The 115,343-nt window shown below is 67.6% G+C and carries 93 protein-coding genes, 2 tRNA genes, 1 pseudogene and 1 riboswitch (2 of these 97 cut by a window edge); of the genes and pseudogenes, 48 read left to right on the forward strand and 48 right to left on the reverse strand.

What is annotated here, in order from left to right; genetic code table 11:
- The 3 genes from OJA40_RS12630 to OJA40_RS12640 all read right to left on the reverse strand — a co-directional run.
- Window positions 1-147, reverse strand: the beginning of a protein-coding gene (locus tag OJA40_RS12630) for a YncE family protein (RefSeq protein WP_208427687.1). The gene continues 1,044 nt to the left of window position 1, outside the view; 147 of the gene's 1,191 nt are visible here — the first part of the coding sequence; the start codon lies at window positions 145-147; the stop codon falls past the left edge of the window.
- A 12-nt stretch (window positions 148-159) separates the two neighbouring features.
- Window positions 160-2,136: a TonB-dependent receptor plug domain-containing protein gene (locus tag OJA40_RS12635; RefSeq protein ID WP_263810826.1), complete on the reverse strand. Its 1,977-nt coding sequence runs from the start codon at window positions 2,134-2,136 to the stop codon at window positions 160-162.
- Between the two features lie 217 nt (window positions 2,137-2,353).
- A riboswitch (cobalamin riboswitch) is annotated at window positions 2,354-2,704 on the reverse strand.
- Between the two features lie 98 nt (window positions 2,705-2,802).
- On the reverse strand, window positions 2,803-3,192 hold the full coding sequence (locus OJA40_RS12640) for a hypothetical protein (RefSeq protein ID WP_263810827.1): 390 nt from the start codon (window positions 3,190-3,192) through the stop codon (window positions 2,803-2,805).
- 218 nt (window positions 3,193-3,410) lie between these two features.
- Between OJA40_RS12640 and OJA40_RS12645 the strand changes: the two genes are divergently transcribed.
- Window positions 3,411-5,366: a sensor histidine kinase gene (locus OJA40_RS12645; RefSeq protein ID WP_263810828.1), complete on the forward strand. Its 1,956-nt coding sequence runs from the start codon at window positions 3,411-3,413 to the stop codon at window positions 5,364-5,366.
- 27 nt (window positions 5,367-5,393) lie between these two features.
- Here the strand turns inward: OJA40_RS12645 and OJA40_RS12650 are convergent, their stop codons facing one another.
- The 8 genes from OJA40_RS12650 to OJA40_RS12685 all read right to left on the reverse strand — a co-directional run bounded on the left by OJA40_RS12650 (window position 5,394) and on the right by OJA40_RS12685 (window position 12,938).
- Complete coding sequence (locus OJA40_RS12650; protein WP_208427310.1) at window positions 5,394-6,242, reverse strand: alpha/beta fold hydrolase; 849 nt, start codon at window positions 6,240-6,242, stop codon at window positions 5,394-5,396.
- Between the two features lie 30 nt (window positions 6,243-6,272).
- The gene (locus OJA40_RS12655; protein WP_208427309.1) at window positions 6,273-7,232 is read right to left on the reverse strand and encodes a helix-turn-helix transcriptional regulator; all 960 of its coding nucleotides are present in this window, start codon (window positions 7,230-7,232) and stop codon (window positions 6,273-6,275) included.
- Between the two features lie 77 nt (window positions 7,233-7,309).
- Window positions 7,310-7,948 (reverse strand): hypothetical protein, encoded by a 639-nt coding sequence (locus OJA40_RS12660; RefSeq protein WP_208427308.1) that lies wholly within the window; start codon window positions 7,946-7,948, stop codon window positions 7,310-7,312.
- 279 nt (window positions 7,949-8,227) lie between these two features.
- Complete coding sequence (locus OJA40_RS12665; protein WP_208427307.1) at window positions 8,228-8,929, reverse strand: DUF2461 domain-containing protein; 702 nt, start codon at window positions 8,927-8,929, stop codon at window positions 8,228-8,230.
- A gap of 162 nt (window positions 8,930-9,091) precedes the next feature.
- Window positions 9,092-9,739, reverse strand: coding sequence for a uracil-DNA glycosylase (locus OJA40_RS12670; protein ID WP_263809036.1), 648 nt, complete (start codon window positions 9,737-9,739; stop codon window positions 9,092-9,094).
- A gap of 68 nt (window positions 9,740-9,807) precedes the next feature.
- Window positions 9,808-10,947, reverse strand: a complete 1,140-nt coding sequence (locus OJA40_RS12675; protein WP_208427096.1) for a TRAP transporter substrate-binding protein — start codon at window positions 10,945-10,947, stop codon at window positions 9,808-9,810.
- A gap of 323 nt (window positions 10,948-11,270) precedes the next feature.
- Entirely contained in the window at window positions 11,271-11,996 is a 726-nt protein-coding gene (locus tag OJA40_RS12680) for an SDR family oxidoreductase (RefSeq protein ID WP_208427097.1), read from the reverse strand.
- 147 nt (window positions 11,997-12,143) lie between these two features.
- Window positions 12,144-12,938: a hypothetical protein gene (locus OJA40_RS12685; RefSeq protein ID WP_208427098.1), complete on the reverse strand. Its 795-nt coding sequence runs from the start codon at window positions 12,936-12,938 to the stop codon at window positions 12,144-12,146.
- A gap of 141 nt (window positions 12,939-13,079) precedes the next feature.
- Here OJA40_RS12685 and OJA40_RS12690 point away from each other — a divergent pair, with 141 nt between their 5' ends.
- Window positions 13,080-13,856, forward strand: a complete 777-nt coding sequence (locus OJA40_RS12690) for a TrmH family RNA methyltransferase (RefSeq protein ID WP_208427099.1) — start codon at window positions 13,080-13,082, stop codon at window positions 13,854-13,856.
- 33 nt (window positions 13,857-13,889) lie between these two features.
- On the opposite strand, the gene OJA40_RS12695 is transcribed toward OJA40_RS12690, so the two are convergent.
- The gene (locus OJA40_RS12695) at window positions 13,890-15,512 is read right to left on the reverse strand and encodes a tetratricopeptide repeat protein (RefSeq protein ID WP_263810830.1); all 1,623 of its coding nucleotides are present in this window, start codon (window positions 15,510-15,512) and stop codon (window positions 13,890-13,892) included.
- 105 nt (window positions 15,513-15,617) lie between these two features.
- A complete protein-coding gene (locus OJA40_RS12700; protein WP_263809039.1) occupies window positions 15,618-16,109 on the reverse strand; it encodes a hypothetical protein in 492 nt (163 codons plus the stop codon).
- A gap of 506 nt (window positions 16,110-16,615) precedes the next feature.
- Here OJA40_RS12700 and rsmB point away from each other — a divergent pair.
- Both rsmB and OJA40_RS12710 read left to right on the forward strand, forming a co-directional pair.
- Entirely contained in the window at window positions 16,616-17,962 is a 1,347-nt protein-coding gene (gene rsmB / locus OJA40_RS12705) for a 16S rRNA (cytosine(967)-C(5))-methyltransferase RsmB (RefSeq protein WP_208427100.1), read from the forward strand.
- Window positions 17,963-18,006: 44 nt separating this feature from the next.
- Window positions 18,007-19,200 carry a PorV/PorQ family protein gene (locus tag OJA40_RS12710; RefSeq protein ID WP_208427101.1) on the forward strand — a complete coding sequence of 398 codons (1,194 nt, stop codon included), beginning with the start codon at window positions 18,007-18,009 and terminating at the stop codon, window positions 19,198-19,200.
- Window positions 19,201-19,275: 75 nt separating this feature from the next.
- On the opposite strand, the gene OJA40_RS12715 is transcribed toward OJA40_RS12710, so the two are convergent.
- Window positions 19,276-19,728, reverse strand: coding sequence for a DUF421 domain-containing protein (locus OJA40_RS12715; RefSeq protein WP_263810831.1), 453 nt, complete (start codon window positions 19,726-19,728; stop codon window positions 19,276-19,278).
- Between the two features lie 551 nt (window positions 19,729-20,279).
- On the reverse strand, window positions 20,280-20,588 hold the full coding sequence (locus OJA40_RS12720; RefSeq protein ID WP_208427102.1) for a DUF433 domain-containing protein: 309 nt from the start codon (window positions 20,586-20,588) through the stop codon (window positions 20,280-20,282).
- Window positions 20,589-21,438: 850 nt separating this feature from the next.
- Here OJA40_RS12720 and OJA40_RS15415 point away from each other — a divergent pair.
- Both OJA40_RS15415 and OJA40_RS12730 read left to right on the forward strand, forming a co-directional pair.
- Window positions 21,439-21,695, forward strand: a pseudogene (locus OJA40_RS15415) (site-specific integrase).
- Between the two features lie 8 nt (window positions 21,696-21,703).
- A complete protein-coding gene (locus OJA40_RS12730; protein WP_208427103.1) occupies window positions 21,704-22,477 on the forward strand; it encodes an integron integrase in 774 nt (257 codons plus the stop codon).
- Between the two features lie 232 nt (window positions 22,478-22,709).
- Here the strand turns inward: OJA40_RS12730 and ligA are convergent, their stop codons facing one another.
- A complete protein-coding gene (gene ligA, locus OJA40_RS12735) occupies window positions 22,710-24,782 on the reverse strand; it encodes an NAD-dependent DNA ligase LigA (RefSeq protein WP_208427711.1) in 2,073 nt (690 codons plus the stop codon).
- 457 nt (window positions 24,783-25,239) lie between these two features.
- Here ligA and OJA40_RS12740 point away from each other — a divergent pair, with 457 nt between their 5' ends.
- The 3 genes from OJA40_RS12740 to OJA40_RS12750 all read left to right on the forward strand — a co-directional run bounded on the left by OJA40_RS12740 (window position 25,240) and on the right by OJA40_RS12750 (window position 30,883).
- Window positions 25,240-25,881 (forward strand): PorT family protein, encoded by a 642-nt coding sequence (locus tag OJA40_RS12740; RefSeq protein WP_263792526.1) that lies wholly within the window; start codon window positions 25,240-25,242, stop codon window positions 25,879-25,881.
- 271 nt (window positions 25,882-26,152) lie between these two features.
- A complete protein-coding gene (gene smc / locus OJA40_RS12745; protein WP_208426778.1) occupies window positions 26,153-29,713 on the forward strand; it encodes a chromosome segregation protein SMC in 3,561 nt (1,186 codons plus the stop codon).
- 54 nt (window positions 29,714-29,767) lie between these two features.
- Window positions 29,768-30,883, forward strand: coding sequence for a mechanosensitive ion channel family protein (locus OJA40_RS12750; protein WP_208426779.1), 1,116 nt, complete (start codon window positions 29,768-29,770; stop codon window positions 30,881-30,883).
- A 144-nt stretch (window positions 30,884-31,027) separates the two neighbouring features.
- Here OJA40_RS12750 and OJA40_RS12755 read toward each other — a convergent pair whose 3' ends face one another.
- From OJA40_RS12755 to OJA40_RS12765, 3 genes are all read right to left on the reverse strand, one after another.
- Entirely contained in the window at window positions 31,028-32,932 is a 1,905-nt protein-coding gene (locus OJA40_RS12755) for a methyl-accepting chemotaxis protein (protein WP_208426780.1), read from the reverse strand.
- Window positions 32,933-32,982: 50 nt separating this feature from the next.
- On the reverse strand, window positions 32,983-33,402 hold the full coding sequence (locus tag OJA40_RS12760; RefSeq protein ID WP_208426781.1) for a hypothetical protein: 420 nt from the start codon (window positions 33,400-33,402) through the stop codon (window positions 32,983-32,985).
- A gap of 131 nt (window positions 33,403-33,533) precedes the next feature.
- Entirely contained in the window at window positions 33,534-34,706 is a 1,173-nt protein-coding gene (locus tag OJA40_RS12765) for a hypothetical protein (RefSeq protein ID WP_208426782.1), read from the reverse strand.
- 791 nt (window positions 34,707-35,497) lie between these two features.
- On the opposite strand from OJA40_RS12765, the gene OJA40_RS12770 reads away from it, so the two are divergent.
- Window positions 35,498-38,578 (forward strand): AsmA family protein, encoded by a 3,081-nt coding sequence (locus tag OJA40_RS12770; protein ID WP_208426783.1) that lies wholly within the window; start codon window positions 35,498-35,500, stop codon window positions 38,576-38,578.
- On the opposite strand, the gene OJA40_RS12775 is transcribed toward OJA40_RS12770, so the two are convergent.
- Window positions 38,527-39,675 (reverse strand): serine hydrolase domain-containing protein, encoded by a 1,149-nt coding sequence (locus tag OJA40_RS12775; RefSeq protein WP_208426784.1) that lies wholly within the window; start codon window positions 39,673-39,675, stop codon window positions 38,527-38,529. The genes OJA40_RS12770 and OJA40_RS12775 overlap by 52 nt on opposite strands.
- A gap of 331 nt (window positions 39,676-40,006) precedes the next feature.
- Between OJA40_RS12775 and ggt the strand changes: the two genes are divergently transcribed.
- Window positions 40,007-41,800: a gamma-glutamyltransferase gene (gene ggt / locus OJA40_RS12780; RefSeq protein ID WP_263810833.1), complete on the forward strand. Its 1,794-nt coding sequence runs from the start codon at window positions 40,007-40,009 to the stop codon at window positions 41,798-41,800.
- A gap of 89 nt (window positions 41,801-41,889) precedes the next feature.
- Window positions 41,890-42,330, forward strand: a complete 441-nt coding sequence (locus OJA40_RS12785; RefSeq protein ID WP_208426786.1) for a hypothetical protein — start codon at window positions 41,890-41,892, stop codon at window positions 42,328-42,330.
- Window positions 42,331-42,397: 67 nt separating this feature from the next.
- On the opposite strand, the gene purF is transcribed toward OJA40_RS12785, so the two are convergent.
- From purF to OJA40_RS12810, 5 genes are all read right to left on the reverse strand, one after another.
- Window positions 42,398-43,930 carry an amidophosphoribosyltransferase gene (gene purF / locus OJA40_RS12790; RefSeq protein ID WP_263809053.1) on the reverse strand — a complete coding sequence of 511 codons (1,533 nt, stop codon included), beginning with the start codon at window positions 43,928-43,930 and terminating at the stop codon, window positions 42,398-42,400.
- Between the two features lie 601 nt (window positions 43,931-44,531).
- On the reverse strand, window positions 44,532-45,902 hold the full coding sequence (locus OJA40_RS12795) for a sodium-dependent transporter (protein ID WP_263810834.1): 1,371 nt from the start codon (window positions 45,900-45,902) through the stop codon (window positions 44,532-44,534).
- Between the two features lie 158 nt (window positions 45,903-46,060).
- Window positions 46,061-47,443 carry a sodium-dependent transporter gene (locus OJA40_RS12800; protein ID WP_263810835.1) on the reverse strand — a complete coding sequence of 461 codons (1,383 nt, stop codon included), beginning with the start codon at window positions 47,441-47,443 and terminating at the stop codon, window positions 46,061-46,063.
- Between the two features lie 188 nt (window positions 47,444-47,631).
- The gene (locus OJA40_RS12805) at window positions 47,632-47,880 is read right to left on the reverse strand and encodes a hypothetical protein (protein WP_208427642.1); all 249 of its coding nucleotides are present in this window, start codon (window positions 47,878-47,880) and stop codon (window positions 47,632-47,634) included.
- Window positions 47,881-47,891: 11 nt separating this feature from the next.
- Window positions 47,892-49,115: an alanine dehydrogenase gene (locus tag OJA40_RS12810; RefSeq protein ID WP_011403664.1), complete on the reverse strand. Its 1,224-nt coding sequence runs from the start codon at window positions 49,113-49,115 to the stop codon at window positions 47,892-47,894.
- A 259-nt stretch (window positions 49,116-49,374) separates the two neighbouring features.
- Between OJA40_RS12810 and OJA40_RS12815 the strand changes: the two genes are divergently transcribed.
- From OJA40_RS12815 to lysS, 3 genes are all read left to right on the forward strand, one after another.
- Entirely contained in the window at window positions 49,375-50,295 is a 921-nt protein-coding gene (locus tag OJA40_RS12815) for a Rossmann-like and DUF2520 domain-containing protein (protein WP_263810836.1), read from the forward strand.
- 191 nt (window positions 50,296-50,486) lie between these two features.
- A complete protein-coding gene (locus OJA40_RS12820; RefSeq protein WP_263809205.1) occupies window positions 50,487-51,104 on the forward strand; it encodes a hypothetical protein in 618 nt (205 codons plus the stop codon).
- Between the two features lie 135 nt (window positions 51,105-51,239).
- The gene (gene lysS / locus OJA40_RS12825) at window positions 51,240-52,784 is read left to right on the forward strand and encodes a lysine--tRNA ligase (RefSeq protein WP_208427484.1); all 1,545 of its coding nucleotides are present in this window, start codon (window positions 51,240-51,242) and stop codon (window positions 52,782-52,784) included.
- A gap of 330 nt (window positions 52,785-53,114) precedes the next feature.
- On the opposite strand, the gene OJA40_RS12830 is transcribed toward lysS, so the two are convergent.
- On the reverse strand, window positions 53,115-53,975 hold the full coding sequence (locus OJA40_RS12830) for a PKD domain-containing protein (RefSeq protein WP_263809203.1): 861 nt from the start codon (window positions 53,973-53,975) through the stop codon (window positions 53,115-53,117).
- A 398-nt stretch (window positions 53,976-54,373) separates the two neighbouring features.
- Entirely contained in the window at window positions 54,374-54,628 is a 255-nt protein-coding gene (rpsT, locus tag OJA40_RS12835) for a 30S ribosomal protein S20 (RefSeq protein ID WP_208427486.1), read from the reverse strand.
- 294 nt (window positions 54,629-54,922) lie between these two features.
- Here rpsT and OJA40_RS12840 point away from each other — a divergent pair, with 294 nt between their 5' ends.
- The 13 genes from OJA40_RS12840 to OJA40_RS12900 all read left to right on the forward strand — a co-directional run bounded on the left by OJA40_RS12840 (window position 54,923) and on the right by OJA40_RS12900 (window position 66,208).
- The gene (locus OJA40_RS12840; RefSeq protein WP_263809202.1) at window positions 54,923-55,819 is read left to right on the forward strand and encodes a M23 family metallopeptidase; all 897 of its coding nucleotides are present in this window, start codon (window positions 54,923-54,925) and stop codon (window positions 55,817-55,819) included.
- Between the two features lie 95 nt (window positions 55,820-55,914).
- The gene (locus OJA40_RS12845; protein ID WP_231847387.1) at window positions 55,915-56,370 is read left to right on the forward strand and encodes a bactofilin family protein; all 456 of its coding nucleotides are present in this window, start codon (window positions 55,915-55,917) and stop codon (window positions 56,368-56,370) included.
- Window positions 56,371-56,421: 51 nt separating this feature from the next.
- Window positions 56,422-56,733 (forward strand): AtpZ/AtpI family protein, encoded by a 312-nt coding sequence (locus tag OJA40_RS12850; RefSeq protein WP_208427122.1) that lies wholly within the window; start codon window positions 56,422-56,424, stop codon window positions 56,731-56,733.
- Window positions 56,734-57,013: 280 nt separating this feature from the next.
- The gene (locus OJA40_RS12855) at window positions 57,014-57,259 is read left to right on the forward strand and encodes a hypothetical protein (protein WP_208427125.1); all 246 of its coding nucleotides are present in this window, start codon (window positions 57,014-57,016) and stop codon (window positions 57,257-57,259) included.
- Between the two features lie 102 nt (window positions 57,260-57,361).
- Window positions 57,362-58,549, forward strand: a complete 1,188-nt coding sequence (gene atpB, locus OJA40_RS12860; RefSeq protein WP_263810838.1) for a F0F1 ATP synthase subunit A — start codon at window positions 57,362-57,364, stop codon at window positions 58,547-58,549.
- 99 nt (window positions 58,550-58,648) lie between these two features.
- On the forward strand, window positions 58,649-58,879 hold the full coding sequence (atpE, locus tag OJA40_RS15520) for an ATP synthase F0 subunit C (protein WP_011403674.1): 231 nt from the start codon (window positions 58,649-58,651) through the stop codon (window positions 58,877-58,879).
- A 308-nt stretch (window positions 58,880-59,187) separates the two neighbouring features.
- On the forward strand, window positions 59,188-59,697 hold the full coding sequence (gene atpF / locus OJA40_RS12870) for a F0F1 ATP synthase subunit B (protein ID WP_263809198.1): 510 nt from the start codon (window positions 59,188-59,190) through the stop codon (window positions 59,695-59,697).
- 57 nt (window positions 59,698-59,754) lie between these two features.
- A complete protein-coding gene (gene atpH / locus OJA40_RS12875; protein WP_208427119.1) occupies window positions 59,755-60,327 on the forward strand; it encodes an ATP synthase F1 subunit delta in 573 nt (190 codons plus the stop codon).
- A gap of 59 nt (window positions 60,328-60,386) precedes the next feature.
- Window positions 60,387-62,042 (forward strand): F0F1 ATP synthase subunit alpha, encoded by a 1,656-nt coding sequence (atpA, locus tag OJA40_RS12880; protein ID WP_208427118.1) that lies wholly within the window; start codon window positions 60,387-60,389, stop codon window positions 62,040-62,042.
- A 152-nt stretch (window positions 62,043-62,194) separates the two neighbouring features.
- Window positions 62,195-63,121 (forward strand): ATP synthase F1 subunit gamma, encoded by a 927-nt coding sequence (gene atpG, locus OJA40_RS12885; protein ID WP_208427117.1) that lies wholly within the window; start codon window positions 62,195-62,197, stop codon window positions 63,119-63,121.
- A gap of 92 nt (window positions 63,122-63,213) precedes the next feature.
- Window positions 63,214-63,303 (forward strand) — tRNA-Ser (locus OJA40_RS12890).
- Window positions 63,304-63,411: 108 nt separating this feature from the next.
- Complete coding sequence (locus OJA40_RS12895) at window positions 63,412-64,878, forward strand: NAD(P)H-binding protein (protein ID WP_263810839.1); 1,467 nt, start codon at window positions 63,412-63,414, stop codon at window positions 64,876-64,878.
- A 64-nt stretch (window positions 64,879-64,942) separates the two neighbouring features.
- Window positions 64,943-66,208 (forward strand): ATP-dependent DNA helicase, encoded by a 1,266-nt coding sequence (locus OJA40_RS12900; RefSeq protein WP_208427115.1) that lies wholly within the window; start codon window positions 64,943-64,945, stop codon window positions 66,206-66,208.
- A gap of 37 nt (window positions 66,209-66,245) precedes the next feature.
- Here the strand turns inward: OJA40_RS12900 and OJA40_RS12905 are convergent, their stop codons facing one another.
- Window positions 66,246-67,466, reverse strand: coding sequence for a dipeptidase (locus OJA40_RS12905; RefSeq protein ID WP_263810840.1), 1,221 nt, complete (start codon window positions 67,464-67,466; stop codon window positions 66,246-66,248).
- 68 nt (window positions 67,467-67,534) lie between these two features.
- Entirely contained in the window at window positions 67,535-68,341 is an 807-nt protein-coding gene (locus OJA40_RS12910; protein WP_208427487.1) for a helical backbone metal receptor, read from the reverse strand.
- A 135-nt stretch (window positions 68,342-68,476) separates the two neighbouring features.
- On the opposite strand from OJA40_RS12910, the gene OJA40_RS12915 reads away from it, so the two are divergent.
- Window positions 68,477-69,547, forward strand: coding sequence for a cobalamin-independent methionine synthase II family protein (locus OJA40_RS12915; protein ID WP_208427488.1), 1,071 nt, complete (start codon window positions 68,477-68,479; stop codon window positions 69,545-69,547).
- 1 nt (window position 69,548) lies between these two features.
- On the opposite strand, the gene OJA40_RS12920 is transcribed toward OJA40_RS12915, so the two are convergent.
- From OJA40_RS12920 to OJA40_RS12965, 10 genes are all read right to left on the reverse strand, one after another.
- Window positions 69,549-71,024, reverse strand: a complete 1,476-nt coding sequence (locus OJA40_RS12920) for a UDP-N-acetylmuramate--L-alanine ligase (RefSeq protein ID WP_208427489.1) — start codon at window positions 71,022-71,024, stop codon at window positions 69,549-69,551.
- 11 nt (window positions 71,025-71,035) lie between these two features.
- On the reverse strand, window positions 71,036-72,241 hold the full coding sequence (locus tag OJA40_RS12925) for a CNNM domain-containing protein (RefSeq protein WP_208427490.1): 1,206 nt from the start codon (window positions 72,239-72,241) through the stop codon (window positions 71,036-71,038).
- 316 nt (window positions 72,242-72,557) lie between these two features.
- Window positions 72,558-76,484, reverse strand: coding sequence for an efflux RND transporter permease subunit (locus tag OJA40_RS12930; RefSeq protein WP_263810842.1), 3,927 nt, complete (start codon window positions 76,482-76,484; stop codon window positions 72,558-72,560).
- Window positions 76,485-76,577: 93 nt separating this feature from the next.
- Window positions 76,578-77,732 (reverse strand): efflux RND transporter periplasmic adaptor subunit, encoded by a 1,155-nt coding sequence (locus tag OJA40_RS12935; protein ID WP_263810843.1) that lies wholly within the window; start codon window positions 77,730-77,732, stop codon window positions 76,578-76,580.
- A gap of 104 nt (window positions 77,733-77,836) precedes the next feature.
- Complete coding sequence (locus OJA40_RS12940; RefSeq protein WP_263810844.1) at window positions 77,837-79,519, reverse strand: TolC family protein; 1,683 nt, start codon at window positions 79,517-79,519, stop codon at window positions 77,837-77,839.
- Window positions 79,520-79,556: 37 nt separating this feature from the next.
- A complete protein-coding gene (locus tag OJA40_RS12945; RefSeq protein ID WP_263810846.1) occupies window positions 79,557-80,192 on the reverse strand; it encodes a TetR/AcrR family transcriptional regulator in 636 nt (211 codons plus the stop codon).
- 359 nt (window positions 80,193-80,551) lie between these two features.
- Window positions 80,552-81,898 (reverse strand): ABC1 kinase family protein, encoded by a 1,347-nt coding sequence (locus tag OJA40_RS12950; protein ID WP_263810847.1) that lies wholly within the window; start codon window positions 81,896-81,898, stop codon window positions 80,552-80,554.
- A gap of 158 nt (window positions 81,899-82,056) precedes the next feature.
- On the reverse strand, window positions 82,057-82,695 hold the full coding sequence (locus OJA40_RS12955) for a hypothetical protein (RefSeq protein WP_263810848.1): 639 nt from the start codon (window positions 82,693-82,695) through the stop codon (window positions 82,057-82,059).
- Between the two features lie 180 nt (window positions 82,696-82,875).
- Entirely contained in the window at window positions 82,876-84,180 is a 1,305-nt protein-coding gene (locus tag OJA40_RS12960; RefSeq protein WP_263809185.1) for a rhodanese-like domain-containing protein, read from the reverse strand.
- Window positions 84,181-84,665: 485 nt separating this feature from the next.
- The gene (locus OJA40_RS12965) at window positions 84,666-85,097 is read right to left on the reverse strand and encodes a CoA-binding protein (RefSeq protein ID WP_263810849.1); all 432 of its coding nucleotides are present in this window, start codon (window positions 85,095-85,097) and stop codon (window positions 84,666-84,668) included.
- Window positions 85,098-85,285: 188 nt separating this feature from the next.
- Between OJA40_RS12965 and leuS the strand changes: the two genes are divergently transcribed.
- From leuS to OJA40_RS13015, 10 genes are all read left to right on the forward strand, one after another.
- The gene (gene leuS / locus OJA40_RS12970) at window positions 85,286-87,877 is read left to right on the forward strand and encodes a leucine--tRNA ligase (protein ID WP_263810850.1); all 2,592 of its coding nucleotides are present in this window, start codon (window positions 85,286-85,288) and stop codon (window positions 87,875-87,877) included.
- Between the two features lie 220 nt (window positions 87,878-88,097).
- Window positions 88,098-88,856: a bacillithiol biosynthesis deacetylase BshB1 gene (gene bshB1 / locus OJA40_RS12975; protein ID WP_263810851.1), complete on the forward strand. Its 759-nt coding sequence runs from the start codon at window positions 88,098-88,100 to the stop codon at window positions 88,854-88,856.
- A gap of 173 nt (window positions 88,857-89,029) precedes the next feature.
- Window positions 89,030-89,608, forward strand: coding sequence for an elongation factor P (gene efp, locus OJA40_RS12980; RefSeq protein ID WP_208426919.1), 579 nt, complete (start codon window positions 89,030-89,032; stop codon window positions 89,606-89,608).
- 45 nt (window positions 89,609-89,653) lie between these two features.
- Window positions 89,654-90,286 (forward strand): acetyl-CoA carboxylase biotin carboxyl carrier protein, encoded by a 633-nt coding sequence (accB, locus tag OJA40_RS12985; RefSeq protein WP_263791455.1) that lies wholly within the window; start codon window positions 89,654-89,656, stop codon window positions 90,284-90,286.
- A gap of 229 nt (window positions 90,287-90,515) precedes the next feature.
- Complete coding sequence (gene accC / locus OJA40_RS12990; protein WP_208427561.1) at window positions 90,516-91,883, forward strand: acetyl-CoA carboxylase biotin carboxylase subunit; 1,368 nt, start codon at window positions 90,516-90,518, stop codon at window positions 91,881-91,883.
- Window positions 91,884-92,019: 136 nt separating this feature from the next.
- Window positions 92,020-93,234, forward strand: coding sequence for a pyridoxal phosphate-dependent aminotransferase (locus OJA40_RS12995; RefSeq protein ID WP_208427562.1), 1,215 nt, complete (start codon window positions 92,020-92,022; stop codon window positions 93,232-93,234).
- A 63-nt stretch (window positions 93,235-93,297) separates the two neighbouring features.
- Window positions 93,298-94,545, forward strand: coding sequence for a site-2 protease family protein (locus tag OJA40_RS13000; protein ID WP_263810854.1), 1,248 nt, complete (start codon window positions 93,298-93,300; stop codon window positions 94,543-94,545).
- Window positions 94,546-94,625: 80 nt separating this feature from the next.
- A complete protein-coding gene (locus OJA40_RS13005; protein WP_263810856.1) occupies window positions 94,626-95,159 on the forward strand; it encodes a hypothetical protein in 534 nt (177 codons plus the stop codon).
- Window positions 95,156-96,769: a FlgD immunoglobulin-like domain containing protein gene (locus tag OJA40_RS13010; RefSeq protein ID WP_263810857.1), complete on the forward strand. Its 1,614-nt coding sequence runs from the start codon at window positions 95,156-95,158 to the stop codon at window positions 96,767-96,769. The genes OJA40_RS13005 and OJA40_RS13010 overlap by 4 nt, the downstream gene beginning before the upstream one ends.
- Before the next feature lie 47 nt (window positions 96,770-96,816).
- Window positions 96,817-97,884 carry a PorV/PorQ family protein gene (locus OJA40_RS13015; protein ID WP_263810859.1) on the forward strand — a complete coding sequence of 356 codons (1,068 nt, stop codon included), beginning with the start codon at window positions 96,817-96,819 and terminating at the stop codon, window positions 97,882-97,884.
- Window positions 97,885-97,992: 108 nt separating this feature from the next.
- Here OJA40_RS13015 and OJA40_RS13020 read toward each other — a convergent pair whose 3' ends face one another.
- The 3 genes from OJA40_RS13020 to OJA40_RS13030 all read right to left on the reverse strand — a co-directional run bounded on the left by OJA40_RS13020 (window position 97,993) and on the right by OJA40_RS13030 (window position 102,210).
- Window positions 97,993-98,793: a CPBP family intramembrane glutamic endopeptidase gene (locus OJA40_RS13020; protein ID WP_208427672.1), complete on the reverse strand. Its 801-nt coding sequence runs from the start codon at window positions 98,791-98,793 to the stop codon at window positions 97,993-97,995.
- Window positions 98,794-98,882: 89 nt separating this feature from the next.
- The gene (locus OJA40_RS13025; RefSeq protein WP_263810860.1) at window positions 98,883-101,507 is read right to left on the reverse strand and encodes a S9 family peptidase; all 2,625 of its coding nucleotides are present in this window, start codon (window positions 101,505-101,507) and stop codon (window positions 98,883-98,885) included.
- Between the two features lie 31 nt (window positions 101,508-101,538).
- Complete coding sequence (locus OJA40_RS13030) at window positions 101,539-102,210, reverse strand: acyloxyacyl hydrolase (RefSeq protein WP_208427587.1); 672 nt, start codon at window positions 102,208-102,210, stop codon at window positions 101,539-101,541.
- 122 nt (window positions 102,211-102,332) lie between these two features.
- Here OJA40_RS13030 and OJA40_RS13035 point away from each other — a divergent pair, with 122 nt between their 5' ends.
- Both OJA40_RS13035 and OJA40_RS13040 read left to right on the forward strand, forming a co-directional pair.
- Window positions 102,333-103,109: an alpha/beta fold hydrolase gene (locus tag OJA40_RS13035; protein ID WP_263810862.1), complete on the forward strand. Its 777-nt coding sequence runs from the start codon at window positions 102,333-102,335 to the stop codon at window positions 103,107-103,109.
- 75 nt (window positions 103,110-103,184) lie between these two features.
- Window positions 103,185-103,988 (forward strand): SDR family oxidoreductase, encoded by an 804-nt coding sequence (locus OJA40_RS13040; protein WP_208427585.1) that lies wholly within the window; start codon window positions 103,185-103,187, stop codon window positions 103,986-103,988.
- Between the two features lie 253 nt (window positions 103,989-104,241).
- Here the strand turns inward: OJA40_RS13040 and OJA40_RS13045 are convergent, their stop codons facing one another.
- A complete protein-coding gene (locus tag OJA40_RS13045) occupies window positions 104,242-105,246 on the reverse strand; it encodes an alpha/beta fold hydrolase (protein ID WP_208427683.1) in 1,005 nt (334 codons plus the stop codon).
- A 127-nt stretch (window positions 105,247-105,373) separates the two neighbouring features.
- On the opposite strand from OJA40_RS13045, the gene OJA40_RS13050 reads away from it, so the two are divergent.
- Window positions 105,374-105,446 (forward strand) — tRNA-Arg (locus tag OJA40_RS13050).
- Between the two features lie 31 nt (window positions 105,447-105,477).
- Window positions 105,478-105,678 (forward strand): hypothetical protein, encoded by a 201-nt coding sequence (locus tag OJA40_RS13055; protein WP_208427684.1) that lies wholly within the window; start codon window positions 105,478-105,480, stop codon window positions 105,676-105,678.
- A 49-nt stretch (window positions 105,679-105,727) separates the two neighbouring features.
- Here OJA40_RS13055 and OJA40_RS13060 read toward each other — a convergent pair whose 3' ends face one another.
- From OJA40_RS13060 to OJA40_RS13075, 4 genes are all read right to left on the reverse strand, one after another.
- The gene (locus OJA40_RS13060) at window positions 105,728-106,477 is read right to left on the reverse strand and encodes a 3'-5' exonuclease (protein ID WP_263791431.1); all 750 of its coding nucleotides are present in this window, start codon (window positions 106,475-106,477) and stop codon (window positions 105,728-105,730) included.
- Between the two features lie 93 nt (window positions 106,478-106,570).
- Window positions 106,571-107,041, reverse strand: a complete 471-nt coding sequence (locus OJA40_RS13065; RefSeq protein WP_263809140.1) for a hypothetical protein — start codon at window positions 107,039-107,041, stop codon at window positions 106,571-106,573.
- Window positions 107,042-107,065: 24 nt separating this feature from the next.
- Window positions 107,066-107,905, reverse strand: a complete 840-nt coding sequence (locus tag OJA40_RS13070; RefSeq protein WP_208427736.1) for a ParA family protein — start codon at window positions 107,903-107,905, stop codon at window positions 107,066-107,068.
- A gap of 231 nt (window positions 107,906-108,136) precedes the next feature.
- A complete protein-coding gene (locus tag OJA40_RS13075; protein WP_263810863.1) occupies window positions 108,137-109,066 on the reverse strand; it encodes an endonuclease/exonuclease/phosphatase family protein in 930 nt (309 codons plus the stop codon).
- A gap of 213 nt (window positions 109,067-109,279) precedes the next feature.
- Between OJA40_RS13075 and folK the strand changes: the two genes are divergently transcribed.
- The 3 genes from folK (at window position 109,280) to OJA40_RS13090 (ending at window position 110,888) form a co-directional block, all read left to right on the forward strand.
- Window positions 109,280-109,834, forward strand: a complete 555-nt coding sequence (gene folK / locus OJA40_RS13080; RefSeq protein ID WP_208427364.1) for a 2-amino-4-hydroxy-6-hydroxymethyldihydropteridine diphosphokinase — start codon at window positions 109,280-109,282, stop codon at window positions 109,832-109,834.
- A gap of 85 nt (window positions 109,835-109,919) precedes the next feature.
- A complete protein-coding gene (locus tag OJA40_RS13085) occupies window positions 109,920-110,573 on the forward strand; it encodes a deoxynucleoside kinase (protein ID WP_208427365.1) in 654 nt (217 codons plus the stop codon).
- A gap of 45 nt (window positions 110,574-110,618) precedes the next feature.
- On the forward strand, window positions 110,619-110,888 hold the full coding sequence (locus OJA40_RS13090; RefSeq protein WP_208427366.1) for a hypothetical protein: 270 nt from the start codon (window positions 110,619-110,621) through the stop codon (window positions 110,886-110,888).
- Between the two features lie 13 nt (window positions 110,889-110,901).
- Here OJA40_RS13090 and OJA40_RS13095 read toward each other — a convergent pair whose 3' ends face one another.
- Window positions 110,902-111,585 (reverse strand): energy transducer TonB, encoded by a 684-nt coding sequence (locus OJA40_RS13095; RefSeq protein WP_263810865.1) that lies wholly within the window; start codon window positions 111,583-111,585, stop codon window positions 110,902-110,904.
- Window positions 111,586-111,943: 358 nt separating this feature from the next.
- Between OJA40_RS13095 and carA the strand changes: the two genes are divergently transcribed.
- Window positions 111,944-113,104, forward strand: coding sequence for a glutamine-hydrolyzing carbamoyl-phosphate synthase small subunit (carA, locus tag OJA40_RS13100; RefSeq protein ID WP_263809136.1), 1,161 nt, complete (start codon window positions 111,944-111,946; stop codon window positions 113,102-113,104).
- Window positions 113,105-113,224: 120 nt separating this feature from the next.
- Window positions 113,225-115,343, forward strand: the 5' portion of a protein-coding gene (gene carB, locus OJA40_RS13105) for a carbamoyl-phosphate synthase large subunit (protein WP_208427368.1). Its footprint extends 710 nt past the window's final position; the window shows 2,119 of its 2,829 coding nt (coding positions 1-2,119); its start codon is at window positions 113,225-113,227; its stop codon lies beyond the right edge, outside the window.

Consider the following 115,343-nt stretch of genomic DNA (forward strand, 5'->3'; position numbering starts at 1 on the left):
GCGGCCATCGTCGTCATTCGAGCCAAAGAGGTCGCAGCCCGTGAGCGACAGGGCGGCGACGGCCAGGAATGCGATCCAGACGGCAGGGCGGCGCAGCCGCACGGTCGGAAGAGACGCGAGAACGGAAGACGAGAAAGAAGAACGCATCGTCGATAGAGGTCAGGAAGAGGGAAAGGAAAAACGAAGTCGAAGGGTGGCGTGGCGGGGGGGCATGGGGTAGAGCCGCACGATTTCGTAGCGGCGGTCGAGCACGTTTTTGACCTGCGCCTCCAGGGCGAGCCGGCCCGCATCGAAGGCCCATTCGTAAGCGGCCCGGACGTCAACCGTCTGGTACGGCGCGAGGGATCTCGATTCGTCGGCGGAGTAGAAGCGAGGGCCCACGAGCCGGCCCGTCGCGGAGACGGACAGTCCTTGCCATTCCGCGCGCCCCCACAATTTCCACGTCTGTCGGGGGACGTAGGGCAGTTGCGCCCCGTAGGCCGGCGAGTTGGCGTTCGCCCGGTTTTCGGCCCGGGTATGTGTGAAGTGGCTGCCGCCGGACAGAGACAGCTTCGAACGCAGTTGTTGCCTGCCCCGCACGCTCAGCTCCAGGCCCCGGCTGCAGACGCGGGACACGTTGGACGGGCTCCACACCTGCACGCCGTTCGCCACGTAGCTGGGCCGCCACACGATCTTGTCGGTCAGGCGTGTGGCAAAGGCGGTGGCCTCCACCGTGAGGAGGGCGTCGGGGCGCGCGAGGCGGAAGGACACGCCGCCTTCCGTGGTCCAGCCGTCTTCGGGCTGGAGCCCCGGGGTGCCCCCCGGCTCGTAGTAGCGTTCGTTGAAGGTGGGGTAGCGGAAGGCCCGCCCCACGAGGCCGCGGAGCGTGAGGCCGACATCGTCGAACGGACGCCAGCGGACGCCCAGGCGAGGGCTCGGCACGATGGTGGGCTCGCCGTTCGCCCCGATGGCGTCGAGTCGCACCGCCGGCTGGAGCTCAAACGGAGCGAGGGAGAGGGTCGCGTCCACGAACGTGGCTCCGGACACCCGGTCAACCCCTCCGTCCAGCGAGGCGTGATCGTAGCCGACCGTGGTGCCCGCCGTGATCGACCCGAGGGACGAGAGGGGATAGCGGAGTTCGGCGTCCGCGTCCGTGGCCGTCGTGACGGTCGTGCGGTCGGTCTGGGTCGGGGGGTTTCGGTAGCGCAGGCGGGAGCGCTGTCCCTGCGCCGAGAGCTCGAGGGTGCCTGCCCCGAGGGGCAGGGTGCCCTCCGTCCACACCCGCCCCAGCTCGTCCCACTGACGGGCCCCGCCGCTGCGTGCGCTGGCCGGCCCCGGAAGGCCGCGTCGCGCCTTCGTCCACCACCCCGACAGGCGCCACCGCTGCGTGTCCCCCCGCCATGTCCCCCGCCCGAAGAAGGTCATCGTGCGGGCGCCGGCCCCGTTCCGCCGCAGCGTCTGCGTGGGCACCAGAAACGAGTTGCGGTACTGAAAGTCGCCGTCCGTGCGGTAGTAGCGCCCCGCCACCAGCCCGGACCAGGAACCCTGCCCGCCCGACGCGAGGGCCGACACGTGGCGCTCGTCGTACGCGCCGCCGCCGCCCGCCACGCGGAGGAGCGGATCGGTCTGTGGGCGCAGCGTGCGGAGGTGGACGGTGCCGCCCAGGCTCCCGGAGCCGTGCCGGGCCGACCCGGCCCCGTGCTGCACCTCGACCGACTCGATCAGCAGGGTGGGAAGCAGCGACAGATCCACCTGGCCCGTCTGTGGGTTCGCCACGCGCAGGCCGTCGAGCAGCACCTGCGTCTGCGTGCCGCCCATGCCCCGCATCGAGAGGGTGGCGAGGCCCGTGCTCCCGTACTGCTTGACGAACGCCCCGGAGCGCATCGACAGGAGGTCGGCCACCGACTGCGCGCCGCTCGCGGCCACGGCGTCCGCGTCGAGGGTCGTGACGTGGGCGGCCGCCGGGATGGAGGCGGCGCGGTCCAGAACCCCTTCCACCGTCACCTCGGGGAGGGTTACGGACATTGCGATGGACGAGTCCGGCGGTTCCGAGACGACCGGGGGGCGCCGCGTCGTGTCGGCGGGGGCGGGCGCCTGGGCCCACCCGGGGACGGGCAGCAGGAACGCCGAAGCGATAAGCAAGACGAGTGCAGCCATAGAAAAAGCCCTCACCTCAGTACAGAGGCTCGGGCGGCTGCACGGGGCCCACAAAGGCCGCCCCCACGTCCGCTACAGGAGGGACGGATGGGGCAGGATCGGCGTCCGCTACAGACGGGACGCACGGAAGAACGGGGCCATAATCGGGGCAGGCACGCCACAAGCCTCTGGTCCCGGAGGTTGTTGGCGGTGAGAGAATCCGCGATGGCGGTCGGGATCCTCGTCACGCACACAGGCAGGTCTCCTGGCTCGTCGAACCCACGGGCCGCGGCGAACGCGGCGGCCCCGTGGTCAACGGACACGCTCGGCGGCTCCCCTTCCCGCCACGACGAGCCGTCCCAACGGTGGGTGTTGGGGTCACTCGGTCGGGCAGTGGCGAACCGCCTCCAGCGCGCGTCCGTCGTTCGATTCACAGTTGCGGGTACAGCCCCAGACTGGCCGTGGCGGAGGACTGAAGCGCAGTCGACAAGACGAGCTGAGCGCTTCGGCGTGCGCCAGGGCGGCACTGGTGTTCCCTTTTCATCCCGCCCGGCGGGCGCCGGGCGAGAACCTGTGACGTGTGTGAAAGAACGGGGTTCAAATACAGTCTCAATGTAGACGCTCGGCGCGGCAAAGCACAATCCCTTCACGGGATCTTTCGTGTACGCGCTCGGGGGGCGAAAGGCGTCACTGACCGCGGAGGCGCCGGGCCAGTTTCGCGGTGCGCGCTGTGTCGTGCGGGAGGGGGGCTTCGTCGCGGGGGAGCTCAAGGGAACTGAGGTCCGTCTCGTCTAGGGAGGAGAGCCCGCCGGACTCGTCGTGATCCGCGATCCAGGCCTCGCTGGTGACAATCGTTTCCAGGTTCTGCACGCGCTCCTGCAGGGCATCCCGTTCTGCTTCCAGGCGGGCGAGGCGGTCCTGTAGTCCGTCGATCCGGTCCTCAACCTCGCGCGTGGAGCTGCCCAGTTCCCGATGCTTGGTCTTGAATTTGAGCCACTCCTTGTACCCGGCGAGAGCGATGCCCAGGATGGGGATGGCGAAGACCATGACGACCGCAACCAGGGGAATGAGAGACATGGGCATGGCGCCGGGTTTGAATCGTTGAAGTAACACAATCATACGCCGCCGCCTTCATTCCTGTTGCACAGAGTGCAGTGGGCGAGGAGGGGCGCCGAACGAACGGCCCTGGGGGCCGAGGGGGCGGACACTTGATTTCGAGGAGTGCCCGCTTCACTTTTAGGAATGGAAAACAAAACGGGCACGTCCGCCCACCCCCACCAACTGCGCTCCTCGTTGTGTCTCGAGCCATTGCCTGGCACCTTTCGTTTATCGGAGCGGGACTTCTATGGATTGCCGGTCCGGCGTGGGGCGCCGCCCGTCCGACCCCCGACGACAGCCTTCGGCTTGGACCGGCGGCGCCCATTGCCGAGGTCCGGGTCGACGCGAACGCGGACGACGTGCCGGACCGGAGGGGAGAGACCGTGACGGTGGCGGGACGGGTCACGGCGGGGCGTGGGCGCCTGGCCGTGTCCCGGCCCCAACTGGTTGCGGTTCAGGACCGTACGGCCGGAATCCACGTGCGTCTGCCCGATGGCCTGGTCGTGGAGCGGGGCGACAGCCTTCGCGTCCGCGGCTCCCTGGAGCACGCTTACGGCCTGACGCGACTGCGGGGCGCCGAGGGGCGGGTCGTGGAGGCCGGGGCCCGCACGCCGGCCCCGCTTCCACTCACCGTGAACACAGCGGCGGGGGAGCAGCACGAGGGCCGGCTCGCCCGCGTGCGAGGGCGCATCGCCGGAAAGGGAACCAACCGGGGGGGCGACTACCTGCGCCTTCAGGCCCAGGGGGCCGCGTCGCCGGCGCAGGTTGAAGTGTTCGTGGCGGAGCGGCACGGAGATCGGTTTGGGCTGGATCGCTTCGCCGAGGGCGACGCGGTCGAGGTGACAGGGGTGGTGGGCCAATACGACCTCGAGGCGCCGTACGACGAATACCACCAAATCGAGCCCCGAGGCCGGGACGACCTTGCCCAGGTCGGATGGCCCTCAACCTATCTCCGAGCGGCACTTCTGATTCTTGCGGGCGGAGGGCTCGTGGGCGGGATTGTCGTGATTGGGCTTCGGGCGGCCGTCCGGCGCCGCACGAAGGAGCTGGAGGAACGCCGGGCCCGCTTTCGTCGGCTGGCGGAGGCCACGCTTGAGGGCATCGCCCTCCACGAGGCCGACGGAACGATCGTCGACGCGAATGCATCCCTGGCCCAGATGATGGAAACGGACCGGGAGGCCCTGATCGGGAAGGACATCACCGCCCTGCTCGCGTCGGCCCCGTCGGTTCATTTGGACCGGGCCGAGGGGAGGACCGACGCCCCGGTCGAGACCGAACTGGTCCATGCGGACGGCACGACGACCCCGGTCGAGGTCGAAACGCGGACCGTCACGACCGGCGACGAGCCTGTTCACGTGTGCGCCGTGCGGGACCTCTCCAAACGGAAGGAGTGGGAGGACGAGATGCTCCGTGCGAAACAGGAGGCCGAGCAGGCGGCTCGGCTCAAGTCAACCCTGATCCACAACATGAGCCACGAACTCCGCACGCCCATTACCACCATCACGGGCTACGCGGAAGTGATCATGGAGGAGGCCGAGGAGCCGCACCGGTCGTTTGCCCTTCAGATTCGGGAGAGCGGACGGCGCCTCTCGGACACGCTCCAGTCGGTGCTGGACATGGCGCAGATTGAGTCCGGCACCCTCGAGGTGACGGTGCAGGAAGTGGCGGTCCCGAGCGTGGTCCGTGACGTCGTCGACCGGCACGCGCAGGCGGTCGAGGAGAAGGCCCTTGCCGTCGATCTTGACGTGCCGGAGGACTGCACCGTGGCGACGGATCGCACGCTCCTCTACCGCATCCTCAACAACCTCGTCCAGAACGCCGTCAAATTTACAGATGACGGGACCGTTCGCATACGAGCCGAACCGGTCGAATTTGGGGTCCGGATCGGTGTGCGGGACACGGGCGTCGGAATTGCCCCTGCGTTTCGGCCGGACCTGTTTGAGCCGTTCAAGCAGGAGTCCGAGGGGGTGGCGCGGGAGTACGACGGGGCGGGATTGGGCCTCGCCCTCACGAAGCGCCTGGTGGACCTGCTCGGGGGCGCCATCGAGGTGGACAGCGCCAAGGGGGAGGGCAGTGCGTTCACGGTCGAACTGCCGTCGTTGACGGAGGCGGAGGCGTCCGCCCCGGCCGTCGCCGAGGGGCCGATGAACTGACTGCGGCGTCGATCCGGCGCGAAAGAGCTAGGGGGCGAGAAACCGCCGCACAGGGTCGACGAGCGCCGGCCCCAACTCCTCCGGCACGTAGTGGCCGATCGAGGGGTAGCGGCGCACGGTGGCCCCCGACACGACGTTCTGCCAGCGCCGCAGGCACGCCTCAGTGCCGAACGCCGGGTCGGCCATGCCCCAGCACAGGAGGGCCGGGCAGTCGCGAAGCCGGTGTCGCCGCGTCCACAGCGCCCGCAGCCAGTCGGCCTCGGCCCGGAGCGCCCGCGCAAACGCCCAGCAGGCGTGCCGGCGCGGCCGGGAGTCCAGGGCGGCGGCGTACGTGGCGATCCAGTCGCTCTGACGGCCGGCGCCGGTGGTCATCGGCATGACGATGCGCGCGAACGCATTGCCGTGCTCGACGGCGAGGCGGCCCGTCGGAGTGGCGAGCAGCCGACTCACGGCCCGAAGCACGGGCCGGTGCGTGAGCGGCCACGCCCAGGTGTTCATCAGCACGAGGCGCCGCACGGTGTCGGGGTGGCGGAGGGCGTAGGCCAGGCCGATCGGCCCGCCCCAGTCGTGCAGCACGAGGGTGAGATTTGAGAGCCCCAGCGAGCGGAGGAGCTGCTCGATCCGTGTTGCGTGCGCCGGAGGACGGTACGAGACGCCTGATGGCGCGGCCGAGCGGCCAAAGCCAAGGTAGTCGGGGGCGATGCACCGGTGATCCCGCGCCAGGTCGCGGAGGAGGTGGCGGTAGAGGCGGGCGCTCGTGGGGTTGCCGTGCAGGAAAACGACGGGCGGTCCACTGCCCACGTCGGTGTACGCGAGCGGGCCGGCCGGGGTGTGAACGGTCCGCGTGGCGTCCGGGGCGGTCGGGGCCGAGGGCATGGGACGAAGGAGATTGGGCCGGCGGCGGGCTTAGTCGAGCAGCGTGGGGGCCGACTCGTACTGGTCGGCCACGGCGCGGGCCTCTGTGGCCATCCGTTCCCGGAGCGCGCGCGGCTCCAGCACCTGGGCGTGGCGCCCCCAGCTTAGGAGCCACGGCATCACCTCGAGCACGTGATCGACGTTTAGGGTCAGCAGCAGCCGGTCGTCGGACAGATGCTCGCGAGACTCTACAGCGATGGACGACGGGACCTGCACGGTCGCAGCCGCCTCGTCGGCGAAGACGACCCGGACGCGCCGTCGGGACGGGGCCGCCGGGCCCTGCGAGCGCGCCCCGTAGCCGGCCGGGCGCTCGAACGTGGCGTCCGTCATGTTGAGGCCGCGGATGCGCTCCAGGCGCAGGTGAACCACATGCTCGCGGTCGTGACCGTACCCCACGAGGTGCCACGCGCTGCCCTGCCGCACCAGGCCGTACGGGTCGATGCGCCGCGTACTGGGGCCATCGTCGGACGCGCCCGCCAGCGTGGCCAGCAGGGTCCGCTCCTCCACGAGGGCGTGGCGCGCCTGTCGCAGCAGGCCGTCCGTGGCCGAGTCGCCAAAGACGTTGGACGGGACCAGGGACACGCTGCCGCGCAGGGAGAGCACACGTTCCCGGTCGTCGGCCGGGAGCACGTCTTCGATCTTGTGGCGGGCCGCCCGGGCCGCGGCCTGGTAGCGCCCGCTGAAGTTGCGGGCGGCGTAGGCACTGCCCAGAACGAGCATGACCGCCTCGTCGCGCGTGAGCCGGATGGGGGCGAGCAGGTAGTCGTCGGGCAGCCGGTAGCCCTTGCCCGGCACCCCCTGCAGCGGCACCCCGGCCTCCGCCATCGCCTGCACGTCGCGGTACACGGTGCGCTCGCTGACGCCGAGGGCGCGGGCCAGGTCGGTCGCGCGCGTCCAGGCGTCGGGCTCCAGCTGCAGCAGAATGGCGGGCCAGCGTTCGGAGGGCGTCATGGGCGAGGGGGCGGCGTCGCAACGGCTATGCGGACCCGCCAAGATAACCAAATTGACGCCGGACTTTCATCCTCCGGCTATCGGCGCTCTTCGGGCAGCCGGACGCCCGCCGCCACGTACGGGCGCGAGAGGTGCGACGGGGAAAAGGCCTTCTCCGCAAGGGCCTCGATCCGGCCTTCGGTCTCTTCGGTAAGCGCGTCCAGCCCCAGCCGCGTCCGGGCCGTGCGAAGGAATTGGGCGCGAGACTCGTGCAGGGCCGATACGCACGCCCCCATCGCCTCCGACGACGCCTCCCCATTGGTCTCTTGGGCCTCCAGCGTCGCCCGGGTGTTCACCAGTGCGTCGACCAGCTCCTCTGCACCACGGATCGTATCCTCCTCTAGCACAGCGGTCGCCCGGGTGAGGGCACTCGTGCATTCTCGGATGTGGTTGTCGGTCGCCTGCTTGATGTCGAGGAGTGTCTTCCCATCGAGCGGTTCGCGCAGCGGCGACCGCCCGAGGCCCATGCCGAGGTCGTCCGTCCCCGAGCCGATCGAGCACGGCTTGGTCGACGCCGAGCCGTTTTCCGAAAGCTGTGCTCCTATCCGAAGGCGCTCTTCGTAGGCGTGGAGAGAGGCCAGGGCCGACGAAATGCGTTGGTCGATCGTACAGACGTGTTCGATTCGTTGCTGAAGGGCCGTCGGGGCGGGCGCGTGATCGGCGTGCCTGTGCAACATCCATCCAATCAGGATCCCCACGAGAGGCCCCGACACTGCCATCAATGCCGTCACGGAGCTGTCGGTGCTATTATGACTGTGACACGAGAAATGTGCTCAAAATGGCCTGCATCCCCAAATTTATGCCGCCAGACTGATCAAACGTACAAAAAGTTTTTCGAAGGGTGTCAAGTGGATGCTGTGAAGGATCTGTGCAGGGAGGCGCTTCGGGTTGACGATGCACGGCCGGGCGTCCACGAGGGCATTGGGGGCCGAACGACGTCGAGCCTGGCGGGCGACCTAAGACGACGGCTCTCCCGCCCAGACAAACTCAAGGAGCGGCCGAACATCCCGGGCCATGCGGGCGACCTCTCCCGCAAAGTCCGGGGACTGAAGGGCGTCGTCCGGGTAGTCCCGCTTGACCACATAGTTTTTCCACTTCAGGTACGGGGCAATCGAGGTGTCCCGGTGGTCGCTAAATTCCTTCGGCATGCCCGTGAGGGTGTCCTCCATGCTGTGGACAGGGAGGCCGCGGGCTTCCATCTCGTCGAGCAGCTCGACGAACCGCTCCGGTTCCGCCGCGATGCGCTCCCGAACGGGGCGGAGGTACGGGACGCTCGGCTGGTAAAAGCCCGCCCCCAGGAAGCAGTCGTCCGGCTCCACGTGCACGTAGACGACGCCACTCTCGTCGCGCTGCCCCGAGCGGTCGAACACGCCGCTGACGTGCGTCTTGTACGGCGTCTTGTCGTCGGTGAAGCGCATGTCCCGGTGGATCCGGAACCGAGACTTCTTGGGATGGGCGGTGAGCGGAAGATCCGTCTCGGCAATGCGCCGCGCGCCGTCGGTCAGCAAAAGCTCCAGCGGGTCCTTCAGCTCCGCCTCGTAGGTGTCCTTGCGCGCCTTGAACCAGTCGCGGTCGTTGTTCTCGGCCAGGGCGCGGAGAAACGCGAATGCCTCAGGGCGGAAGCCCGGGAATGGGGGACGCGATAGGAGCTCAGCCATCGGGGGAGCCGCCGGGAAATGTGGGAACGAAACGGAGAATGGTCCACAAATCACCAACGAGTCGGGCGGGACCGGTCTCCAGTCCCTTCTCCCCGTGGAAGCGAAGGCGTGGGACCTCGCGGCGCGCGCGTCCTTCGAGATCGTCGCTCCCCCCTGAAGGAATTACGTCCCAAGGTCCATCTCCGCCACGATGGACTTCATTCCCGCCTCGAATTTGTTGGCGCCGCCCTGCGAGGGATGGCGCACGTAGGTGGGATCGGCGCCGACCTCGTCGAGGGCCCGTTCGCCCTTGCGCCCAACGCCCACGACGCGCTCGGGGGCGAGCGCATCCAGCACCCCGCGCAGCAGGTCGTGCCAGTCGCGCACCTCCGAGCGGCGGGGCGTGCGGATCGAGAGCAGATCGTCCGGGTCGTGGGGGTGGAGGGGGAGGCTGTTCCAGACGAAGAAGTGGGGGAAGTGCGGCTGCAGGACGCGCCAGAAGATGGACGCGCTATACTCAGTGATCGGCACGTCCTTCTGGCTCGTAGCCGCCCCGTCAATGGGGAAGTCGGGGTCGGTGAGCTGGGCTTCGCTCGTGACGGGCACGCCGGAGAAGCGGCAGCCCCAGGGGCCCGGGGCTTCAAGCAGGAGAAAAAGGGGCGGGGCGGTGTCGAAGCACGACAGGTACGCCCGCAGGTTGTCGCGGCGGTGGGTGGGGGCGTCGGGAACGTCGAGATCGTCCCGGCGGTCGCGGTAGGGATTGAAGCACTCCTCGGTGGAGGGGGCCGGAAAGACGTGTGTCTCGAAGAGGTCCCAGACGGCGGGGAGCATGCGGGGGGCGGGAGGGGAGCAAGAGGGAAGAGGGTCGTGGGGATTTTCCTACAAGAGTCTGCTGGCGATCAGGCAGACGTGGTGGGTTCCGACCCGACGCGGGGGAAGGCAAAGTCGGCGTAGCCCATTTCGGCGGTGCCGAACCACCGGTAGGCCTCCTCGCGGGCGTCCTTGTAGGCCTCGTAGATCTTGCGGTACTGCGGATTGCCGGCGGCGTTGTCCTCCAGAAGTTGGGTTGTTACCTCCTGGGCGCGCTCCATGACGCCATCGGGAAAGCGGCGGAGCGTGGTGCCTTCGTCGAGCAGGCGGTCCAGGGCCGCGGGGTTTCGGTGGTCGTATTCGGCCATCATGCGGACGTTCGCCTCGGCGGCGGCCGTTTTGAGCGCCTCCTGGTACTGCGTTGGAAGGCCGTCGTAGGCGTCCCGGTTCACGTAGAACGTGAGGGCCGGCCCGGGCTCCCACCAGCCGGGGTAGTAGTAGTACTGGGCCACCTCGTGGAAGCCGAGCTTCTCGTCGTCGTAGGGCCCGACCCACTCGGCCGCGTCGATTGCGCCCCGCTCCAGCGACGGATAGATCTCGCCGCTCGGCAGCACCTGCGCGTTGACGCCCATCTCGCTCATCACGCTGCCGCCCATCCCGGGAATGCGCATCTTGAGGCCGTTCATGTCGGCGAGGGCGTTCACCTCCACGTTAAACCAGCCGCCCATCTGCGTGCCGGTGTTGCCGCCGGGCAGGTTCAGGATGTTGAAGTCGGCGAAGAGGTCGCGCAGCAGGTCCATGCCGCCGCCGGAGTAGACCCAGGCGTTGTACTGGCGGGCCGTCAGGCCGAACGGGACGGTGCAGTCGAACGCCAGCGCGGGGTTTTTCCCAATGAAGTAGTAGCTGGCCGAGTGCCCCATCTCCACAGTGCGGTTCTGGACGCTGCCCAGCACCTCGAGCGGCGGCACCAGCTCGCCCCCGGGATAGGGAAGAATCTCGAAGTTCCCGCCGGTGAGCGCCTTCAGGCGCTCGGAGAGCACCTCGGCCGCGCCGTAGATGGTGTCGAGGGAGCGGCTGAAGCTGGAGGCGAGCCGCCACCGGACTTGTTTGTCGGTCTGCACGTTGGGGGCGCCGTCACTCGCCGACGATTCGCCGTCGCCGCAGCCGGTCAGGAGGCCGGCCCCGGCGGCGCCGAGCAGGGCTTTTCGGGTAAAGTCGCGCCGTTCCATGAGGGGGCAGGGTCGATGCGCAGGGCGTGTGAACGGGGCCGTTTAGTATAGGAGCCAATTCACCCCCTCGCAACCGCATGTTTGCGTCAGGCCTCCCAGAGGGGCTGGGGGGAGTGTCGCCCTGTTCAACGACCCCCCTCATCAAGCAGGGGAGAAGGGCCGCCCCGACGGCCCCTATGCCTCCCGCGACACGCCCTCCGCCGAGCCGATGAGTGAGCCGGAGCTCTAGCAGAAAAGCGTGATCTGTGAGGACATGATGCGTAATTCGTGTCCCTCACACTTCACGCCTCACACTTCACGCCTCACGCTTCATGCCTCACATCTCATGCTTCACGGTGCGGGCGGAGCGGGCGCATCACGACCTCCGAGATGAGGTGATTCGCCGGGGCCTCCAGCACGTGCTGGACCGTTGCGGCGACGTCGTCGGGGTCGAGGGGGTTTTCGGTCATGTCGACCCCCGCCACGTCAAAGAAATTGGTTTCGACGGAGCCGGGGTAGAGGCACGTCACGCGGATGCCGTCTTCGCGCACCTCCTTCATGACCGCCTCGCTGAAGCCGCGCACGGCAAACTTGCTGGCGTTGTAGGCGCTGATGTTGGGGTTGCCGAGGAGGCCGGCGATGGAGGCGATGTTGACGATGTGGCCGCCGAAGCCGGTCGCCTCGTTCTGCTCCCGCATGCGGGGGACCGCCTCGCGGGTGCAGAGGTAGACGCCCCGCACGTTGGTGTCCATCTGCACGTCGAAGGCGTCGGTGTCGAGGTCGTCGACCGGGCCAAATTGCCCGAGCCCGGCGTTGTTGACGAGCACGTCCAGCCGCCCGGCCTCGTCGTCGACGGTTTCGAAGGCCGCCTCGATCGCGTCTTCGTTCCGGACGTCGCACGAGACGGGGACGAAGGCGGCCCCAAGGTCATCGTGCAGCGCCTGGAGCGAATCGGTGCTTCGGGCGAGGCCGCAGACGGTGGCGCCCTGGTGTACGAGGGTGCGGGCGATGCGGGCACCGAGGCCCTTGCTGGCGCCGGTAACGACGGCGACGGCGTCGGTCAGATCCATGGGGGACGAAGGATTGGGACACAGTTGACGATACGGTCCCTTTCTATCGGTCGCCTCCGGGCGGGGTTGCCGTTCGGCGAGTGATTACTTCGGGAATGGAGGGGCTGTGTGCCGCGCACCTGTGCCCTGGTTTGCGTCCCCGCGTCGCTAAAACACGCCGTCCGGCAGATCCACGTTCACCTGCACGCTCTGCACCTCGATGGCAATCGGGTTGCCGGACATCATTTGCTTCATCATCTCCATCTGGCCGCCCATCATCTTTTCCATCTGCTTGCGCTGCTGCTCCGGCAGCTGCTTCATCTTCTCCATTGCCTGGCGCATCTGCTGGCGCTGCTCGGCGGAGAGGTTCGCGTCAAGTTGGATCTCCATCCGGTGCGGCAGGGTGAGGCCGTCGGTCGTCTGGTAGTTCTTGAAGCGAATGGCGACGGACGACGGATTGGGGCCCTGCTGCCCGGACGCGGCGGTCTCCATGACCATCCGGGCGGGCACGTGCCGCTCGGCGTCGACGTAGTAGGTCATGCGCGTCGCGTTCCCGCTCATGTCAGGGTCGACCGCCGAGGGGGTGTCCACCCGCAGGACGTGGCAGCGCAGGCCGTCGATCGTTTCGGTGCCCGCGTAGGTCGCGTGCTGCCGGAGTCGGTCGAACTGCATGCCGTAGGCCGCCGACGGCGTGGTGTTGGCGGCGAACGAGGAGGTCCCGCTGCCTTTCATCTGCGTCTGGGTCCGGTAGGTCGGGCGGCCGTCCTGGGGGACCTTCTGGTTGTAGGCGGTGTAGAGGTTGGTCTCCACGATGTACGTGTCGACCGTCTCGAGCTGCCGGTCGTAGGCGGCCTGCATGTCGTCGACGACCGACGTGACGGACTGGGCCGGCGCCGGCCCGGCACCGAGGAGGAGAGAAAAAACGAGCGAAAGGGCGATGGGGAACGAACGGCGGCGCAACATGGCGGCGTGGAAGTGAGTCAGGGGATGTGTGTCGCAGGGTGGCCTGCCCGAAGAACGTTGGCGGGCAGGGTGGAGGGAGAACCCGTCAACACGATCTCAAGTCAACACGATCTCAATACGCCCGGTTGCATTCCAGGATTCATGAGTCACCACGACGTGGACGCGGAGAAAGAGATGAATCGGCTGCTGGCGGCAGGGGGGACGCCGCCGGTCCAGACCGATCCCTTTACGATTGGCGACGTGCGCCTGTCGCCGGAACGCATCGTCGGGCTGCTCCGACCCCACATGCGGGAGCGGCGGCTGGACCGCATCCAGACCGTCGTGGCCAACCGGACGCGCAGCGTGGTGCCGGTGGTGGAGGGCCTCGTGAACACCGGCAATGTGAGTGCCGTCATGCGCTCGGCGGAGGCGCTGGGGCATCAGGACATGCACGTGGTGAGCGGCGAGCACGACCGGTACAAGCACTCCCAACGCACGGCCCAGGGGGCGCAGCACTGGCTCGACGTGTGGCACTGGGACGGGCCGGCCGCCTGCGCGGCGCACCTCCAGGACGCCGGCTACCGCGTCGTGGCCATGCACCTGCACGCGGACACGGTGCCGATTCGGGATCTCGACTTTACGCAGCCCACGGCGCTCGTCTTCGGCAACGAGGATGCGGGGGTGACCGACACGATGCTCGAGGCCTCGGACGCGGCGTGCGAGGTGCCGCTCCCGGGCTTCACCGAGAGTTTCAACGTGTCCGTGGCGGCGGCGGTGGCCCTCTACCACGCCCAGCAGGATCGCCTCGACCGCCAGGGGCACCACGCCGACCTCGGCGACGAGGCGCGGGCCCGCCTCGAGGCCCGCTTCTGCCTCCGCAGCGTCAACAACGCCGAGCAGATCATCGAGCGGAAGCTCGGGGACGAAGGGCGGCCGTAGGCGGTGGGGCCCCGCCCCGGACGGGCAACGCGGCTACCTGGACTGCGCCGTCTCTGCCTCGGCCGAGCCGGTCAGCGACTGGAGCTGGCGCCGGACGGAGGCGTCGGCGCCCTGCCACTGCGAGGCGAGGGCCGACCGGGCTGCCCGAGCCGCCTCCGGCCGATCGGCCTGGGCGGCCGCACGGGCCGTGCCCCAGAGCGAGCGGGCCCGGTCCGGATACCGCTCCAGCGTCGTCTCGAACTGCGCGAGGGCGTCGGCCGGTCGGTCGAGCGCAAGGAGCGCCTCGCCGTACAGCTCGGGGGCGGGCTTCGCAGGAAAGGGCGGCCCGAAGTTCAGCGGCCGGTCCGTTTCGAGGGCCGTGGCCTCCTTGAGGAGCGAGAGGGCCTGTTCGTCGTCGCCGGCCTTCAGCGCGATCAGCCCTTCCAATTCGAGCACCTGAATCCGAAGTGCCTCCGACGGGTCCTCGCCCAGGGCCGCCCGGGCCTTCTCCAACGCCGAGCGGGCGGCCGACAGGGGGCCCTGCTGCGCGGCGGCGAGGCCCCGGCCCGCGTGCACGGTAACGGCGCCCCGCGCGTCGAGGGCAGCGGCGTCCACGGCCATCGCTTCGGCGAGGGCGTCGTACCGGTCCCAGTGCTCCGTCTCCACGACGTAGGCGACCGGCATGTACCAACGCATGTAGTCCGCGTAGCCGGTCTGCACCCGCGAGTCGGTGGCGTGCGTCCGGGTCGTGTCGAGGACGGATCGGGCGTCCGCGTGGCGGCCCTGCTGGAGGCGCGCGTAGTGGAGCCAGTGCAGGGCGTGAAAGCCGCCGCCACTCAGCCCCTCGCCTGCCGCCTCGCTCTTCTGCCGGGCCGCCCGGTACGAGTCGACGTTCGACGCGGCGCCGCGGGCCCACTGCCCGAGGGCGAAGAAGATGTGGGACGGCATGTGCAGGGCGTGGGGGGCCGCCGGGGCGATGTCGGCGTACACGCGAGCAGGGCGCAGGCCGAGCGGGGCGTGCACCGGGTCGTCGTAGGCGTGGATCAGGTAGTGGGCCGCCCCGGGGTGCTGCGGGTTCGCGTCGAACACCTCCTCCACGATCGACGCGGCGCGCATGTACGTAGCAACGTCGCGCCCCTCGTGGGCGGTGCCCAGGATGGACAGGGCGTGGAAGGCCTGCGCGTCGAGGTCGTCGGGGTACCGTGCGGCGAGGTCCGCCATTGCGTCCTCGTAGGCGTCGTCGCGGGCCTCTTTGTCCGCCGGCTCGTCGGCCCCGGCGCCGTAGAGCACTTGCAGCGTGCGGAGGTAGGCCGCCTCGCGGTCGGTGGCGGCCGCGTCCAGTTGCGCGTCGGGCGTGGGGGCCAGGCCGTGGAGGGCCTGGAGCGCCGCCTTGCGGTCCTGCTCCATCCAGATCGGATGGTTGTGCGTCATCGCCTCGCCCCAGTGCGCCATGGCAAAGTCGGGATCGATCGCCTGCGCCTCCTGGAAGGCCGCCCGGGCGTCGTCGTACTCGAAGCTGTGGAGCATCAGGAGGCCGCGCAGGAACGGCTCCTGCGCCGCCTCGGCGCCCGAGTTGGCAAACTCAGTGGTGCCGTACTCGGCCGGCTGCGCAAGGGCCGGGCCGGCGAGGAGGCCGAATGCGAGGAGGAGGGCGGCACGGCGGGCGAGACGGCGCATGACAGGGACGGAGGAGGTGAAAGATGGGAATGTGTAGGTAACCTACATCCGCCCTTCGCAGAGGTTCGAAGGGGAAAGGGAGCCGCCGGGCGATGGGGGCACCCTCTATCCGTCGGCGGGGCCCACCCGGACCCATGTCAGGTCGTCGCGCGAGAGGGCAATCCGGCCCTTTGCGTCTACGAACCGCTCGGCGCCGTCCGGGGGAACCCGGAAGAGGTCGATCGGGGCCGTGCGGTCGGTCGTGCGGACGGCGCGCTCGACAGGGTCCCGCACTGCGTCCAGGGACCGGTTCCACTTGCTGAAGGCGAGGTGCGTGTCGGGATAGGCGGTCACGAGGTGCTCGGTCTTGTCCGGGCCCACGGCCCCGGCCTCACCCCAAAACTGCGGCCGGCCCCGCCGCCGGTCCATCGCCACCACGTCCGGCTTGTACTTGTCGTCGACCGCGACCTCGACGTCCAGGTCCGGATGGTGAGGCAGGTGCAGCGCCCACAGAAACGCCTTCATCCAGACGTGCTCGATGCGTTCCTGCTTGCGCTTCACGAGCACGATCTGCTCGTCGTGGGCGCGCAGCGTCAATTTGCGGCGGAGGTGACGCATCGGCAGAGGCGCAGGAGACAAGGAGCATCGGGCGCCCGCAGGGCCGGCCCCAATCGCCGCTGTGCCGGCCGGTGCCCGGAGGCCGTCGATGGGTGCAAAGTCCGTCCGGAGCGGGGTCCCGAGACGTTTAGCGGTACCGCTGCGATCGGTCGGGGTTCAGCACGCGGGGGGCGTCTCGTTCCGTTTTCCAGGCGTGTGACGTTTGCGCCGGGCCGGACGGCTTGCGGGGATGGACGCCGGCTTTTGCACGCCTCGAGCATTTTGTCGTGGGGCTCCGTCCAGTCGCACATCGGAAAGGAGGGAGGGGGGACGTGCGGCTGTTTCTGATGTTCATGGACCCCGGTGGCACTGCGCGGCAGCAGCGCCATCCACGACGCGTCCCTGGACGCGGGTACGGAGCGTGCCGCGAACCTGCGGGGCGACGGCTGGCGCCCCGGAAAACGGCCGACGAGGTCGTGCGTTAGAGCCCTTCCCTTCTTCACTCGCCTTCAGACCCCCGACTGTCTATGGACGTCACGATCGATACCGTCTCGCCCGCCCGCGTTCACGCCCTCGACCACCTCGAGCGGGTGCGCAAGGACGACGCCTTCGTCGACAAGCTGACGATTGAGGACGCCGACGCCCGCACCCGCCGGCAGGCCCGCGAACTGGTGGCGGGGGTCACGCGGCAGCGCCGGTGGCTCGACTTTGTGCTGGGCGAGGCGTACCACGGGGACTACGACTCGATGGAGCACCGGCTCCAGGAGATCCTGCGGCTCGGCCTCTACGAGCTGCTGTTCCAGTCCACCCCGACCCACGCGGCCGTCGACGAGTACGTGGAGCTCGCCAAGCAGGCGCTCCGGCCCGGCGCGGGCAACCTCGTCAACGGCGTGCTCCGCACCATCGACCGCGACCGCGAGCACATCCCCACGCCCGACACGGGCGACGACGCGAACGACCTCGCCCTTCGCTACTCCCACCCCACCTGGATGGTGCAGCGCTGGCTGGGCCGCTTCGGGCTCGACGAGACGACCGAGCTCCTCCGCGCCAACAACCGGCGGCCCATGTACAGCGTGCGCATCAACCCGCTGCGCACGAGCGAGGCCGACGTGGCGGCGTGGCTCGACGAGCACGACGTGGTACACGTCGACTCGCCGTACCTCGACCGGTACCTGCGCCTGAAGCGCCTTCAGGCCCTCATCGCGGGCGACCTGCTCGACGACGGGCACGTGGCGGTGCAGGACGAGAGCGCCGGCCTCGTGGTGCGGCTGCTCGACCCGCAGCCCGGGGAGACCCTGATCGACGGCTGCGCGGCGCCGGGCGGCAAGGCGATGCACGCGGCGGCCCGCATGGAGGGGACCGGGACGATCTACGCGGTCGACCGCGACGAACAGCGCCTGGAGCGGGTCGCGACGGCGGCGGAGGCACAGGCCGCGTCCGAGATGGTGGAGGTGGAGACGGCCGACCTGCGCGCCTGGGCCGCCGGGCCGAAGCCCCCGCAGGGCGACCGGGTGCTGCTGGACGTGCCGTGCACGGGAATGGGCGTGCTTGCGAAGCGGGCCGGCCTGCGGTGGCGGCGGTCGATGGAGGACCTGGAGGAGATGGCGGAGCTGCAGGACGAGCTCCTCGACGCGGCGGCCCAGCTCGTGCGGCCGGGCGGGCTCCTGGTCTATAGCACCTGCACCACCGAGCCCGAAGAAAACGAGCGGCGCGTCGAGGCCTTCCTGGCCCGCCACGACGGGTTCACGGTCGAGTCCGCCGACGGCCACGTGCCGGACGAGATGGTTTCGGATGCGGGCTTCCTCGCGACCCTTCCGCACCGCCACCGGATGGACGGGGCGTTTGCGGCCCGGCTGCGACGGGACGAGGCCTAGTCGCGGCGTTTCGTCTGCTCTCCCGCACACCCACGCGCTTCGTCATGCCTGTTCGGCGCCTCGGGCGATTGGTGCTGGGCCTGTTGCTGCTCGCGGCCCTCGGGGCGGGGCCCGCCCACGGGCAGCGCCTCGCCAAGTACGGGGCCGAGTTTCTGGCCGGGGGGGTGGACGCGCGGGCCCTTGGGATGGGGGGCGCGTACGTGGGCCTGGCGGACGAGGTGAGCGCGGGCTACTGGAACCCGGCGGGCCTGCACGGCCTGTCCTACCCGGAGATCGGGTACATGCACGTGGAGCGCTTCGCGGGGGCCGTGTCGTTCGACTACGGCGGCGTCGCGATGCCGGTGACGGCGCGCTCCACCGTCGGCGTGTCGGTCTTCCGGAGCGGGGTGAACGACATCGTGAATACGCTCGCGGCCTGGAACCCGGACCGCGGCCAGCCGCTGCCCGACTACGAGAGCCGCATCACGCGCTTCTCCGCGGCCGACTGGGCCCTCTTTGTGAGCTACAGCCGGGCGGTGGGCGAGCGCCTCTCCGTCGGCGTCAACTTCAAGGGCATCCACCGCTCGATCGGCGACTTCGCGAACGCCTGGGGCTACAGCATGGACGTGGCGGCGCGTTACCGGGCGGGGCCGTACCGGCTCGGGGTCGTGGTCCGCGACGTGACGACCATGCTGCAGAGCTGGAGCGTCAACCCCTCGGCTTTCGAGGTCAACTGCATCAACCCGATCGACGAACAGCCCTTCGACGCCTGCCTAAACGAGGACGGCACCCTCATTGAGAACAACGCGGCGCGCTACCAGGCCGTCTTCGACCAGCGCATCCCGCAGGGGGGCACGGCGCTCGTGCTGCCGGTGGCGCGCCTCGGCTCCGGGGCCGTGTGGCCGGTGGGCGACGGGCACACGCTCACCGTGGGGCTCGACGTGGACGTGGCGGTGGACGGGCGGCGGGCCTTCGTGCCCAACGTCGGCGACGTGTCGTTCCGGCCGCGGCTGGGGATGGCCTTCCGCTACGCCGGCGTGGTGGAGCTGCGGGGCGGTGTGCAGCGCCTCCAGGTGGGCACCCCCGTCGGGGTGGACCTCACGCCGTCCGTGGGGGCGGGGCTCGACCTGGAGCAGGTGTCGGTCGACTTCAGCTTTGGCGACTTTGCGGGGCTTGTGGCGGACGACCTGGGCTACTCGTACCGCCTCTCGGCCCAGCTCCGCCTCGAACAGCCCGGCCTGGAGCGACCGGCGGAGTGACGCTGCCCCGATCGCCGCTTTCCGACGGGGAGCCGTCCGGGGACGGAAGCGGTCCTGAGGGACGAAGAAGGGACGTCAGCCCGTCGGCGCCGCATCGATCAAAGGGGGGGCAGGCGCTCGGCCCCCCGAACGTCCTCGAAGGCCCATGCGGACCGGGGGAGGACGGAGACATCGCCCGTTGTCTCGAGCACCACGGCCAGCACCTGTACCGGGTGGGCGATGCCGTGCTGGCGCAGCTTCGACCGGAGCGGCGGCCCGGCGGAGGGGCGAGACGATCCACTGCATGCCGTAGAGCACGGCGAGGCCGGCGGCCCCGACCAACAGCGACGGCCGCTCCGCGAGCAGCGTGGCGGCCACGACGGAGCCGATGGCCACGGTGATCGCGAAGTCGAAGCTCGACATCTTCGAGAAGCTCCGTAGCCCCGTCAGGCGCGTCAGGACGAGCAACGCCGCGTAGATGCCGATCCCTGTGAGCAGGATCATCGGGAGGGAGGAATCACTGCCGGTCATCCACGTCCAGCCAATCATTGTACGGGTGCACTCAAGGAATGGGGAAGGGGCGGAGGGGGGCGGCCGCAGTCCCAACCGCGGCGACGTAGAGCCCCGTCCCGCGCCTGCAGGGACCCGCCGTCGGGGCCGTTCCGGAGCTGCTATTCGTTGGCGGCCGCACCGATCCCGACGATGGAAGGAAAACCACAGCGGGCATGAGGAATCCGAACGCGCATCGCGGGCTTTGAGCCGGTGGGCGTTCGGTCGCTGTAACAACCAACCTCACCTGACCCGGGCACGGGAAAAGGCTTGCCCCAATTTCCAATTTATGCCGGTTGGACCACTTCGTTCGGCAATAATTCCATCCGATTGCGTCGTGACTTCCACTCGGCAAAGGCAAACCCCACTCCCGACAACGCACGGAAACGGCAACAGCCCGGGTGCAGGTGTAGCAACCGGGGTATGAGGCGAAAAGCAGTTGCTGACTACAAAAACTCGACGTGACCTTGCATGTCTGCCGCCTCCATCTCCTCCGCGATTGACGTGAGGCCCCGAATCATTTCTCCGATCGATCGACCTTGCGGTGCAAATTACGTCTTCCCCTGAAGCTTCTCCTCAAGCTTCGACGGTGTCTTGCGCCGCATCTCTTCGACGAAAGCTTTGCCCTCACGAATCGACTGGTCAATCTCTTCGCGGTGGGCGAAGTAGTAGGCAAGGGCCGCGTAGATATCCGCCAGTTCCAGGTCGCACTCGGACGCGATTTCGTCGGCGTCCCAGCCGAGCCGATCGTGCCAAATGGTGATGTTCTGAACCGTAATCCGATGGCCCGCAATCCGCGGCTTCCCGCCACAGATGTCAGGCGTTCGGACGATCCGTTGGTCGAGAGACTTGTCGGCCATGTGAGTGTACTGGTTCTGCTCGGGACGGATGTTATATGAGCTGAGACGAACAAAAACAGTTGCACAACGCCGCATGACGGTAGAATTCAACTGCGACGGGCTGGGTTAACTTACGAATGAAGCGAGAGAGGCACTACAGGTTGCGTTTGGCACTTGCCCGTCGTCAGTTGCAATGACGGGTTATGCGTAGCAGTGGTAAGGAACAGCTAAACCTCATCCTTCCTGAGTTCATCCTTACAGACTTGGACTAAATTTTCGTACCGGTCTTCAAGTTCTTCTACGGATTCCTCCTTTTGCTACACCGATAAATACTCTTTTCCCTCATGAAGTCTAAAGCCCGCTGTATTCCGAAAGTCGCGGATTGCTTGAAGGATTCTAGGATACTTTCTCAAGCGGTATTTCAAGTCACGAATCTCCTCAAGAGCCTCCCAGAGATTTTTAGAGTCAGCGTCGACTGACTGATACCCTGCAAGATATTCCGTCAAATAACCGGCGTTGTACTCCAGATCTCGAATATCTTCTTGCTTCTGTCGCCATAATTGCTGTTTCCTCTCACGCTTGCGAGATAGGCGATTTTCTAGAAGTCGAGATGCCAGATTGAAAAGGCCCGAGACTGCAGCAGCTACTACACTGGATGTAACAACTATGGACCACCAATTCACTGGCTCATGCTAGCTATGCAAATGGACTCCCGCATCGCAAGCTCGGGGACACCAACCGCTTGCCCAAGACGCGCTGTGCATATGCCAACCCGGTGAGGCGCGCGGAATATATCAAACCCTTGATATATTCAATACTGGCGACCTTATTTTCAAGCCACAGGCTCCGCGTCCCCCTCCCTCTTCGTGCCATGCCCGGCTCCAAGGACCAATCCCCCAAGCTCCTCGATCAGGTGCGGCGGGTCTGCCAGCGCCGCCAGTACAGCGACCACACCGAGAAGGTGTACGTGCGGTGGGTGACCCGCTGCGTCCGGGTCCACGACACCACCCACCCCGGCGCCTCGACGAGGACGACATTCGCGCGTTCCTGAACCACCTGGCGTCGGACCGCAACGTGGCCGCGTCTACCCAGAACCAGGCCCTCAACGCCCTGCCCGAACGGACGTGAGGGAGGAAGTGGTTGTAGACCGCGCCCTCGTCTTCCTCTACGAACAGGTGCTGGGCGAGGACCTTGACGACATCGGCCCGCTCGACCGCGCCGACCGCCCCAAACGCCTCCCCACGGTCCTTTCTCGCGGCGAGGTGCAGCGGCTCTTTGCGGCCCTCTCCGCCGGCCCGAATCGCCTGGTTGCCCCTCTGCTGTACGGAAGCGGACTCCGCCTCTCGGAGGCCCTGCGCCTCCGGGTCAAAGAGCTCGACTTCCACCACGGGCGCCCACACGTGCGGGACGGCAAGGGCGGCACGGACCGAACGACCGTGCTCCCCGATCGCCTTCACGATCCCCTCCGGCGCCACCTGAAACCGGTGAAGGCCCAGCACGAGACGGACTGTGCCGACGGGGTGGGCGGCGTCTACCTGCCGGACGCCCTCGCGGAAAAATCCCCGAACGCCGCTACCGAGTGGCGGTGGCAGTACGTGTTTCCCTCTACGACGCTCTCGGAAGACCCACGCAGCGGGGCCGTCCGCCGCCACCACCGTTCGGACTCCGCCGTGCAGCGGGCCGTCAAGAAGGCCGCCGACGCGACCGAGATCGAGACGCGCGCCACCTGTCACACGCTACGCCATTCATTTGCAACCCATTTGTTGCAGGACGGCACCGACGTGCGCACCATTCAGAAGCTGCTGGGCCACGAGCAACTGCGCACCACCATGCAGTACGTCCACGTTCTGGAGCAGAGCGGCGCGGCCGTGACGAGCCCGCTCGACACCCTGCCCGTGGACCCGGGATAGCGCTCTCCCGCCGTCCCGACGCGGGCTCACCCCCCTGCGTCCGGGGCATCTGCACGGACGTCGGCCGGGGACATGCCTTCGATGCGGCGGGGGGCGGCATGCCGGGCCCGGGAGGGGCGGGCCCGAGTCGTTCGGGGCCTCCTCGTGTGCGGGGCCTTCCGACCGATCCCGTAGGGGGGTGCCCGGAGCATTCCCTCCAGTGCGGGGCGGGACCCCCCGGTTTGGGGGACGGCTACGCGTCGAGTCCTCGCTCCCGGAGCAGTTCGTGAAAAGCGTCCTCGTCGAGCACAGGGATGTCCCGTTCTTCCGCCTCGTCCCGCTTGCTGCCCGCCCCCGGCCCGGCCACGACGTAGTCGGTGTTGCCGCTGACGCTGGAGGTGGCGTTCGCGCCGTGCTGCTCCACGAACCGCTGCACCGCGCTGCGCGTCCAGTCGTCGAGGCTGCCGGTAAAGACGAACGTAAGCCCCGCCAGCGGCGCCTCGTCCGCCGCGTACGGATTCGTGAGCGTCAGGCCCGCATCCCGGATGTCGTCGATCACCCGCCGGTTGTCGTCGTCCGCGAAGAAGGTGACGATGCTGTGGGCCACCTCCGGGCCGATGTCGTCAATCGCCGTGAGGGCATCCTCGTCGGCCGCCATGACCTCATCCAGCGACGCGAAGTGCTGCGCGAGGAGGCGGGCCGTGGCCGAGCCGACCAGTGGGATGCCGAGGGCGTACAGGAAGCGGTCGAGGTCCTGCTCCAAGCTCGCCGCAATCTCGTCGAGCAGGTTCTGGGCCGACTTGTCGGCGTACCGCTCCAGCTGCAGGAGGTCGTCCTTCTCCAGCTCGTAGAGGTCCGAGATGTCCTCGATCAGCCCCGCGTCGATGAGCTGCTCGGCGCGCTTGTCGCCCAGGCCTTCGATGTCGGTCGCCGTGCGGGAGGCGTAGTGTTTCAGCCGCTCGCGGAACTGGGCGGGGCACGTCATGCCGCCCGTACAGAAGGCCTGCTTCTTGTCGTCGCTGAGCACCACCTCGGCGCCGCAGACGGGGCACGTGTCGGGAATGTGGTAGGGGGTTTCGGTGCCGTCGCGCTCGTCCTCAATCACTGTCACCACCTGCGGGATCACGTCGCCGGCCCGCTCGATGAGCGCCGTGTCGCCGATGCGGATGTTCTTGCGGTCGATTTCGTTCTGGTTGTGGAGGGAGGCGCGGGTGACCTCCACGCCGCCGACCTCCACGGGCGCCAGCACGGCCACGGGCGTGATGCGGCCCGTGCGGCCCACCTGCACGAAGAGGTCCTCGATCGTGGTGGTGGCGCGGCGCGGCGGAAACTTGTAGGCCGCCGCCCAGCGCGGGTCCCGGTCGCGCACGCCGAGCGTCTCGTGCCCGTCGAAGTCGTTCACCTTGATGACGAGCCCGTCGATCTCGTAGGGCAGGTCGTCGCGCCGGTCCACGAGGGCGGCGTGGTGGTCCAGCGCCGCGTCGATCCCGTCGCAGCGGCGGATGTGGTCCTCGCAGACGCGCAGGCCCCACTCCGGCAGGGCCTCCAGCACCGCGGCGTGCGTCGCAAAGTCGCGCCCGTCGACGGGGGCAATCTCGTAGAAGTAGATGCGGAGGGGGCGCCGTGCGGTGATATTGGAGTCGAGCTGCCGGAGCGAGCCGGCGGCGGCGTTGCGCGGGTTGGCGAACACCTTCTTGCCCGCCTCCTCGCGCCGCCGGTTGAACGCGTTGAACTCGTCCTTGCGCATGTACGCCTCGCCCCGCACCACGAGGCGGTCGGGCACGGGCCGGGCGTCGTCGCGGAGGCGGAGGGGGACGCCCTTGATGGTCTTCACGTTGGCCGTAATCTCCTCGCCCGTCTCGCCGTCCCCGCGGGTGGCGCCCTGCACGAGGCGCCCGTCCTCGTAGATCAGCTCCACGGCCAGCCCGTCAAACTTGGGCTCGGCGGTATACGTGACGGCGTCGCGCCCCAGCTCTTCGCGGCACGTCTCGGCGAAGTTGCGCACCTCGTCTTCCTCGTAGACGGCCTTCAGGCTGAGCATGGGCGCGGGGTGAGTCACCGTGCCCAGCTCGTCGCGCACCGGGCCGCCCACCTGATGGGTGGGGGAGTCGGGCGTTTGCAGCCCGGGGTACTCGGCCTCGAGGGCCTGAAGCTGCCGGAAGAGCCGGTCGTACTCGGCGTCGGAGACGACCGGGGCGTCGAGGACGTAGTAGCGGTAGTTGTGGTGCCGGAGCGCGGCGCGAAGCTGCTCGGCCGCCTCCGCCGCGGCCGGCTCGGCGTCGATGGCCGCCAGGTCGAGGTCGGGCGTCGGGTCTACGTCGGGCATCCTTGGCGTCTCGAGGGTGAGAGAAGAGAGGGGAGAGGATGGGGGAGCATGTGTGTCGGGGCAATCGGCGGCCCGTCTTCCGCCGGCCCCTTCTCAACTTCGATCCGGGGGCGGACGTTCGGGGCGGGCGCCGGAATTACATGTCGTCACGAATTTGTTCGAAGCGGCGTTCGGGGCCGTCGTAGCGCCACGACTGCGGTGCCCGGCGCGGGGGGCGGCGCCTCCGCCCTGGCGCGCACGTCTCTGACCAGGCCCTAAATGTACCCAGGCCGGAGCGGGGCCACGTTGAAAAACGGTCGGATTATCGGAGGGCGGGCCGTCGCGTGTGGGGGACGGAGCGGGACGACAAGAGACCGGCGTGGCGCAGAGGGGCGGGGATCCGTCGGGCGGGCGGCCGGTTTGGAGGGGCGGTTCGCGTTCTTTGGTACGAGTCAGGCCGCTTCGGGCCGATCCTTGCATGCGTTTTGTTGTGTGCGCGTTGGTTCTCATGGGGCTGCTCGGGGGGGCCACTGCGGGTCAGGCCCAGGACACCCGTCAGTACGGGTTCACGATCGGTGTCAACCGTGTGACGCTGCAGTCCCCAGTCTCCGACCTGGGCAGCTACTTCGCCGCGGTCGGCGGGGGCGTGGTGCGCCAGCCCGTGTACGGCCCCGTCTCGGCACAGGCCGAACTTCTGATTAGCCAGAAGGGCACCCGGGTCGATCGTGAGGAGGGCGGGGCCATCGACTACGGCGCCGGGTACCTCAAACTGCCCCTTCTCCTGCACCTGGAGGCGCCGTCCGTCCAGTCGGTCGTGGTGCATGGGGAGGCCGGTGGGTTCGGGGCCGTCAAGCTCTTTGAGCGGCAGACGCCGGGGGGCGACGTGAACCTGCCCTTCGACACGGGCCGGTCGTTCTACCGCCGCCTCGACGCCGGGGCCGTGGCGGGCGTGGGGGCGGCTTTCCCGATTGGGGGGCAGCGGCTCAACCTGACCGTACGCCGGGTGTGGGGGCTGCGGGACGCGGCGCGCGACGTGACGGACCAGCCGTTTCCCGACGCGTCCTTTCCCGCGGAGGGGAAGACGCGGGCGTGGTCGCTGATGCTGCGCCTCGGCCTCTAGTGCAGGTGGGGCCTCGCAGAGACGCGCCGCTGGGGGAGCGCTTCGAGCGGCCTCAATAACAGAAGTGTTGGCCGGTTCGGGCCCCAATCGGGCCTCAACCGCTGCTAGGAGTGGCGTTTCGGGCGAGCGGGTCGTTTGCAAAACGGCAGTTGGCCTCTTTTCTTGAATCAGTCTCCCCACAGCTCCCCGTTGTCCCGCGGTGGCATGCGCCGAAGGCGTTGCCCCGCCGTGCGGTTGATGTTTGTTTTTTTGACGACGACCTCCCGGGCACATGTACCTCAGCAAACTCGAACTGCAGGGCTTCAAAAGCTTTGCGGATGAGACCACGCTTACGTTCGACCCCGGCGTGACCACCATCGTCGGGCCGAACGGGTGCGGCAAGTCGAACATCGTCGACGCCATCCGCTGGGTCATCGGCGAGCAGCGCCCCACCGTGCTCCGGTCGGAGAAGATGGAAAACCTCATCTTTAACGGCACGGCCGACCGGCGCCCGCTCGGCATGGCGGAGGTGGAGCTGACGATCGAAAACACCGACGGGGTGCTGCCCACGGAGTACGCCGAGGTCACGATCGGCCGCCGTCTCTTCCGCGACGGCACGTCCGAGTACCTGATGAACGGGACCACGTGCCGCCTCAAGGACATCACCGACCTGTTCATGGACACCGGAATGGCGGCGGACGCCTACTCGGTGATCGAGCTGAAGATGGTCGACGAACTGGTGTCCGGCTCCACCGAGGACCGCCGGCGCATGTTCGAGGAGGCGGCCGGCATCACACGCTACAAGATGCGCCGGCGCCAGGCCCTCCGCAAGCTCGAGGGCACGCAGTCGGACCTGGAGCGCATCCGCGACCTGACCGACGAGGTGAGCACACAGGTGGAGCGCCTGGAGCGGCAGGCCGAGACGGCGCAGCGGCACCAGGAGGCGGAGGCGGAGCTGCGGCGCCTGGAGCTGCTGCTCGCGCAGGTGGAGTTCAACCGGCTCACGGAGCGCCGGGACGCGCTCCAGCGGAAGGAGACGGAGCACGCCGAGCGGGCCGCGGCGCGGGCCGAGGACGAGGAGGCGACCGAGGCCCGCCTTCAGGAGCTGCGGGAGACGCTCGCGACTCGGGAGGCCACCCTCCAGGAGCGTCGGGAGGCGCTCCAGGAGCACCGGGCGCGCGTCCGCGAGGTGGAGGCGGAGCAGCGGCTGCAGCGGGAGCGTCTCACCCGGGCCCGCAGCGACCGCGACGAGGCGCAACAGGCCCAGGAGGAGGCCCGCGAGCGGCGTAGGGCTCTGACCGACGAGGTGGAGCGCCTGGAGAGCGCCCTGGAGCAGGCCCGTCCCGCCCTCGACGACGCCGAGGCCGCCCTGGGCGATGCCCGCGAGGAGCGGGACGCGGCGAAGGCGGCCGCAACCGACCGCCGTGAAGACGTTCGGGAGCGCCGCGAGGCCGCCGAGGCGGCGGAGGCCGAGCACGCCGAGCAGCGCCGGGCGCTCGACCAGCGCACAAACCGGCAGGAGCTTCTGGAGGACGAGCGAACGCGTGCCCGCACCCAGTACGACGACCTGGCGGAGACCATCGACGGGCTTGACGCGCGCCTCGAGGAGGCGGAGGCGAACCGCGCCGCCGCCCAGGAGGCGCTCGACGAGGCCCGCTCGGCCCGAGCGGAGGCCGCCACGGAGCGGGACGAGCGGCGGGCCGCCCTGGAAGCGGCGCAGGACGAGCTTCGGGAGCTGAAACGCCGCCGGGACGCCGCCGAGGCGGAGGTCGAACTCCTCGAGGGCCTCGTCGGCAGCTACGACGAGGTTTCGGACGCCGTGCAGTTCCTGGCCGCCGAGGCGCTGTTCGACGACCTCTACACCGTGGCCGACGTGCTCGGGTGCGACGACGACGTCCGCGTGGCGCTCGACGCGGCCCTGGGCGCCCTCGCGTCCTGCGTGGTTGTGCCCACCGTGGAGGAGGCGCGGGCCGCCGTGGCCCGGCTGCGGGAGGCCGAGAAGGGGCAGACCTCGTTCCTCGTGCTCGACCGCCTTCCCGACGCGCCGCCGTCCCCGTCGGCGCCCGAGGGCGCGGTGCCCCTCCGAGATGCCGTGCGCACGACGGGCCCGGCGTACGCGCCGTTGGCCGACATGCTGCTGCGTGATTGCTTCCTCGTCGACACCCTCGACGAGGCGGAGGCCCTCGCCGAACAGACGCAGGACGCGGCCCGGTCGGTGCGGGTGTTTGCCCGCACGGGCGAGTGGGTCGACTCGACCGGTGTCCTTCGCGGGGGGAGCCGGCAGGAGGACGTGTCGCCGGCCGCGAGTCGCCTTGGGCGCCGCGAGCAGTTGGCCCGCGCCCGCGAGCAACTGGGCGACCTGCAAGCGGCCTGCGAGGAGCAGGACGAAGACGTGGCGGAGGCGGAGGCCGCCCTCAACGAGATCGACCTCGCGGGCCACGAGTCTGCGGTGCAGGAGGCCGAGGCGACCCTCGCCGACGCCGAGCAGCGCCTGGAGCGGCTCCGCTACGAGCGAACGTCGACCGAGGAGCGGCGCGCCGAGCTGCAGGAGCGCCTCGACGAGATTGAAGAGGAGCTCACCGAGCACGAGGACCGCGTCCACGAGCTGCGGGAGGCGGTGGAGGCTGCCGAGGAAGAGATGCAGCGCCGGCGCCAGGAGCGCGCGGAGGGGGAGGAGGCCCTCGCCGAGGCGGAGGAGCGCGAGCGGGCGGCCGTCGACGCCTTCAGCGAGGCACAGGTGGCGGCCGTGGAGGCCCGGAACCGGGTGGACAACCTGGAGCAGGACCTGGAACGGACCCGCGACCAGATCGACGAGATCGACCGACAGACCGGCGAGCGCACGGCCGCCCTTGAGGATCTAGAGGCCACCATCGAGGCGGCCCTCGACGAGCAGGCGGCCCTGGACGAACAGATCGAGGCCCTCCGCGAGGAGCGCGAGGACCGGGACGAGTCCGTGGAGGCGGCCGAAGCGGCCCTCCAGGAGACGAAGGCAGAGATCGAGGACGTGGAGTCTCGCCTTCGGTCGATCCGGCAGGAGCGCGAGACGGCCCTGGAGCAGAAAAACGAGGCGGCCGTGGCCCTGACGAAGGTGGAGACCCGCACCCAGGACCTGCTCGACAGCATGGCGGCGGACTTCGACCGGGACCTGGCGGACGACCCGGTGTCGGTGCCCGAGACGTTCGACGAGAGCGAGGCGCAGTCCGAGGTCAAGAGCCTGCGCGGCACGATCAACGCCCTGGGCGACGTGAATCCCCTCGCGCTTGAGGAGTACGAGGAAGAAAAGGAGCGCCTCGACTTTCTGCGGGAGCAGAAGACGGACCTGGAGGAGGCGGAGGACACGCTCCTCGACACCATCCAGGAGATCAACACGAAGGCCTCGGAGCGCTTCATGGAGACCTTTGACGAGATCAAGGAGAGCTTCGGCACCATCTTTACCGAGCTGTTCGGGGAGGGGGCTTCCGCGGAGTTGCAGCTTGAGGACCCGGACGACCCCATCGACTCGGCGATCGAGATCGTGGCCAAGCCGCGGGGCAAGCGGCCCGTTACGCTCGACCAGCTGTCCAGCGGCGAGAAGGCCCTCACGGCCACCGCGCTGCTCTTCTCCATCTACCTGGTAAAGCCGAGTCCCTTCTGCGTCCTCGACGAGGTGGACGCGCCGCTCGACGACGCCAACGTGGAGCGGTTCATGAACCTCGTCCGTCGCTTCGAGGACGACACCCAGTTCGTGCTCGTGACCCACAACCAGCGCACGATGGACCTCTCGGACCGCATGTACGGGGTGACGATGGAGGAGCAGGGCGTGTCGACGCTCGTGGGGGTGGAGTTCGACGAGGCCGCGGAGCTGACCGGGTAGGGCGGGGACACTGGGGCGCGTCGTGCACGCTGGAATGCCACAGGCCCGAGTCGAATGGATGCGTTGCTTACGGAGGCGCTGAATGTGTTGCGCCGCACCGGTCTCGACGCCCTGCTGATCCTTGCGGGGGCCGCCGTGCTGGGGCTGCTCGTCTACGGCGCGGTGCACCGCGGCCTCCGGGCCCTCACGCGGGGGCTGGAGGGGGCGCTTCCCCTGCGCGGGGCGCTCCTCCGACGGACCCGCGGGCCGCTTCGCATGCTGGCGCCCGTGGCGTGCGTCTACCTGGCGCTTCCTGCCGTCCGCGCGTCCTTCTCCGACACGGCCCAGGCGGTGCTCGACAACGGGCTGCAGGGCCTGTTCGTCGTGGGGGTGGCCTGGGCGTTAATCGCAGTGCTGTACGCCGTGGAGGAGGCGGTCTCGGAGCGGTACACAACGGACGTGCCGGACAACCTGGAGGCCCGCAAGATCATCACGCAGACGCGCATCCTCCGCCGGATCGCCGCGACGGCCATCGTGGCCATTGCGGGCGGCATCGTGCTCATGCAGTACGATCCCCTCCGGGAACTGGGCACTGGCATCCTGGCGTCGGCGGGCATCGTGGGCATCGTCGTCGGCGTTGCGGCCCAGCGCACGCTCGGCGACCTCATTGCCGGCATCCAGATTGCCCTCACCCAGCCCATCCGGGTCGAGGACGTGGTCATCGTGGAGGGCGAGTTTGGGTGGATCGAAGAAATCACGCTGACCTACGTCGTGGTGCGTGTGTGGGACCGGCGGCGCATTGTGCTGCCCATCACGCACTTTTTGGAGCAGCCCTTTCAGAATTGGACTCGCACCTCGGCGGACCTCATCGGGACGGTTTTTTTGTACCTCGACTACACGGTGCCGGTCGAGGAGCTGCGCGAGGAGCTCCAGCGCATCGTGGAGGCGTCGACGCACTGGGACGGGGACGTGGTGGGGCTGCAGATGACCGACGCCTCCGAGCGCACCGTCACGCTGCGGGCCACCGCAAGCGCCAAGGACGCGTCCACGCTGTGGAGCCTGCGCTGCGAGATCCGCGAGCGGCTCGTGGCCTACATCCGCGAGCACCATCCCGACGCCCTGCCGGCGCTGCGCACGCGGCTCGATGGGCCGGGGGAGGGCGAACGCCCGGCCAGGGGCGGAGATGCATAGGTTGGCCTCATCAAAACGGGCCGATCAAAACGGGCCGACGATTCGGGGGCGTGCTCCACTTCGTCGCCCGAAGCCTGATTTGCTCCGCTGGCGCCGCACGGGGATGCCCTTGCCCGCGGCCCGATTGGGCCCGCTGATCCCCCCTCACGCTGAGGAGGAGCCGGACGGCGAGCCGTCCCCAAAGCTGTGCTCGTCCAGTGCCGACCCGTCCCCACTAACGTCAGTGGCAGAGGGCGGCTGCCCGGCCGGCTGCGTCGTCGGGGTCCGCCCCTCGCCGTCCGGACGCTCGATGTTGAACTGTTGGACCGTCTCCTCCAGCTCGGTACTGAGCCGCTCCAGCCGGCCGGCGGTGTCGGACACCTGGGTGACCCCTGCGGCCGACTCCTGCGCCGCCGTCGAGATCGACTGGACGCTTCGGGCGATCTCCTCGCTGGTGGTGGACTGCTGCTCGGAGGCCGCCGCAATCTCCTCGGCCCGCTCCTCGACCTCCGAAATGGCCGTCACAATCTCTTCGATGGCCGCTCCGGCCTCCCCGGCCAACTCAAGCCCCTTCTCCGCCCGCTGGCTGCTCTGGCGCGCGGTGCCGACCGCGCCGTCGATCTCCTCACGCACCTCGTCCATCATGCCTGCGATCTCGTCGGTCGCCGCGTCGGCCTCCTCCGCCAGCTCCCGCACCTCCTCGGCGACGACGGCAAAGCCCTTGCCTTCTTCCCCGGCCCGGGCGGCCTCGATCGCCGCGTTGAGGGCCAAGAGGTTGGTCTGATCGGCAATCTCGTCGATGCGATCGACCACCTGGCCAATCTCGTCCCCGTAGGTGCCGAGCCGCTCGATGGTCTCGGTTGTGTTCTCGATGGCGGACGCGATGCCTTCCATCTGGCTGGTGGCCTCGCGGACCGTCTCTCCCCCCTGACGGGCGGTCTCGCCACCGGCCTGGGCAACCTCCGCGGTCTTCTGCACGCTACGGGCGTTTCCGTTGATCGTCTGGTTCAGCTGCTCGACGGCGGCGGCCACCTCCTCGGCCTGGGCGGACTGCTCCTCGGCGCTGGCGGCCATCTGCTCGGAGGAGGCACTGATCTGCTCGGTCGCCGAGGCGGTCGAGCCGGCCGCCTCCCGGACCCGCTCGACGATGGAGCGAAGGCCGGCGACCGCCTCGTTGAAGCCCTCAAAGAGGCGCCCGATCGCCCCGTCCCGGCCGGTCGGGAGGCGAACCGTCAGGTCCCCGTCGGCAAAGCGGCCGATCGCCTCCAGCATCGTGTCGACGCTCTCCTGCAGGCGCTCCTTCTGCTGTTCGGACTCCCGGACGGCCTCCTCCACGCGGCGCTCGACGGAGGCCTTCTCGTCTTCGAGCGCCTCCTGGGTGGTGCGGATGTCGCGGATCATCTCGTTGAATCCGCCGGCCAGCTCCCCAATCTCGTCGTCGGCCCGGACCGGGACCTCCACGTCCAGGTTTCCGTCGCTGACGGCCTGGGCCCCGTCCCGGACGCGCCGAATGCGGCCGGCGATGCGACCGGACAGCCAGAGGACGGCCCCGATGCCCATGCCCAGAATCAGGAGATTGATGAAGACCGTCAGCATCGTCTCCGACCAGATCTCCGACATGGCCTCCTCCAGGGAGTACGCCAGCACCACGTTCCCGTACCGCTCCCCGTCGTACTCGATCGGGTGGGAGGTGCGCAGCAGCCCCCCCTGACGGACCGTCGAGCCGGCCTGAAGCAGCGCCCCCGTATCGACCTGGAGCTCGTCGGGGTTGTGGTCGAACAGGATCGCGTCGTCCTTGTCGAGAATCGCGACGTACCGCACCTTCGAGTCGTTGGTGGCCCAGTCGAAGGTCTTCTTGACCAGGTCGTAGTTCGAGTCGGCCAGGCCGGTGCCGACCGACAGGGCGATCATCTCGCTGAGCTCGTTGACCTGATTGCGGGCCGCATCCAGACTATCCGACCGCTGATTGAGCGGATAGTAGATCGATACGAACAACACCAGAACGACGAACGGAACGGCAAACCCAACAATTAACTTGGCCCGAAGGGATTCGCTCAATCGGTCGATCATAACCTGAAAGACTCTGCTGCGTCAAAAAAGCGTATGGGCGGGCGGAGGGGCTACTCAATGGTGGCGATGACCTTGACGGCATCCGTCACCGCGTCCGCCGGTACGTACCCGATTGCCGCCGAGGTGCTGCTGACCTTATCGATCATCTGATCGGACGAAACCTTCTCGGGGGGTTGGGCCTCCCCCGACAGCTTCTTCCGCAGCCACACCTTCTTGACGTCGCTTACCGACTGGCCGATGTGGTCGTAAAAGGCTGTTTTGGTGCTGCCCTCGGAGTTGAGGTCGAAGCGCACAATCTCCGACCCGTCGTCCCATTTGCTCTGCTCAAGGAGATAAATGGCTTTGAGGGTCTCGGCGTTGGCCTCGTCGACCGAGGCGTCCTGGTGGGCGATGACGGCGACCTGGGCGTGGCTGACGCCGGCCGTGCTCAAGAACAGCAGGGCGGCGAGTAGGAACAGTAGTCGTCTCATAAATTCCTCGGTTGGATGTGGGGGAAGGGAAATGGTGGACGGTGGAGGCGAGACACGCGTCTCGACGCATCCTCGAATTGGCAACGGACGCACTGCCGGATCGGGACTGTGCGCCGCCGAGCAACGTCTGCCTAGAAGGTAACGCTGGCGGCGAGGCTGAAGAAGTTGCCGGTGTAATCGCCGTCCCGAATTGTGGAGCGTCGATAGCCCGCCTTCAAGCGCACGGGGAAAACGGGGCGGTACGAGACGCCTCCCCCGAAGGAAGCCAGATCGACGTTTGATCGGTTCTCTTCGACGGCGTTGTAGAGGACGTGGACGTCAAAGTTATTGGTGACCTGGTACCCGACCACGCCGTAGTAGAAGAGCTGGTCGAGGTTCTCCCCGAGGACGCCGCTGAGGGCGGGCTGCTGTCGGAGCCCGTCCCACTGGGCCTCTTGCTCGTCGCTCAAGCTATACATGACCGAGATGATTTCGCTTTCGACGAAAAAGTCGTTGACGTCGAAGGACAGGTCGGCCCCAATGCGGTACCGGTCCACATCTCCCAGGCCCGCGGGCACGGTGGTCTGTGCGATGGACAGGTTCACCTCGCGCATGTTGGCCTCGTCAATGGTGCCCGAGACCCCGGCCTTTACGCCCTGGTACTGAACACCGACCCGTCCCCCGAAGAGCTTCGAATAGGTCGTGTCGGTCCCGGATACGGGATAGCTTGCATCCCCGGAGGTCATGAATCCGGGGTCGCTGTTTCCCACGTAGGCGGCGTAGTCGAACTCGACCTCCCCAACGGGCAGCGTGCCGTAGACCTGGCCGTAGGCCCGCTGGGGCACATAATCCCCATTTCCAATCAGGTTTTTGTAGGACTGCTCGTAGACGTACGGCCGGGTAATGTACGGAAGCAGGGGCGTCCGATTCTTGATCTCATTTAAGTTGTTGAACTTCGGGATAAGAAGCCCTCCTTTTATCTTCAGCGATTGGCCGTATTCGTACCGGACCCATCCCTCCCCGAGACGGGCGATGCCGAAGTCCTCGCCGGAGTTGTAACTGTTGAGAAACTCGGCGCTGACGAACGCCCCGAAGTCGTCCCCAAAATCTCTCGCGAAGAACAGGTTGAGCTGGGGAAGGCGGAATGAGCTGTACCCGCTATCGCCACTGGCGTCTTCTTCCGCGACGTATCTACCTTGAGCCTGAAAGAACCCGTAGATGTTGAGGTCGTCGGACTGCCCGTGTGCCGGATTTGGGGCAAAGGCGAACGTCAGTGCGAATGCGACGAGGCCCACGTACAGAAGAGAAATCCTACCGCTTGACATGATACCTTCCTGATCTTGCTGGGAAAAATAAGAGACGAATATGCCAGAGTACTATCTCACTTATCGGCAGGCGGCTGCCGTCTTTAATTCGGAACTCTCGTGTTACAAAAAGTTCATGTAAAAAATACGACCAAGTTTAATATATCAAAACAAAAGAAAGTTCCTGTCTTTTTGGTACGTCCATATAAAGGTGAGTGGGGATCGGCCCGAGGCTCCGCTCCCTCCATCTTTTTTGCTACGAATGGCTTTCCCGTGCTTCGCCACTCGTGGTGCGGAGGACGGGAGGAGGCCTGCCGTCGACTGCCGATGGTGGCGGACACGAGGGCCAGCGTCCACCCTGGGTGCAATCTGTTGGCAAATCCGTTTTCCGTGGGGCCTGTCCGTGAGAAGTGACTGGGGGCTGTCCCGGACGGAGAACCGCCGGCCCCTCTCGGGGCCCGACGAGTCGGACTGCCTCCGACGAGCATCGGGGCGGGCCGCTTGCCAGACGGATCCCCGTGAGGCATGCCCGGGCAGCCTGAGCGTACGCTTCCGTGGCGGGGTGGGGGGCGACGCCGGCACGCTACGTCGGATGCGCCTTTCGGAGGAGAATGAGGAAGTCCGACGGGCGGCGGGGCCGTAGGAGATGAAGACGTCCACGCCACGCGCCCATTCGCTGGGGGCAATGGAATCCGGAAACCACCGGGCGACCAGGCCGATGGATCGGACGCCTCGATCGTAGGTTTCACAGAATGTCTGTACAGTTCTGGCACTTCCCTTCCGTCTCCGTCCAACGCTCTGTCTCGGTCGCCATGCCCGACGAAGCCCCTGCCGAAGCCTCCCGTTCCAACCCGGGCCGCTCGCGTCGTCTGCTGAAGTGGGGTGGGGGACTCCTCGGCGGACTCCTCGTTCTGGTTCTCGGCGCGGCCCTTCTCTTGCCCCGTCTCTTTCCCTCCGAGCAGCTGAAGGGCTACGTCGTGCCGCCCCTGGAGGCGGCGACGGGGCGACAGGTACACATCGACGCGATCGGGCTGCGCGTGCTGCCGGCCCCTGCCGTGCGTGTCTCGGGCTTTCGCCTCGCCAACGCCGAGGGCTACGGGCCGGCGCCCGCCGTGGAAGCCCGGGCGTTGACCGTGGACGTGGCCCTCTGGCCCCTGCTTTTGCTGGACATTCGGCCGACGGCCGTGGCCCTGGAGGCACCGGTGGTGCGCTACGAGGTGGGCAAGGACGGGGCGACCAACTTTGATGATCTGGGGGCGACCGACACGACTGCGGCGGCGGGCGACGAGTCGCCGCTCGCCGGCATCCCCGTGTCGAGTTTTCGCGTGTCTGAGGCACAGATGCACTACACGGACCGGTCTAGCGGTCAGGCCCTCCGGCTGGACCTCGATGCGCAACTGAGCGCGCGCGCAGACGGGGCGGCCATCAGGAGCGAAGGGACCGTCGACCTGCGGTCCGTGCGGGCGCTGCTGCCCAGCGTGGGGCCCGACACCCTTGCGGTGCAAGATGCCCGGGCGACCTATGACGTCCGTGTGGCCCCAGCCGACGGGCAGGTCCACCTCCGCTCCTTACAGCTCGATACGGCTCCGCTCACGCTCTCCGCCGAAGGCGCCCTGTCCGGACTTGGCGGGCGGCCCGCCGTCGACCTCACGTTCGAAACGGGGCGCACCAACCTCGCCGAGATCGCGGCGTTTGCGCCGGCCGCGGCGGTGGCGGGCGTCAATCCGCAGGGCACGCTCGCCCTCGAGGGCACGCTGACGGGGCCGCTGGCCGACACGACGGAGGGCCTCGCCCTGTCGGCCACGGGGCAGCTGGCCGAGGCGGGCGTGGACTACGAGGGCGCGGCCCTGCTCCGCGACCTGAGCGCCGACCTGTCGCTCACGCTCGACTCGGTGGCCGCGCGGTCCGTGGACGGGCGTCTGCTGGGCGCCTCGCTTGCCGGCGACCTGTCGGTCCGCGACCTGGGAAGGGACCCGCGCATCGCGCTCCAACTGACGACGGGCGCGATGAACCTTGCGGACCTCGCCGCCTTCGCCCCGCCGGAAGAGGTCGGTGCGTACAATCCGCAGGGGACGCTTCGACTCGACGTGACGGCTCGGGGCCCGGTGCCGTCGGACGCCGCGTCGATGCGGCAACTTGCCATTGACGGGTCCGGGCGGCTTGCGGGCGGTGGCGTGGACTACGAAGGGGAGGCGCTCCTCCGCGACCTGCGGGCGGGGCTCGGGTTTTCGGGCACGGCGGCCTCGGTGCAGGACCTGAACGGACAGCTTCTGGGCCGCCCGGTCTCGGGGAGAATCCGTGTGCGCGATCTGTTTGGTCGGCCGCAGATAAAAGGGCAGCTCGCCGGAACGGCGGACCTGCCCCGCCTCGCATCCCTCGCGGGGGCCGATGCCCCGGCGGGGTCGATTGCGGGGCAGGCCGACTACGACGTGCAGTTTGAGGGCCCGACGGGCGCCCCCGACGCGATCCGCCCCCGAGGGACGGTGCGCCTGTCCAATGTCCGGGTGCCCTACGCGTCGTTCCGGAATCCGGTCGAGATACCCGACGCCACCGTGCAGCTGACCGGCACGGGCCTCTCGATGGACCGGTTTGCGGTCCGGTCGGGCGAGCAGGCCGCGTCGCTACGGGCCACCGTGCAGGACCTGTTTCCCCTTTCGGAGGGGCTGGCGGAGGCCGACCCCACGCTGTCCGCAACCTTTGCGCTCACCGCCGACCGTCTCGACCTCGTGGCCCTCTATCCGGAGCCCGACACGTCGGACGTGGCCTACTCGCAGCTCTTCGCCGCGCACCTGTCGGGCGGGACGCTGGATGGGCAGTCGCCCGAGGCCGTGGCCGACGAGATGTACGGGGGCGTTCAGCTGCCGGCGTACGCCGTAGAGGGGCGCGTTGAGGTGGGCACGTTGCGGAACGACCCCCAACGCTTCGACGACCTGTCGTTCGACGTGCAGATGGACGACCGGCGGCTGCGGGTGCAGAACCTGACGGGGACCACCTACGAGGGCACCCTGGCCGGCTCGCTCACGCTCGATCAGCGGGGGGCGACGTCCGCCTCGGTGAGGCCGGCGCCCCACTCGGTCTGGCTCGCCGCGGCCGCCCCGGGACGGGTTCCCCCTGCGACGACCCCTGCGCCGGCATCGGCACTCACGTACGATTTCGAGCTGCGGGACGCACAGGCCGGGGCCGTCCTTGAAGACTGGACGACACTGGGGCGCCTCGTAACCGGCACGTTGACCCTTGACGCCGACGGGGAGACCGCCCTCACGGATGGCTTCTTGCCCCGGACGGAGGCCTTCACCGCCGTTGGGCAGTCGCTCGTCGCCAATGGCGGCCTGTCGCTCGACGTGGGGCCGGCCCAGGCCCTCGTCGACGCGCTGAACCTGCCGGTGGCCTCCGTGAAAGAGGTCAACCGCCTTGGCGGCCCGTTCGCCATCGAGGACGGCCAGTTCCGGCTGAACACGTGGGATTTCGGGGGCCCGCGGGTGAACGGGCAGTTGAACGGCGCGCTGGGCCTGGGCGGCGGCGTGGATCTCGAAATGACGCTGCAGGTGCCCCTCTCGACCCTCAGTAAGTCGGGCCTGCCCGGGCGCTTGGGCGGGGGGGACGGCCAGCTCGGGGCCCTCCTCAGCACGCTCGTGGAGGGAGACGCCGACGCCGAGGCTGTGCCGGTGACGATCCGCCTGGGGGGCACGATGCGCGACCCGTCCGTGGAGGTCCTAAACAAGGACGCCATCGTGTCGACCATCCGCTCGCTGGCAAAGGAGGAGGGCCTCAACCGCCTCCGAGACCTGTTTGGGGGGATGGGGGCGAGTAGGGCCCCGCCCGAGCGCGCTTTCCGCAGGGGCTACCACCCGAACACAGGCCGGGGGAGCGGGGGCCACCCGGGGGATCCGTAACGCCCCTGCGCGGCCGGGATGATGTGCTCTGCCAGCAGGCGTAGGATCTGCTCGTTGTGGTCGTCGCTGCCGCGGGGGCGATCCCGGAGCGATGAGGTGCAGGCCACGACGAGGTCGAGCCGGGGGACCACGAAGACGTACTGCCCGCCGTAGCCCCAGGCGAACGCCACACGCTCGCCCCCAAGCTCGTGCGTGAACCAGAGGTATCCGTACTGGTGGCCGCGGTAGGTGGAGCGCACGTAGGTCCGCCAGGACAGGTCAACCCAGTCCGACGGCAGCACCTGCCGGCCCCGGTAGCGCCCGCCGTTCAGGTACAACTGGCCGAACCGCAGCATCGCTCGGGGCGTGAGGGCCATGTTGTTGCCGCCGAAGTAGCGGCCCGTGGGGGATTGCTGCCAGCTGCGGATGCGCACCCCGAGCGGGTTGAAGAGGCGGTCCTGCGCAAAGGCCCGGAGCGACCGGCCGCTCGCCTCGGCGAGGACGGCCCCTAGGATGTGCGTGGTGCCGGTGCTGTAAATCATGTCGCCCCCCGGCCGGTCGACCAGGGGGCGCCGCAATGCATCCGCCACCCAGTCGGGACTCGAGACCCACGCGCCGTAGTTTCCGAAGCTCGTCGATTGTAGGCCCGTCTGCTGCGTGAGCAGGTGATCGACCGTAATGCGCTGCTTGCGCGGGGCGTCGGCGAGGAGGGGTGGGAAAAACGGGCCGATGGGCTCGTCGACGCCGTCGAGGATGCCGTCCGCGAGGGCAATCCCGGCGAGGGCACTGAGCACGCTCTTGCTGGCAGACTTGAGGTTGGCTCCCTGATCAGGATTGTGTCCGTTGAAGTAGACCTCGGCCACCGTCGTCGTGTTGCGGGCCACGAGCAGGCTGGTGAGCGGAGGGGCAAGGTCGGCGGCCCGGTCTACGGCCGCGGCGAGCGCAAAACTGTCGAACCCGTACGACCCGGGCGGGTGGGCCCGCCACGTTTCCGTCGTGGGGCCGGGCTGCGCGTGCGCGGGGGCCGTCAGCAGGGACAAGAGGAGCAGGCTGCCCAGGACCGAGAGCGCAAGGGGCCAGCAGGGCGCGCTCCGAGGCGCCGCACGACGGATGGACATGGAGCCGAGCGAGTTGAGAACGTGGCAAACTGCCCGTGCGTACTTTAACGCCCAAATTGTGTTCGGATTTGCCACAGTCGCCCCATCCGATGGGCGTCCACTCTGAACGTCCCGAACGCGTCTCTGCCAAGTGCGGGCCGGTGAACAGCGAGACCCTGGGGCACGTCGTCACTCGGGCGGTCGCCGCCATCACGCAGGCCATCCGCCCCCTCCGTGGTGATCGTAAGTGAAAGCGCCATCGTTCGCCTCATGGAGAGGGGGAGGGTTGCCATTCGAGGAGGGAACCCCTACTTTCGAAATGCCCGGTTTTCCTCGTCCATCCCCTTGTGCCATGTCCATGCGTCCGACGGCTCGCATTCTCGGCTGCGCGCTTCTATTCGTCGTTGGCGTCTTTGCCCTCCCGGCCTGGACGTCCGCCCCGAACGCGTCGCGCCCCGGCTCGTCGTCCGGAACGGCCGGCCCCGCACCGGTCCCCGAGTACGCCGAGAACGGAATGGTCGTCTCCGCGAAGAAGCGGGCCTCCCAAGCGGGGGTGTCGATGCTCAAGAAGGGCGGCAACGCCGTCGACGCGGCCGTGGCCACGGGCTTCGCCCTGGCCGTCGTGCACCCCTACGCGGGCAACCTGGGCGGCGGCGGGTTTATGGTCGTTCGCATGCCTGACGGGTCGGTGACGACCATCGATCACCGCGAGGACGCGCCCAGCGGGGCCACGCAGGACGTGTACCTCGACGACGACGGCAACGCCGTCCGCCAGCGCAGCCGGCGGGGCTACCTGGCCTCGGGGGTGCCCGGCACCGTGGCGGGCCTGCTGACGGCCCTCGACGAGCACGGCACGCTCGACCGCGCGACGGTCATGGCCCCGGCCATTCGGCTCGCCGAGGAGGGCTTTCCGCTGCCGCACACAATGGCGGAGGACCTGAACGACCGCTACGAGGCGTTCGCCGAGTTTCCGGCGACCAAGACGTACTTCACGAAGGGCCGTGCATCGGCGGAGTATCGGGCGGGCGAGCGGTTCGTGCAGTCGGACCTGGCCCGCACCTTGAAGCGCATTCGGGACAAGGGCAGGGCTGAGTTCTACGACGGGCGAACGGCCTCGCTCATCGCCGAGCAGTTTCAGGCCAACGGGGGGCTGATTGACGCGGAGGACCTGGCCGAGTACGAGGCGGTGGAGCGGGATCCGGTGACGGCAACCTACCGGGGGTACGAGGTGCACTCGATGGGGCCGCCGTCCTCCGGGGGCGTCGCCATTGCCCAGCTCCTCAACGCGGCCGAGATGCGAGACATCGGCCAGATGGGCTTCAACTCTAGCGCGACCGCCCACTACATCGGGGAGGCGATGCGCCGCGTCTTTGCCGACCGGGCGAAGTGGCTCGGGGATCCCGACCACGTGGAAGTGCCCACGGAGGGACTCATCCAGGAGGACTACATGCGCGAGCGGATGGCGTCCTTCGACTCCAGCCGCATCACGCCCACCGACTCGGTGCGGGCCGGGGAGCCCATGCTGGCGGGCGAGTCGATGGAGACGAGCCACTACTCGGTCGCCGACAGCAGCGGCATGGCCGTGAGCGTCACGACCACGCTCAACAGCGGCTACGGCTCGAAGGTGATGATCGACGGGGCCGGCTTCTTCATGAACAACGAGATGAACGACTTCGTGCTGAAGCCGGGCGTTCCCAACCAGTTTGGCCTCTCGGGGACGAAGCGCAACCTCGTGGCGCCGGACCGTCGCATGGTGTCCTCCATGTCGCCCACGATCGTCGAAACCCCGGAGGGCGAGCTTTCCCTGGTGATCGGGGCGCCGGGCGGGTCGACCATCATCACGACCACGTTCCAGGTCATCATGAACGTGATCGACCACGGGATGGACATCGAGCAGGCCGTCACGGCCGGGCGCATCCACCACCAGTGGAAGCCGCGTCACCTCAGCCACGAGGAGTTCGCGCTTTCGCGGGATGCGGTCCGAAACCTCCGGGCACGCGGGTGGGAGGTAACGGAGGGCGTCTTCGGGGGCATCCCGCGATGGGGGCGCGCGCAGGGCCTCCGCGTCACACAGTCGGGCGATGAGGGGCGGGTGTTCTACGGCGGATCGGACCCGCGGGCCGACGGGGCGGCGGTGGGATTCTGATGCTCAGTGCAGAACGCCGCGGAATGGCAGGCGTTTTTTTGCCGTCGTTCGGCTACGAAAAGCCGAGCGGGGACGGCGTATGATGATGAATGGACCGCAGCGTCAATGTGGCGTATACGTATGATCTTTATCCCGAAATTGGCATTCTTCTTATCCGAAACGATGGGGGGACCTGGACCGGGGAGGACATTCTCGCCAGCGCGGAGGCGGTCGTGTCGGACGAGCGGATGGAGCCCGGCCTTGATTGGGTCTACGACCTGCGAACGGTCCGGGAAGTGGTGATCGGGGTGGAAGACATGGAGTGTGTCCTCGAACGGTTCTCGACCTATCGGACAGAGGGACGGGTAGCGAGCAGCAGTGCGTCCGTCATTGTCCGGACGGAAGATGTGAATCTGCACCTCACGCCCACGCTCTATAAACACCGCGCCGGCCGCCCCGAAGAACTATTCGAGGTGGTACAGACATTGGAGGCGGCGCGGCAGTACCTGGGGATACGGAAAGCGAACTGGGACGCCGCATTGACGGGATGAAGCCCGACGCCCGATCGTCGTGGCCCTGGGTACAAGGTCGACGATTGGGACGTCGCCGGCTGGGGCCCTACTGCGTCCGAGGCGCCGGCGCTTGCCGATCGAACTCCTCCTTGCTCATGTCCTTGTCGACGGGCACCGGGTAGTCGCCGGTAAAGCAGGCGTTGCAGTAGCTGAGGCCGCTGTGGTTGGCCCGCTTCACGGCCTTCATGAGCCCCCCCACCGACAGGTACGCCAGGGAGTCGACGCCGAGATAGTCGCGCATCTCCTCGATGCTGTCAAATTTGTTGGCCAGTAGCTCGTCGGCATCCGGGAAGTCCATGCCGTAGAAGCACGGGCTGATGACCGGTGGGGACGACACCCGGAAGTGAACGCTCTTGGCGCCGGAGTCGCGCAGCATCTTCACGAGGTAGCGCGCCGTGGTCCCCCGCACGATCGAGTCGTCGAGCACCACGACGGTCCGGTCCTCCAACAGGCCCTGCACCGTGTTGAACTTGCAGCGCACCTTCATCTCGCGGCGGTCCTGGCCGGGGGCGATAAAGGTGCGGCCCACGTAGTGGTTGCGGATGAGGCCGAGGTCGAACCGGCAGCGCCGTCCCATGTCCTGACACTCCTCCGCAAACCCGAGTGTGGAGGTGTTGGCCGAGTCCGGCACCGGCACCACGATCGGGGTCTTCTCGTCGTCCTCCGCCTCCTCGGGAATGGGCGCCTCCTGGGCCAGCTGGATGCCGAGCTGGCGCCGCACCTTGTCCACCATCTCCCCAAAGATCTGCGAGTCGGGGCGCGAGAAGTAGACGTACTCGAAGACGCACTGGCTGACCCCGTACTTCGTCGGGATCTCGTGGCTCTCGAAGTCACCGTCGCTCACGCACCCCTCGCGGTCGATCACCAGGATCTCGCCCGGCTCAATGTCGCGCACGTACTCCGCGTCGATCATGTCGAAGGCGCACGTCTCGCTGGCGACGCAGTAGGCCGGCCCCTCGTGGCGCTCCGGCGTCTCCAGGCGGCCCAGGGCAAGCGGCCGGAACCCGTTCGGGTCGCGGACGGCAATCATGTGCTCGTCCGTCATCAGGAGCAGCGAGTAGGCGCCCTCGACTTGCATAAGGGCATCGACAATCTGGTCGAGGTGGTTCTGCCGGCGGCTCTGTGCCGTCAGGTGTAGGATGAGCTCGCTGTCGCTGGTGGTCTGGAAGAGGGTGCCTTGCTCGCGGAAGCTATCGCGGAGCTCCTTGGCGTTCGACAGGTTGCCGTTGTGCGACAGGGCGAGGTTTCCCTTCCGGTGGTGCACCACCAGGGGCTGGATGTTGTCCCGGTTCGAGGACGCCCCACTCGTGGAGTATCGGTTGTGCCCGATGCTCACGTCCCCCAGCAGCTGCTCGTTGAAGAGGGCCGGGTCGTCGAACACGTCCAGCACGAGGCCGAAGTCCTTGTAGGCCGGCATCGTGGGCTGCTCCTGCTGCTCGTCGTAGGTGGAGGTGACGATGCCGGCGGCCTCCTGGCCCCGATGCTGCAGGGCGTGCAGCCCGTAGTAGGTGTGCCGGGCGGCCTCGGGGTGATTGAAGATGCCAAAGATGCCGCAGTGCTCTTGAACGGCGTCGCTCATGGGGCAGCGGCGAGGGCGGGCCGCAGACTGGTGGGACGGGCGCTGAGCAGAAGTTTTTCGGCGACCAAGGCAGGAGCAGCGGTCACGCGATCCAAAACTAGGGACGCGGCCGGATGATCCCAACCCGTTCGGGCCTGCGGCCGCCGTCCGCGGAAAATTCTTGCGCACGGGTCGGCGCGCCGGGCGGTCCGTTCTCGGGGGCGTGGAGAACGGCGACCTGCTGGTGCCGGTGGGGGGAGGGCAACGCCGGAGGGCCGATGTGTCGAGGGCGACGCAGGGCTAGAGGACAATGAGGCCCCCGGCGAGCCCGATCCCCACCGCGTTGGGCACGAGGTCCTTTGCGCTGGTCTGCCCGTCCGCCCGGGAGGCCTCGTATCCCCCCTTCCCGAGCCCCACGGCGGCACGAGAAGCTCGACCCGAAGCCCGGTGAGGGGGGCGGCAGGGGGGCAGGCGCGGAGGCGACAGAATCTGCGGCGGGCGGGGGGCAGCCCAGGCATTGGCGCCGGCCGCTGGCAGGCCGACCAGCAGCGCCCCCCCCATGCCCAGCCCCACAGCCGACCCGGAATGATGGGCATTGGTTGCATCCGTCGAACGGGCGTGCTTACAGCGTGCCGGTCAGGTAGCCCATCACGATGCCGAAGACGACGACCGGAATGATGTACCGCATGCCGAAGATCCAGACGCCCAGCAAGCCGTCCGCCAGGGTCGAGCTGCCCTGACGGAGCTCGTCGGCCGCCCGGTCGGCGCCCCATACCCACCCGATGAAGACGCTCAGAAAGAACGCCCCGACCGCCAGCCCGGCGCTTCCAATGAGATAATCGAGGACGCCGAGCACGTTGTTCTGGCCGAACAGGCCGCCCTCGCCGAAGAGATAGCTCAGGTCACTGAACGCCCCGACCGCGCCGAAGGAGAGGGCGGAGGGAAGGGCCATAAGGAACGTGATGACCCCGATAATGAGCACCGACTTGCGGCGGGACCAGTTCTTCTCGTCGACGAAGTAGGACACCACGACCTCCAGCAGAGAGATGCTGGAGGTGAGCGCCGCAATCGACAGGAGGAGGAAGAACAGGAACTCGACGATGCCCCCGAGGGGCATCTGGGCAAACACCTCGGGCAGGACCACGAACACGAGCGCGGGCCCGGTGGCCGGATCGGCGCCCATCGCGAACAGGGCCGGGAAGATCATGAACCCGGCCATGAGGGCAATCATCGTGTTGAACAGGACCACATAGCCGCCCGACATGGCGATGTCTTCGCGCTTGGGCAGGTACGAGCCGTAGGTGATCATGGCCCCCATGCCGAGGCTGAGGGTAAAGAAGGCCTGCCCGAGGGCGGCGATGACGAGGTCGAAGGTGATCTCCGAGAAGTCGGGCACGAGGTAGAAGCGCAGTCCCTCCGCGGCCCCTTCGAGCGTGACGGCCCGGACGATGACGAGGAGAATCAGCACGAACAGAACGGGGAGCAGGATCTTGGCCCACCGTTCGATGCCCTTCTCCACCCCGCCCGCCACCACCAGAAGGGTGAGCAGCAGAAAGAAGGCCACCAGCCCCACGTTCAGCCACGGGGACGCCGCAAAGGCCTCAAAGCCCATGGTGGGGGCGAGGATGTCCTTTACCGCGTACCCCACGGCCCAGCCGGCCACCACGCTGTAGTAGCTCAGAATCACGAACCCGGCGAGCACGCAGAAGCCCCCCACCACGATCCAGGCGGAGCCGCCGCCGGTGATGGACTTGATGGCGCCGACCGGGTTCTTTTGGCTGTTGCGCCCCAGCGACAGTTCGCCGAACAGGTAGGGCATCCCGATGAAGAGGATGCACAGCAAATAGATGAGGACAAAGGCCCCGCCCCCGCCCTCTCCGGCGAGGTAGGGAAAGCGCCAGATGTTGCCCAGCCCGATGGCGGACCCGGCGGCGGCGAGAACAAAGCCGATCCGGGACGACCACTGCTCTCGGTCGGTCGAGGTCGTGCTCATGGGGAGTCGTCGGGTTGGCTCGTAGAAGAGGGAAGGGAAACAGCCCGTGAGAACGGACTCGGCGCACTCGTCACCGCCCGAAGTTAAAAGGTGACGAACGTGATCGCAATCGGGAGCCGGAGGAGGGCCGAGAAGCGGGGGAGGCCCCGCAGTGCACGTCACAGCACGCCGTAGAGCAGGTCGACGACCAGCACGGTCAGGATCGTAACGGGGAAGGCGTATTTGATTGCCGCCCGCCAGACAGGGCCGACCCATCGCCCCATCGCGGGTCCGTCGCCGGTCCGCAATTCGTCCAGGGCGTCGTCGGCGTCCCACACCCACCCTACGAACACACTCAGGAGGGCGGCGCTGAGGACGAGCGCCACGCTTCCCCACAGAAAGTCCACGACGTCCAGGACCCCAGGGGCGGGCCCGAGGAGGCGGTCCCCGACGAGCCACGACAGGTCGCTGAGGGCGGGCACGGCCCCCTGTGACAGGGCCGACGGCAGGCCGATCACAAACGCGACGCCCCCGGCGCCCCAGGCCGCCGTGCGGCGGGACCAGGCCGTTTCGTCAACGAGGTACGAGACGAACACCTCCAGCAGCGAAATGCCCGACGTAAAGGCGGCGATGGCGAGAAAGAGGAAAAACAGCGTCCCGACGAACGACCCGAGCGGCATTGCCCCGAACACGTCGGGCAGGACCACGAACACGAGCGAGGGGCCCTCCGCCGGGTTCTGGCCCATCGCGAACACGGCGGGGAAGATCATCAGGCCCGCCATGAGGGCAATGAGGGTGTCGAAGCCCGCAACGTAGCCGCCGGCGACGACCAGGTTCTCGTCGTCGGGCAGGTACGAGCCGTACGTGATCATCGTCCCCATGCCGAGGCTCAGGGAAAAGAAGGCCTGGCCGAGCGCCTCGACGACCATCAGGACCGACACCTGCGAAAAATCGGGCGTCAGGTAAAATTCCAGCCCGGCACCCGCACCGGGCAGGGTGACGGCCCGAAAGGCGATGAGGCAGAGGAGGACGAACAGCACCGGCATCAAAATTTTTGCCCACCGCTCGATGCCCCGACGCACCCCCCGGGCAACCACCCCGGCCGTGGCGACAAGAAAGCCGCCAAACAGCGGAACGACCCACAGCGGATCGGCAATGAATTGGGCAAAGGCGGCGCCCGACGCCCCCGCGGCGGTGAGGTCCCGAAATACGTACCCCACGGCCCAGCCGGCCACCACCGCGTAGTAGCTGAAAATCGCGAGCCCCGTCCCCACGCAGAGCCCCCCGACGAGCGACCAGAGCGAATGCCCTCGAATGGCCCGGATGGCCCCGACCGGATTCCGTTTGCTGTTGCGCCCGAGGGCCAGCTCCGCAAAGAGATACGGAACGCAGAGAAACAGGAGGCAGGCGAGGTAGATCAGCACGAAGGCGCCGCCCCCGTTGTCGCCGGCCTTGAAGGGAAACCGCCAGATGTTGCCCAGGCCGATGGCCGACCCCGCCGCGGCGAGGACGAAGCCGAGCCGAGAGCTCCACTGCTCCCGTTCCGGAGAAGGAAATGCCATTTCGGGACAGGCGGTTGAGCAAAGGGACTCGCCGCGCCAAGCGCGACCGTCCGGGTCGGAAAGACCGGGGGGACAAGGACGATCAGACCGCGAAGATAACGGGTACTTCCCCTGAACACAACGACGAACGACGGGGGGAGGCGCCTGCCCACGGAAAATCATGGAAAACAGAAACCCGCCGGAGGGGGCTACGCGGTCCATGTGTCCTCGTCCGGATACCGATCCTGCTCACAGTACGTCCGGAGTCGAGGAACGCCCTGCGCGAGGTAGAAGGGCGGGCCGGCCGGCACGCCCTCGCCCGAGAGGCGCACCACCTCCACGTCGCCGGAGGCCTTGTATAGCTTCACGCGGCCGGCCACCGTGTCCTCGCCACCGAGGTCGTAGAGGCAGTAGCGCGGCGTTTCGTCCACCTTCCGGAGGGTGACGGGAAGGGCCATGGGGGGCTGGACTAGATGCCCGAGGCGATGAGCAGCTCGATGTCGCGGTGGCTCATGCCGAACATCGAGGCCAGGTTCTGCTTCGTGAGGTGCTGCCGGTAGACGTACGTGCCGTTGCGCAGCCCCTCGTCGCGCCACAGGGCCTCGTTGATGGACCCGGCCTCGCCGATGCGGAGGAGGTAGGGGACGAGCACATGCGTGAGGGCGTACGAGGCGGTCCGGGCCGCATTCGAGGGCATGTTGGGCACACAGTAGTGGACGATGTCGTGCCGCCGGTAGGTGGGATCGGAGTGGGTGGTGGGGCGGCTCGTCTCGATGCAGCCGCCCTGGTCCATGACCGCGTCCACGATGACGCCGCCCGGGGCCATCGACTGCACCATGTCCTCCGTGACGAGAAGGGGCGAGCGCTCGCCGCCCGTGACCATGGCCCCCACCACCACGTCGGCCGAGCGGACGGCCCGACGGAGGTAGTGCTCGCTGGCGACGGCCGTGGTGACGCTGCGGTCCAGCGTGTTTTCCAGGGTGCGCAGGGAGCCGAGTTCCGTATCGAGCACGATGACGTGCGCCCCGTAGCCGAGGGCGGTGCGGGCGGCCCACTGGCCAATCACGTCGGCCCCCAGGATGACCACCGTGGCGGGCGGGACCCCCGAGATGCCCCCGAGCATGACCCCCTTCCCCCCCTCGTTGCTTTCCAGGTAGCGCCCGGCAATCTGGATCGACACGGACCCGGTGATCTCGTGCATCATCCGCACGAGGGGGAACGTCCCGTCCGGGTCGCGAATGAATTCGAACCCGATGCCGGTAATCTGCAGCCGCATCAAATGGTGCAGAAACTCGGCGGTCGTGCCCCCAAGATTGAGCGCCGAGAGGAGAATCTGGCCCTTCTGGAGAAGCTCCATTTCGTCCTCTACCGGCGGCCCCACCTTCACGATCAGGTCGCTTCGTTCGTAGAGGTCGTCGGGGGCGGATACGAGTTCGGCCCCGGCGTCGACGTACTCGTCGTTCTGGAAATGGGCCTCGTGCCCGGCGCCCTCCTCCACGTACACCTCGTGTCCGTTGGCGACGAGGGCCCCCGTCCCGCTCGGGGCCAGGGCCACGCGCTGCTCCTCGTTGCCCACCTCGCGGGGCACGCCGATGCGGAGAGACTCTTGCTCGTCGTCCTGCTTGAGGGGCTTCTCCTGCGTCATGAGGCCACGCTCACGCTCAAAGCCCTGCTGTAAAGAGGGAATCTCCATATGGATCGGTGGGCCGCGAGGTACAGTGCATTCGGGGGACAAACGCCCGGCAATTTGGGCATTGGGTCCGCAAACGATCTAAACTATAAAAGCAACATCGCTTTTGCACACTCAGGCCCGTAGGGAAGGCACGAACGGGGCGCTTCCCTTCGTGCCCTCAGCAAGCGCCCGCCGGGCGGGCGATACGGTAGACCTTTTCCGGCCCGGCCCCTATGTTCGACGTTCCACCGAGTCCCCGCATCGAGCCGACTGTCCAGAGATGTCCCGTAGCGCCCCCATCGGTCCGATTGCCATCGTAGGGGCCGGAGCTCTGGGCACGGCTCTCGCGCGAGGCCTCTCCGCAAACGGACACCAGGTTGAGGCGGTGGTGAGCCGGAACGAAGAAGACGCTCGGGCGCTGGCCAATCGGGTCGGGGCCTCCGTGGCGGGGACGACGGGAACGGCGCTGCCGGCCCCCGTCCGGCTCGTGCTGATCTGCGTGCCGGACGATGCAATTGAGGACGTGGCGGAGGACCTGGGGCACTGCGGCCATCCGTGGGGGGACACCGTCGTGGCCCACACGTCCGGGGCGAAGAGGGCGGCGGTCCTCGACCCCCTCGCCCGGCAGGGCGCCGCCCCCATGAGCTTCCACCCGGTGCAGACGTTTACGGAGGAGACGCCCCCCGAGGCGTTCGAAGGGATCGCCGTGGGGCTCGAAGGCGACGACCGGGCCCTTGCCGTGGGGGAGGCCCTGGCCGGCGTGCTCGGGGCGCAGCCCCTCCGGCTGACGCCCGACGAGAAGGCGCGGTACCACTGTGCCGCCGCCCTCGCCTCCAACGGCCTCGTCGCGCTTCTGGGCGTCGTGGAGGAGGTGCTCGGGGGCTTGAAAGAGGAGGACACCGTGGCGTCGGGCGCCGCCCTCGTTGCGCCCCTCGTGGAGCACACGTGGGCTAACCTCAAGGAGGGGCGTCCGGAGGAGGTGCTCACCGGCCCCGTAATGCGGGGCGACACGGGCACTGTTCAGGCACACCTCGACGCGCTGGAGCGGGAGGCCCCGCACCTTGTGCCCGTTTACGCGGCCCTTTCCAGGGAGATGGTGCGTGTGGCCGCGCGAGGCGGGCACCTGTCCGACGACCAGGCAGAGGCGCTCCGCTCCTCTCTGGGAACGGGCACGGACGCCGACCCCGACTCGGAAAGGTAAGCCCCCTTTTGCGTTGAATGAACACGAGACTCCCTCTTTCTTGACAAGTGTGCGGCGGAATTTGGAACCCGCACCGGCCCTGCGATTTTGTGTGAGCCTGCTTTCAGGCGCCTTTGGGGCATCAATTGGAGATGCCACAGGTGCCATCGTGGGCGCCTCCTCCACTGCTGTTTCACAATGCGACATCCTGCATGAGTACCGAGGCACACGAGCGCCAGACCGGATCGACGGCGGCCGAGGACGAACAAGAGGCCGGCCCGGGGCAGTTTTCGGGTCGGTCGCTCTTGCTGGCGGACGAGGACGAGGTGCCGTCTGAGGTCCCGAATCCGGACGTGGAGGCCCTCCGCGCCCTCGTGGCCGAGGCCGACTGCCAGTGTGCCCCGTACCAGTCGGTGGCGGTGGCCGCCGTGCAGATTTTAGAGAAGGCCCTTCGCTACGAGCGGCAAGCGGCGAGCGCGGCCCTTTCGCTGGGGCAACAGGAGAAGATGAGATCCATGGTGGAGACGGCGGAGCAGGCTGTGTCGGTCCTGCGCGACACGCTCACCGCGCAGGGGCACAAGGTGATGCATCTGTGCACCGAAAAGGCCCCGGTGGGGCCGGCGTCGGCGGCCGACGATGCGGGACAGCCCTGGTGGTTCACGCTGTCCAATGCGCTGGAGGTGCTGGAACAGGGCACCGACCAGATGACCTCGCTCACGACGGGCCAGTCGACGGGCAGTGCCGCCCGCGAGCTGAGCCAACTCACCGCGCAACTTCTTCGAAGCCACCACGATGCGCTGCTGCTGGAGGCCGAGGAGTGGATCTCGTAGGGCCTCCCGGCGGTCGGCTTGGCCTGCCGGCGGCCCCCGTCGTCTCGTTGCTACGCGAAAGGCCCCTGCGGCCGAGTGCCGTTTGCCGACCGCTCGTGTACGTTTGCTCTCTTCCATTGACGATCCAGTCCCCGAATGTCCCCCGCATCCTCAGAGCTCAGTGAACAGGAACAGCGCCGGCGTGAGGAGCGCGACGCGCTCGAACGGCGCGGCATCGACCCCTACCCCTACGCGTGGGACGTGGATGCCCACGCCGACGAGATCCTCGATACGTTCGACGACGACCTGCATCAGCCGGAGGACGGCGAGGTCGGGGGGTACAAGGTCTCCGTTGCCGGCCGCATCACGGGGCTTCGGGTGATGGGGGGCTCGGCGTTCTTCGACCTGCGGGACGAGACGGGCACGATTCAGGTCTACGTGCGCGCCCAGGACCTGGGCGAAGACGTCTACGACGAGGTCTTCACGGAGCTGTTTGACATCGGGGACATTGTGGGCGTCGAGGGGTTCGTCTTCCGGACGGGGATGGGGGAGGTGACCGTCCGGGCCGCCGCCGACTTTCAGTTGCTGGCGAAGGCCCTGCGGCCCCTGCCGGTGGTGAAGGAGACCGAGGAGGAGACCTACTACGAGGTGACGGACAAGGAATTTCGGTACCGGCAGCGGTACGTTGACCTCGCAGTAAACGAGGATGTGCGGGGCGTCTTTCGGCAGCGGTCCGAACTCATCTCGACGATGCGCGGCTTTCTGGACGAGCAGGGCTGTTTGGAGGTGGAGACGCCTGTCCTTCAGCCCGTGTACGGCGGGGCGTCGGCCGCCCCGTTCGAGACGCACCACAACGCGCTCGACATGCCGCTTTACCTCCGCATCGCGAACGAGCTGTATCTGAAGCGGCTGTTGGTGGGGGGCTTCGAGGGGGTCTACGAGATCGGGAAGGACTTTCGGAATGAGGGCCTGAGCCGGTTCCACAATCCGGAGTTCACCATGATGGAGTGCTACGTGGCGTACAAGGACTACCGGTGGATGATGGACCTAACGGAGGACCTTCTCCGCACGGCCGCCACTGCGCTGCACGACACGCCCACGGTGGCCTTCGAGGGCCACGAGATTGACTTCGGGAGGGAATGGACACGAATTCCGTTCTTCGAAGCCATTGAGGAGGCGACCGGCTTCGACCTGTATCGGGCCGGGGCCGATCGCGTCTACGACGTGGCGGCGAACGAACTGGGGCTGGAAGAGGTCGAGGCCGACATGGGCCTGGGCGGGCTCCTCGACGAGATCTTCAGCGAAACGGTGGAGCCGACGCTCGTCCAGCCCACCTTCGTGACCGATTATCCGATTGAGCTGAGTCCCCTCGCCAAAAAGCACCGCGAGAAGGAGGGGCTCGTGGAGCGATTCGAGCTCGTGGTGGCGGGGCGTGAGGTGGCCAACGCCTTTAGCGAGCTCAACGACCCTCAGGATCAGCGCGAGCGGTTTGAGCGGCAGGCGCGCCAACGCGCCGCGGAGGCGGACGATGACGTGGATCCGGAGAACTTGATCGATGAGGACTACCTCCGGGCCCTGGAGTACGGCATGCCGCCTGCGGCCGGGCTGGGCGTCGGCATCGACCGCCTTACCATGATCCTTACCGGGCAGGAGTCGATCCGCGACGTCATTCTCTTCCCCCTGCTCCGCCCCGAGCAGTAGGCGGCCCCGAGCAGTAGGCGGCCCCGAGCAGTAGGCGGCCCCGAGCAGTAGGCGGCCGCCTGGGCGCCGCGGCGCCGTGTTCACCGACTCCCAGTGGGCGGCGCGCACCGCCCGGAACACGGACGCCCGCCGCCGAAGGGCCAGGCGCTCGTCTGTCGGGGGACGTGTGGTGTTGGCGACAGCACTGCCCGTCCGTCGAGGCGGCCGGCTCCAAGAGCCGCACCACCGGGGCGAGCCCGCTCCTAAATGGGCCCCACTAAAAAACGGGCGGACCCCCGCGAAGGGATCCGCCCGCAGAGGCGGCTCAAATGAGCGTGGAAGGGACTCCTGCTACATGCCGTCGTCTTCACGCTGCGGCAGCGAGTCGGCGCGGCGGTACTGCCGCGTGCCGCCCTTCTTCGAGGTGATGCCTTCAACCTGGCCCTGACCACTGGTCATGATGCGGGAGCCGGGCACGCCGTTGTTCTGGTAGAAGCTGGACACGGCCTCGGCTCGGTCCTCCGAGAGCGACTGCACGTTGCGCTCGCCCGGCGCGGCGAAGCCTTCAACCTGCACGCTCAGGTTCGGGCAGTCGGAGAGGATGTCGGCGTTTTCCTGAAGACTTTCCTCTCCCTCCTCGGTCAGCGTGCTGGAGTTGCGATCAAAGAAGGCCGAGTTCATCTCGCTCACGGTGGTGCAGATCTCCGGGAGTACGCGGTTGACGCGGACGGTCACCGTCCGGGTCTCCTCCCCCACATCGTTGGACGCCTCCAAGCGCGCGGTGTACTGTCCCGGCTCCTCGTAGGTGTGGGTGGGCGACTGGCTCATCGACGAGGAGCCGTCCCCGAAGCTCCAGCTCCGTGACACGGGCGTGTCCCCCTGCACGTTGCTGCTGAAGCGCACCGTCTCGCCTTCGTCGACGGGGTTGGGCGTCGCGTTGATCGAGGTGATAGAGGCGGGCTGGGGCGGCGGGACCACGCGCACGGAGATGGTGTCCGAGTCGGAGCCTCCTTCGTTGCTCGCCTGGAACCGGATGGCGTACTGCCCGGTCGAGCTGTAGCTGTGATTCGCCAGCAGTCCGGAGCCGGTCGACCCGTCGCCGAACTCCCAGGTGTAGGTCAGGGGGTCGTCGGCCTCCGCCTCGTTGATTGAGGCTTCGAACGTGCCGGTCTCGTCAGTCTCAAGGGTGTCGGGGCCGCTTACCGACTGCACGACGGGGGCGGTCGCTCCACACCCGGCGAGAAAAAGTCCCCCGACAAGGAGGAGAAGAGGGGCCCAGAGTGAAGAGAGAGAGTGCGCGTTCGAAGAGATATTGGGGTTCATCATAGGGTTGATGGTGTTTTAAAGGAAGTAGAGGCCGAGAGAAGAGAAACGGTGGCTCCCCAGGGCCACCCCCACTGGAGAGTTCAGGGTTTCTACACGATGTGAAGGTATAGAACGTGGTTCGGACACGCAATTGCTTCCCCAAGAATAAATCCGGGGTCTTCAAGAAGAAATCGCCTATGGGGCGGGGCGGCGGTTGGCCCACAGAGGAAAAGGGGGCCGTGGGCGGGACGCCACGTTCGTCCCGGAGACTGCGTTGGCCGGGGCAAATTGGGGGGCCGAACGTGCTACTCCAGCGCATCCACGTGCTTTTCAAGCGTGCTCTTCCGGTTGGCGGCTTTGTTCTCGTGGATGATGCCTTTGGCGGCCAGACGGTCCAGGTCGCCCTTCACGTCGTTGAGAAGTTCTTCGGCTTCTTCCTTGTCGTCCAGGGAGCGGAGGGTTTTGATTTTCGTGCGGACGCGGCTCTTCTGCGACTTGTTGCGCTTCTGGCGCTTTTCATTCTGCCGCATGCGCTTCTTTGCAGATTCGTGTCGGGGCATGGTCTGGGGGTCGGTACGTGAGGAGAGGAGTGTGAGTAGTGTCGATCGGGCCTCCCTGAACGCATCGCACGGGCCGACGACGGGTTCCTGTCTCCCCGTCGAAGATTGTGCGAGTCGCCTCGGAGGGAATAGGTGTTCTTTTCGAAAAGCAGCCTAGAAACCGAAAACACCGCGGTCCGTTCCTCACCGCCAGGATACGTTTCTCCCTCCGCCCCGGACGGGCGGGCTGCTCGGCGGCACGGCCGAATCGGCCTGTCCCGTCCTTCCTCTGGTGCTTGGCAGAAGAAAGGTGTTATGTGGTCGTTCTTCGCGGATCTCGTCCAGAAGGTGGGGACCGAGCAAACCATCGTCGTCATGGACGCGGAGGGGGTGGGCAAGACGCGACGCCACCACGTTCGCCCGTCGCGCATGGTCGCGATGTGGGGAGGGAGCCTGGCGGCGGCCGGTCTCCTCGCGGCCCTTCTGGTCGCATTTACGCCACTGCGTACCCAGATTCCGGGCTACGGAACGGAGGAAATGAAGGAGAATGCCCGCCTCAACACCCTCCGTGTGCGGGCCCTTCAGGATTCGCTCGCCGCCCAACGGGATTACATTCAGCGCCTTCGTCGACTCATCACCGGTCGGGTTGAGCCGGCGCCCGCCTCCGACGGAGCCCGTTCGGAATCTGGGTCGGAAGGGGGGGCAGTGGCAACGGGGGAGGTGGGGCCCTCAGCGGGCGGAGGCGCTTCCGGCGCACCCGCCCGGAACGCCCACCAGCAACCGGCCTTCGCACCGAGCCCCCGTTCGGGCGCCGGCGCGGACGCCCCTGCGGGGCTTTCGTTTCCCCTCTCGCCCCCGGTTGCGAACGGGTTCCCGACCCGAGGCTTCGACGTGGCGACTGGGCACTACGGCATCGACGTGGCGGTGTCCGAGGGCGACTACGTCCGGTCCGTGGGGGGCGGGTACGTCGTCTGGGCCGACTGGGCGCAGGACGGCGGCTACACGATTGCGGTTCAGCATGCCGGTGGATACCTTTCGGTCTACAAGCACAACAAACGCCTGCTCAAACAGCTGGGCGACCGGGTGACGGCCCAAGAGCCGGTCGCGGTAACCGGAAACACGGGCGCCGTGACGACCGGCCCTCACCTACACTTTGAGCTCTGGCAGAATGGCCTTGCCCAGGGGCCGGACGCCTACATCGCAGGCTGGTAGCCGATGTCAGGGCGACTGCCGTACCTCCTTTGGACTTCCATTTTTCGCTGATGGGACTCTTCGCCAACTCGCAAACGGACGACGCTTCATCCTCCATGGCTAACCAGACACGCACCGTTCAGGATCAGGTGAATCTCGTCGGCGAAGGCACGGTCTTCGAGGGAACCGTCCGGGCGAAAAGCGACGTCCGCGCCAGTGGGCGCATCGTGGGGACCCTCGAGGTCGATGGCAAAACAATGATTGCCGAAGAGGGGGAGGTAGAGGGGGAAATTATCGCGACCAACGTCGAGATTGCCGGGCAGGTACAGGGCGAGATTTACGTGGACGAGCGTCTGGTCCTCAAGAGCACCGCCCAGGTGGACGGGACGATCGAGACGGATCGCCTGGTCGTGGAAGAGGGGGCGGAGTTCACGGGGGAGTGCGAGATGGGCACGACCCTTTCTGAAAGCAAGGCGCCCTCTGGGGAGGCGAGTTGGGAGCGCGATTCCGTGCGCTCCGAGCGATCTGAGGCCGAAGACCCGGAGCCGTCGGGCGAGGCAGCTGAGGCGTAGACACGGGCCGGGGCAGGGCCGTGCCGCACAGGCCATCGGTGCACGTTGGGTATGAATCGTTCAGAAGACCGGGCTCACGCTGAACCGGACGAGGCGCCGAGCGACCGCCCCGGCGCTTCTCGGGCCGACGACGAGGGCTCCGCGGAGAAGCGGGGACCGTGGAGGCGTGCCCTCCGTGACATCACCCCGTATCTCGACCTGGGCTGGCGCCTCATGGGGGGGGCCGCCTTTCCGCCCCTCATTGGAGCGTACGTTGACTGGCAGCTCCAGACCGCCCCTTGGGGGTTGTTCGTCGGGGCGGCGATTGGACTCGTGGGGTCCGGGCTTCAGCTCCGACGGCTTCAACACGAATTCCGCTCTTGACGCCGCAGCGGGCCGCCATAACGAGCCCGCCAAGTCTGGGGCGCGCTCCTCCGAAATTCTTTCATGCACGATTCACCGCTTCTCATAAGTCCCGCACCGCCCCGATGCGTAGCTTCAGGGTCGGTGTGGGAACGTTGATGTGCGCAGCGTAGGGGTTTGCCCCACATTCATTGCCGCGCATCGCCCTCACTGACCAACTGCCGGCACCGCGATGACAACTGGGTTGTGGCTGGGTCTCGGAGGGGGAGCCGCAACGGTGGGGCTCCACGTCCTTGCCCGCATGCTGACGCACTACGCGGCCCTGCGGGCACCGGACCGAGAGACGTTCCTGATCATCGAGTTGGGCGGGCTCGGGGGACGAATGGGTCTTGTCTTCGTCGCAATGATCGTGGTCCTCCTGTACGCTCCGGTCCACGTGCCGACGTACGTAGGGACCCTGCTCGGGCTGCTCTTCGTGAGCATCGCGTTCGAGATTTGGATGATTGTCCGACGGATGAGACAAGACGGCCTCATGGCCCGAGATTGAAAGCGCCTAGTCCGTCGTGCACACGATCGCTATTTCATAGATACAGACCTTATGATCGGTCGGGTTCGCCCTCTGCGAATTGTTGCCCTCCTCGTGCTGGGAATGAGTCTGGCATTGCCCGCGGCGCCTGCGAAGGCCGCGGACGGAGAGCTGACCCTTGAGGGCATCGTCAACAACACCATCCTCGGGCACGCCGAGGACGGATACTACCTCAACCTTAAGCCGTTTGCACAGGTTGAGCTCCCGCGCATCATGCTCGTCCGCACGGCGGACGGCGCACTCACCCTCGAGGCGTACGGAAGCACGAAAGGGCTCCTGCAAAACGGGCCGTACGGCCTGGCCGCCCACGGGGACGAGGGGGAAGGGCACGCCGGCCCAATCACGGCGTCGGCCGAGCTCGCAGAAGCCATCGAGGCGAAGGAGCACCTCCACAGCACGGCGGTCCGCACCAGCGGCGAGGTCGTCGCGGACCTCTCCATTTCTCGGCATCTCATCTTCGGGCTGCTGGCGATGCTCATCGTGCTGGGGGCCTTCATTGCCCTGGCACAGCGTTACAAAAGAGAGCACGACCGCCCCGAGGCGCCCCAGGGCGTCTTTCAGAATATGATGGAGGTGCTGGTCGTGTTCGTCCGGGACGAAATCGCGAAGCCCAACATTCCGGACGGAAAGTGGCGCACGTTTCTGCCCTACCTGCTGACGGCCTTCTTCTTCATCCTCGTCGCCAATATTTTAGGGCTCGTGCCGTTTGCGGGGGCGGCCACGTCCAACATCGCGGTGACGGGGGTGATGGCCATCATGACGTTCTCCATCGTGCTCCTCTACGGCTCGTCCGACTACTACAAGGAGCTGCTGACCGGGCCGCCGGACGCCCCTGTTCTCATTCGAATCATCCTGGTGCCCATCGAGATCATCGGTCTCGTAATGCGGCACCTTGCCCTCGCCATTCGTCTGTTTGCAAACATGATGGGCGGATCGCTCATCATCTTCAGCCTCATCGGGCTGGTCTTCATGATGAACGTGATCATGGGAGAGGCGGCGGCCTGGTCGACCACCGTCATTAGCATAGGATTCACCGTCTTCATCTTGCTGCTCAAGCTGCTCGTTGCCTTCATTCAGGCGTACGTATTCACCATTCTCTCGGCCCTCTTCATCGGAATGGCCGTGGAGGAGCATCACCCCGACGGTGAAGAGGCGGCTGAGCCCGACGTCGGCCTCGACGGCCGGGTCGAAGACCGCCTCGACGCCGTGGAAGACAAGATGGAGGACCGCGTGCAGCCGACGACGGCCTAGCGCCGGGGCGATGTCCGGAGGACGCCGTCAGGCTGCGCAACGCACGACCGCTGCACGACCACTCGCACACTGTACACATCACACTCGGAGAAGAACACTATGGACCCCGCTGCTCTTGCATACCTCGCCGCCGGTCTCGGAGCCGGCATTTCTGCCGTTGGCGCCGCGATCGGAATTGGCCGGCTGGCCAGCTCCTCGATGGACGGGGCGGCTCGCCAGCCCGAAGCTGCCGGAGACATTCGAGGCCTAATGATTGTCTCTGCCGGTCTTATTGAGGGTGTGGCCCTGTTTGCCCTCATTATTTGCCTCCTCCTCGTTCTCTTCGTCTAACGGCCGTGCCGAAACGGAACGAGAGGGCGCACGTGCAGTCCACGCTGCCTCGGGTCGGGCACGATTAGAGACTCGACGGTGCGAGGGGCAGCGTTGCAAGCGGCCCGCCCCGCCCAGAAGAACGTGGCCGTCCGCCGCACTCTTCCCGCCACAACGGTTCGGGGATGCGTCTCCCGATGCCACGGCCGAGGCCCACGAGGCGCCCCGAGGCCCCCGCCCGGGGCGGCGGCCCGTTGTCGGCCTCCATCGTGTTGCCCTCGCGCCCGCGCCCTGCAGTTAAATTTCGTCGTCCGGTTTGTCCTTTGCCTATGACCGCCCTGTTTGCCCAGAGCCTCGTCACCCCATCGGTGGGGCTCATTTTCTGGAAAACCGTCGCGTTCCTGATCTTCCTCTACATCCTCTACCGATTCGGGTGGGGGCCGATCACCGAGTCGCTGGAGGAGCGAGAGGAGGAGATTGAGCACTCCATCCAGCGCGCCGAAGAGGCCCTCGAAGAGGCCAAGGCGATTCAAGCGGAGAACGAAAAGGCCCGCCGCGAGGCAGAGCAGAAGGCCCAGCAGATCCTTCGGGAGGCTCGCGACTCGGCCGAAGAGCTCCGCGAGGAGGAGAAGGCCAAAACGCGCCGTGAGATCCAGGAGATGAAGGAGCAGGCCCAGGCCGAAATCGAGCGTGAGAAGCAGGCGGCCCTCCAGGAGCTCCGTGATGAGGTGGCCGACCTCGCCATCGAGGCGGCTCAGAAAATCATCGAGAACGACTTGGACGCCGACCGGCACCGGCAGCTCGTGGACGACGCCCTCGACGACTTCCCGACGAATTAGCGCCCGGGATGGGATGGACCCGGCCCGCGCGCCCAATCTTTTACTCCAGACAGCCGTATGAGCCAGCGCACGGTCACCCGGCGGTACGCCGCCGCGTTATACGAAGAAGCCAACGCGAATGGCGTCCTTGAGGCCGTCGACGAGGACATCCGGATGCTTCTTGAGAGTCTCGACTCCAACCGCCCGCTGGTCCGGGTCTTCGAAAGCCCCGTGATCCCGCAGGACAAGAAGGATTCCATTGTCCGTGAGCTCCTGGGCGATCGGGTCGAAGGCCTGACGGTGCGATTCCTTCGGCTGCTGATCCGGAAGGACCGCGAGACGATGACGGAGGCCATTCTCGATCAGTACCAGACCCTTCGCGACGAACAGCGCGGCATCGTGGATGCGGAGGTCACGGTGGCCCGCCCCCTGGCCGACGAGACCCGCACGGCGCTCGTGAGGAGTCTGGAGGAGAAAACGGGCAAGGAGATTCGCCTCCACCTGCACGAGGACGCGGACCTGATCGGGGGGCTTGTGGTCCGAATTGGGGACCGTGTCTTCGACGCCAGCGTGCGCAGCCAGCTCGGCGCCCTCCACGACCGGCTCCGTGAGGCGACCCTTTCGGAAAATGCCCTCGACGACGGGGCGTAGCCCTCCGCGGCCCGCCGCCGTCCCACTTGTTCTTCACGACTTGATCTCTCGATCCTTCCATGTCCAACGGTAGCATCCGACCCGACGAGGTCACCGACATTCTCCGTCGCGAACTTGGCGATTTTGAAACCGAGGCGGAGGAGTACGAGGCCGGGACCGTGCTGGAGGCCGGTGACGGCATCGCAACCCTCTACGGCCTGAGCAACGCCCAGGCGAGCGAGCTCGTGGAGTTTCCCGAGCAGGACGTGGAGGGCATGGTCCTGAATCTCGAAGAGGACAACGTGGGGGTCATTCTCTTCGGCGACGTCGACGCGGTGAGTGAGGGCGACGAGGCGCGTCGCACCGGACGCATCGCGTCGGTCGGTGTGAACGAGAACATGCTGGGTCGTGTCATCGATCCGCTGGGGCGCCCGCTCGACGGCAAAGGGCCCATCGAGGGCGAGAAGACGGTGCTCCCGCTGGAGCGAAAGGCGCCCGGTGTCATCTACCGGGAGCCGGTCGAGGAGCCCCTGCAGACGGGCATCAAGGCCATCGACTCGATGATCCCGGTCGGGCGCGGCCAGCGTGAGCTGGTCATCGGGGACCGCCAGACCGGAAAGACGGCGGTTCTGACCGACACGATCATCAACCAGAAGAAGACCCACCAGGAGGGCACGGACAGCGGCGATCCCGTCTACTGTGTCTACGTGGCGGTGGGGCAGAAGGACTCGACGGTGGCGCAGGTGCAGCGCGACCTGGAGCGCAACGGGGCGATGGAGCATACGGTGATCGTCAACGCCTCCGCCTCCATGCCGACGCCCCTGCAGTACGTCGCTCCGTTTGCCGGGGCCTGCATCGGCGAGTACTTCCGCGACACGGGGCGGGACTCGCTCGTGTGCTTCGACGACCTCTCGAAGCAGGCCGTGGCCTACCGGGAGCTTTCGCTCCTGCTGCGTCGCCCGCCCGGCCGCGAGGCCTACCCGGGCGACATCTTTTACCTCCACAGCCGCCTGCTCGAGCGGGCCGCGAAGATCATCAGTGACGAGGAGGTGGCCGCCCAGATGAACGGCCTCCCCGATGCGCTCCAGGACAAGGTGCAGGGCGGGGGCTCGCTCACGGCCCTGCCGGTTATTGAGACGCAGGCCGGCGACGTGTCCGCCTACATCCCGACAAACGTCATCTCGATTACCGACGGCCAGATTTACCTGGAGACCGACCTCTTCAACGCGGGCATCCGGCCGGCCATCGACGTCGGAGGATCGGTCTCCCGCGTGGGCGGCTCCGCGCAGGTGGACGCGATGAAAGACGTGGCCGGGACCCTCCGGATCGACCTCTCTCAGTACCGCGAGCTGGAGGCCTTCGCCAAGTTTGGGTCCGACCTCGACCCCTCTACGCAGCAGCAGCTCAACCGCGGGGAGCGGCTCGTCGAGATTCTGAACCAGAACGAGTTTTCGCCGGTCCCGGTCGAGGAGCAGGTCGCCATCATCTACGCGGCCATCAACGGCCACCTTGACGACGTGCCGGTCGACGACATCGAGGACTTCGAGGAGGAGTACCTGGAGCGCCTCCGCCTCCGTCACGAAGACGTGCTGACCGAGATCCGCGAGACCGAAGAGCTTACCGACGCGGCCGAAGAAGCCTTCGAAGAGGTCGCTGCGGACATTGCCGATGTCTACGCTGAGGACGAAGAGGAGGAAGAGGAAGACGTGCTCGCCGACGAAGGCGCGACGGCGTAGCCCCTCGCCGCGGCCCCGCTGCGCGGCGACGCGGCTTGATCAGTCCCCCGCGAACCGATCGGGGCGGCCTCGGACGAAGCGCCCGCGCTTCCTCCACTGCCTGTTGGCCGTCCCCATTCCCACTCCTGCACGACGACCCCCCTGCCTGATCCATGGCGAACCTTCGCGACATTCGGAACCGGATCGACTCGATCGAGAACACCAAGCAGGTGACCCGGGCCATGAAGATGGTGGCGGCGGCGAAGCTGCGGCGGGCCCAAGAGAAGATCTTTCGGGCACGGCCCTACGCGTACAAAATCGGGGAGCTTACCAATCACCTCAAGCAGGAGCTCGACCCCACGGCCCACCCCTTCTTCCAGGCGCCCGACGAGGCCTCCGGGGCCCTGGTGATCGTGATCACGGCCGACCGTGGGCTCTGCGGGTCCTTCAACAGCGACGCCATCAACACCGCGGAGCACCTGATCGAGACCACCTACGCGGAGACGCAGTCGGCGGACGACCTGTTCCTGCTGTGTGTCGGAAAAAAGGGGCACAAGCACTTTCAGAAGCGGGACCACCGCCTCGTCGGTGACTACAAAGGCGTTTTTGACGGCCTCAACTTCGAGGTGGCCCAACAGGTCGTGGAGGATGCGGTGGAAGGCTTCGAACGCGGCATCTGGGGCGAGGTGAAACTCGTCTACAACGAGTTCAAGAACACCATCGTCCAGAACCAGATCGTAGAACCCCTGCTGCCCATCCCGGAGGAGCGGTTCGAGACGCCGGTCATGGAGGAAGAGGCCGATGGCTTTGACCTCCCGGCGAACGGCCGGGCCATCGACTACATCTTCGAGCCGGGGGCCCCTGCGTTGCTTGATGAGCTCGTCCCCCGCTACCTGTACTACCAGGTGTGGCGGGCGCTTCTCGAATCGAACGCAGCCGAGCAGGGCGCGCGGATGGTGGCGATGGACAACGCGACCTCCAACGCCGAGGAGCTGATCGAGGACCTTACCCTTGAGTACAACCGGGCCCGGCAGAGCGCCATTACCCGTGAGCTGCTGGACATTACCAGCGGGGCGGAGGCCCTCGAAGAATCCGGGTAGAACCCAGATTGGGCAGAGCACCCGTTCGCGGCGGGGGGCGTCGCGCCCGTGCAACACTGTCCGCGGCGCAACATACCACAAGACCAGAAGACGGAGAGGTGGCCGAGCGGTCGAAGGCGCTCCCCTGCTAAGGGAGTAAACGGTGATGAGCCGTTTCGGGGGTTCGAATCCCCCCCTCTCCGCCGTCCGCGCCGGTCCCGATCCTGTCGGGACGGGCCTTTTCTTTTTCGGGCCCTCCGCGTTCTGCGTGGGCTTGCCCCTCACGACGACTCTCCCTGATGGCCGAGTCTATGTCCAGTCGTCCCACCGTCGCCATCGCCGGAGCCACGGGCTTTGTGGGCACGGCGTTGCGGGACGCCCTGCGGGACGCGTACAACGTGGTTGGGCTCACGCGATCGCCGGTGCGGGCCCAGGCGAACGCGGGGCCGGCCTCCGCCGAGGAGTGGCGACACGCCGACCTCTTCGACCCCTACGCGGTGCAGGACGGACTGGAGGGGGCCGACTACGCCATCTACCTCGTCCACTCCATGCTCCCGTCGGCCCGGCTCACGCAGGGCCAGGTGGCCGACCTCGATCTCCTGCAGGCCGACAACTTTGCACGGGCGGCCGAAGCGGAGGGCGTCGACCAGATTCTGTACCTCGGGGCGCTCATCCCCGAGGACAAAAGCCCCCTGCCGTCGCCCCTCCGGCGCCGGCTCGAGATGGAGGCGGTCCTCGGCTCCACGTCCGTCCCGCTGACGACGCTCCGGGCCGGGCTGATCGTGGGGGCGGGCGGCACGTGGCTGAGCATGCTGCTCAATCTGGTCCGACGCCTCCCCGTCATGGTCCTGCCGTCCTGGACCCGGGCCGAGACCCAGCCCATTGCCCTCCGGGACGTGGTGCGGGGGCTGGAAAAAAGCCTGGGCAATCCGGAGACGTACGAGGCCACCTACGACGTGGGAGGGCCCGAGGCAATGAGCTACCACGAGATGCTGCTGCGCACCGCCGACGTGCTGGGGCTCCGGCGCCGCACCACGACGGTGCCGATGGAGTCGCCCCGCCTCTCGAAGCTCTGGGTCTGGCTCTTCGGAAGCGTGCCCTGGGCCCTCGTGACGCCCGTGATCGACAGCCTGCGGTTCCAGACGCGCGTGCAGCCGAACGAGATGCACCGGTGGCTCCAGCACGACGCCCTGTCGTTTGAGGGGGCCCTGGAGGCCTCCGTGGACGCACGCGGCCACCCGCTGCCCAACCCGCGAGACGATCTGCGGGAGCAAGAAGACGCCGTCATCCGCGACCAGAGCGTGGTCCGCTCGGTGCAACGCATGCCGTGCCCCCCGGAGTTTACGGCGCGGGACGTGGCGGACGAGTACCTGCGATGGCTGCCGCGCCTGGGGTGGCCCATGCTGCAGGTGCACGTGGAGCACGGGCGGGTCGCGCACTTCGAGCTGCGCCCCGTCGGCACCCTCCTCAAGCTCCGGTTTGCGGCCGACCGCAGTCCCGAAGGGCGGCAGCTCTTCTTCGTGACCGGCGGGCTGCTGGCACAGGGCGACGGCGAGCGGTCCGGTCGTCTCGAATTTCGGCAGGTGCTGGGGGGCGAGGCCGTTCTGGCCGCCATCCACGACTTCTCGCCCCGGCTGCCGTGGTACGTCTACAACAGCACGCAGGCACTCGCCCACCTCGTGGTGATGTGGGGCTTCCGGCAGCACCTGGAGCGCCTCACGCAACGACAGTCCGAAACGCCCTCCGTTTCGTCCGCCCTCCACGGCCCCTCCTCGTAGGTCGTGCCTGCTCTGCCTCACGAACCCTGTTCCGCCCGATCCGCTCGGGCCGTTTTGACCCTCGATGTCTACCTTTGCCGACGCGCCGTTTACCGAGGACCAGGAAGAGGCGTACGACCACGTCTACGATCGCCTCGCGCAGGGCGAGCGGTTTACGGGGCTGCGCGGATACGCAGGCACTGGGAAAACGTACCTCGTGAGTCGCCTCGTGGAGCAGCTGCTGGACGAGGACTGCACGGTGACCGTCTGCGCCCCGACCCACAAGGCGGTGCAGGTGCTGAGCGACGAGCTCGGCGACGCCCCCGTGCAGATGCAGACGCTCCACTCCTTCCTGGGCCTCCGACTGCAGCCGAAACAGGACGGGGAGTATGAGCTGGTGGCGGAGGAGGAACGCAACTTCGCCGAGGGGGTGGTGATCGTCGACGAGGCGTCCATGATTGGCCGTGAGGAGTGGTCCCACATTCAGGACGCGCCCTTCTGGGTGCAGTGGCTCTTCGTGGGCGATCCGGCGCAGCTGCCCCCGGTCAACGAGGACCCGTCGCCCGCGCTCGACGTGCCGGGCCCCACCCTGGAAACCATCCACCGCCAGGCGGCCGACAATCCGATCCTCGAGCTCGCGACCAAGATTCGCACCGGGGCCGACGGCCGCTTCGGCAGCACCTTCGAGGACGGAAAGGGCGTGGCCGTCACGCGCAACCGGGAGGAATTTCTGGACAGCATCCTGAGGGCCTTCGACGCCGACGCGTTTGCGGAGGACGCGACCCACGCCCGGGTGCTCGCCTACCGCAACAAGACGGTGCGCCGCTACAACCGCGAGATTCGCGCCGAACGGTACGGGGCCGACGCGGACCGGTTCGTGGAGGGGGAGTGGCTGGTCGGCACCGAAACCTGGTACTACGATGGCGTGCAGCGGCTCACCAACAGCGAAGAGGTGCGCGTCAAGAAGGCCCAGGTGGAAACGTTCGAGGCCGACGACCAGAGCGAGTGGACCGTCTGGGAACTGAAGATCCGCACGCCGGGGCGCGGCCTCACGCGCACGATTCACGTGCTGCACGAGGAGGAGCGGGAGCGATACGAGAATGCGCTAGAACGCCGGCGCAACAAGGCCGAGGACGACCCGTCCACGTGGGATCGGTTTTTCGACCTCCGCGAGCGCTTCGCCCGCGTCGACTACGCGTACGCCACGACCGTGCACCGGGCGCAGGGCTCCACCTACGACACCGTGTTCGTGGACCACCGCGACCTGCGCGTGTGTCGGGGCGAGGAGCGGGGGGCCCTCCTGTACGTGGCCGTCACGCGCCCGTCCCGGCGGCTTGCACTGCTGGTGTGAAAAGCCAGAGGCGCCTCGGGCCCGGAACGATACGTCCTCACTCGGAACGCCGCTCCGCGACGGCCTCCACCTCCGTCCAGACGCGAAGCAGATTCGTCCCGAGGATCTGCTGAATCTCTGGGTCCGAGTAGCCGCGCCGGAGGAGCTCGGCGACGAGGACGGGGTAGCCCGACGCGTCCTGCAGGCCCTCCGGCAGCGCAAAGACGCCGTCGAAGTCGGAGCCCAGGCCCACGTGTTCGGCCCCGACAAGGCCCACGGCGTGGTCGATGTGGTCGGCCACGTCCTGTACCGTGCCGATCGGATGTTCGTCACGGATTTTTTCTTCGTAGAGAATGGCCTCGCGCGAGTCCTTCGCCCAGCCCCTCGCGTCGATGTGGGCGTTCATCTCCGCACGAATCGGGTCGTCCTGTTCTCGGTATTCGGTGCGCAGGAAGGAGGACCCGAACGTAATCATCACGACGCCGCCCGTGTCGGCAATGCCCTGGATGAGTGCGTCGCTCACGTTGCGTTCCCAGCCGGGGGTGAAGTGGCGGCAGGAGGAATGGGAGGCAATGACGGGCGCCGCCGACGCCTCAATCGCGTCCCGGGCCGTCGCGTCGGTGACGTGGGAGACATCCACCATGATGCCGAGCCGGTTCATTTCCGCCACCACGTCCGCCCCGAACGGACTCAGTCCGCTCCACCGCGGCTCGGCGTCGTCGTAGGACGAATCCCCGAGTCGGTTGTGCGCGCCGTGCGTGAGGGTGATGTGCCGGATGCCGCGCTCGTAGAAGTGCTCCACGTTGTCGAGGTCGCCGCCGAGGCCGGCGCCGTTTTCCATTCCCAAGGGAAGGGCCACGGCCTCCGTCGTGGCAATCTGCCGCACCTCGTTCGGCGAGGTTGCCAGTGCAAACTCGGTCGGGTGATCCGTCGCGATCGTCTCCACCAGGTCGATGAGCGCGTTGGCCCGGTTCGTCGCGGCGGCGGGGTTGCTCTGCAGGTATGGGGGAATGTAGATGGACATGAAGGGCGCGTCGAGGCCGCCGGCCCGGGCCCGCGGGTAGTCGACGTCGCCCCCCACCGTGGAGTCGGCCGGGTTTTCGTAGAAGTCATTCAGGCGGGAGGGCAGGTCGACGTGGCCGTCCACGAGGAGGGAGGCCTGGACGAGGCGGTCGGCCCGGGCCTCGATCGACGCGGCGGGCTGTGCCTGAGAGACCCCGTTCCCCATCAGAAGAAGCACGAAGGAGCCAACGATCAAAGAAGAGGGCGGGGCCGGCATGACGAAGGCGGGGCGGTGGAAAGAAGAATCCTCCAGAGAGGGGACGGGGGGATGCCGAAGCGGGGGGATCACCTGCGCGGTGCAGGGACGGGCAGGCGCTCGCGCAGGGTCTTCAGGTACGACGGGGTGTCGAGAAGCCGCGGGCCGTACCACGAGAACGGCTGGCCGTCCACGACCTCGACCGACGTCTCGGGGAGGGCCTCGCGGAGGTCGGCCGTGAAGGCGTCCTTTTCGTGGAAGGGAAAGGGCTCGCTGGAACAGAGGACGACGTCCAGGTCCTGCCCGGCAAGGTCGGCGATCGTCACGTCCGGGTACCGGGTTTGATCGCCGTAGGCGTTTTCGAGGCCGCCCCAGTGCATCACGTCATGGATGAACGTGTCATTCCCGACGGTCATGTAGGGGTCGCGCCAGATGAGATAGGCGGCGCGGAGGGAAGTAAAATCGGGCAGGGACTCGAAGCGCGAAATAATCTTGCCGACCAGGGTGGAGGTTTGGTCGGACGTTTCCGTGAGCGTGCCCACCGTGCGGATCATGCCGAGGGCGTCCTCAACGGTCTTCACCTCCGTGACGAACACCGGCGCAATCTCATCGAGCGTCTCGACGTCCTCGGCCGTGTTCTCCTCGTGGTTGGCGAGAACGAGGTCCGGGTCCAGGTCGCGGACGGTGTCGAAGTCGACCTGCTTCGTGCCGCCGACGATGGCCTTTTCCGAGCGCCAGTGTTCGGGCCGCTCACAGAAGCGGGTGATGCCGACGACCTCGTCCGCCAGGTCCAGATGCGCCAGCAGTTCCGTCTGGCTGGGCACCAGGGAGAGGATCCGGCGGGGCCGGTGGTCGAGTGTGACGGGGTGGCCGCGGGCGTCGGTGGCGGTAGGCATTGGAAAACTGGACTATGAGAGGGTTGAGTATTGCAAAACGACGGCTTGAGCCGGGTTGATTCCTGGAGAGAAGAATCGTTTCGGAGGCTGGGGCGTGTGGTCGGCCCGCATTCTCCCTTTCAAGTCGCACCCCCCATGTCCCTTCCCACCGAGCCCATCGGCAGCATTCCCCGCCCCGAAGAGGTCATCGAGGGCCTGAAGGCGTACCGACGGGGCGACCTGAGCCAGGAGGCCCTCGATCAGATTGCCGACCGGGCCCTGCGGGCCACCGTCGGCGCGTTCGAGGACACCGGCTCGCCCGTCATCACGGATGGGGAGCAGGCCAAGCCCAGCTTTCTGACCTACCCAATTGAGGGGGCCGACAACGTCGAGCCCGGCGGGGTCGAAATTCCGTTCGAGGCGGGACACACCCGCACCCTGCCCCGCCTCACCGCAGGCCCCTTCCGCTACCAGACCTACGCGGCAGGGTACCTGGAGCGCGCCCAGGCCTACGCGAGTGTGCCGGTGAAGCAGAGCGTCATATCGGCCTCGGCCCTTAGTTTCCTCTACCCGGACGACGGCCTCGACGGGTACTCGCGCGCGGCGTTTCTGGAAGACCTGGTCGACGCGGTGGAGGCCGACATTCGCCGGTGCCTCGACGCCGGGGCGCACGCCGTCCAAATGGACTTTACGGAGGGCCGACTCGCGGTGAAGCTCGACCCCTCGAAGGAGTTGCTTCGCGAGTTTGTGGCGCTCAACAACCGCGTCCTCGACCGCTTCTCCGACGAGGCGCGCCAGCGAATCGGCGTGCACACCTGTCCGGGGGGCGACAAGGACTCCACCCACAGCGCCGACGTGGACTACGCAGAGCTTCTGCCCCTGCTTTTCGACCTGAACGTGGGGCGCTTCTACATGCAGTTCGCCAGCGAGGACGAGCCGGCGCGCGTGCTCGACGTTGTGCGCGAGCACAGCACGGACGCCCAGACGATCTTCCTCGGCGTGACGGACGTGAACGATCCTCGTGTGGAGTCGCCCGAGGAGGTGCGTGACACGATTTTACGGGCGGCGGAGCACCTTTCGCCGGAGCGACTCGGGACCACCGATGACTGTGGCTTTTCGCCGTTCGGGGACGACCGGTCCACGGCCCGACGCACCGCGTTCGACAAGATCGAGGCGCGGGTGGAGGGGACGAGGCGGGCGCGGCAGACGCTCGGGCTTCCGGAATAGCTCATTCCGATTGCGCCAGCGCGTCGGGCAGGCGCTCGGGCAGGCCGCCGAAGCGGCCGTTGCTCATGAGGAGGGCCACGTCGCCGGGCTGCAGCGTGTCTGCAAGGGTGGGGAGCACGGCGTCGACATCCTCGAACACCTCGGCGGGGACGCCGCGGTCGCGGATCGTGTGGGCCACGGCCGTCGGGTCGAGCATCGCGTCGGCGTCGTCGTTGTGACGCACCGGCGGGGCCTTCAGAAACACGCGGTCGGCGGCGTCGAAGGCGGTCCCGTAGGCGGCCTCGAAGCGTGTGCGCCGGCTCGTGTTGGACCGGGGCTCGAAGATGGCGACGAGCCGCCGGTCCGGATGGGCCGCCCGGAGGGCCTCCACGGTGGCCTCTACGGCGGTGGGGTGGTGCGCAAAGTCGTCGACCACGAGCACGTCGTTGGGGCGGCCGCGGACCTGCTGGCGCCGCTTCATGCCCCCGAACGAGGCGAGCCCCGTCGCAATGGTGGAGGGGGACACGCCTTCTCGACGGGCGAGCAGGGCGGCCGCCAGCGCGTTTTGCACGTTGTGCCGCCCCGGGAGGGGGAGGCGGACCTCCTCACGGTGCCGGCCCATGCGCAGGGTGAACGACAGGGCGCTTCCGGTGGGCGTCAGGGCCTCGGCACACACGTCGTTGGAGGGGGCGAGCCCGTAGGTCCGGACCGGGGCTCGGGTGTGGGCGGCGAGGGCCCGCACGGCGGGGGCGTCGCCACAGAGGGCCAGGTGCCCGTCGCGGGGCAGGCGGCCGACGAACTCCTCGAAGGCCCCTCGATAGTCGTCCCGGTCGACAAAGATGTCCGCGTGGTCGAACTCCAGGGAGGTGACGATGGCCGATTGCGGGCGATAGTGCAAAAACTTGGGCTGCTTGTCGAAGTACGCGCTGTCGTACTCGTCGCCCTCCACCACGAAGGGGGCATCCGAGCCCAGCGCGTAGCTCTGCTCCGCGTCCTCCATGACCCCGCCAACAAGAAACCCGGGGTCGACGCCGGCGTGCCGGAGCAGGTGCACGAGCAGGCCCGTGGTGGTGGTTTTCCCGTGCGTGCCGGCGACGACGAGGGGGCGCCGCTCCCGAAGGAAATGATGGGCGAGGGCCTCGGGAAACGACTGCTGCGGAAGGCGCTCCTCGCGGGCGTGTGCGGCCTCCGGGTGGGTCGGCGTGCAGGCGTTGCCGACGACCGTCAGGTCGGGAGGGGGCACGAGGTGCGAGGGGGCGTAGCCGTTGTGGACCGGAATGCCCCGCTCGGCGAGATGGGTGCTCATGGGCGGGTACACCCCGTCGTCGCTCCCCCGAACGTCGCGCCCGGCCTGGTGGAAGAGGCCGGCCAGGGCCCCCATGCCCGTCCCACAGATGCCAATGAGGTGGACATCTTCGATCTGGGCGGGCGGCGGCACGTCGGGACGCGAGAACTGCCGGAGCGACGCGTCCGGCAGGTCGTCGACGGGACGAGGCATACGGCGCTACATCAGGAACGGTCGGAGGGCTGTTCGTCCGTCGGGGACTCCGACGAGGACCGCCGCGCCATCTCGGCGGCCACCTGCGACTCCGTCTCGGCGGTGGTATCGGACTCCAGGACGGTCTCACTGGATGTCTCGGCCTCGGCGTTGGTGGGGGCCTCCAGCGCCTCGTCGGAGACCATGCCCAGCTCGCGGGCGCGCTTGAACCACTGCTTGCGGGCGAGGGCCTGCATGTCCTCCACGGAGTCGGCCTCGTCCACGATCTCAAGCCCGAGGAGCGTTTCGACCACGTCCTCCATCGTGACGACCCCCGCCACCCCGCCGTACTCGTCCACCACGAGCGCGATGTGCTCCAGGCGATCGAGCAGGCGCTCCAGCAGGTCGGGCAGGGCCAGGGTCTCGTGCACCACCAGAATGTCGCGGGAGATCTCCGAGAGGGAGACGTCGAACTCCTCCTGGGCGGCCCGGAGGAGCATCTCGTCCTTGAGCACGTAGCCGGTAATGTCGTCCGGGTCGTCGTCGTAGACCGGAATTCGGGAGAACCGAAACTCGTCGTGCTCCTCCACCATGTCGCCGATCGTTCTGTGCTCCGGCATCTGGAAGATGACGGTGCGGGGGGTCATCACGTCCTTCACCCGCAGGGAATTGAAGCGGAAGAGGTTCCGCAGGATGCGGGACTCTTTTTCCTCGAAGACGCCCTCCTCCTCCCCGAGCTCGGCCATCGCCGTGAACTCCTCGCGGCTGAAGGCCGCCTCGTCCTGGTCCTGCGAGAGCAGGTACGTCAGGCCCTGCGACAGCTTCACGAGGGGCCACATCACGATGATCGTCGCCGTGAGGAGGCGAACGAGTGCCGGGGTGAGCGTTCTCCAGTAGACCGCCCCGAGGGTCTTCGGAATGATTTCCGAGAGAACGAGAATCAGAAGGGTGAGGACGCCCGCGACGATGCCGGTATAGGCCTCCCCAAAGACGACGGCAGCCTGCGCGCCCACGCCGGCCGCGCCCACGGTGTGGGCGATCGTGTTGAGGCTCAGGATGGCTGCCAGCGGGCGGTCGACGTTCTCCTTGAACTGGTGCAGCCGCTTGCCGACCGTGCTCCCCTCGCGCTCCAGGGCCGCTACGTAGGAGGGCGTCACGCTTAGCAAGACGGCCTCCATCACGGAGCACAGGAAAGAGACCCCGATCGCCAGTGCAACGTAGAGGAGAAGTAATCCCATTCGCGATCAGCGGAGAGCTCAAGAACAGTCGGGGGGGACAGGGCCGAAAAGGGGACCCCATCCGGGCGCCCGCAGAGTGCCCAGGACGCGTTCCAGGTCGTGTTGCAAACGGACCCCTCATAAATGCGGATGGGGGCTTTCGGTTTCTTGGGCGCGGCCGAGGCGGTGGGGGCGAGGCCGAAGGCCCCCAGCGGGCGACGGATCCGCCCGGCGGCAATGCGGGCGCAACACGAGATTTTCACGCGTTCGTCCGGGCCCAAGCGGCCGTCTTCCGGCCCCGATGCGACCGTGAAAGACAGAGGGGGCGTCCTCGCCTTCACGTCTTGGGGGGACGATCCGCCTGTGGCGTCGAGGAGTCGCCCGCCGGGGCCCCGTCGCCGGGGGAGCCGTCATCGAGCAGGCTGTCCGTCACGACCGTCTCGCTGACGATTGAGGCGTCGTCCGAGCTGCCGCCAAAGGCCGTCGTCAGGCGCAGGCTCACGGAATCAAATACCGAGTACATGACGGGGACGATGACGAGGGTGAGAAAGGTGGCAAAGGTGAGCCCCGAGATGATGGCCGTCCCCATGGGGCCCCAGAACTGCGTATTTTCGCTTCCGAACTGGAAGTTTGGGGCGAAGTCGGCCAGCAGGCCTACGAAGTCGACGTTGATGCCGAAGGTGAGGGGAACGAGGCCGAGAATGGTCGTGAGGGCAGTGAGGAGGACCGGCCGCAGGCGCGTCGCGCCGCCCTCAACGATGGCCGCCTGCTTGTCCTGGCCGCGCCCGCGGAGCTGCATGATGTAGTCGACCAGCACAATGTTGTTGTTCACCACGATGCCGGCCAGGGCAATGATGCCGATGAAGGTGAAGAGGTTGAAGGGCGTGCGCGTGAGAATGAGACCCAGCAGGACACCGATCATGCTCAGGCCCACGGCGACCATGATGATGAACGGGGCGCTGATCGAGTTGAACTCCACGATGAGGATGAGCAAAATCAGGGAGGCCCCGATCAGGAGCGCCGTCGTGAGGAAGCCGAAGGACTCTTGCTGATCCTCGTTGCCCCCGGTGTACTCCATCGTGTAGCCCGGAGGCAGGCCCTGCCGGTACTCGGAGAGCTCGTCCTGCACGCGGGTTAGCACCTCTGGGCCGTTGTAGCCGGGGGCGGCGGCGCCGGAGACGGTCACCACGCGGTTCTGGTCGATTCGGGTGATGGACCCGAAGCCGGTCCCTTCCTCAATGTCGGCCACCGAGGTGAGGGGAATCTGCTGGCCGCGGGGGTTGGTCACGGTCAGGCTCCCGAGGCTCTCGATGCTCTTCCGGTCCTGCTTCTGGAGGCGCACGGTGATGTCGTACTCGTCCTCCCCGCTGCGGTAGGTGTCGGCCTCCGTGCCCTGGATGGCGGTCCGCACCGTCTGGGCGATCTGGCTCGTCGAGAGGCCGTACTCCGCCGCCTGGGCGCGGTCCACGTCGACCTGCACCTCGGGCCGTCCGGTGTTCAGGTTGTCGGTGACATCGACGAGGCCGGGGAGGCGCCCGCTCTGGGCCGCGTCCGTGAGCCGGCGCTTGACCTCGTTCGAGATCTGGACAATCCGCTCAAACTCCGGCCCCGAGAGTTCAATGTTGACCGGGGGGCCGGTCGGGGGGCCCTGCTCCTGCTTCGTAAACTCAATCTCGGTGCCCGGAATGCCCTGCAGTTGGGCACGCATCTTCTCCAGGGTGCGGGTGGACGACTCCGGCCGCTCGGCGTAGTCCACCATGTTGAGGGAGACGCGGGAGCGCTCGGGCTGCTGGGCCCCGCCGCCGAACTGGGCGTCCCCGCCCACCCCCACATTTACCAGGAGGTTTTCGATGTTGGCCTCCGAGTTCGGGTTCTGGTCCAGCAGCGTCAGGATGCGGTCCCCCACCGTCTGGGCGATGCGGTTGGAGGCCTCGATGTTGGTGCCCAGCGGCGCCTCGGCGGTAATTTGCACCCGGTTCGGGTCCGTGTCGGGAAAGAACGCCTGGCCGGTGGGGGCGACCAGGTAGAGCCCGACGATGAGCACGAGGCCGCCGAGCGAGCTGTTCAGGAGCGCCGCCCGGGTGTCCGTCAGCAGAAGGCGGTCGCGGGTGTTGAAGAGGGCCCCAATGAGGCCCACCCCCACGACGAACACGGGGGCCGCCGCCAGGCGAAGCAGGGTCCTGAGGCCGATGCCGCCGGCAAGGTAGTTGAGCCCGAGCACGGCGAGCATCACGGCGAGCAGGCCACCGCCCCCCTTCACGCTCGTCCAGCCGCCCAGGTAGATGCTTTCGAGGGTGTGCACCAGAACGCCGAGGGCGCCGAGGGCCGCCAGCGCGCCGCCCGGCACGAGCAGCAGCAGGCCGGCGGTCTGGCCGGCCACCGTCGTGATCAGGCCGCCCCCGGCGGCCAGCAGGGCGCCGGCGGCCAGGGCCGTCAGCGCGCCCGTGTTGCGCAAGAAGGCGTACGGCACCGAGTAGTCGCGCTCCAGCATCCGCTGCAGGTAGCCGCGGTACCAGCGGATCAGGCGCGGCAGGCCGCTCTCGACGAAGCGATCGCCGATGGGGGACATCACGTAGACGTGCAGAAGGTAGAGCGCCGGAACCGCCGTCGCGACCACGACCAGCGTCTTCCAGTTCGCGATGCCGAGGGTCACGCCCAGGAGCAGAATCAGCCCCACGCCGCCGTATCGCGCCAGGGCCGGCCACTGCGAGGAGCCCTTCTCCCCGTTCGATCGGCCCTTCACCTCCACGAAGAAGCCCGTAATGACCGGGTTGATGATGAGGGCCACGAACAGCGAACTCGTGAGCGTAATGATGAGCGTGAGGGGCATATAGCTCATAAACTCCCCAATGATGCCGGGCCAGAGCAGCATCGGAGCGAAGGCCGAGACCGTCGTGGCGGTGGCGGCGACCACCGGCCCCCCCACTTCGGCGGTGCCCAGCCGGGCGGACTCCCACCGCGAATAGCCCTGCTCCCGGAAGCGGTAGATGTTTTCGATCACCACCACCGCGTTGTCCACCAGCATGCCCAGGGCGATGATGAGGGAAAAGAGGATAATGAAGTTGAGGGTGTACCCTAGCGCCTGAAAGACGAGGAAGCTGGTAAACATGGACAGCGGAATGGCGATGCCCACGAGCGTGGCGTTGCGCACCCCCAGGAAGAACAGCAGCACGGCGATCACGAAGATCAGGCCGCTAATGATGTTGTTCTCCAGGTCCGTCACCAGCGACTGTACGTTCTCACTCTGATCCCCGGTCAGCAGCACCTCCGTGCCGCTGGGAAAGCTGAACGCATCGAGGGTCGACTTCACCGCGTCGGAGGTCTCCAGAATGTTGGCGCCGGGGCGCTTCGTGACGTTTAGCGAGATGACCTGAGCCGTGCGGCGCTCCGACGCGGGCACGGATACGGTTTCGCCGTCCGCGCGCTCTCGCTTCAGGACGCGGAGGCGAGAATAGGACGTGCGGTCCTTGAAGCCGAAAATGACGTCCGCGACGTCTTTCACCTGTACGGTGCGACCGTTCGCGGTGGTCTTGACCACCAGTTCTTCGATCTGCTGGGCCGGCTGGTCGAACTGGCCGTCAACCCGAACGAGGTAGTTCAGTCGGTTCACGTCGATGGAGCCCCCCGGGATGTTCGTGTTCTCCTGCTGGATGGTGTTCACCAGGCTGTTGTAGGAGACGTTGTAGTTTTTGAGGGCCGCCAGGTCCACGTTCACCTGCACCTCGCGCGTGAGCCCCCCAATCAGGTTGGCCTCCAGCACGCTGGAAATGCCTTCGAGGTCGTCCTGCAGGTCCTCGGCCACCGTCTTCAGCCGCGCCAGCGAATAGGTGCCGGAGAGGTTGACCGTCATGATGGGGAACTGGTCGGTGTTGATCTCGTCGACCAGCGGCTCCTCTACGGCCTCGGGCAGGTCGGGCTGGGCGCGGTCCACGGCCCGGTTCACCTCCTGGTAGGCCTTGTCCGTGTTCACGTCCGGCGTAAACTCGACGACGATGGTGGAGACCCCCTCCGAGGAGGTGGAGCGCATCTCGTCGATGCCGTTGATGGAACTGATCTCCTGCTCGATCACCTGAGAGACGGTCGACTCCACGTCGCTCGGACTGGCGCCCGGGTAGACCGACGTTACGACGATCTGCGGGAACTCGATCGACGGGTTTGACTCCTTCGGAATCGTGAGGTAGCTCGCCAGCCCGCCGACCGCCAGGATCAGCGTGAAGACGGCAATTGCCGTGCGGTACTTGATCGAGAGGTTCGTGATCGTCATCGCGGAGGGGACGGATGGTGCAAGGCAGAGTGTCTATCGCGGCGTGGGGGGCGCCGCCCCTTGCCACTGAAGGGCATTCCTGTTCAGTCCTGTTCAGTCGGTCGGCGGGGTGGGCAGCGACGAGCTGCCCTCGTACGGCGTGCCCGCCGCCGTGGTGCTATCGTACTGCTGGGCAATGCTGACCGGGGCCCCCGGGGACACGTCGTTCTGTCCCACAACGATGACCTCGTCGGTGGCGGAGAGGCCCGACTCTACGACGACGCGTCCCCCGCTGGAGGGGCCGAGCGCGAGGGTGCGTTTCCGGGCCACGTCCGTCGAGTCGGTTCGCTCCGCCACGTAGGCGTGCGTGCCGGACTCGTCCCGAACGACGGCCGAGCGGGGAATCGTGATGGCGCTGTCAATGACGGCGCGGGTGACACGGAGGTTGACGCCCATCTCGGGCTTCAGTGTGCCGCGCTCGTTCGACACGGTCGCCTCGATGCTGAAGGTGCGGCTCTCAGGGTCAATTGTGCGTCCCACGAACGTGACTTCGGCGGTGCGGACCCCCGCCCCGTAGCGCCGAAAGTCGAGCTGCACGGGCGTGCCCACCTGAATGTCGTTGGCGTAGCGCTCCGGAACGCCGGCGGTGACCTTGACCCGTCGGGTGTTCACCAGGCGCGCGATTCGAGTGCCCGGCGAGGCCTGCTCGCCCACCTCCGTAAACCGCTCCTCGATGCTGCCGGCAAAGGGCGCTCGTATCTGCGCGTTGTTGAGCCGGGTTTGGGCCTGGGAGAGCGCGGCCCGGGCCTGGTTGCGCTCCGAGCGCACCTGCTCAAACTCCAACGCGCTGATCACGGAGTCGCGGTACAGCGGCTGCTGGCGCTGGAAGCGATCCCGGGCCAGGTCGTACTGGGCGCGTGCCTGCTCGACTGCCGCCTCGGCCTCTTCTGCGTCGATCTCGGCCACGATCTCGTCCTCCTCCACGCGCGTGCCCAGGTCCCGAAGCATCGTCACGGGGCCGCTGGTCTGGGCCGAGAGCGTGGCGTCGTCGAGGGCCTCCACGCTGCCGGTCAGGCTAACGACATCGGTGAACGAGCTGGGGGACAGGACGAGGGTTTCCACCCGCGAGGCCTGGGGCGTGCGCCCCTGACCGGCCCCCTCCGAGGCGGCGCCGTTGGTACACGCAGTCGTTCCTGCCAAGAGGCTGAGGAGCAGTGCGGCCGCGACCGGGCGCGACCAGGAGAAGAAAGAAACCGTGGGCCAATGCATCGCGAAGCGGGGAAACGTTGTCGGAAAGGGAGAAGGGCCGAAAGGCATGACGCGTAGACGGAGCCGTTCTGACGCGGACCGCCGGGGCGGGCGGAGACGGCGCGTTATTCGAGACGGGCGGTCTCGAAGGAGGCGGCGTCCGGCACCCCGGCGGGCTGTCCGACGGCGGTCTCGAAGGCGCTCTTGGCGTTCAGGTAATCCCGGACGGCCCGCAGGTAGTTGAGGCGGCTCTGGTCGAGCTGCCGCGAGGCCTCGCGCACCCGAAACGGGCTGGAGACGCCCTGCCCGAGTCGCTGCTGGGCGAAGCGGTAGTTGGTGCGGGCGGTCTCCAGGTTCGTGGACTGGGATTGAATCCGCTGGCGCGCCGCCTCCAGATTCCGCAGGGCGCGTTGCACCTGAATGCGGACGGACTGGCGGAGCTGAGACACCTGCAGCTCGGCGCGCTGCACCGCCACCTCCTGCTGTTGAATGCTCGACCGCCGCTGAAAGCCGTCGAAGAGGGTCCAGCTCAGCTCCAGGCCGACGCTGAGCGAGGGGTTCCAGTACGAGTCCGCAAAGACACCCCGTGTCCGCGTGTCGAACTCAAACGGGTCGGTCGGGTCCGAAATCACGGAGGTCCGGTCGCTCGGGACGCGCCCGGACATCGACAGGTTTGCCACCGCCGCGACGGTGGGAAAGTAGCGGGCCTGTTCCGTGTCCTTGCGCACCTCTTGCAGCTCGGCGTTGAGGCGGGCCCGCTCCAAATCTGACCGGTTTCGGAGGGCCCGATCTACGGCACTCTGGACCGAGACCTCCGCGTACTGGTCGCGCGGGCCGGCCTCTAAGTCGTCGGTGAGTTGGATTGCGGCGTCGGCGTCAATGCCCATGGTCTGCTTCAACCCATCGAGGGCCGAGGCGTAGTCGGAGCGGGCCTGCACCAGTTGCGTCTCGCGGTTGGCCCGCTCCACCTCTGCGCTCAGGCGCTCGGACTTCGGCACGGTGCCGGCCGAGACCTGCTGGGACACCTCCCGGAATGTCTCTTGCGCCCGCTGTAGGCCCTGCCGGGCCACGTCGATCTGCTCGCGGGCCAGCAGGGCGTCGTGGTAGGCCTGCCGCACCTCGTTGACGAGCACCCGCTTTTGCCGATCGAGGGCCGTCTGGTTGAGGTCCTTGAGCGTCTGGGCCCCCTGCACCGCCGCGATGGCCTGGCCGTTGTAGAGCGTCTGCCGGAGGCGGAGGGCCCCGTTGAACTGGTTGGCCACCCCAAATGGATTTCCTCCTCCACTGCCCGGCGTAATGCCGGCCTCTCGGCGCCCGGCCTGCTGGCGCCTCCGAAACTCCTCGATGGTGATGGGGGCGGTATTCGGGTCCCCATCCGTCCGGCGCTGTTCGTTGAACGTAACCCACTCCGACGCGCCGCCGCCGGAGAAGAGCCCTGTAACGTCGCTGCCCGCGAACGGGTTGGCGGTCCTGATATTGCGGGTGTAATTGCCGGTGGCGTCGAGCTGGGGGTACAACCGCCCCCACGCGCTCTGAATGCGGGCGTCGGCGTTGCGCACGTCGAGCTGCACGTCCCGCAGGGAATAGCTCTCCTCCAGGGCGACCTGAATTGCGTCGGTGACGGAGAGCGGGGTGCCCGACCGGCCACGCGCGGATGCCCGGTCCTGTGAGGGGGCTGGGCGGGCTGTGGTGTCCGAGGGGCGGATCGGCTCAATCGGCTGGGCCGGTGCGGCCGACGGTGCCAGAAGAACCGCGCAGGCGCACACCGCAAGCCCGACGGCCAAAAGCGAGGAATAGAAGGTACGCATGAGAGGCGTCGTCACGTCGGAGGGAGGATCGAACACGTCACGCAGAGGCCGAGGAGGCATCCCCAACCGCCAGACCGTCGAACAGAATGGTCGTTAGGGCGTCGGCCGCCCGGTCGGGGTTGTCCAGGGGCCGAACCGCGCCGGCGGGGCCGTTGGTGGGGGCGTGGTTGCCTTCGAGAATGTGGTGCGTCCCCATGCTCCGAAGGCTCGTGAACAGGACGTTCGCCACCAGTGTGGGGGAGAGGCGTCGAATCTCCGCCTGGTCCATTGCCTCACGGAGCACAGGCACAAGAGTGCCCAGCACACGCTCCTGCTGCCTCTCGAAAAACTCGACGCGCTCGGTCTCGTCGCTGAACGCAATGGTGTGAATCTCCTTCACCAGGACGAGAAACAGGTCCTGCTGGTCGCGAACCATCTCGAAGTAGCGCACCACGAACTCGTGGACCGTGTCCCGCAGCGGACGGGCGCCGGGGGACGCGTGGAAGACCGTCCGGATGAGCCCTTCCAGCTCCTGGGAGGCCTCGTCGAAAACGGCGAGAAAGAGCTCTTCCTTTCCCCCTTCGAAGTAGTTGTACAGCGTCCCCTTGCCGAACTCCGCCCGCTCCGCAATCTCGTCGAGCGTCGCGTCGGCGTATCCCTCCTCCGCGAAGACGGCCCGTGCGGCATCGAGCATGGCCTGTCGTCGTCGCCTGCGCTCACGCTCGCGACGGGACAGAGACGGATCGGAGGAACTGGCCATGAAGCGAAAGCGCCCGGATGGCTGAACGGTCAGAATATGACTGCTGAGTCACTGAGTGACCATATAGTCACTTGTCGGGCGGTCCGTTCGCCGCGTTTGGGAAACGCGCCATGAAGATCGGACGGGGATCCTGCGAAGGAGCGACCGTGGTCGGGGCCGGCCGGTCGTTTCTGAAGGCGGGCGTCGTGGGGGGGGCTCCACTGGATGCCCCCGTATTGAACCCCCGGATCCAGATGGGGATGGCCTCCGTGGAGGCGAGGCCTGGGGCCGAGAGCGGTGCCCCGTGCCGCGCACTAGCGCTCCACCGCGGCGCAGCCGAGTCCCTCCAGCGACTCGTTCAGGAGCGACAGGCTTTCGGTGGTGTCCACGCGGGCCTCAAGCCGGGTCAGCAGGTTGAGCAGGCCGACCAGGGCCTTGTTGAGAAAGATGAAGTGCGGAGACCCTGTGGCGGCGCGGAGGTGGGAGGCCTGCTCGAAGCAGTCCTGCAGGCGGTTCCGAAACGCCGGGTCGCCGAAGTTGAAGGACGACTGGCGGTAGGGCTCTACGATGAGCGAGCCGTACTCGTCGAAGAAGTGGCGCAGTTCCTCTTGGGTCTCTGCCGGGAGGCCGTCGTGGAGGATGTCGAGGGTGTACAGGAGGTCGGTGATCTGGTCCTCGTCGTCGGCCATGCGGGCCCGGAAGAGGCGCAGCATGTCGTCGCGGAACTGCTGGGGAAAGGTCTTCACGCAGCCGAAGTCGATGACCCCGAGCCGCCCGTCGTCGCGGAAGAGGAAGTTGCCGGGATGGGTGTCGGCGTGGAGAGTACGGGCATTGCCCGCCACCTGCTCGTGGAGAAAGTCCCACAGCAGCTGCCCAAATCGATCGCGCTCGCCTGGGCCCGGATCCGCATCGAGGAAGGCATCGAGGTGCCGGCCGTCCACGTGTGTCATCGTCAGGACCGTCTCGGCCGTCCGGTCGGGGACCGGGCGGGGGACGACGAGTTTCTCCCCGTCGTACTGGTCCGCGAAGTGGTCGATGTTCTGCGCCTCGTTCAGGTAGTCTGTTTCCTCCTGGAGCCGGGCCTTCACCTCCTCAAAGTGGGCGTCCACCCCGTCGCCCTGAATCAGGCGCTCGAACAGCGTGCGGGCCACCGACAGGTCGGACTCGATGGTCTCCCGCACGTTCGGATACTGCACCTTCACCGCGACCGCCCGCCCGTCGTCCAGGCGTGCCCGGTGGACCTGGCCGAGCGAGGCGGCGGCCATTGCCTCCGGCTCGAAGTCGTCGAAGAGCAGTTCCGGAAAGCGCCCGAGCCCGTCCCGAATCCGCTTGCGCACCAGCGCTTTGTTCATCGGGGGCACGCTGTACTGTGCCTCCGCCATCACCTCCATGAACTCGTCCGGCAGCAGCCCGGTGTCCATGCTCATCGACTGGGCGAGCTTGAGGGCCGTCCCGCGGAGGCGGGTAAACTCCTCGAAGAGATCGCGGGCGTTCTGTGCGTTGAGCTCTCGCTTCCGCGCTTCCGGATCGTCCGCGCCGGTGGCCCGGTCCATGAGGTACTGGGCGTAGTTCTTTCCCACCTTCAGTCCCGTCTTGGCGAAGAGGCCGCTCCGCTCCAGCTTGGAGGCGGGAAAGTCGTCGGAAGCGTCGTCTGAACTCATTGCAGAAGTGCCGTGTGGAGGAGTCCTACGCAAAATCGGTAAACGGCCCCACGGACCGAAGTATTGCGTATTGCGTGGTGCGTATCGGAGCAAGTACGCAATACGAACTACGCAATACGACCCGCCGGATGGAGGCAACTCGTTCCGGAGGGGAGCAATCATCCTCGGGAAAAGAACCGCCCCACCAGCGGCAGGCGCCCCAGTCCCAGCGAATCGTGCTGCACGATGTGCCAGGCAAGATTTAGGCCACTGGATACGCCGCGGAAGGTCACCAGTTCGGCGACGAACGCAACGAGCTTGTCGACGAGCGCCGTGGTGGCCTCCTGGTCCTCGGTTTCGTCCCGGATCCAGTGGCGGATGAGGGCGAACGTGACCTCGGTCAGCACCTCGTGCACCGGCCACAGGCCCGTGACGAGCTGGTTTGTGCCCGGCACGAGGCCATCTTCCGTTAGGAGGCCGCGGAGGGCGCTCCGCACCCCGGTTCGGAACGAGGACTGGTAGCGGGCCCGGTCGTCGAAGGTGGCCTGGACGAATGCGCGGTGCTCCCCGAGCGCGTCGAGCAGAATGTAGTAAAACGACGCCAGTCGCTCCTCGAAGGAGAAGTCCTCGTAGCCGGTCGTGGCCGCGGTGAGCATCCGGTACTGCTCCAGCGCAAGGTCGTAGAAGGCCGGGGGCAGTTCGTCGACCGTCTCGAAGTGGGCCTCGAACACGGCCCGTTCAACCTCGGCGTCAGCACAGACCGCCGGCACGGTCAGGGGCGCCTCCTGCGCTCCGCGGAGCCGGAGGGCCGCTTCCACGAGCTGCTTTTTCTCGGCGAACGCGTCGGGGTCGGGAATGGGGCCACGAAAGAAAAGGAGGAGGGAACAGTGGGCACTCCCTTACGCACGATGCCGTGGGATTTTCCACGGGCCGCGGTGCCAGACGCCGAAGCAGGCCCCATCGGGCCGCGTCGCCTCCCAAACGCATCCATTCGCGCCCTATGCCGCAACGTCGTTCTCGGGCACCCCCGTGGCCGTCTCCGTGTCGGGGTGGCTGCTCCATTCGTACCACCCGCCGTCGTAGACCGAGACGTGGGGCCACCCCATCAGGTACGCGTTCATAAACGCCTCGCTGCCGCGCCAGCCCGTGCCGCAGTAGAAGGCGATCTGCTTGTCGGGCGTGATGCCCATCTCGGCCCACTTCCCGGCGATCTCCGAAAACTCCCGCGTCGTATAATCGAAATTGCGGTAGTTCTCCATGTGGTAGGCGTCGCTTCCACAGTTGCCGAACACCGCCCCCGGGATGCGGCCGGTCTTGTCGATGTAGTGGTAGCCGCTGCGCTCCCCAATGAACTCGGCCCAGCTGCGCACGCTGACGAGGTCCCCGTCGTCGGCCTCCAGGAGATCCTCGGCCTCGTCGAGGGTGAGCATGTACTCCGGATGGGTCGGCACCTCGGCCCCGAAGTCATCCACCGGCGCCGGCTCCACGTCGTCGGTCGAAACGTCGTAGCCGGCGGACTCCCACGTGCTGATCCCGCCGTTGAGGATCTTGACGTCCTCCACGCCGGCGTACAGCATCAACGCCGCACACCGCATCGCGCCCAGGTGACCCGCGCTCTGGGCGGGATCGTCCTGGTCGTACGTCGGGTAGGAGAAGCGCCCATACAGCACCACGGTGGTGTCGTGGCGAATGCCGTGGTCCTCGAGGGCCGACTTCAACTCCTCTGGGGAGCGCCGATTCCACGTCTCTGGCGACTCCAGGGCATTCGTGTTGAGCGGGATGGCGCCGGGGATGTGCCCGTCCTCGTAGTCCTGGCGGTAGCCGAAGTGCGCGTGGCACAGGACATGATCGTCGCCCCGCATGCCAGGAGGCGTCTCGCCGGTGCGGAGGCGCTGTACCCACTCCGGATAGACGAGCTGTCGGTACCGCTCCATGCGCTGGAGGGGCCGGTCCGGGTCGGGCGCCCAGTCCTCCAAAAAGCCGTCGTAGACGCCGACCGCCTCGAAGCCGAGGCGCGAGAGCTTATCCGCCATTTCCGCCGCGGCATCGGCGGTGTAGCCGTACACCGTCACGGGGGCATTCTGCGACAGTCCCTTCTCGTCGAGCACCTCCACCCAGTCCATGTACTGCGTCCATTGCAGGGGCAGGCTCTTGGCGCCCGGTACGTGCCCGCTCCGGGACTCGTCTTGAAGGGGCCAGCCGTTATAGGCCGCGATGGGGCGAACGTCGAGAATCGTGTGGTCGGGGGCTTCCGCCTGCAGGGCGAATGCTTCGGTGGAGACGGTGTGGATCGTTTCTTCCATCAGTCCGGGGAGGGGGCATAACAGAAAAACGCTCGCCAACGAATTTGAGGGAGCAGGCGATAAGACGCAACTCTCGAAGGCCGCCGCTGGACAGTCGAATACAGAAAAACCCGCAACAACTTTGGCGGAGCGTCGGAGCAAGGCGGCGGGACGTGGGCGAGCCCCGGCACAGACCCCGGTGGATCGACGGATGCCACGTGCGCCCGGCCCGGCGCCTCCGGCCCCCCGAGGGAAGAGGACGGCAAACCAGAGAATCGCGAGTGACAGCAGAAGCGGTGCCCGCCCGAGCCGGCTCGATCACCATCGCGTGCGCCTGGCCTCGAACGTTCGGGGGGGAGCGACCGCTCCCCGCGACAAGACGGCGCTGCCCGACGGGATTTGCTGTCCCCATCCGGTGTGGGGCCGAGTCTACAGGAGGAAAGGCCGCGGTGATAGAAAAGGCACTGTCGGGGGGGCAGACGAGCAGCCGCCCGTGCACGTGGAGCTCACGCGAGAAGCCGGTCGTACTCGATTTTGATGCACCGGTTGCGCACGTAGAGCAGCCCCGCCGCTTCGGCCTGGGCCTTTGCCTCCGTGGTCGACACCCCGAGCTGCGTCCAGATCACCGGGTGCTCGTCCGTCTGCTCGACGCGCTCAATTGCCGACCGGACCATGTCCGCCGTGTGCTCTGGGGCGCGGAAGATGTCGACGATGTCGAGGTTCACCGCCGCCGGGAGGCTCGGCAGGTCCGGGTAGCACGGTTCGCCGAGCACCTCGTCGTAGTTCGGGTTGACCGGCACGATGCGGTAGCCGCGGTCCTGCAGGTACCGGGCAATCTTGTGGCTCGTGCGCGTCGGGGTGGCCGAGCAGCCAACCACCGCAATCGTGTCGGCCGTGTCGAGCACAGTGAGCAGGTCCGGGGACGGATTGCCGGGCATAGAACGATTGAATTCGTGCGTGGGCAGTGGAGAGGCGGAGAGGCGGTGCTTACCCTATGCCTTACTGCAGGATCCTCTTCTCCCCTCCGTCCCGTACAATTCGGTGTTCGTTACGGCCTTGTGCCGAGTGCGAACCGGGGAGCGTTCTCGGCGCCACAGTCCACTAGATCGTCCAACCGCCGCCCGTCATGGCCTATCCGTTTCACGACATTGAAACCAAGTGGCAGCAGTACTGGGAAGAGCACCAGACCTTCCGCACGCCCGACGAGGTGCCGGACGACCAGGAGGAGTTTTACGTGCTCGACATGTTTCCGTACCCCAGCGGGTCGGGCCTCCACGTGGGCCACCCGGAGGGCTACACGGCCACCGACATCGTGGCCCGCTACAAACGCAAGCAGGGGTTCAACGTGCTGCACCCGATGGGGTGGGACGCGTTCGGCCTGCCCGCCGAGCAGTACGCGCTGAAGACCAACACCCATCCGCGCGAGACGACGGAGAAGAACATCGCGCAGTTCAAGCGGCAGCTGAAGCGCCTCGGCTTCTCGTACGACTGGCAGCGGGAGATCAACACCACGGACCCGGACTACTACAAGTGGACCCAGTGGATCTTCCTGCAGCTCTACGAACAGGGACTCGCCTACCAGTCCGAGGAGCCGGTGTGGTGGTGCGAGGAGCTGGGCACCGTGCTGGCGAACGAGGAGGTGATCGACGGACAATCTGAGCGGGGCGGCTATCCCTGCGAGCGGGTGCCGATGCGGCAGTGGGTGCTCAAGATTACCGAGTACGCCGATCGGCTGCTGGAGGGGCTGGAGGACCTGGACTGGCCGGAGAGCACGAAGGAGATGCAGCGCAACTGGATCGGCCGGTCGGAGGGGGCAAACGTCTACTTCGACCTCGTGGGCGTGGACGATTCACTGGAGGTCTACACCACGCGGCCCGACACCCTCTTCGGCGCCACCTACATGGTGCTGGCGCCCGAGCACGAGCTGCTCGACGCCATTACGACCGACGAGCACCGTGAGGACGTAAACGAGTATTGCCGACAGGCGCTCCGGAAGAGCGAGCGAGAGCGCCAACAACAGGGCGACAAGACGGGCGTGTTTACCGGCGGCTACGCCGTGAACCCGGTGAACGGGGAGGAAATTCCGATCTGGGTGGCCGACTACGTGCTCGTCTCCTACGGCACCGGGGCCATCATGGCCGTCCCCGCCCACGACGAGCGCGACCACGCGTTTGCCGAGAAATACGACCTGCCGGTCCGGGCGGTCGTGGAGGGGGGCGACATCGACGAGCAGGCGTACACGGGCGACGGGCCGCACGTCCATTCGGCCAACGAGGCGGTCTCCCTCAACGGGCTCCACAATGAGGAGGCGAAAGAGGCCATCACCGAGTGGCTCGACGAGGAGGAGAAGGGGGAACGCACGGTCAACTACCAGCTGCAGGACTGGCTCTTCAGCCGCCAGCGCTACTGGGGGGAGCCGTTCCCCATCGTCTTCACGGAGGACGGCACGGACAAGCCGGTGCCGGAGGAGGAGCTGCCGGTCACGCTGCCCGACATCGACACGTTTGAGCCGAGCGGCACGCCCGAAGGGCCGCTGGCCACCATCGAGGACTGGAGGGAGACCACCGATCCGGAAACGGACGCGCCCGCCACCCGCGAGACGAACACGATGCCGCAGTGGGCAGGGTCCTGCTGGTACTACCTCCGCTTCATCGACCCGGACAACGACGAGCGGCTCGTCGACCCGGAGAAAGAAAAATACTGGATGCCGGTCGACCTGTACGTGGGCGGCTCCGAGCACGCGGTGCTGCACCTGCTTTATGCCCGCTTCTGGCACAAGGTGCTCTACGACGCGGGCGTGGTTTCCACGAAGGAGCCATTCCAGACGCTGGTGCACCAGGGCATGATCCTGGGCGAGACGGAATACACGGCGTACCGGGACGACGCCGGCGATTTCGTCTCCGCCGAGCAGGTGGATGACGATGCCGACCTCACGCCCGTACCGGTGGACGACGGGGACGTCGAGAAGGACGGGGACGTGTTCGTTCTCGCGGATCGGCCGTCGGTGCAGGTCGACGCCCGCAGCCACAAGATGAGCAAGAGCCGCGGCAACGTCATCAACCCCGACGACGTGGTCGACGAGTACGGGGCCGACACGCTCCGCCTCTACGAAATGTTCATGGGGCCGCTGGAGCAGGACAAGCCCTGGAGCACCGACGACATGGAGGGGGTCCATCGGTTTCTCAACCGCATCTGGCGCCTGGTCGTCGACACGGACAGCGGCGGGCTTGCGGTGAGCGACGAGGAGCCGGACCGCGGGCAGCTCCGCACGCTGCACCGCACCATCAAGACGGTGACGGAGGACATTGAGGCGCGAAACTTCAACACCGCCATCGCGGCGATGATGGAGTTCGTGAACGCGGCCAACAAGTGGGACGCACTGCCGCGGCAGGTTGGAACGCCGTTCGTCCTGCTGCTGAGTCCGTTCGCGCCGCACCTCGCCGAGGAGCTGTGGGCCCGGCTCGGCCACGACCAGTCGCTGGCCCACGCGGACTGGCCGGCGTACGACGACGAGCTGATCCGGCGGGAGGTCGTGGAGATGCCCGTGCAGGTCGACGGCACCGTTCGCGCCACCATCGAGATCGACGCCGACGCGGACGAGGCGGACGTGCTCGCCGCCGCAAAGGAGGCCGAGAATGTGGCTCGTCACCTCGACGGCGAGGACCTCCAGCGCGAGATCTACGTGCCGGGGCAGATCGTGAACTTCGTCACCGAATGAGCCTGCATCTCGTACGGAGGTGGTGTGGGCCAGGCTTGATGCTGCATTGGCCGACACCGTGATGCGTGAAGAGTGACGCGTGAGAGGGAAAAGTCCCCGTCACGTTCCCACGAGTCACGGTTCACGTTTCACACCTCACGCAATACGAAACATGCAATACGGACCTTCAGCCCAGGGCAGTTCTCTCTCCGGTTAGCAATCCTTGAAGATCGCACTTCCCATGTCCAAACTTGATGTCCTCGCCCTCGCCGCCCACCCCGACGACGTAGAGCTCTGCGCGGGGGGGACCGTGTGCCTCCTTGCCCAGCAGGGATACGACGTGGGCATTGTCGACTTCACGAAGGGCCAACTGGGGTCGCGAGGCACCCCCCAGCAGCGGATGGAGGAGGCCGAGCGCGCGTCGGACATCATCGGCCTCAGCGCCCGGGAAAACCTCGGGCTGATGGACGGGGACCTCCGCAACACGAAGGCCAACCAGCGACGGGTCATTGAAGCCGTGCGCCGGTACCGGCCCGACATTGTCCTCCTCAATGCCCCAGAGTCCCGCCACCCCGACCACAGCGACGCCGCCGACCTGTCGACCGACGCCCTCTACTACAGCGGGCTCCAGGAGATTGAGACGACCGGCCCCGACGGGGCCTCCCAAGAGCCCTGGCGGCCGCACCACGTGCTCCACTACATGCAGGCCGTCTCCTTCGAGCCGACGATGGTGGTGGACGTGACCGACGTATGGGACCAGCGCATCGAGGCGCTGCAGGCCTTCGCGTCGCAGTTCCACAACCCCGACTACGAGCCGGACGCGGACGAGCCGGAGACCTTCGTGTCCAACCCGGAGTTCTTCGAATGGGTAAAATCGCGGGCCCGCACCTACGGATACACGGTGGGCGCCACCTACGGCGAGCCGTTTAAGTACCGGCACGGCCCCTTCGGCGTCACGGACCTGCCCGGCGTGCTCAGCAAGGAGAAGGAGTTTCGGTGAGCTAGATCCCACGTGAATTGCGGGCGGGGCGGGCCCAGACCCCGCAACAAACGACCGGGCTACGTTTTTAGCTACAATCAAACCCGCCCAGGGCGGTTGGGAGTTGACACCGCTCCCCACGGCGTAATATATTACCCCACTGCAACTGCGACGAAACGACCTGCCTCCACCCCATGGCGGACACGAGTGACTTTCGAAACGGCATGACGTTCATCTGGAAGGACGATCTCTGGGAGATCGTCGACTTCCTCCACGTCAAGCCCGGCAAGGGCGGGGCGTTCGTGCGCACCACCCTCAAACACGTGAAGGACGGCCACGAGGTGGAGGAGACGTTCCGGGCGGGAGCAAAGGTCGACGAGGTGCGGGTCGAGCGCCGCGAGCACCAGTATCTCTACGAGGACGACTACGGCCTTCACTTCATGGACCAGGAGTCCTACGAGCAATTCTCGATGCCGCCGGAGCAGGTAGAGGGGCGCGAGTTTTTGAAGGAGGGGGGCGACGTCGACATTGTCTTCCGCACCGACACCGAGGAGCCGCTCCGCACCGAAGTGCCGCAGAAGGTGGACCTTGAGGTCACGGAGACCACGCCCGGCGTGAAGGGCGACACCGCGCAGGGCGGGGACAAGCCCGCGACGTTGGAGAGCGGGGCGACCATCGACGTGCCGCTCTTCATCAACGAAGGGGACGTCGTCCGCCTCAACACCGAGACCGAAGAGTACGAGACCCGCGTATCGGCCGCCTCCACCGTGTAACCCGGGGCGTGCCCGCCGTTCTTTCGCACACACGTATCCAGACGCATGGAGCTCTCGAAGATTCAAGAACTGCTTCGACTTGTCGCCGAGAGCGGGGTGTCGGAGGTTGAGATTGAGGAGGACGACTTCAAGCTCACCATTCGGCAAGACAGCCCGCAGGTCCTGATGCAGCCGGCGACGCAGCCGGCCCAGATGCAGTACGGGCCCCCCCAGCAGCCGCAGTACCCGCCGCAGGCCCCGCCTCAGCAGGCGCCCCCTCAGCAGGCCCCTCAGCCCCAGCAGCAGCCGTCCCACGCGCCCGCCTCGTCGGCCCCCCCGGCCTCGGGCGGGGCGCAGGCGGCCAACGAGGCGGGCCCCGACGACACGTCCACGGCGCCGGCCCCGGATGCGACTGAGAACGGAACGGCCGAGGCGGAGGAGACGGAAGCCGCCGCGGAGGAGCACGTGGTGAAGGCCCCGATCGTGGGGACCTTCTACCGGGCCCCCTCCCCCGACGACCCCCCCTTCGTGGAGGTGGGCGACGAGGTGCAGGAAGGCGATGTGCTCTGCATCATCGAGGCGATGAAGCTGATGAACGAGATCGAATGCGAAACCGCGGGGACCGTCAAGGAGATCCTGGTCGAAGACGCCGAGCCGGTCGAGTTCGACCAGCCGCTGTTCGTGCTCGATGAAGGATAAGGGCAGTCTCACGCAGCAGTGAGGGCTCCGGGATGGCCTGGGGCCGTCTTCCCGTTGCGCCTGCTCGGGGGGCTTCGCTGTCGTCGGAGAAAATGGAGTGGCCCCCAACTTTGGTGTTCCGATGCGTGATACGTGACGGCGTCGACCTCGAACACGCACCTCACGCACCACCCTCACGCATCACGCTCCCTGAAAACCCGCACGTCACATCGGATTCTGTTGACCCCGCATGAGTGACCTCCAAAAAATTCTGATTGCCAACCGCGGCGAGATTGCGCTGCGCGTGATCCGCACCTGCCACGAGATGGGCATCAACACCGTGGCGGTATACTCGACGATCGACCGCGACGCCCTGCACGTCCGATTTGCCGACGAGGCCGTGTGCATCGGGCCGGCGGCGTCCGGGGAGAGCTACCTGCGGCCCGACCGCCTCATCGCCGCCGCGGAGGTCACGGGGGCCGACGCCATCCACCCCGGCTACGGGTTCCTCGCCGAGAACGCCGAGTTCAGCCAGATCTGCGCCGACAACGACATCGAGTTCATCGGCCCCTCCGCCGAGACGATCTCCCTCATGGGCGAGAAGTCGAAGGCGAAAGAGGAGATGCACAAGGCGGGTGTGCCCATCGTAGAGGGGTCCGACGGCACGGTCGACGACCTCGACACCGCCTCCGAGATCGCCTCCGACATCGGGTTTCCGGTCATGGTCAAGGCCGTTGCGGGCGGGGGGGGCACCGGCATGCGGCTGGTGCGGGAGGCCGATGGGTTTGAGCGGGCCTTCAATGGGGCCCGCTCCGAGGCCGACGCGGCCTTCGGGAACCCTGAGGTGTACATCGAAAAATTTGTCGAGAAGCCGCGCCACGTCGAGATTCAGGTTCTGGGCGACGGGCAGGGCAACGTGATGCACTTTGGGGAGCGGGAGTGCTCCATTCAGCGCCGGCACCAGAAGCTGCTTGAGGAGTGCCCCTCGCCGGTCGTTGACGAGGCGCTCCGCGAAGAGATGGGCGCGGCTGCCATTCGGGGGGCAGAGGCCGTGAATTACGAGGGCGCCGGCACGGTCGAATTTCTGGTGGGGGCCGACCGCAACTTCTACTTCATGGAGATGAACACGCGCATCCAGGTGGAGCACCCGGTCACCGAAGAGGTGACGGACTGCGACCTGGTGGAGTACCAGATTCGGGTGTCGATGGGCGAGACCGTGGACAGCGAGGAGCGCCCCCCCATGGAGGGTCACGCCATCGAGTGCCGCATCAACGCCGAGAATCCCTTTCAGAACTTCAGCCCCGCCCCGGGCGACATCACGGCGTTTCACCAGCCCGGCGGGCACGGCATCCGGATCGATACGGCGGCCTACTCGGGCTACCGCATCCCGCCCACCTACGACTCGATGATCGCCAAGCTCATTGCCTACGGCAAAACCCGCGAGCAGGCGATCCGCAAGATGCGCCGGGCGCTTGCCGAGTTCGTCGTGGAGGGGGTCGACACCACGATCCCGTTCCATCGGCAGCTGATGGACGACGATCGGTTCCAGCAGGGCAACTTCGACACCCGCTTCCTCGACGACTTCGAAATGCACGCCGCCCCGGCGGAGGTCGCGTAGGGCGCAGAACACGCTCAGGGCGCATGGGGAGCGCCCCCGTCCGGCGCGCCCGCAGCACGAGCAAGGGAAACCGGGCCCGCGCCCTTGAGGGCCGGGCACGCCTACATTCTTCTTCTAGCTGGTTCGCAGGTGCCTCATGTCGACCTCCACCCACTCCGTTCGATTTAACGACCGCGTGGCCGCGATGCAGCCGTCCGCCACGCTCGCCATGAAGGCCCGTGCCGAGGAACGACGACGGCAGGGGCACCCGGTCGTGGCCCTCAGTGCGGGGGAGCCGGACTTCGAGACGCCGAAGCCGATCTCGGACGCCGGCGTGGAGGCCATCCGGAGCGGATTCACGAACTACACGGAAAACCCGGGCACGCTCGAGTTGCGGGAGGCCATCTGCAGCAAGCTCGACCGCGACAACGACCTGTCGTACACGCCGGAGCAGGTGGTGTGCTCGAACGGGGCGAAGCAGTCCCTCGCCCTGGCCATCCACGCCCTCTGCGACGAGGGCGACGAGGTCCTCATTCCGGCGCCCTATTGGGTGAGCTACCCGGAGATGGCGCGCTTCAGTGGGGCCGAGCCGGTACCGGTGCCCACGGACGTGGACAACGGGTACCGCCTGACGCCCGCGGCCCTGGAAGGGGCGATCACCGAGCGGACGCGGCTGCTCATCCTGTGCACCCCGTCCAACCCCACCGGGACCGTGTATTCGCCCGACGAGCTGGCGGCGCTCGCCGACGTGCTGCGCGACCACGACGGGGTCTACGTCGTGTCCGACGAAATTTACGAATACGTCCTGTACGACGCCGAACACCGCGCGTTTGCGTCGCTTCCGAACATGAAGGACCGGACCGTTACGGTGAACGGGTTCTCCAAGGGCTTCGCCATGACGGGGTGGCGGCTCGGCTACATGGCCGCGCCGGGGCCGATTGCCGAGGCCGCGGGCAAGATCCAGGGGCAGTTCACCTCGGCGCCTAGCAGCATCACGCAGAAGGCGGGCGTGGCGGCCCTGGAAATGGACAAGGAGCCGGTGGAGGAGATGGTGTCGGCCTTTCGGCGCCGGCGCGACGTGGTCCTGGAGCGCCTCCGTGCCATCGACGGGGTGCAGTGCCCGACCCCCGAAGGGGCCTTCTACGCGTACCCGGACGTGTCGGCCTTCTTCGGAGCCACGGCGCCGGACGGCTCGACGATTGAGGACGGCGGCGACCTCTGTTTCTACTTGCTGGAGGAGCAGGACGTGGCCCTCGTCCCGGGGCCGGCGTTCGGGGAGCCCGACGGGCTTCGCCTGTCCTACGCCTCGTCGATGGAGGATCTCGAAACGGGCCTCGACCGCATTGAGGCCGGGCTCGCGGCGCTTCGCTGACGGGGGCGACGCCGAGTGGCACCGGGGCCCGATCACGATTGTTACTGACGCACGCTTTCGCTCGTGGAACCGAATCAGTCCCCCGGTGACGCCCGGATTGAGGTGAACAGCGATCCCGACTCGGCCTCGGCGGCGGCCGCGCCCCAACCGACCGCGGACCGCTACTGGTTGCACCTCCTCCTCTTCGTGCTCACGCTGGCATCCACGGTGTACGTGGGGGCCTCGTGGTGGGCGAACCGACTGCTCCACTACGAGGCGCACGACCAGACGATCTCCCTCTTCGTGCTGACCCTCAATCAGGCCTGGCTCGTCGACGGGCTGCGCTACGCGATTCCGCTGGTCGGCTTCCTCACGGTGCACGAGTTTGGGCACTACTTCGCGGCGCGCTACCACGACGTGCGCACGTCACTGCCCTACTACATCCCGTTTCCGTTCAACGGCATCGGCAACTTCGGGGCCGTCATCAGCATTCGGCAGCGCATCCCGAGCACACGCTCGCTCTTCGACATTGGCGTGGCCGGGCCGCTGGCGGGGTTCGTGGTCGCGCTCGGGGCCCTGATCTACGGCTTTGCTACGCTTCCGCCCCCCGAGTACCTGCTCGACCTGCCGGGCCACGAGGCGCTGAAGGCGCACATCCGCCAGCACGGAACGTTCCCGGACGCGCGCCCCGCCTCGGGCAACGGGATGCCGGTCCTGGTCGTGGGGTACACGCCGCTCTACTGGGCCCTGTCCCAGGTTTTCGCGAACGTCCCCCCGATGTACGAGATGTACCACTATCCGGTCCTCTTTGCGGGGTGGCTCGGGCTGTTCTTCACGGCGCTCAACCTGCTTCCGGTGGGCCAGCTCGATGGCGGGCACGTGCTGTACGCGCTGCTGGGGGACGCGTGGCACCGCCGCTTCGCGCAGGCCTTCGTCTTCGTGCTGCTGTTCTCGGGGGGCATCGGGTTCATGGATGGAATGCGGCAGTCGCTTCAGGACGTGAGTCCGTGGTTGGGGCGGGCGTCGTGGGTCATCCTCGCGGCGATCTACTACGGCTACCTGTACAAAATCTTCGGGGGAACCGACCAGCGCACCTGGGCCGGACTGGTGGGCCTTTTGTCGGGGGTGGGCGCCGCGATGGCGCTCGGCTGGACGGGCCTCGGATGGACCGGTTGGCTCGTCTGGAGTCTTCTCATTATCTTCCTCGTCCGGGTGAAGCACCCGCCGGTTCTGCGGCCGCAGCGACTGACGCCCGGCCGGCGGATCCTGGGCTACCTGGCCATCGCCATCTTCATTCTTTGCTTCAGCCTACAGCCCCTGAGTACGGTGTAGTCCCCGGCGCCTCGAAGACATAGCCAGTAGGAACGGCACGGGCGCCTGCGAATACCCGACTCGATCCGGGCTTCTCTGCCATGGTGGACTCGACATTGCCCATGCTGGGCCGTCTGCTGGGGGCCGTGCTGATTGGGGGGGGGCCGGCCTTGTGGGGCGGCTGCGACATGGTGCCGGCTCCGGATCGTGACCAGCGCCGGCCGTCGGTGGCAAACCTTCAGATCACGCCCGACAGCGTGCACGAGTCGGATCTGTCCGAGGGAGAGATTGTGGATTCCCTCGCTCAGGTGACGGTCGACCTCTCCGCCCGGGCGACGGACCCGGACGGGACGGTGGCACGAGTGGCGTTTCTGTTCGAGCCGTCGTCGAATCCTCGAGGGACTCTCTCCGGCACCCTTTCGGAGTTGAGTGAAGAGGGGCGCTACGGCGGGCAGTTGGAGCTGTCGATTCCGCTCCGCGACGAGATCTACACCCTGCGGGTCTTTGCGGTGGACGACGACAGCCTATCGGGCAACCAGGTGACGGGGCAGTTTCGGTTCGTGCCGTCGGACACGTCGGAGGCCGGAGGAAACGCTCTTCGCATGCAGATGCATCGCCGCCCAGACGACTTGTGAACCGCCTTCTCGCGTCGCTTATCGTGCTGGGACTGGCGGCCGCGCCGGCGTGGGGACAGGCCCCGCCGCGCCTGCAGGACCTGCGCCCGACGACGGGCCTGGCGAGCAATACGGTCCAGGCGCTGGCGTCGGCGGGCGACTCGCTGTGGGCGGGGCCCCTGCTCACGGTGTACACGGAGGACGAGGCGCGCCTGTTCACGCCGGACGACCCGGCGGTGACGCGTCGGCTGGAGGACGGAAGCAACGTCGTGCTCTCGCTGGCCGCCGAGGGCGGCGTGCAGGGGGGCTCGGCCGTGTGGGCCGGGCTCGCGTTCGATGCGGGCGGCAATGCGATCGGGGCGGGCGGGTTTTTGGTGTCGACCGACGGTGGGGCGTCGTTCTCGACGCGGCCGGTCCCGCTGGACGACCCGGCGGACACGACGGTCGCCTACGGGGCGTCGACCCTTCCGGCAATTCCCGTCACGCAGGAGACGAGCGCCCCGCCACGAGACATCGCCCTTGGACGCGGGGGCACCGTGTGGGTTGCCGGGTCGCGGAGCGGGCTCCGTCGCTCGGCCGACCAGGGAGAGACGTGGTCCCGCGTCGTGCTCCCCCCAGACACGAGCATGCGGATCGAGCCGTCCCGGCCGGACACCTTTCTCGTCGCTCCGCCCCAAAGCGACGGCCGCGGCTTCCAAAATTACCGGGCGTTCAGCGCGCTGGTGGACGAGACGGGCACGGTGTGGGCCGGCACCGCGGCCGGCCTCAACCGCTCCACGCCGGGCGACGTCGGCCCGTCCGGGGATCGGGCCTGGCGCCTCTTTCGGCCGGACGGCACCCCAAACAGCCTGACGGGCCAGCTCGTGCTCGGGTTGGCCGAGCAGCCGCGCCCCGACGGGCGCAATCCGGTCTGGATCGCGACCCTGCGGGCCGACGGGGGAAGCGTGCTCCAGCGCAGCGGGCTGACGGTGACGCCGGACGGGGGGGAGACCTTTCGGCAGCCCCTCATCGGGGAGCAGGTGAACGACGTGGCGGCCCGCCGGGCACGCGTCTACGCCGCCACCGAGAGCGGGCTCTTCGTGTCGGAAACCCAGGGACGCACGTGGCGCACCGTCGAAGAGGTGGCGCTCGCCGAGCCGGAGCAGGCGTTTCCGGGGGAACTGACGGCCCGCGCCGTGGAGGTTACGCCCGCGGCGCTCTGGGTGGGGACGACGGCGGGCCTGCTGCGCCTGGACCGGGCGGACGAGCCGCGTCTGCTTCCCGATGCCCCCGACGCGCCGCGGCCGGAATGGCAGCTGTTCCGAACCGAGGTGCCCGTCAATCCCGACGAGCCGACCGAGCAGGTCCCCGACGTCGAGACCTATGCCTACCCGAACCCATTCGTCCCGTCGCGCGACGACGCGGTGCGGATCGTCTACGACGTTCCGGAGCCGCAGACGGTGGAGGTGTCCATCTACGACTTTGGGATGAACCGTGTGCGCACGCTCGAAGAGCAAGAGCCTGCGGGCCAGCAGGAAATCGTCTGGGACGGGACCGACGCCTCGGGCCTCCGTCTGCCCACCGGCACGTACCTGTACACGGTGGAGGTGGGGGGCACAACGGTGCGGGGCAAGATCCTGCTGTCAAATTGAGGGACCCGCCCGGCGCCGCCGACTTTCGCTCACGTGCTCGTTCTTCCATGCGCAGCTGGAGTCTCACATCACTGATTCGCCGTCTGGGACGGCACGGGGGCCTGAGCATGCTGCTCGGGGTCGGGCTCATGGTCGGGATGTCGGTCCCGGCAAGCGGTCAGGACGTGGGGACGGGCGCGTTTTCGCGACTGGGGTTTGGGGCCCGGGGCATGGCGCTGGGCAACGCGCTGGTGGCCGACCCGTCCGCGGACGTGAGCCCCCACTACAACCCCGCCCTGCTTCCGTCGGCCTCCGGCCAGCGGGTCTCGGCGTCCGCCGCGCTGTTGTCGTTCGACCGGGAGCTGCAGTTCCTCGAATTTACGGCGCCCCTCGGGCCGACCGCCGGGATTGGACTGAGCCTCACCCACGCCGGCGTCAACGACATCGACGGCCGCAACGCGGATGGCGCCCGCACCGAAACGCTGTCGACCGACGAGTTTGCGCTCTCGCTTGCGTTTGGCAACCGCTTCGCGGACTGGCTGGCGGTGGGGACAGCCCTCACGCTCTACCAGTCCGACCTGCTGCCCGAGGTGGACCCCGTCCGGGGCTTTGGCGTCGACCTGGGCGTGCGGGTGCAGCCCACTGGGCGACTGTCCCTGGCCGCCACTGTTAAGGATCTGCTGGCCAAATACGAGTGGGACGCCGCCCCGGCAGGCGGGGGCAGCCACACGGACCGATTTCCGGTGCGGGTACAGGTGGGGGGGAGCTATTCACTTCTCGACGAGCGCCTCCAATTCTTGGCGGAGGTAGAGTCCCGATACACCACGCGGGACCGGCGCGACCTACAGACGCTCGTAACGTCGGGCGGCCCGCGGGCCCAGACGCGCACCGAGTCGTTCCTCCTGCACGACCTGCGGGCGCGGGTGGGGGCCGCCTACCATCCCGTTCAGATTCTTCGGCTCCGGGTGGGGGTCGACCGCCTTGGGGTAGACGACACGAACGGCCTTCGTCCCAGTGCCGGGTTTGGCGTGCGGCAGTCCATCGGGGACCTCGACCTCCGCGTCAGCTACGCGGCCACGCTTGAGCCCTACGTCCGAACCGTCATGAACACCGGAACCGTGGAGCTTTTTCTGTAGGGAGAGCGGGTTGAGAGTGAAGGGTTGGTGGGATCAGGGGGCGTGTAGGAAATCCTGCTCACGAAAAGAGGTGCAGCGGAAAACCCGCAACACGAAACGCCCCAACGCTCAACCGCCAAGCTGAGCAAACAGGTCGAGGAAGGCCTCCGGCCCGATTCCCGACACGCCCGTCCGGATGCGGAGGGCACACCACAGGTCGAGCAGCATCATCTGGGCGGCGTGGATGGGGACGGCGATCCAGAAGGAGCGGCAGCGCCAGACGAGGGCGCCCAGCGCGATGCCGCCCACGACGGAGAGCAGCGCCTCCGGCCACGGCTTCGCGATGTGGAGGGCGGCGAAGGGGAGGGCCTGCACAAAAATGGCCGACAGGCCGAAGGTGGGCGCGGTGCCGAAGAGCACGAACCCGCGCCACAGGTACTCCCACCCGACCCAGTAGAAGAGAAACAGGGCCTCGTAGATGAAGAACACGGCCCAGTCTCGGGTCGCCGGCTGGTAGTGCGGGTACTGCTCCTGGAACGCCGCGCCGTCGGAGAGCACCCACGTTCCCACCGCCACGACCGGCAGGTAGAGGGCAGCGACGACGCTCGCAAAGCGCCATTCGCCCAGGCCCAGGCCGATCTCGTCCAGGGTGGACGCAAAGAATGCCCGGAGGGCTGCCGCCGGCACCACGAAGCCGAGCAGGCCCTGCATCCCGAACCACCAGCCCCAGGTCGCCAGTCCCTGCCAGCTTCGAGGAATGAATCCAGCAAGGTGGGTGCGGAAGAGCCCGCGGTCTCCCAGAATGACCTGGAGGACGACGAGCACCGCCGCGCCCGTGAGGACGAACGTCGTTTGCCCGTCGAGGGACGCGGCGGCCCGGCGGAGGCGACGCCACTCGGTCCGGAGGCGGGCGGCCAGTGCGTGCAGCATGGGGGCAGGAAGTTGAGCAGCGAACGCGGTGCCGAGAAGACCGGGGCGGGGGCGGCAGTGCCCCTGCGCGCCCACGGGGGCCGGTGGGGTCAGGGCCGAGGGGGCGATTGAGAAGCGGTCGGGGGCGCAGGGGGCTCCAGGAAGCGCGCAAGGAACTCGTAGGTCCGCACGAGACGATCCAGGCGCTGGCGTGGAGAGGCCGAGGCAGACATGTCGTGTCCCACCCCAGGGTACCGCACGTACTCGACGGGCCGATCCAGGATCTTGAGGCGTTTGTACAGGCGCTCGCCCTGAGACGGCCCCATACGTCGGTCGGCCCCGCCCTGCATCAGCAAAAGCGGCGTGCGGATCCGGTGCGCGTACGTGAGCGGCGAGTTGCGGTGAAGGGCGGCCCAGGGCGTCTGGGCGGTCGAGTCGGGAAACGGAAGCCGGGAGGAGAGGACAGAGTCGCCGAGCGAACGCGGCGGAACGCCGTCCCAGGGATATCCGCCAAACTCTGCCGGCACGAGGCGCCACGCACGGCCGCCCCCCAGCAGGGCCGGGAGGTCGTACACGCCGTTGAGCGCAACGGCCGCGGCGAATCGGTTCGTTCGGCCGAGAATCCAGGCAGTCAGGGTGCCGCCGTACCCGGTGCCACCGAGGGCCACCTGGGTGGAGTCCGTCCAGGACAGCGCCGCCGCGGAATCGGCGAGCGCGAGAAGATCGCGGGCAGGACCGGGGCCCCAGTTTTTGTCGTTGGCGCGCCGGAAGGCCGTCCCGAAGCCCGCTGAGCCCCGTGGAAACCCCTCGACGAGCCCCAGGCCGCGCCCCGCGAGGTACTGCCGCTCGAACCACGCCTCCGGCGTATAGGGGGCACTCAACGCCGGAGGTCCGCCACGCGCCTGCACGAACAGGGGATGCCGGAGCGAGTCCGCGAAGGCGGCCGGGCGCGTCACCCATCCGGTGACGGCGAGGCTGTCGTGGTAGACCGTCATGCGGTCGGGGGGGGCCACGTGTCGGCGAGACAACCACTCGGCGTTGGGGGTGGCGAGGGGGCGCTCGTTGTTGAAGCTGACGGTATTGGCGTAGAGGGCCGAGGGCGTGGTGGGGTCCGTTGAGGCGTATACGGCGGTCGCGTCGGTCACGTCGAACGAGTGTATGGCCCGTGCGGCCGACGTCAGTTGTTCAGCCTCGGCGGGCCGAACCAGGGTCGAGTCGAGCGTGAACGTATTTCGCGATGTGGCCCGGTCGGTAGGCAGGGTCGGACTTGGGGCCTGGGGAGCCCCCTCGGTCGTGTCCTGGGCGAAGGGGGTGAAGCGGAAGAGGGGGCGTCCGCCCTCCGAGGGGGCCGTCGTGTACAGGTACCAGCCATCGGGGGCCCACGTGACCGACGTCACGTCGCGGTCGAGGGCGCTCGTGAGAATGCGGGGCTGGGAGCGGCCATCCAGTGCAAAAAGCCCGATCTCGGCGGGGGCGTCGCTCGATGGGGCGAGCGATTCGAGCCGGAAGGCCACCGTACTGCCGTCGGTCGTGATGGAGGGAGACGTCAGGGCATGGTTCTCAATGCGGAGCAGGCGACGGAGCCGAGGGGTGTTCAGATCGGCCACGTACAGGGTGCGCCGACGGACGCGATCGGGCGATTCGGTCGTGGCGGGCGTCCCGCTTACGACGACCTGCTCGCCCCCGGGCAGCCAGTCGGCCTGGCCGTAGGAGCGGTAGCCGCCCGTCAAGAGGCGAGGCGTGGGGCGCGGCGGGCGCCCGGAGCGGATGCCCGCGGGAAGGTCCACCACGTAATGATGGCGGTAGGCCGGCGTGGGCCGGAGCTGCCGCTCGCCCTGCAGCTCGAGTCGGGAGGAGACGAGGGCCGTCTCGGAACGGCGGTTCTGGTGCATCCATCGCCGGACCTGTGCGAGGGTGCCGTCCGGGGCGGCGGCGGTGTCGGGCTGCACGGCAACCGTCGTCGTATCGGGACGGAGCCGAAACCGGTCAAAGACTGCCCGTAGGCTATCGGAGGAGAGCGTCGCGAGGCGACGCACGGGCGGGGCGGAGAGGGTGTCCGGGAGGGACGACTGCTGCGGAACCTGGAGGGTGTCGGTCGTGTCCGGGGGCGTCTGAGGCCGGCCGTCCGCGTCCACCGTGAGGGTATCGACGGGACGAAGCGTCCGGTCGTGTCGGAGGACGAGAAGGGTGTCGGGCGGAGGGGTGCGAATGGTATCCGACGCCGTGCGGCCGGGCCGTTCAGTAGGGGGACGGCGGGCTGTCTGGCGCCGAACGGCCGGCTCGGGGACGCGGCTCGCGAAGAGCAGTCGCTCTCCATCCGGGCCCCACTGGGGGGCCTGGGCCCCGTGCGGCGTATCGGTCAGCCGATACGGAACGCCTCCGTTGAGAGGAATCACGAACACCTGCGGCGTGCCGTCTACGGGGCGGACGAAGGCAAGGTGTGTGCCGTCGGGGTGCCAGGCGGGCTCGCGGATGTCGTGTTCGTCTTGGAACAGCAGGCGCGGATCGTCCCGGCCGCTCGTCCGGGCCACGTACAGCCGGGCACGAGGCGCAGGGGCCGGGCCGGGTGAGAGGCGACGCACCGTGTAGGCCACGGACCGCCCGCGGGGGGACAGGGCGACCTCCGTCACCTCCCGCATCCGGTACAGGTCCCGGGCCTGGACGGGCCGCTCCCCGTCCGAGGCGACTTGTGCAGATGCCGTCGTGGGAAGAAGGAGGCCCGTGAGGAGACCCACCAGAAGGACAGGGACGGTCGTGCGGCGGACGCTAGGGGGATGCGGTGACGCCGAGCCGGAACAGATTTGCATCAACGCCAGGATTGATTTGTCCACGAAAGCCATTCGACAGGTGGTGGTAGCGGTAGCCAGCAGTGAGAGTCAGGGTGGGGGTGAGGACCACACGGACGCCCGCCCCCAGATCGAACATAAAGTTCAGCGACCGCCCCAGCGCATTGGGCACGGAGCGGTCGAAAAACGCGAGGCCGGTGCTTCCCGCGACGAACGGTTGGACGCGTTTGTGGGGCCGGTAGGTGAGGCGTAGGCCCACCGGGCGGACCCCAACGCCGACCGCGGTTCGATCCTGGGGACGAGAGGACGACATCCGCGCCGGACTCGATTCGTCGGATGGGAGGGCGGGAAGGGCGCCAGACGGGATCGACAGGAAGAGAACGGGAAGCAGGTCTGCCGTGTACGTGAGGGTCGGGCCGTCGAAACTCGGAGAGGGGGAGGCCGGCGCGAGGAGGCGGTGGTAGCGCAGCCCCACCAGTCCCACTCGGGCGCGCCGGATGTTTCCGATGAGGCGTCCGGTCGCGAACGAACCGGCGGCCCATACGCCGACGGCATTCGTAGAGGGGGCGAGGCTGTCCGCAGGCTGGCCCGCGCAGGGAACAACGACACCGAGGCTGACAAGTACAGTGACGACGATGAGGCGAGCGTGCAAAATCGGGAGCAAGTTCGTCCGTAGCAGCGCGTGAGGGCGGGGGCGCATCCATGTCAGCAACACACGGCGCCGGGGGCCGGGGCCGTGCGAGCAGTTCATTCTCTCACTCAACCCCATCCTACATGGAGCTTTTCCACAACCAGTACGGCGACTCCGGGCCTCCGTTCATCCTTCTCCACGGGCTTCTGGGCGCGCACGGCAACTGGCACACCCTCAGCCGGACGGCGTTCCGAGACGTGGCCCGCGTGCACGCCGTGGATCAACGCAACCACGGACGGTCGCCCCACGCCGACGCAATGGACTACCCAACCCTCGCGACGGACCTGCGGCGGTTCATCGATCGGCACGACCTCGCCCCGGCCGCCGTGCTGGGCCACTCGATGGGCGGGAAGACCGCCATGCAGGCTGCGCTCTCGCGTCCGGATCGGGTTGACCGGCTGATCGTCGTGGACATGGCCCCGAAGGCGTATCCGCCCCACCACACCAAACTGCTGGATGCACTCGCCCGCATCAACCCGACGGCGTACGACGGCCGCGACGAGATTGACGACGTGCTGGCCGAGGACGTGCCGTCCTGGCCCGTCCGCCAGTTTCTGCTCAAAAATCTCGACTACGACGGCGAGACCTACACCTGGCGCATGAACTTGGACGCCATTCGTGCGCACTACGACGACATTACGGCGGCCCTGCCCCGCACGCCGACCTACGAGGGCCCCGCCCTCTTCGTGCGGGGCGGGGCCTCGGACTACGTGGCCGACGCGGACCGCGAGGGCATCCGGGCGCGCTTCCCCAACGCCGAGCTCGTGACCATCGACGGGGCGGGCCACTGGGTCCACGCCGACGCCCCCGACGCACTGGCCGAGGTGGTGACCGACTTCCTCACCGAGGCGGCACCGTGAGCGGGGGTCGACACGGGACGCGCCAGTTCGTAGGTTGCGGGCGCACCACTCTCGTACAATTCCCCACGTGTACTCATGGACCTAGGACTTTCGAATCGGACTGCTTTCGTGGCCGGGGCGAGCAAGGGGCTGGGCCGGGCGACCGCCCACGAGCTCGCCCGGGAAGGGTGCAGTGTCGCCCTCTGTTCGCGAGACGGAGACCGCATCCGGGCGGCGGCGGAGGCCGTCCGCGACGATACGGGCGCCGAGGTGTTGCCCCTCGTCTGTGACGTCACCGATGCGGAGCAGGTCGAAAGCGCCATCGCCCAGACGGCCAATACGTTCGGCGGCCTCCACGTGCTCGTCACCAATGCCGGCGGCCCGCCCTCCGGAGCGGCCACCGAGCTGGACCCGTCCGACTACCGCGACGCGGTGGAGCTCAATCTGATGAGCACCATCTCGCTCTGTGACGCCGCGCTTCCACACCTCCGCACGGCGGCGGCGGAGGACGACCATGCCCGCGTCATCATGGTAACGAGTGTGTCGTCGAAGCAGCCCATCCCCACCCTTGCGCTGTCCAACACGGCCCGCGCGGGTGTGCAGGGCTACGCCAAGAGCCTGGCCGACGACCTGGGGCCCACCGGGATCACGGTCAACACCGTGCTGCCCGGCTACACCCGCACCCAGCGGCTCGAAGACCTGGCCGACGAGATACAGGAGCGAACCGGCCAGTCGCGGACGGAGGTCGAGGCGGGCTGGGCGGATGACAACGCGCTTCCACGCATTGGCGAGCCGGACGAGTTTGCCGCGACGGTGGCCTTCCTTGCCAGTGCGCGTGCCGGCTACGTGACCGGTGTGTCGTTCCCCGTCGATGGGGGCCGCAGCAAGCACCTCCTGTGAGGCGCCGCGCGCTCCCCATCGATCGGGGAGAAAATAAAAAAGCCCCGGACCGCGGGGCGGGGAGGGGGAGGGCGCGGCCCGGGGCAAAAACCCTGGAGCGGGCGGCAGCCTGTGGCTGCTGCCCTGTCGTAATTCGCCCATTCATAAGCACACGCCGATTTTTTTGCTCCGCTAACTTTCGGTGAACCGGATCGATTCACCGAAATTTTCTGCCCCTCACGGAAGGGGACGGGTGCGCCTTCGTCCGGGTGTCTCAGTGGAGGTCGAGGAAGGCGTCCACGGCATCGAAAAAGGGCGCTGGGGCCTCCCAATGGGGGAGCAGGCCGCCAGGAAGGGCCTGGTGGGAAAGGTCGCGGGCGTTCTGGGAGAGGACCGCAGGGAGTCGCTCGAACGACTGCACAGTGGAACCGGGCGTGGTGGGGGTAAGGAAAAGGGTGGGGCGGTAGAGGCGAGCGTAGACGTCGTCTGAGACGTTTGGGACCGAGAGGGTGCCGTCCACGAACCGGAGCGGGGCCCGGTAGGCCCCACGGACCTGCGCAGTCTGTTCGGCGTAGTCGAGCAGCGCGTCGGGGATGGCGTCCGGGCTCAGGAAGATCTGCCGGGCGTAGTAGTCTCGGAGTGACGCGCGGCGGGTGAGGCGGTGGTAGAGCAGTTCGAACGTGCCGGTGTGGTCGGCCAGGGCGAGCCCCAGACGGCCGGGCGTGGACGGGCCCTGCGTGGGGGCGAGGCCGGTCGGGGACACGAGCACGAGTCGGCGCACGAGCGGGGCGGCTTGCAGGGCCCCCTGGGCCGCGTACTCGCCCCCCAACGACAACGCGATGACGTCGGCGGGGGCGCCAGGCACCTCGTCGAGGAAGTGGTAGAGCTGCCGTTCGTACAGCGCCGGGGCGTAGGCGCGGGGCCCCCGGTCCGACCGCCCGAAGCCGAGCCAGTCGAGCGCGTAGACGGGCCGGTCGGTGGTCGCTGTCAGATGCTCGGCGATGGGCTGCATCTCACGGCTCGAGGCCACGGCGTTGAAGCTGTGGAGCAGCACGACCGGCGGCCCGGTGCCGGGGCGGACGTAGCACTGGGCACGGCCGTCCGGCGTTTCGACCGGACGCGGTTCTAGGTCGAGCGCCGGGGGCAGAGACAGCGGCGACGGCAGCGTGCGTCGGTAGGCCCAGCGGGCGGCGGCAAGGCTGGCGTAGGTGCCGGCCAGGGCCGCCCCGGCGGTCAGCACGGCGCGCCCGAACGAGGAGGACGAAGACGAATCGGACATCGGAACGGAAGGGGGGCGGAAACAATAGGTCGGATCCTCGAACGCCGCTCCGGCACCGACGTTCAGCCTGGAACCCGTCCCGCTCCGTTCGCTACGCCTTCGCGGACGCGTCCGGGCGGCCGAGTATGCCCCTGTAGCTCAACTGGAGAGAGCGGTGGCCTCCTAAGCCGCAAGTCGCGGTTCGAGTCCGCGCAGGGGTACTGCGCATTTCAGTCAGCCATCAGTAGACGTATGAGCACCTGTGCGGCCACCAACAAGGACGGAACCCCGTGCAGCAACTCCACGGCGACGGGCAGTGCGTACTGTCACGTGCACCAAAACGCCGGTGCGGACACGGAGGCGGACGAGCACGGGTTCGGGGTGATGCTGGCCAGTGCCCTCGCCGTCATTCTCGTGACCCACGTCCTTCTGCAGTTCGTGTTGGGGGCGTAAGCAGTAACGGGGATCCAGGAGGTCCCCTTTGCACAGGGCCGGCAGAGGGTCACTCCAGGGCCTCGTCGATGTGGGGGCGGAGGTCGTCGATGGTTTCGTACATCCAGTCGAAGTAGCCGGGGTGGTCGCGCTGGATGTCGCGGAGGGTCTTCCCGTCGTGCTTGCCGAAGCACACCACCACCGCGTCGCCGTCCTGCTTGAGGCGGCGCTGGTCGTCGAGATAGTCGCCCCGAATCTGTTGGGCCAGGTCGGCCGGCGTGCCGTCGATGTCGTGGTCGGCCAGTTGGCGCTGCAGAACCCGCCCGGCCGCCTCCACGTCGCTGAGGGCGTCGTGGGCGTCGTCGAGCGCGTCGCCGGTGTACCGCTCGTAGAGGGCCGAGAGGGTGCGCGGACGCAGCACCTGTTCCAGGCGGTACGGGTCGAGGACGACGCGGTCGTCGGGGCCCGGAAGCGTCCGCCCGTGCCGTTCAAATTCGGCCTGGAGGAGGGGGATGTCGTACGCGAGGGCGTTGTAGCCGGCCAGGTCGGCGTCGGCGAGAAGGGGGGCGATGCGGTCGAGGTGGGCCTCCAGCGGGGGGGCCTGCCGGACCTCCTCGGGCGAGAGCCCCGTCAGGTCCGTGACGGCCGTCGGGATCTCTTCTTCCGGATCGACGAGCACATCGACGGTCTCGTCCAGTGCGGCCCCGTCCTCGCTCGGCACGAATCGCTGCATCCCGATCTGGATGACGCGGGCCGCTTGGGGGTCCGTGCCGGTGGCTTCAAGGTCGAAGAAGACGAGGGGGCGTTCGAGGTGGAGCACGAGCGGGGGCGACGATGGATTCGACAGGCAATCGACACGCCCCCATATGCGCGGCTCGTGCGAAAGATCGCGGTCGTCCAGATGGAGGAAGGGTTAGTGCTGCGGGAGCACCGAGTCGAGCCACTGCACGAGGGCGCTCTGGTCGCCTTCAGTGCGTAGCTCCAAGAGGGCCCGTTGGAGCGCAAACTCCAAAAGGAGGCTTCGTGACACGGTCGTGGCGTACCGGGAGCCGAGAACCGACACGGCGTTCTCCAGCTGGCGGGAGAGGTCCGCCCGCACAGACCCTACGGAGACCGGCTGGAGGGACGGGTCCGGTTCGGGAAGCTCTGACGGGGGCGCCATGGAAAGGGCCAGCTTCTGCTCCAGGGACGACGCTTCGGCGTGCGAGTCCGCCTCGCGGGGCCGGTCCGATTGACCCTCGGGCGCGGGCGGCGGGGACTGCGTGGCCTGCTCGGTGGCGTCGGGGGGAGGGGCGTCGTACACCATGTCCTGATCCACCGCCTTCATCCAGCCGGGGATCGTGCCGTCGCCATTGAGGGAGTTGGACGAGGACGACTTGCTCATGGGAGCGTCGGGGTCGGGCAGGAATCATGCGGCAGTCGCAACGCGGGAGCGCTCTACGACTTCGTCGGCGAGGTTAAGGTAGTACGAGGCGGCGTCGGCGGCCCCGTCGTACTCCATGATGTTTGTGCCGTGGGTGGCCACCTCATTGACTTTTGAGCGCCACGGGATGGCGGTCTCGAAGAGGATGTCGGAGTACACGTCCTCGAACTTCTCCTGCATGTCGCTCACCAGGCCGGAGCGCAGGTCGAGGTCGTTTGGCAGCAGGCCCAGGATCCGCAGGCTGTCGTTGTGCACCTTCCGGATTTGCTTGATGGTCTCCTGGAGCTGGCTAACGCCCCGCATGCTAAACCGGTCGGCGTGGATCGGCACGATGATCCCGTCGGCCCCGGCCAGGGCCGTTGCGATGCTGCGGCCGAGGGACGGCGGGCAGTCCACTAGGCAGTAGTCGTGCTTCATGGTGGAGCTGGAGTTGCGCTGCACCTCGGCCGTGCGGAATTCCTGGACGCGGCACCGGAACTGCTGGGGAAAGACCGGGCTTCGGCCGATGACCGAGTCGAAGCTTGCCGCCGCCATGCGCCGGTCGGAGGGGATGAAGTCGACCCCAACGGACTCGGACGTGCGGAGCACGTTGGGGAATGACCACTCGTCGGTTGCGTCTCCGTCCCAGGTGGCGAGGGAATCGAAAATGGTTGCGTCATCGTCGGTCGCCTCCCGCCCCATGAGCCAGTCGGTGGCGTTCATTTGGGGGTCGTAGTCAATGACCAAGGGATCGTGGCCCTTGTGTTTGAGGGCCGTGGCCAGGTTGACGCTCGTGACGGTTTTCCCAACCCCGCCCTTCTGGTTGATGACGGCAATGGTGTACATGGCACTTTGGGGCAACGACGAGGAACAAGAGCTGTAGCGTTTGGCTCTTTAAATCGCTGCAAAGAGCATTCCGGGACGCCGAAGGTACAACGTGGCGGGTGTGTCGCGAGGGGAATGGAGAAAGTACTCACGTCGATGGGTGCATATGTACACCGTCGGCGACGCCCCATCAGGATGTCGTACGGCGCGCATCGACGGCCCCGCCTGACGATCTTGACGAGGCCCGCCGGTTTATTCGGCACTGCGGAGGAAGGACGCGGCGACGGGGAGGTGGTCGCTGGTCGCGGCCATCGAGTCGGCAGGCAGGGGGCGGGCCACGCGGACCGAACCGTCCACGAGCCGGTCAGAGAGGGCGGGATTGGGCAGAAGGTAGTCGAGCTGACGGACGGGATTGTCCGCGGGATGGGTGGGGGTGGGGCGGTCGGACAGTGGGTCCGTAAACCGGACGTTCCCCGGGATGCGTCCGGGCTGGACCGAGTCCGGCGCCGGCCGGTCGGGGTTGTTGAGCAGGAGGCGCAGCTCGGGGCTGTCGGGGCGGGAGTTCAGGTCGCCCGCCACGAGCATCTTAGCCGCCGGTCGGTCTTCGCGCAGGCGAGACAGCTCCGCGTGCAGGAAGCGAATCTGGCCGATGCGCCAGCCCCGATCCGACGCGCTGCGCCCGGCCTTTAGGTGGGCACCGATCAGCGTCCATACTCGGTTTGGCGCGACCCGCACGTCGGCCGTCCACAGGCGGTGGTTGGTGAGCGACTGGGCCGCGGGCTTGCCGTTGTCGGTCTCCTGGCCCACGACAGGGGTCACCACGTCCGCGTAGTTGCGCACCACGCCGAGCGGGTAGCGGCTCAGGAGCACCACGTTCATGTACCAGGTGGGGCTCTCCACGGAGGTGGCGAAGCGGTAGCCTGTGTCCCCGAGGCGGTCTTCGACGAAGGACTGGAGGAAGGCCTCGCTCTCGGCCTCCTGCAACACCAGGAGGTCCGCGTCGAGCCGGCGCAGGGCCCGGGCCACGCGCCGCCTCCGGTTCTTCAGGTCCGGTGCGGGGGTGTTTTCGGTGCCGGCATCGATGTACGGGTTGTCGTGCCCGTCTACGAAGTGCTCTAGGTTCCAGGTCGCGACCCGGACGGTATCGGCGTCCGGAAACGCGTAGTCGGCCGGAAGGGCCATTCCGGTCGTGGGAGAGGGGGATGGGGCGTCCGGCCCGCAGGCGGTGATGAGGCAGACAGCAAGAAAAAGTGGAGGGAAGGGGCGCATGAACGGGATGCAGCGTGCGATTGGCGGAGGTGGGAAGGGTGTGCAACGTAGGCCCTGGTGCGGACCATCGTGAAGGCTGAAGTTTAAAACCCGGTCCGCTTTCTTCCACACACCCAGTTGAGTCCAGTGTCTTCTGCGTATTTGGGGCTTGGGTCCAACGAGGGCGACCGCCTGGAGCACCTGCAGCGGGCGGCCGAGCGGCTGCAACAGCGCGACGCCCTCACCGTGGTGGGCGTGTCCCCCGTGTACGAGACCGAGGCCCACACGACCTCGCCGGACGAGACGCAGCCTCCGTTTTTGAACGCCGTGCTTCGGCTGACCGTCGAGGCCGACCCGCGTCCCCTCCTCCGACTGGCGCACACGGTGGAGCAGGCGGAGGGGCGCACCCGGGCCGCGGAGCAGCGGTGGGGGCCCCGCCCGCTGGACGTCGACCTACTGGCAGTCGGCCCCCTCACCCGAGACACCGAGGCCCTCACGCTTCCCCATCCGCGCCTTGCGGAGCGCCGGTTCGTGCTCCGCCCCTGGGCCGACCTCGCGCCAAACTTCGTCGTCCCGCCGCCGTTCGACCGCTCTGTGCAATCACTGCTCGATCAGTGCACGGATCCGGCTTCCATTCGACGGACGGACCACACGATTGGGGAGGGACGAGCCTCCCCTGAAGTCCTCCGTACGGAGAGGTAAGTCTTCGAAGACCTCGGCGGGGAGGGCCCGAGCCGACGGCCCCGCCGGATGCGCCCCGACGCTCCTCCCGAAACTGCCACGCCCAATGTCCCCGACGACCCCGCCGGACGCTCTCGACTACGTGGCCATTGAAGGCGCGATCGGGGCGGGCACCACCACCCTGACCGAGCTCCTGGCCGACCGCTTCGAGGCCGACCCCGTACTCGAACGGTTTGAGGACAATCCGTTTCTGGAGCGCTTCTATGCGGACCGGGAGCGGTGGGCCTTCCAGACGCAGCTCGCCTTCCTGGCAAGCCGGTTTCGGCAGCAGAAAGAGCTGTCCGAGCGCGACCTCTTCCGCGACTTTGCGGTCAGCGACTACACGTTCGACAAGGACCGCATCTTTGCCCGCCAGACGCTGAGCGGCGACGAACTCCAGCTCTACGAGTCGCTCTTTCGCCTCATGGAGCCGACCGTCCCGTCGCCCGACCTCGTGGTGTACCTGCGTTCCTCCCCCGAGCGGCTTCTGCAAAACATTGAGAAGCGCGACCGGCCGTACGAGCGCGACATGGATCCAGGCTACATTGCGGACCTTCACGAGGCCTACGACCAGTACTTTCGGCAGTACGAGCGCACCCCGCTCCTCGTGGTGAACGTCGCGGAGATGGACTTCGTCGAGCACCCGGCGGACTTTCGGGCACTGGTGCGGCACATCGTCGCCCCGTCCGACGAGCGGTCCCGCTACGTCCACCCGTCGTAGCGGCGGGGCTTGTCCCGACAGCACGGCCCTTCGCAGACGCGCATCATGGAGTACCTCGTTCTCGGCATCATTCTGTATTTTATCCTGCGGACGTCCGGGAACCTCGTCCGTCTGATGGGGGGCGAGGAGGGGACGTCTTCCCGGAAGGGCCCGACGCACGAGTCCCCATCCCGTCAAACCGAGTGGAAAGGCCCCTCGCCCCGGAAGCGAACGGGGACGGCGCGCGACGAACCGACGTTCTGGGGACAAGACGTGGAGGACGCAAACTGGCGGGACGTCAACGGAGAGGCGAGCTCCCAGGGCTCGTCCCGCTGATGCCCGGTCGGCGTTACTCCGACGTGCCAAACTCGAAGGTGAGAGTCGTCTGGCTGGCAACCGGCTGTCCGTTCTGCTGCGCGGGGCGGAAGCGCGACCGGCGGGCGGCAACGAGGGCGGCCGCCTCCAGGCCGTGGTCCAGGCGCGCGACGGTGCGGGCCCGCCCCTCGTCCGGGAGCCGCCACCGTTTGAGGACAGTTGCCCCCGTCACCCGTCCCGTCTCGGACACCTGTACGGCGACGCGAACCCGGGCCTGTACGCTCGCCTCGCGGGCAGCGGTCGGATAGTCGGGCTGTACGGCACGGAACAGGCGGGCGTTGGTGTCGGGCGTGCGGGCCGCACGGGGCGTGTCGGTCGTGCCGTCCCGCAACTGATCGTCGTCCCCGGGGACGTCGACGGCCAGGGCGGACGTGCCGAACTCGATCTTGTCTTCGATCACGACGTTGTTGGGGACGACCGTGGGGGGCGCCGGGGCCGGTGAGGGCGGCGTCTGCTCGCGGGCCTGTGCCGTCGGCTGCACCTCGTTCATGTGGATGCGGTCCGCACTCCGCTCCCCAAACGGACCCTCCGGGGCTCGTGGGGACGGCGCCGGCCACCAGCGCACGAGCGCAACGCCGAGCGCCAGCACGACGGCCAGCGCCCCGAGAAGGCGGCGTCGGTACGCGTGGTCGGACCTGGAGGCGGCAGCTCGGCGCATCGAACGGACGGGCGGTAGGGGACGACATCGTATCTTTAAGAACGGGGCCCAACATCTGTTTCTGAGGGGGGACGGCCCCGGTTTATGATGCAACCGCGAGGGGGCGTTTGAAAACCAGCGAAACGAGGCCCCAGTCAGGAAATCCGGTTGCGAAACTTTTCGGCCTGCTTGTACTTTGATCGGCAGGTTTTGTCAATGTCACCAATTTCGAGCGCCATGTCTCCCGACATTCCCCCCGAACCTGGGCCCTGCTCATTGGCACCGACCCCGTTGGATTAGTTCCTCTGCCCTCCCCATTTGGGGAGGTTTTTTTATGGCCCCCGGCGCCGCCGTTTGTCACTGACTCTCCTCCTGTCCCATGACCCACGCACCCTCCTCCCCGACCCGCGATCCCGCCAAGCTCGTTCTGTCCGACGGCACCGTCGCCCGAGGCGTAGCACTTGGCCAGCGAGGGCTGACCGGCGGGGAGCTGTGCTTCAACACGAGCATGACGGGGTACCAAGAAATCATGACGGATCCGTCGTACTACGGCCAGCTCATGATGATGACTCAGCCCCACATCGGCAACTACGGCGCCTCGGCCGAAGACATGGAGGCCGATACGCCGATGGTCGCGGGCTTCATCGTCCGCGATTACCCGCGCCGCCACGCCAACACCCAGGCCGACGAGACGCTTGAGGCGTTCATGCGGCGCCACGACCTCGTGGGCATTGCGGGGGTGGACACCCGGGCCCTCGTGCGACACGTGCGGGACAAGGGCGTCATGAATGCCGTCATCTCGTCCGAGGCCCTGGAGGAGGAGACGCTCCTGCAGAAGGCGCGCGACTGGCCCAGCATGGCGGGCCGGAAGCTGGCCTCGGAGGTGAGCACCGATGGCCCGTACACCTTCTGCGAGGGCCCCGGGCCGCGGATTGCGGTGTACGACTTCGGGGTCAAGCAGAACATCCTGCGCTCGTTTCGCCGGCGGGGGTGTACAGTGAGGGTGGTGCCGGGCGACACGGACCTGAGCGAGGTCCTTGCCTGGGACCCCGACGGGCTCTTCTTCTCGAACGGCCCCGGCGACCCGCGTCCCATGTCCGACGCGATCGACACGGTGGGCGCGGCCATCGACACGGGCCTCCCGATCTTCGGCATCTGCCTGGGGCACCAGCTGATGTCGCTGGCGGAGGGGATTGGGGTCTACAAGATGCACGTCGGCCACCGCGGGGCCAACCATCCGGTGAAGAACCTCGACACCGGGCAGGTCGAGGTGACGACCCAGAACCACGGCTTCGCGGTCGATCCCGAGTCGATTGCGCCGGAAACCGCCCGCGTAACGCACGTCAACCTGAACGACGACACGATCGAGGGGCTCGAGTTCAAGACGTTCGCCGGCATGTCGCTGCAGTACCACCCGGAGGCCTCCCCCGGCCCGCACGACAGCCACTACCACTTCAACCGGTTCATGGAGCTGGTGGCGGAGGAGCGGGACGTGACGCTGCCGGCGGCCGCCACCGAGCCGGCAGTCGCGACGGCGTAGGCGTCCCGAAGGGAGCCGGCACCGGCGGCACGGCGACCGCAGGCCTCCGAGAATCATCGACGTCGGGGAGGGCCCCGATGTCGCTCACTCATCACGCACCACGCACCACACATCCCCCAAATGCCCAAGCGCACCGACATCGAGACCATTCTCCTCATCGGGTCCGGCCCCATCGTGATCGGGCAGGCCTGCGAGTTTGACTACAGTGGCAGCCAGTCGGCCCGGGCCCTGATGGATGAGGGCTACCGGGTGGTTCTGGTGAACTCCAACCCGGCCACCATCATGACCGACCCGCTGATGGCCGACGAGGTGTACCTCCGACCGCTCACGCCGTCGTCCATTGCGCAGATTGCCCGCGAAGAGGAGCCGGACGCCGTGCTGCCCACGATGGGCGGCCAAACCGGCCTCAACGTGGCGCAGGACCTGAAGAAGGACGGGTTCTGGGACGAAGAGGGCATCGATGTCATCGGCGTCGACATCGACACGGTCCAGATCACCGAGGACCGCCAGGAATTCCGGACGCTGATGGACGACATCGGGCTCGACCAGTCCCGCAGCGACACGGCCAAGAGCCTGCTGGAGGCCAAAGAAATCACCCAGGAGCTGGGGGGGCTGCCGGTGGTCATCCGGCCGTCGTACACGCTTGGGGGCTCGGGCGGCGGCATCGTCTGGAAGGAGGACGAATTCGAGGAAATGGTCACCCGGGGCCTGGAGCTCTCCCCGGCCCACCAGGTGCTCATTGACGAGTGCCTGTTCGGGTGGAAGGAGTACGAGCTGGAGCTGCTCCGCGACCCCAACGACAACGTCATCATCATCGCCTCCATCGAGAACGTGACACCGATGGGCGTGCACACCGGCGACTCGGTGACCGTCGCGCCGCAGCAGACGCTGACGGACAAGCAGTTCCAGCGGATGCGCGACGCGGCGATCAAGGCGATGAACTCGATTGGCACCTTTGCGGGCGGATGCAACATCCAGTTTGCCTTCGAGCCGGGCACCGGGCGCATGATCGTGATCGAGATCAACCCGCGGGTGAGCCGGTCCTCGGCCCTCGCCTCGAAGGCGACCGGCTACCCCATCGCGAAGGTGGCCTCGAAGCTGGCGATCGGCTACACCCTCGACGAGCTGCCGAACGAGGTGACCGGCGATACGAGCGCCTGCTTCGAGCCGTCGCTCGACTACGTGGTCACCAAGATTCCGCGCTTCAACTTCGACAAGTTCGAAGGGGTCGACGAAGAGCTGACCACACAGATGAAAGCGGTCGGCGAGGTCATGTCGATCGGGCGCACGTTCAACGAAAGCCTGCAGAAGGCCTGGCAGAGCCTCGAAATCGGGTACGCGGGCCTCGGGGCCGACCGCCCGGACGCCGACCGCGAGACGGTGCGCGAGCGGCTGACGGCCCCGCGCTGGGACAACCTGCTGCACGTCCGCCACGCCTTCCGGTACGGGGCGAGCGTGGAGGAGGTACACGACATCACTCAGATCGACAAGTGGTTCCTCTACCAGATCAAGGACCTCGTCGCCCTCGAAGAAGAGATCCGCGCGACGCCGCTCCGCGAGATGGACGCCCGCTTCCTCCGAGAGGCCAAGCGTGCGGGCTTTTCCGACGAGCAGATTGCCTTCCTCGTCCCCGAGGACGTGACCGACCGTGAGGTGCGCGCCCGCCGGACGGACGAGGACGTGACCCCGGCCTACCAGCTCGTCGACACCTGTGCGGGCGAGTTCCCGGCGGAGACGCCCTACTACTACTCCAGCTACGAGACCGTCAACGAGAGCACGGTCACGGACCAGCCAAAGGTGCTAATTCTCGGCTCTGGCCCCAACCGCATCGGGCAGGGCATCGAGTTTGACTACTGCTGCGTCCACGGCGTGAAGGCCGCCCAGGAGATGGGCTACGAGGCCCTCATGCTCAACTGCAACCCGGAGACGGTGTCCACCGACTTCGACGTGGCGGACAAGCTCTACTTCGAGCCGGTCTTCTGGGAGCGGGTGCAGGACGTCATCGACCTGGAGCAGCCGGAGGGCGTGATCCTCCAGCTCGGCGGGCAGACGGCCATCAAGCTCGGCGAACGGTTCGAGGAAGACGGCATCCAGGTCCTGGGAACCTCGTACTCGAAAATGGACCTTGTGGAGGACCGGGGCAAGTTCACGTCCATTCTGCAGAAGCTGGACATTCCGTTCCCCCCCTACGGCGTGGCCCATTCGGTGGAGGAGGCCCTCGAGACCGCCGGCCGTCTCG

It is taken from the genome of Salinibacter pepae, from assembly GCF_947077775.1.
GTDB classification, from domain to species: Bacteria; Bacteroidota; Rhodothermia; order Rhodothermales; family Salinibacteraceae; genus Salinibacter; species Salinibacter pepae.

Excerpts from the sequence above, each read along its gene's own strand:
- OJA40_RS12945 (WP_263810846.1), bottom strand. The coding sequence starts at position 80,192 with ATGCTCGATGCCGCACGGGCCGTCTTCGCGGAGGAGGGATACGCCGAC.
- OJA40_RS12995 (WP_208427562.1), top strand. The coding sequence starts at position 92,020 with ATGTCGACCTCCACCCACTCCGTTCGATTTAACGACCGCGTGGCCGCG.
- OJA40_RS12820 (WP_263809205.1), top strand. The coding sequence starts at position 50,487 with ATGAGTACCGAGGCACACGAGCGCCAGACCGGATCGACGGCGGCCGAG.
- OJA40_RS12920 (WP_208427489.1), bottom strand. The coding sequence starts at position 71,024 with ATGCCTCGTCCCGTCGACGACCTGCCGGACGCGTCGCTCCGGCAGTTC.
- OJA40_RS12635 (WP_263810826.1), bottom strand. The coding sequence starts at position 2,136 with ATGGCTGCACTCGTCTTGCTTATCGCTTCGGCGTTCCTGCTGCCCGTC.
- OJA40_RS12650 (WP_208427310.1), bottom strand. The coding sequence starts at position 6,242 with ATGCCCTCGGCCCCGACCGCCCCGGACGCCACGCGGACCGTTCACACC.
- OJA40_RS12750 (WP_208426779.1), top strand. The coding sequence starts at position 29,768 with ATGGATGCGTTGCTTACGGAGGCGCTGAATGTGTTGCGCCGCACCGGT.
- OJA40_RS12840 (WP_263809202.1), top strand. The coding sequence starts at position 54,923 with ATGTGGTCGTTCTTCGCGGATCTCGTCCAGAAGGTGGGGACCGAGCAA.
- bshB1 (WP_263810851.1), top strand. The coding sequence starts at position 88,098 with ATGTCCAAACTTGATGTCCTCGCCCTCGCCGCCCACCCCGACGACGTA.
- OJA40_RS12740 (WP_263792526.1), top strand. The coding sequence starts at position 25,240 with ATGCGTTTTGTTGTGTGCGCGTTGGTTCTCATGGGGCTGCTCGGGGGG.
- OJA40_RS12905 (WP_263810840.1), bottom strand. The coding sequence starts at position 67,466 with ATGCCGGCCCCGCCCTCTTCTTTGATCGTTGGCTCCTTCGTGCTTCTT.
- atpA (WP_208427118.1), top strand. The coding sequence starts at position 60,387 with ATGTCCAACGGTAGCATCCGACCCGACGAGGTCACCGACATTCTCCGT.
- atpB (WP_263810838.1), top strand. The coding sequence starts at position 57,362 with ATGAGTCTGGCATTGCCCGCGGCGCCTGCGAAGGCCGCGGACGGAGAG.
- rpsT (WP_208427486.1), bottom strand. The coding sequence starts at position 54,628 with ATGCCCCGACACGAATCTGCAAAGAAGCGCATGCGGCAGAATGAAAAG.
- OJA40_RS12765 (WP_208426782.1), bottom strand. The coding sequence starts at position 34,706 with ATGTCAAGCGGTAGGATTTCTCTTCTGTACGTGGGCCTCGTCGCATTC.
- lysS (WP_208427484.1), top strand. The coding sequence starts at position 51,240 with ATGTCCCCCGCATCCTCAGAGCTCAGTGAACAGGAACAGCGCCGGCGT.
- OJA40_RS12800 (WP_263810835.1), bottom strand. The coding sequence starts at position 47,443 with ATGGCATTTCCTTCTCCGGAACGGGAGCAGTGGAGCTCTCGGCTCGGC.
- accB (WP_263791455.1), top strand. The coding sequence starts at position 89,654 with ATGGAGCTCTCGAAGATTCAAGAACTGCTTCGACTTGTCGCCGAGAGC.
- OJA40_RS12755 (WP_208426780.1), bottom strand. The coding sequence starts at position 32,932 with ATGATCGACCGATTGAGCGAATCCCTTCGGGCCAAGTTAATTGTTGGG.
- atpE (WP_011403674.1), top strand. The coding sequence starts at position 58,649 with ATGGACCCCGCTGCTCTTGCATACCTCGCCGCCGGTCTCGGAGCCGGC.
- OJA40_RS12640 (WP_263810827.1), bottom strand. The coding sequence starts at position 3,192 with ATGTCTCTCATTCCCCTGGTTGCGGTCGTCATGGTCTTCGCCATCCCC.
- OJA40_RS12770 (WP_208426783.1), top strand. The coding sequence starts at position 35,498 with ATGCCCGACGAAGCCCCTGCCGAAGCCTCCCGTTCCAACCCGGGCCGC.
- efp (WP_208426919.1), top strand. The coding sequence starts at position 89,030 with ATGGCGGACACGAGTGACTTTCGAAACGGCATGACGTTCATCTGGAAG.
- OJA40_RS12855 (WP_208427125.1), top strand. The coding sequence starts at position 57,014 with ATGCTGACGCACTACGCGGCCCTGCGGGCACCGGACCGAGAGACGTTC.
- OJA40_RS12775 (WP_208426784.1), bottom strand. The coding sequence starts at position 39,675 with ATGTCCATCCGTCGTGCGGCGCCTCGGAGCGCGCCCTGCTGGCCCCTT.
- accC (WP_208427561.1), top strand. The coding sequence starts at position 90,516 with ATGAGTGACCTCCAAAAAATTCTGATTGCCAACCGCGGCGAGATTGCG.
- OJA40_RS12785 (WP_208426786.1), top strand. The coding sequence starts at position 41,890 with ATGGACCGCAGCGTCAATGTGGCGTATACGTATGATCTTTATCCCGAA.
- OJA40_RS12760 (WP_208426781.1), bottom strand. The coding sequence starts at position 33,402 with ATGAGACGACTACTGTTCCTACTCGCCGCCCTGCTGTTCTTGAGCACG.
- OJA40_RS12685 (WP_208427098.1), bottom strand. The coding sequence starts at position 12,938 with ATGTTGCGCCGCCGTTCGTTCCCCATCGCCCTTTCGCTCGTTTTTTCT.
- OJA40_RS13005 (WP_263810856.1), top strand. The coding sequence starts at position 94,626 with ATGGTGGACTCGACATTGCCCATGCTGGGCCGTCTGCTGGGGGCCGTG.
- atpG (WP_208427117.1), top strand. The coding sequence starts at position 62,195 with ATGGCGAACCTTCGCGACATTCGGAACCGGATCGACTCGATCGAGAAC.
- purF (WP_263809053.1), bottom strand. The coding sequence starts at position 43,930 with ATGAGCGACGCCGTTCAAGAGCACTGCGGCATCTTTGGCATCTTCAAT.
- OJA40_RS13015 (WP_263810859.1), top strand. The coding sequence starts at position 96,817 with ATGCGCAGCTGGAGTCTCACATCACTGATTCGCCGTCTGGGACGGCAC.
- OJA40_RS13040 (WP_208427585.1), top strand. The coding sequence starts at position 103,185 with ATGGACCTAGGACTTTCGAATCGGACTGCTTTCGTGGCCGGGGCGAGC.
- OJA40_RS12895 (WP_263810839.1), top strand. The coding sequence starts at position 63,412 with ATGTCCAGTCGTCCCACCGTCGCCATCGCCGGAGCCACGGGCTTTGTG.
- OJA40_RS13075 (WP_263810863.1), bottom strand. The coding sequence starts at position 109,066 with ATGGCCCTTCCGGCCGACTACGCGTTTCCGGACGCCGATACCGTCCGG.
- OJA40_RS12805 (WP_208427642.1), bottom strand. The coding sequence starts at position 47,880 with ATGGCCCTTCCCGTCACCCTCCGGAAGGTGGACGAAACGCCGCGCTAC.
- OJA40_RS12965 (WP_263810849.1), bottom strand. The coding sequence starts at position 85,097 with ATGCCCGGCAATCCGTCCCCGGACCTGCTCACTGTGCTCGACACGGCC.
- leuS (WP_263810850.1), top strand. The coding sequence starts at position 85,286 with ATGGCCTATCCGTTTCACGACATTGAAACCAAGTGGCAGCAGTACTGG.
- ggt (WP_263810833.1), top strand. The coding sequence starts at position 40,007 with ATGTCCATGCGTCCGACGGCTCGCATTCTCGGCTGCGCGCTTCTATTC.
- OJA40_RS12665 (WP_208427307.1), bottom strand. The coding sequence starts at position 8,929 with ATGGCTGAGCTCCTATCGCGTCCCCCATTCCCGGGCTTCCGCCCTGAG.
- OJA40_RS12710 (WP_208427101.1), top strand. The coding sequence starts at position 18,007 with ATGCCTGTTCGGCGCCTCGGGCGATTGGTGCTGGGCCTGTTGCTGCTC.
- OJA40_RS12935 (WP_263810843.1), bottom strand. The coding sequence starts at position 77,732 with ATGCATTGGCCCACGGTTTCTTTCTTCTCCTGGTCGCGCCCGGTCGCG.
- OJA40_RS12925 (WP_208427490.1), bottom strand. The coding sequence starts at position 72,241 with ATGGGATTACTTCTCCTCTACGTTGCACTGGCGATCGGGGTCTCTTTC.
- OJA40_RS12915 (WP_208427488.1), top strand. The coding sequence starts at position 68,477 with ATGTCCCTTCCCACCGAGCCCATCGGCAGCATTCCCCGCCCCGAAGAG.
- OJA40_RS13085 (WP_208427365.1), top strand. The coding sequence starts at position 109,920 with ATGTCCCCGACGACCCCGCCGGACGCTCTCGACTACGTGGCCATTGAA.
- OJA40_RS12660 (WP_208427308.1), bottom strand. The coding sequence starts at position 7,948 with ATGTTGCACAGGCACGCCGATCACGCGCCCGCCCCGACGGCCCTTCAG.
- OJA40_RS12655 (WP_208427309.1), bottom strand. The coding sequence starts at position 7,232 with ATGACGCCCTCCGAACGCTGGCCCGCCATTCTGCTGCAGCTGGAGCCC.
- OJA40_RS12795 (WP_263810834.1), bottom strand. The coding sequence starts at position 45,902 with ATGAGCACGACCTCGACCGACCGAGAGCAGTGGTCGTCCCGGATCGGC.
- atpH (WP_208427119.1), top strand. The coding sequence starts at position 59,755 with ATGAGCCAGCGCACGGTCACCCGGCGGTACGCCGCCGCGTTATACGAA.
- OJA40_RS13095 (WP_263810865.1), bottom strand. The coding sequence starts at position 111,585 with ATGCGCCGAGCTGCCGCCTCCAGGTCCGACCACGCGTACCGACGCCGC.
- OJA40_RS12675 (WP_208427096.1), bottom strand. The coding sequence starts at position 10,947 with ATGGAACGGCGCGACTTTACCCGAAAAGCCCTGCTCGGCGCCGCCGGG.
- OJA40_RS13065 (WP_263809140.1), bottom strand. The coding sequence starts at position 107,041 with ATGAGCAAGTCGTCCTCGTCCAACTCCCTCAATGGCGACGGCACGATC.
- OJA40_RS12930 (WP_263810842.1), bottom strand. The coding sequence starts at position 76,484 with ATGACGATCACGAACCTCTCGATCAAGTACCGCACGGCAATTGCCGTC.
- OJA40_RS12960 (WP_263809185.1), bottom strand. The coding sequence starts at position 84,180 with ATGGAAGAAACGATCCACACCGTCTCCACCGAAGCATTCGCCCTGCAG.
- OJA40_RS12810 (WP_011403664.1), bottom strand. The coding sequence starts at position 49,115 with ATGGAGATTCCCTCTTTACAGCAGGGCTTTGAGCGTGAGCGTGGCCTC.
- OJA40_RS12815 (WP_263810836.1), top strand. The coding sequence starts at position 49,375 with ATGTCCCGTAGCGCCCCCATCGGTCCGATTGCCATCGTAGGGGCCGGA.
- OJA40_RS12845 (WP_231847387.1), top strand. The coding sequence starts at position 55,915 with ATGGCTAACCAGACACGCACCGTTCAGGATCAGGTGAATCTCGTCGGC.
- OJA40_RS13055 (WP_208427684.1), top strand. The coding sequence starts at position 105,478 with ATGAGCACCTGTGCGGCCACCAACAAGGACGGAACCCCGTGCAGCAAC.
- smc (WP_208426778.1), top strand. The coding sequence starts at position 26,153 with ATGTACCTCAGCAAACTCGAACTGCAGGGCTTCAAAAGCTTTGCGGAT.
- atpF (WP_263809198.1), top strand. The coding sequence starts at position 59,188 with ATGACCGCCCTGTTTGCCCAGAGCCTCGTCACCCCATCGGTGGGGCTC.
- carA (WP_263809136.1), top strand. The coding sequence starts at position 111,944 with ATGACCCACGCACCCTCCTCCCCGACCCGCGATCCCGCCAAGCTCGTT.
- OJA40_RS13070 (WP_208427736.1), bottom strand. The coding sequence starts at position 107,905 with ATGTACACCATTGCCGTCATCAACCAGAAGGGCGGGGTTGGGAAAACC.
- OJA40_RS12950 (WP_263810847.1), bottom strand. The coding sequence starts at position 81,898 with ATGAGTTCAGACGACGCTTCCGACGACTTTCCCGCCTCCAAGCTGGAG.
- OJA40_RS12700 (WP_263809039.1), bottom strand. The coding sequence starts at position 16,109 with ATGCGTCACCTCCGCCGCAAATTGACGCTGCGCGCCCACGACGAGCAG.
- OJA40_RS12690 (WP_208427099.1), top strand. The coding sequence starts at position 13,080 with ATGAGTCACCACGACGTGGACGCGGAGAAAGAGATGAATCGGCTGCTG.
- OJA40_RS12695 (WP_263810830.1), bottom strand. The coding sequence starts at position 15,512 with ATGCGCCGTCTCGCCCGCCGTGCCGCCCTCCTCCTCGCATTCGGCCTC.
- OJA40_RS12720 (WP_208427102.1), bottom strand. The coding sequence starts at position 20,588 with ATGGCCGACAAGTCTCTCGACCAACGGATCGTCCGAACGCCTGACATC.
- OJA40_RS12910 (WP_208427487.1), bottom strand. The coding sequence starts at position 68,341 with ATGCCTACCGCCACCGACGCCCGCGGCCACCCCGTCACACTCGACCAC.
- OJA40_RS12680 (WP_208427097.1), bottom strand. The coding sequence starts at position 11,996 with ATGGATCTGACCGACGCCGTCGCCGTCGTTACCGGCGCCAGCAAGGGC.
- ligA (WP_208427711.1), bottom strand. The coding sequence starts at position 24,782 with ATGCCCGACGTAGACCCGACGCCCGACCTCGACCTGGCGGCCATCGAC.
- OJA40_RS12850 (WP_208427122.1), top strand. The coding sequence starts at position 56,422 with ATGAATCGTTCAGAAGACCGGGCTCACGCTGAACCGGACGAGGCGCCG.
- OJA40_RS12900 (WP_208427115.1), top strand. The coding sequence starts at position 64,943 with ATGTCTACCTTTGCCGACGCGCCGTTTACCGAGGACCAGGAAGAGGCG.
- OJA40_RS13035 (WP_263810862.1), top strand. The coding sequence starts at position 102,333 with ATGGAGCTTTTCCACAACCAGTACGGCGACTCCGGGCCTCCGTTCATC.
- OJA40_RS13020 (WP_208427672.1), bottom strand. The coding sequence starts at position 98,793 with ATGCTGCACGCACTGGCCGCCCGCCTCCGGACCGAGTGGCGTCGCCTC.
- OJA40_RS13045 (WP_208427683.1), bottom strand. The coding sequence starts at position 105,246 with ATGTCCGATTCGTCTTCGTCCTCCTCGTTCGGGCGCGCCGTGCTGACC.
- OJA40_RS12715 (WP_263810831.1), bottom strand. The coding sequence starts at position 19,728 with ATGATTGGCTGGACGTGGATGACCGGCAGTGATTCCTCCCTCCCGATG.
- OJA40_RS13090 (WP_208427366.1), top strand. The coding sequence starts at position 110,619 with ATGGAGTACCTCGTTCTCGGCATCATTCTGTATTTTATCCTGCGGACG.
- OJA40_RS12670 (WP_263809036.1), bottom strand. The coding sequence starts at position 9,739 with ATGCTCCCCGCCGTCTGGGACCTCTTCGAGACACACGTCTTTCCGGCC.
- OJA40_RS12940 (WP_263810844.1), bottom strand. The coding sequence starts at position 79,519 with ATGCGTACCTTCTATTCCTCGCTTTTGGCCGTCGGGCTTGCGGTGTGC.
- rsmB (WP_208427100.1), top strand. The coding sequence starts at position 16,616 with ATGGACGTCACGATCGATACCGTCTCGCCCGCCCGCGTTCACGCCCTC.